Origin of the sequence: Crossiella sp. S99.2 (genome assembly GCF_023094165.1) — a bacterium.
GTDB lineage: Bacteria > Actinomycetota > Actinomycetes > Mycobacteriales > Pseudonocardiaceae > Crossiella.
This window is the reverse complement of the sequence record NZ_JALMDK010000001.1, coordinates 1-115343: the sequence shown is the minus strand read 5'-3', so window position 1 is coordinate 115343 and position 115343 is coordinate 1. Positions and strand designations below refer to the sequence as shown.

Sequence of the window (115343 nt, the reverse complement as noted above, 5' to 3'; positions counted from 1 at the left end):
GATCTGGCCGGACAAGGCGCTGTGGGCCAAGGGCCAGCACTACGTGATCTGCACCGTGGTCGAGGTCGGCCCGGACGGCGCCCCGGTCAGCCGCACCGGCTCGCTCAAAGGCGCGCTGCAGAAGGACTTCTGGGCCTACCAGCTGTGCACGGCCGGCTCACCGTCGAAGGCGGAGACGCTGGTGGGCGTGCCCTGCAACCAGCCGCACGTGGGTGAGGCGCTGCCCGCGGTGAAGAACCTGGGCAAGAGCACCGACAAGATGCCCTCGGCCGAGCAGCTGCACGCGAGCATGGACAAGCACTGCAAACAGGTCGTCATCGACTACCTGCTGGCCCTGGACGGCCGGCCGGATGTGGCCACCAGCTGGCGGGTGCCCTCCGAACGCGACTGGTCGGAGGGCTACACCGTCGGCACCTGTTTCGCCGAGACGAACAAGCCGGTCTCCAGGACCGTCCGCGGCATCGGCGGCCAGGCCGAACTACCGGCCTGACCTACTCGGCAGACGCTCGTGGGTACGCGCGTCCAACTCCGCCCCCGGCCGTTCTTCCCGCTGTGCCAGCAGGACCATCACCACGGCGGCCACAGCGAGCACGAGCATCGCCAGTCCGGCCACGGCACACCTCCCTGGTTGTCGCTGGTTTTCCCCTTACGTACTCCCCTGAAGACGCCCTGAGTGTGGTCCAGGTTCACTGCGCGCTCCATTGTTTTTCCTTAGCGTGACCGTTGAGCGCCGCGGTTGTGACTTCCTCGTTCGCGGCGCCTTTCCTGAGGGGGAAATCGCATGTCCGCAAGACGCAGTGGCACCGTGCTGGCCGTGGCCGCACTGCTGCTGGCCGCCCCGGCGGCCGCCTTCGCCACCGAGTCCACGCCAAGCCGCTATCTCACCCAGCGGCTGGACTGGAAACCCTGCTTCGACCAGGCCAACCCGCCGCCCGGCCTGCCACCGGGCGGGACCGCGCTGGAATGCGCGCGCTACACCGCGCCGATGAACTGGCGCCGTCCCAGGGACGGCAAGGACATCAGCGTGGCAATCACCCGGCTGCGCGCCACCGGCGCCCGGCAGGGCGTGCTGTTCACCAACCCCGGCGGCCCCGGCCAGGCCGGACGGGCCTTCCCACTGGACTTCCTGGCCACCGGGCAGCGCGCGGTGCTGGCCAGTCACGACGTGTACGGCATCGACGTGCGCGGCACCGGCGGCAGCAGCCAGGTCTCCTGTGATCCCGTCCCGCCGCCGCTGCTGCCGGACTGGCGCGATCGCAGCCCGGCCAACCTGAACACGTTGCTACAGGTCAATGTGGACATCGCCCGCGCCTGCCAGAACAGCGAGCTGGGCAAGTTCGTCAACACCGAGCAGACCGCGCACGACCTGGACCTGCTGCGCCACCTGCTGGGCGAACGCAAGATCAACTACTACGGGCTGTCCGGCGGCGCCTGGCTCGGCCCGTTCTACGCCACCTACTTCCCGCACCGGGTGGGCCGGTTCGTGCTGGACTCGGTCGCCGATCTCACCTCGACCTGGCAGGACCTGATCAACGATCAGGCCCGCGGCATGGAACGCCGGTTCCGCACCGACTTCCTGCCCTGGCTGGCCCGCCACCACGACCGCTACGGCTGGGGCGCCACCGCGGCCGAGGCCGGCGCGAACTACGAGACCGTACGGGCCCGGCTGGCCGCGAAACCCGTTGAGCTGAACGGGAACAAGCACAACGGCGCGAGCCTGGACGTGCTAATCATCGGCGCGCTCGGACAGAAGGAGACCTTCCCCGCCCTCGCCGAGAGCCTGGCCCTGCTCAAGCGCCTCAGCGAGGGCGCCCCGGCGGCGGAGTCCGCGGACGCCCAGCGCCTCGCCGATGACCTGCTCAAGCCGGACCCGGCCGCCCAGACCGGCACCGCGCTGTCCATCATCTGCAACGACACGCCCTACCGCGGTGGCCGGGCCGGGACCATCGCCGACTCCGAGCGGTTGGGCCGCCAGTACCCGCTGATGGGCTGGCACAAGATCGTGCAGCAGTGCATGTCCTGGCAGCGCCCGGAACTGCGCCTGCCCACGATCACCGGCCGCGGCCTGCCGCCGATGCTGCTGGTGAACTCGGTGCGCGACCCGCAGACCACCCTTGAGGGCGCCCAGCAGGCCCAGCGGGTGCTGCCCAAGGGCTCACCGCTGCTGGTGGTCACCGATGAGGGCGACCACTGGATGTACCTGCGCGGCAACGCCTGCGTGGACGCCAGGGTCAGCACCTACCTGACCACCGGGTCGCTGCCCGCCAACGGCAGCACCTGCGCGGGCACCCCGCTGCCCGACCCGGCAGCCACGGCCACACCCCGGCAACCGTTCCCGGCCATCGGCTAGCTCGCGCAGGCCAGTTCGCCGGCGTAGCCGCCGAGCAGGTGCGCGGACTCCGCGGGAGGCAGGGACAGGTGTTCCAGCACCTGCCATGCCTCCCGCGCCCGCTCCACCTCGGGCGCGTGCTGCAGGAAGGTGTGCGTGCCCGCCAGTGGCACCCGCACCAGCGGCGGCGCGTCGGCGAACTCCAGGATGGTCATCGAGCCGCGCAGACCGGGGTGCGCGCCCCGGCTGACCGGGAGCACCCGCAGCGTGACGTTGGGCCGCTCGGCCAGCAGGCACAGCGCCTGCAGCTGACGGGCCAGCACGCCCGGCCCGCCGATCGGCCGGTGCAGCGCGCTCTCCTCCACCACGCAGTGCAGGCTCGGCGGCACCGGCCGGGCCAGCACCATCTGCCTGGTCATGGTGGCCGCGACCTGGCGGCCGAGATCGGGCTCGTGCAGCCGGTGGTCCATGCCGCCGAGCGCGGAGCGGGCGTACTCGGCGGTCTGCAACAGGGCGGGCACCATGGCCAGCTCGAAATCACGCACCACCGCGGCCTCGTCCTCCAGGCCGATCAGCTGCCGCAGGTCGGCGGGCAGCCGCGAACCGGGGGACTGCCACCAGCCCGGCGAGGCGGGCGGGCGCACCAGCGCGAGCAGCTCCGCACGTTCCTCGGCAGGCACCTGGTACAGCGTGAGCAGGGCGGTGACATCGTCTGCCTGCAGTCCGCGCCGCCCGGTCTCCATCCGCTGCACCTTGGTCACCGAGACGCCAAGGGCGATCGCGACCTGGTGCAGGGTAAGGCGATTGCTCTTGCGCAGGGCACGCAGCGCGGCACACACCCGGCGGGTGCGAGTGGCGGGACCAGGACGTTCGGACATGCACCTCACTGTGTCCCTTGCCACAGGGTCACACAAACCTGACTCGGGGCCCGGCAGACGACGCTGGCCACCGGGCCCCGAGTACAAGTGCGTGACTCTGATCAGCCAAGACGCTGTTTGAGCGCCTCCAGCTCGTCACGCAGCGAGCTGGGCAGCTTGTCACCGATCTGAGTGAACCACTCCTCGATCAGCGGCAGTTCGGCCCGCCACTCGGCCACATCGACCTCCAGCGCGGCCTCGATGTCGGCCAGCGGCGCGTCCAGCCCGGACAGGTCCAGATCGGCCGCGGTCGGCACGTGGCCGATCGGGGTCTCCACCGCGGCGGCCTTGCCCTCGATGCGCTCGATGGCCCACTTCAGGATGCGGCCGTTCTCGCCGAATCCGGGCCACAGGAAGCGCTTGTCGTCACCCCGGCGGAACCAGTTGACGTAGAAGATCTTCGGCAGCTTGACCGAGTCGGCGTTCTTGCCGACGGAGATCCAGTGCGCGAAGTAGTCACCGGCGTGGTAGCCGATGAAGGGCAGCATGGCCATCGGGTCGCGGCGGACCTCGCCGACCTTGCCCGCGGCGGCCGCGGTCTTCTCGCTGGAGAGGGTGGCGCCCATGAACACGCCGTGCTGCCAGTCCCGCGCCTCGTTGACCAGCGGGATGGTGCCTGCCCGGCGGCCACCGAAGAAGATCGCCGAGATCGGCACGCCGTTGGGGTCGTCCCACTCCGGGGCGAGCACCGGGCACTGCGACATCGGCGTGCAGTACCGGGAGTTCGCGTGCGAGCTGAGCACCCCGGCCTCGCCGTCGGCAGGCGTCCAGTCCTGCTTCTTCCAGGAGGTGGCGTGCGCGGGCTCGTTCTCCATGCCCTCCCACCAGATGTCGCCGTCATCGGTGAGGGCGACGTTGGTGAACACCGAGTTGCCGCGCTCGATGGTGCGCATGGCGTTCGGGTTGGTCTTCCAGTTGGTGCCCGGCGCGACGCCGAAGAACCCGGCCTCCGGGTTCACCGCGTACAGCCTGCCGTCCTCGCCGAAGCGCATCCAGGCGATGTCATCGCCCAGGGTCTCGACCTTCCAGCCCGGGATGGTCGGCTCCAGCATGGCCAGGTTGGTCTTGCCACAGGCCGAGGGGAAGGCCGCGGCGATGTAGTGCACCTTCTGCTCGGGCGAGGTGAGCTTGAGGATGAGCATGTGCTCGGCCAGCCAGCCCTCCTCGCGCGCGATGGTGGAGGCGATGCGCAGCGAGTAGCACTTCTTGCCCAGCAACGCGTTGCCGCCGTAGCCGGAGCCGAAGCTCTGGATCTCGCGGGTCTCCGGGAAGTGGGTGATGTACTTGGTGTCGTTGCAGGGCCACGGAACGTCGGCCTGGCCGGGCTCCAGCGGCGCGCCGACCGAGTGCAGGCAGGGCACGTAGTCGGCGTCGTCGCCGAAGACCGCCAGTGCCTTGCTGCCCATGCGGGTCATGACACCCATGGACACCACGACGTATTCGGAGTCGGTGATTTCCACGCCCAGCATGGGCTTTTCCGCGGTGAGCGGGCCCATGCAGAACGGAATGACGTACATGGTGCGGCCGCGCATGCAACCGCGGTACAGCTCGGTCATGATGGACTTCATCTCGACCGGATTCATCCAGTTGTTGGTCGGGCCGGCGTCGGCCTCGTCAACAGAACAGATGTAGGTCCGCTCTTCAACCCTGGCCACGTCATTGGGGTCAGAGGCGCACCAGAACGAGTTCGGTTTGTTCTGGAGTCGCACAAAGGTGCCTGCGTCGACCAGTTTCTGGTTCAGGCGCTCAGCTTCCTCGGGCGACCCGTCGACCCAGACGACCTCGTCCGGCGCGGTCAGTTCCGCGACCTCACGCACCCAGGAAAGCAGGCGCGCGTGCGTCGTGGGTGCCTGATCGAGACCGGGGATGGTCAGTGCGGTCATGGCGTCTCCTGCCTGAGCGAAGAAAGCGTCGCTACGCCCGGGGGCGCCGGGCGTGGCGTGAAAAGGGATTGGTTTGAGGCTAGCGGTACCCACCAGGCGCTGCCGACACCCGGAGTGTCGCCTCGCTCACAGGACCGATAAGGGGATCGATTCAGCCACTTGTGGCGCGGAGATGAACGGGTGACATTTCCAGCGCGCGCCCGGCCAGCAAGCGCTCTCCGGTGGCGTGTCCCACAAAGAGATCAACCCCACCCGGATTCCGGATGGGGCTGATCTGGCACGTACGGGCGATGAACTAGGTCCAGCGGGGCTGCTGCGCGCCGCCGATCCCGGTGCCGTTGCCGGTGGAGTCGACCCACTCGCCGGTGACCGGGTCCACGTGGAAGTTGCCCTGGGCGCCGGAGGAACCGGTGGCGGTCTCGATCTCCCAGTCGGCGTCGGAGAGCCGGGCGGGCTCGCTGCCCATGGCCTGGCCGAGGTTCTCGTCATGCACCACGACCCACTCGCCGTTGCCGCGGTGCTCGCTCACGATCACCTGGCCGCTGCCGGTGATCTCGGTGGCCACGTCCGCGTCGCCGTCGCCGTCGATGTCGGCGAAGACCACGGTGTCGCCGTCGGCGTCGGTGACCACCAGGGTGTCGCCCTTGCCGTCGCCGTCAGTGTCGGTCAGCTCGCCCTGCAGGTGCTGCTCGCCGTCGGCGGTGTGCACGATCAGCCCGGACCCGGTGCCCACCGCGGTCTGCGGGCCTGCGCTGGAGCGCTGCCCCTCGGTGACCCACTCGCCGCTGGCCGAGTCGAAGCGCGAGGTGCTGACCACCGCGCCCTTCTCGTCCAGGGTGCGCATGACGTCGGCGGTCCCGTCACCGTTGGTGTCGGTGAAGCTGAGGTAGCCGTCGTCGGTCTCGACCACCGCGGTGTCGTCGATGCCGTCGTGGTTGCTGTCGCTGACGGCCTCGACGGTGTGCTCGGCACCGTCGATGGTCACCTTGATGTCACCGTCGCCGGCGCCGGTCTCCTCGATGTACACCTGATCCCCCTCGTACTACCCGGGGTGCGGGCAAGCTGGGCGTTTCTTGCCACTTGGACTTACGGTAGGCCCGTTCGGTTCCATCGCCAAGTCGGCAACCGATCGAAATGGTGACAACCTGTCAACGCGCCTCGGGCTGATCCCGGCCGGCTGCGTTGTTCCGCTGCTCGCGGATCCGCCCCAGCAGCATCTCCGCCTGGGCCCGCCCGGCCTTCACCTCGGCCAGCCGCTTGCCGACCACCTGGAGTTGCCGGTTGCGCTCGGCGGTGTCCATCCGCAGCGCCTTGTCCACCTCGCGCAACTCGTCCTCGATCGCGCCGATCCGCTTGCCCAGCGCCTCGTCCATGGCCAGCGACAGCTGCTGTTCGGCCTCGATGAGCTGTTCGGAGACCAGCTGCTCCATGGTGGAGCGGGCGTCGGCGACCACCTCGGTGAGCCACTGCTTGAGGTAGGTCTTGTCCGCGCTCTGCTTGCGGGTGCGGGCCAGCCACCAGCCGGCGCCAAGGCCGAGCACGATGGTCACCGGCAGCACCAGCGCGCTGGAGGCGGCGATGCCCAGCCCGGCCAGCGGCAGCGCGGCCGCCTTGCCCAGGCCGAGGCCGCCGGAGACGCCCATGAACACCAGCAGCTTGTCCTCGGCGTTGGGCGGCCGCCGGTCCGGGCTGCGCAACAGCACCGGCGGCGCCCCGGCGCGGGCGAACTGGGCCCGGATGACCTCCAGCTCGTCCGGCGCGAACAGTTCCGCGAGCACCGCCTGGGCCAGCACGTCCAGCCGGGTGGCCAGCGCCTGGCTCAACCGGCCGGAGACCAGTTGCAAGGCCGCGTCCAGCTCCTGCGGCAGCCGTTGCAGGCCGTCCCGGTTGGCCGCGTCGATGGCCCGGCGGAACCAGGACTGCACATCGCGCATCTGCCGGGCGACCTCGTGCGAACTCTCCAGCCGGGCCCGCTGGGTCTCCCCGCGCAGCTTCACCTGCCAGCCCCTGGTGGCCGAGCGGCGCAGCGCGACCAGCTCGTCCTTGCGCGCCCGCAGCGATTCGGCCTCGGCCTCACCGGTGCTCAGGGCACGCTGCTCGGCGGCCAGCGCCACGGCCTGCCCGGCCAGCGCGGTGGCCGCGGCGCGCAGCGTGTTGGCCTCGGCGAGCATGGCCGCGTGCGCGGCGACCAGCTCCTGCAGCCCGGTCTGCAACGGCGCGATCCCGGACTGCTCGCGCAGCAGCGCCCCGGTCTCCGGCGTGGGCGCGCCCTTGGCCAGGCCGAACATCCGCGCCGAGACCGGGTGGAAGACGGCGTCGGCGAAGCGCGGCGCGTGCTCGGCGAGCAGCGCCCGGTTGGCCTCCAGCACCTGCCGCCAGCCCCGGTACTGGTCGGTCTTGGTGAGCGCGAACAGCACGGTCTCCACCCGCTCCCCGGCCTGGGCGAGGAAGGTCAGCTCGCCGCTGGTCAGCGGCGCGGAGGCGTCCACCACGAACAGCAGCGCGGTGGCGTTGGCGGCAGCCTCGGCGGCCAGTTCGCCATGCATCGAGTCCAGCCCGCCGACACCGGGGGTGTCGATCACGGTCAGGCGGCTAAGCAGCGGGATCGGCGCCTGGACCCGGACGAACCGGGGCGGCAGCTGGCCTTCGGGCAGCTCCCCGGAGGCGGTCACCCAGCGGTGCAGCTGCTCCACCGGGAAGGACACCGGCTGCACCTGCCCCGGATAACAGGCCTGCGCGGCCCAGTCCTCGCCGTGGGCGAAGACCAGGTAGTTGGCGGTGGCCACATGCGCGTCCACCGGCGACAGGTTCTCCGCCGACAGCAACGCGTTGACCAGCGAACTCTTCCCCCGGTTGGTCTCACCGACCACCACCACCGAGGGCACCGAGGGCCGTCCGTCGCGCACCGCGGCCACCCACCGCGCCGCGTCCGGATCGGCGTCCTTGAGCAGCTCGACCAGCCGCCCGACGGTGTGCCGGACCAGCTTGGGCAACGGCACCCCCGAGGTCACCGGCGTGCTCACCCGGTCCCCTCGCGCAGCGTGTAGACGGTCACGATCGGCGGCCGCACCGGCTGCCCGTGGTCGAGGAAGCCGACCACCTCGGTCTCGGCCACCAGCCCGGCCAGCGCCGGATCGTCGGTGGGTTCGGTGCCACCCGCCTCGTGCACGGCCGGGTCGAAGCGCTGCCCGTCCGGCCGGACCGGCATGACCCCGACCCCGGCCAGCCCGTCCACGATCCGTTCGGCGACACCGGCGCTGCGAGCCCGGTCGAGCGCGTAGAGGCAGAGCTGGATCAGCTTCTTCCGTTCTCCGCCTGCGGGGTCGAACATGACCTCTTCCGACGCGGCGTCCACCGGTTCGGTTCCACCCTCGGCAGTCGTCATCCCGTAGGTCCCCCTGTGGCGGCGGCCGGGTCCTCGGCGCCCGCCTGAGCAAGTGGTGGTTTTCGTTTTTTTCGGATAGCCTCGGTTGGCGACCTCGGAAGGGAGGGCACATGACCACGATCCTGGACGCACAGACGGTACTACCTCCGGACAAGGGTGATCCGGCGTTGACCAGCCTGGTGACCGCATTGAGCGAGGGCACGGCCAGTCTCACCGGACCGGACGGGGCGCAGTTGCCGCTGCCCGCCGAGGTGTACCGGGTCCTGCACGGTGTCGTCACCGCCATGTCGCAGGGGCTCGCGGTGACGATCGCGCCGCACAACACGCAGATGACCACCCAGGAAGCAGCCGACCTGCTCGACATCTCCCGGCCGACCCTGGTGCGGCTGCTCACCGACGGCGAGATCCCGTTCCACCTGCGCGGCAGGCACCGCCGGGTACTGCTCGCCGACGTGCTCGACTACCAGGAACGGTCCCGCGAACGGCGGCGCACCACCCTGGACGAGATGACCCGTACCGCCAACGAGGACGGCAGCGACCGCACGGCCGAGGAGTTCATCCGGACCCGTTAGGCCATTCAGCCCAGTCGCGCCAGACTGGCCTGGTGAGCTTTCCTGTCCTGCTCGACGCCTGCGTGCTGCTGCCGATCAAGCTCGCGGACACGCTGCTGCGCCTGGCCGAGGCGGGCACCTACCGGCCACTGTGGTCGGCGGAGGTGCTCGCCGAGGTCGAGCGCAACCTGCCGCAGGTTGGCGTGCCTCCAGCCAAAGCCCGCTGGCGGGTACAGCAGATGCGGGAGGCGTTTCCCGACGCGCTGGTGACCGGATACGAGGCGCTCACTCCGGTCATGCCGAACGACCCGAAGGACCGGCATGTGCTCGCCGCGGCGGTGCTGGCCCATGCCGCGCTGATCGTGACGGCCAATCTGCGGGACTTCCCGGCCGCGGCCCTCGACCGCTACGACATCCGCGCCATCCACCCGGATGACTTCCTGCTGGACCAGTTCTGCCTCTACCCGGCGTCGACCCTGCTCTGCCTGCACGAGCAGATCGCCGCGTGCCGCAATCCGGAGCTGTCGATCACGGAGTTCCTGACCCCGTTCAAGAAGACGGTGCCCCGCTTCGCCGACGCCGTCTGGGCGCCGCTGCTCAGCACACTCTGAGCGGCCTCATCTGGATCCGCCGCCGAGCTGTTGCCAGATCAGGAAGTATGCGCGGTGCACCACGTGTGCCACCCGGCTTTGCGCCGGAGTCGCCCCGAAGGAGGCGAAGGCCCGCCACCAGCCTGCCCGTTCCAGGGCGTAGGCCAGTAGTTCCGGGCGGGGGCGGCCGGGCAGGCCGAGTTGTTCGTCCACCTTGGCCGAGCCGCCGACCCGGAGGACCTCCTCGGCCAGGTCCTCGGGCATGGCGACCTGGCCGGAGGTGACCAGGGTCAGGGCTTCCAGCAGGCGGAGCTGGTGGGCTTCGGGTTTGGCCAGCAGGACCTCGATCGCGTCGTGCACCCGCTGGCGTTCGCCGGGGTCGCCGGAGGCGCGGGCCAGTGCGGTGACCGAGGCCAGTGCGGCGGCGGCCTTGATGCCGTCGGCGCGGGCCTTGAACACCAGGTCCAGTTTGGCCAGGACCGCGGCCAGGCCGGAGGCCGCCAGCAGGCCGCGGCGCAGGTTGCCCGCGGTCAGTTCGGGGTCGGCGGCGAGCAGGTCCAGGGCGGTGCCGATGCCGTGCAGGTCCAGCCGGGTGAGCAGGTGTTCCCTGGTCGCGGCGGGCACCGGGGCGTCCCAGCTGAGGAACAGGTCGGCGGAGAGCAGCATGGTGGACCTGGTGGTCTCGTCCAGGGCGGCGAGTTGTTTGAGCGCGTCGGCGTCGGTGCTGGTGAAGCCGCCGGTCTCGGCGGTCTCGGCGAGCAGGCCGATCATCGGCAGCACGTCGGCGACCCTGGGTTTGAGCGTCTCGCTCTGGTGCGCGGCGAGCAGGGTGGCGGCTTTCCAGAGATCGCCGCCGGAGCCGGCCACCGTCTCCGGGACGATGGTGTCGGCCTTGTTCAGCACCGCGATCGCGTTCACCGGGCCCGCCTCGCGGCTGGCGGTGGCCGCGGTGAAGGCGGCCAGCGCGGCCCGGTCGTCCGAGCGCACGGTCTGGGTGACCACGTAGAGCACGGCCTCCGCGCCGACCACCGCGTTGCGGGAGACCTCGTCCAGCGCGTCCGCGCCCTTGCCCGGCTCGCCGAGCAGCTCGGACTCGGTGCGCGCGACCGAGGCCGCGTCCAGCGAGCCGAGGCCGGGGGTGTCGATCACGGTGAGGTCCCGCAGCACCGCGCTGGTGAGGTATGCCTCCAGGTGCGAGACGGTGTCCAGGTCCACGCCAAGGCTGGCCGGGATCATGCCGTCGGCGTCGAAGGGCAGCACCTGTTTGCGGCCGTCGGTGAAGACCACCTCGACCCGGTCCACCGTGCCGTAGTGGAAACGGGTGACCAGCCGGGTGCACTCGCCGATGTCGGTGGGCGCCACCCGCCGCCCGATCAGCGCGTTGACCAGCGTGGACTTACCCGACTTGATCCGGCCGGCGACCGCGACCTGCAACGGGGCGCCCAGCCTGCGCAGCACCTCGGCGAATCCGGCCGCGGTGCGCGAGCCGACCTGCGGGGTCAGCCGCTGGCAGAGCTGGGCGACGGCTGCGGACAGTGGCCCCGGGTTCACCGGTGCATCGTCGCACGCAGCCCGGCCGCACCGGGTGATCACGGGTAATCCACAAGGGGGAGGAAATGTACGCCTCCGGTACGACGCAGCTGCCCGGACCGGTGTTTAGGCTCGTCGGGTGCGGAGACTGAGCCTGTGGCTGCGGTCCCACCCGATGGTGGGCGACACCGCGCTGGTCCTCGTGCTGACCATCCTGGACATGGCGTCCAAGAGCCCGAAGTGGGATGTCACCGACGCGAACTTCTACTCGGTCGGCGCGCTGCTCACGGTGCCGCTGATCGTGCGCCGCAGGCAGCCGATGGTGGCGGGCGGGCTGATCGTCTTCGCCGAGGTGCTGCGGATCTTCACGCATCCGGTGGAAATGGACTACCGGATCGGCGAGTTCGGCATCCCGATCATGCTCTACACCCTGGCCGTCTACAGCAACCGCACCGCGGCCTGCAGCTTCGCCCTGGCCATCATGCTGGTCAACTTCGCCATCCTGCTGCGGTTCCCGGAGCCGGGCCCGCCTGCCTGGTCGGTGTTCAGCTGGTTCGCCGCCCCCTCCTTCGCCTGGCTGCTCGGCGAGATCGTCGCGGCCCGGCGGGCGCTGAACGAGGAGGCGGTGCAGCGATTGCTGCTGCTGGAACTGGAACGGGATCAGCAGGCCAAGATCGCGGTGGCCCAGGAGCGCACCCGGATCGCCCGTGAGCTGCACGACGTGGTGGCGCACGCGGTGAGCGTGATGGTGGTCCAGGCCGACGGCGCCTCCTACATGATCAAGGAGAAACCAGAGCTGGCCGAGCGTTCACTCAAGACCATCTCGGCCACCGGCAGGCAGGCGCTCAACGAGCTGCGCAGGCTGCTCGGCGTGCTGCGCACCACCGACGAGCACGATCCGGAGCTGACCCCGCAGCCCAGCGCGGGCCAGGTCGAGGAGCTGGTGGCGAAGGTGCGCGCGGTGGGCCTGCCGGTGCAGCTGGAGCTGCGCGGCGACCTGGACGAGCTGCCGGCAGGCATCGGGCTGGGCGTGTACCGGATCGTGCAGGAGTCGCTGACCAACACGATCAAGCACGGTGGCGCCGGGGTCCGCGCCATCGTGCGGGTCTACCGCGGTGCGGACGCGGTGCAGGTGCAGGTGCTCGACAGCGGCAGCAGCTCGCCAGGCAGCCCCGGCCCGGAGCTGGTCTCCGGCGGCAACGGGCTGATCGGCATGCAGGAGCGGGCCAGCGTGTTCGGCGGTGAGCTGGAGGCCGGGCCGCGGCCCAACGGCGGCTGGCAGGTCTTCGCCCGGCTGCCGCTGACCAACCGCGCCGCCGGGTCGTGAGCCCCGGTGCCCTCTAAGCTCGCCACCGTGATCCGCGTGATGCTGGTGGACGACCAGGAACTGATGCGCATCGGGTTCCGCATGGTCCTCGACGCCCAGGCCGACATCGAGGTGGTCGGCGAGGCCGCGGACGGCAGCGAGGCGGTCCGCAAGGCGGCTGAGCTGCGCCCGGACGTGGTCCTGATGGACGTGCGGATGCCGGTGCTGGACGGGGTCGAGGCGACCAAGCGGATCAGCACCGACGGCACCGCCAAGGTGCTGGTGATGACCACTTTCGACCTGGACGAGTACGTGCTGGCCGCGCTGCGCGGCGGGGCCAGCGGCTTCCTGCTCAAGGACACTCCGCCCGCCGACCTGGTCTCGGCGTTGCGCGCGGTGGCCAATGGCGACGCGGTGGTCTCGCCGAGTGTCACCCGGCGGCTGCTGGAGCGCTTCCTGGGTTCGCCGGAGTCGGGTCAGCTGCGCGATGCCACCGTGCTGGACACGCTCACCGAGCGGGAGCGCGAGGTGCTGGTGCTGGTGTCCAAGGGCCTGTCCAACGCGGAGATCGCCAAGACGCTGTTCCTGTCCGAGGCGACGGTGAAGACCCACGTCGGCCGCATCCTGTCCAAACTGGACCTGCGCGACCGGGTGCAGGCCGTGGTCCTGGCCTACGAGACCGGACTGGCCCGCCCCGGCGACGCCTGAGTTAGCGGTACTGCGCCGGGTCCCGGTCCAGTGGGGACTCGGTGAAGACGTTGTCGGCGAAGTAGCTGCCGCAGTCCGGGCGGGACCCGTCGACGTCGGTGAAGCCATAGGCCTTGGCCAGCTGCCAGGAGGACAGCGACTGCCCGCCCCAGCGCGCCCGGTCCGGGTCGGCGGCCAGTGCGGCGACCGCGCGGCCGAGGTAGTGCGGGGTCTCGGAGATGCCGAAGTGGCGGTCCTTGGCGAGGGCCTCGCGCCAGCTGGCCTCGGTGACGCCGAAGTGGTCGAGCACCTCCTCGGAGCGCAGGAAGCCGGGGGTGAGCGCGACCGAGCTGCCGCCGTGCGGCGCCAGCTCCTGGTGCATGACCTTGCCCAGCCGCAGGATGGCCGCCTTGACCAGGTCGTAGTAGACCGCTTCGCGGTAGCGCTGGTTGAACATCTCATCGCCGTCGGTGATCTCCACCAGCAGTCCGCCGGGCTGGGCGATGAGCAGTGGCAGCGCCTTGTGCAGGGCGATCAGGTGGGTGTCCAGGCCGTTGCGCAGCATGGCCAGGCCCTTGCCCAGGTCGTGTTCCCAGACCGGTTTGTGCTCGGAGAAGCCGTCGCCGCCCCAGACGTCGTTCACCAGCACGTCCAGCCGGCCATGTCCCGCGCGGATGCGCGCCACCAGACTGTCCACATCGGACTCTTCGGTGTGGTCGCAGCGCACCGGGATGCCGGTGCCGCCCGCCGCGGTGACCAGTTCGGCGGTGTCCTCGATGGTCTCGGCCCGCCCCATCGGCGAGGGCCCGGTGCTCCGGCTGCTGCGCCCGGTGACATAGACCGTGGCGCCCAGCGCGCCCAGCTCCACCGAGATCCCGCGGCCGGCCCCTCTGGTGCCGCCGGTGACGAGAACTACCTTGTCCGCCAACACATTGCTCATTCCGACTCCTCTCCCAGCGCGGGCCGGGACCAGCCCGCGAGCACGGCGTCCAGGTCGGCCAGGACCCGGTCCACCAGACGTCCTCGTGGCCGGACCGACCAGTGCACGGCGGTGCCCGCGGCCAGTGCGCCGAGGATGCGCGCGGCCTGTTCCGGCGGCGGCGCCCCGGGCAGCGCGGCCGCGGTGAGCAGCACCCGCAGCTCCTCGTTGACCGCGGCGTACCCGCGGGTCAGCTCTTCGCGCAGCTCCGGATCGGCCAGGTCGACGCCGAGCTGGGCCAGGTTGTTGGCCGCCTGCTCGGCGTTGTCCAGCAGCTCGTAGCCCACCGCGGCGGCCGCCAGCACCGCGGCCCGTGGACTGTCCGCCGCCGCGGCCGCCGCGCGCATGGCCTCGGTCTGCGTGCCGCGGTGGGCCCGGCTCAGCGCGAGCAGCAGCCCGTGTTTGCTGCCGAAGCGCTGCATCACCGTGCCGGTGGCCACGCCGGCCTGTTTGGCCACGTCAGCGATGGTGAAGGCGGGGCCGGAGCGGCCCAGCACCACGCCGACGGCGTCCAGCAACCGCTGGTCGGTGATCGTTCTCGGTCTGGCCACGGCATTAGTGAACCACGGTTCACTAAGTTTGTGAACCGTGGTTCATAAACTGGGAGTCAGTCGGCCACGTCGGTCTTGGCCACCACTTTGTCGATCTTCACCCGGACCAGCAGCTCACCCTCGCCGCCGTTGCGCTTGGCGAACTCCTCGGCCCGGTCCGCGCCCATGTACCGCGCGCCCAGCCTGCCCGCCCAGTACCGGACGGTCTCCGGATCGTCGGTGGTGGTCGCGGTGCCGGTGACGGTCACGAAGTCGAACGGCGGGCGCTCGTTGTCGAAGCAGATCGACACCCGGCCGTCGCGCGCGATCGACTTGCCCTTGATCGAGGGCGCGTAGGTGGTGAACACCAGGTCGTCCCCGTCCAGGTCGACCCAGATCGGCGAGACGTGCGGGGAGCCGTCCTTGCGGGTGACGGCGAGCTTGCCGGTGTGCGGCGGGGTGGCGGCGATGAACTCCCGCCACCAGCCTTCTGGCGCGTCGTTGTAGCCCATGGTCGAACCGTAGGGGTCCATCCACGGTATGACGCCAAGTCCCGACCAACGGAGGACGCGAAATACCACTCTTTCCGGTCATTGTTGGCCAGGGAGGCGATCTCACCCCCAGGAGCCCCGGCAATGATCGAGACGGTCACCGCGACCGAACCATGCGGGACCAGGACCACCGCGCATCCCACCTGCCGATTCGGGCGGGTCCTGCGCAGGCTGGCCGGGGCCCAGCCCGAGCACGCGCCCGAGGCGACCCGGTCCGACAACGGCGCCGCCGAGAGCCTGACACATCCGGAACTCCTTGTGCGCCAACGAGGTCCGGTGGTGCTGGTACGCAGCCCGCAGTGCGAGGAGCTGGCTCGGGTGCTCACCGGGGCCGGGTTCGCGGTGCGCCGGGAGCTGGGCAACGAGTGGGTAGGATCGCTCACCGTCAGCGGCGCCAGCGCGGAGCAGGTGGGCGAGCTGGCGGCCAGCCACGGACTGGTGCTGCACGAGCTGCGCACAGACTCCCCGGGCTAGCGGAAAGAAATTTTCGGAAACAACGCAACCCGGGTATACCCAGTGGCGTCCTCCAGGACGAGGACTTCACAGGGAAGCAACCGATGGCTGCGGGTTCGGGGCCCGCGAAGTCGGCAGTGGGGTCCCGGCGACCTTCGGGGGGTCGCCGGGGCTCCACTCTTTTTTAGACGGCGCCAGCCCCTAGACGTTGGGCCGGACCACCAGCACCGAGCAGCGGGCGTGCCGGACCACCTGGTCGGCCACCGAGCCCAGCACCAGTCCGGCGAATCCGCCCCGGCCGCGATGGCCGACCACCAGCAGATCGGCGCCGTTGGACGCGGCGATCAGCCCCTGCGGCGAGGGCGAGTGCACCACGTGCACCTCGATCTGACAGTCCGCGCGCTTGCCGATGTGCGCCTCGACCAGCTCCGCGGTCTGCTTGCGCAGCCACTCCGAGTACTCGGTCACGCTGGCCACCGAACCGGCCGGGCAGTCCGGCGGCCGGGGCGCGGTGCGCAGCGTCCAGGCCCGCACCACGTGCAGCGGCAACTCCCGCAGACACGCCTCGTCCACCGCCACTCGCAGGGCCCGCAGCGAGGACGCCGAACCGTCCACGCCGACCACCACTCCACCGCTGATGTCCACCGATTCGCGCAAGCGCTCAGCCACGGAACACCCCAAGGGCAGGGACCGAATGTTGTCTACGTCACAGTACGGGGATGTCGCCTAGGTTGCGCGGCGTATGCATTGCGTTAACGCGCCGTGAAACAGCGCACTTCGACATGACAGCAGGCCAGAACACCGATCAGATGGGGGTGAGACCTCACAGAGGTCGGAGGTGATCATGACCGAACCGATGCTCGACTCACCGACGGTGAGCGCATCGACAGCGTTGTCGAGACTGCCGAACCAGCGCGGGGACCAGATCAAGCGGCGCCCGCCAGCACGACTCTCCGGGCTCAGGGTTGAGCCCACCGCGGCACTGGAATGGTCCCAGGCGATCGAACGCATGGGTTACGCCGCCGCCGCGACCACCCCCGCGCAGGCCCGCCGGTCCTGGGTGGAGCGGGCGCCGGAGCGCCAGGTGCTGCACCTGTTCCGGGCGGCCTCGCACGGCGGCAACACGGTGCAGGCGCCGTGGTGGCTGCGCGCTCTGCACCGCGGCGACCTGGTGCACCGGCAGGCCGGATTCGCCGTTGAGGACGGTGTGCACGAGCTGCTGGCCAACCGTCCCGGGTGGTTCTACGTCCCCTGGGTGGGTGATGGTGAAGACGGTTACTGGGAGTACGTGCCGTCGGACCCTGGCACCTCGACCGGGTTGCCGACCACGGTGACCCTGACCGATGCGCACCTGGGCTGGCTCGATGTGCACCCGGCGCACGAGAACGACCCCCGGCCCGCGGTGGCCGTGGCCGGACTCGCCGGACTCGCCGCCCGGCTGGCAGAGATCGAGGGCTGGTAGCCCGCTGGACCCGACTGCGGCCCCGGCACTGCCATTTGGCAGAGTCGGGGCCGTAATCGCAGGACCGCGGCGTGAGGGAACGATGACTTCGACTGGGCAGGACCCCGTCCGGCCTGCGCACTGGCGCACCGTGGTGAGCTTCGTGCAGCGCACCGCCCGGCTCAGCCCAGGACAGCAGCGCGCCTACGAGCAGTACTGGCCGACGCTGGGACGCGAGGTCGACGAACTGGGCGCGGACCCGGTCGACTTCGACGCCTGGTTCGGCCGCCAAGCCCCGGTGCTGCTGGAGATCGGTTCCGGCATGGGCGAGACCACCGCGCAGCTCACCGCGGCCGCGCCCGAGCTGAACTACGTCGCCGCCGAGGTCTACAAGCCCGGCCTTGCCCAGCTGCTGCTGCGGGTGGAGAAGCTCGGCCTGACCAACCTGCGGCTGCTGCGCGGGGACGCGGTCACCCTGCTGCGGCAGAACATCCCGGCCGATTCGCTGCACGGGGTGCGGATCTTCTTCCCGGACCCGTGGCCGAAGAAGAAGCACCACAAGCGGCGGCTGGTGCAGCCGGAGTTCGTCGCGCTGGCCGCCTCCCGGATCAAGCCGGGCGGCACCCTGCACCTGGCCACCGACTGGGCGCAGTACTCGGTGGAGATGATGGCCGCCTGCCGGGCGACCCCGTTGCTGCGCAACCGGTTCGCGGACGAGCCGGGTGGCTGGGCGCCGCGACCGGACTGGCGGCCGGTGACCAAGTTCGAGCAGCGGGCGCACGAAGAAGGCCGGATCATCCGCGATGTGATCTTCGAGCGCAGCTGACGGTCCGTGGTCAAGATCGCCACTCTCGGTGAATTGACCACTGGATCGGGTGAGCAAAGCTGCGGTACTTCATGCCCCGTACGGCAGTGACGCGTGACCGGGTTCACGAACTACGTTACCGACCCGTGACCGTAGTCGACACCCAGGTGATCAGCTTCGTGCCGGCGGCTGCTAGCCCCCCGGCCGCCCAGGTCGATCTCATGGCCGCGGAGGAGTTCCTCCGCATGTTCCATGACTCGCACTCCGGCGCCGGACCGCTGAGCCAGCGCCTGGCCGAGGTCCGCGCGGAGGTCGGCAAGAGCGGCACCTACCGGCACACCGCGGCGGAGCTGGCCTACGGCGCCAGGGTGGCGCTGCGGGACTCCGGCTGGTGCACCAGCGGCATGCCGTGGCGACGGCTGAAGGTGCGCGATCTGCGCGGGGTGCGCAGGCCGGCCGCGGTGGCCGCGGAATGCTTCGACCACCTGCGCCAGGCCACCAACGAAGGCGCGATCCGCCCGCTGGTCACCGTGTTCGCCCCGGACACCCCGGACCGGCCCGGCCCGTGCATCTGGAACGAGCAGCTGGTCCGCTACGCCGGGCACCGCGGCGAGGACGGCTCGGTCACCGGCGATCCGCGCTACGCCGAGTTCACCGACTCGATGCGCGCGCTCGGCTACCGGACCCCGGCCCGGCCGGGCCGGTTCGACCTGCTGCCGCTGGTGGTGGAGACCGCGGACGAGGGCGCGAAGCTGTTCACGGTGCCGAGGGAAGCGGTGCTGGAGGTGCCGCTGACCCATCCCGAGCTGGCCTGGTTCGGCGAGCTGGGCCTGCGCTGGCACGCGGTGCCGGTGATCAGCAACATGCGGCTGTCCATCGGCGGCATCAGCTACCCGGCCGCGCCGTTCAACTCCTTCTTCGTCGGCGCGGAGATCGGCACCAGGGCACTGGCCGACGAGGGCGCGTACGCCATGGCCGGCGAGGTCGCCGACCGGCTGGGGCTGGACACCGGCTCCGAGCGCACGCTGTGGCGGGACCGGGCCACCCTGGAACTCAACCGCGCGGTGCTGCACTCCTTCGACGCCGCCGAGGTCACCATCACCGACCACCACAGCGAGGCCCAGCACCGGCTGGCCTGGCTGCGCTCCCGGCAGCGGCCCAGTGGCGGGCGGCCCGCCTTCCGGGTGGACACCGGGGCGGTGCAGCGGGCCCGGGTCGGCGGTCCGGCCAAGTTCTCCCAGCCGCCCACTCCGCCAGGTGGCCGGCTCGCAGCGCTGCGGAAACGGCTCGACTCGGTCTGAGCCCTCGGCCATCCGGCCGATCCGGAGCTGCCCGGGACGGACTCTTCGGCCGAGCGGTCCGGGCTGCGCGGTCGATGGGGCGGGGCGCGATTTTCCCGAGCATTGACCGTGTGATCGCGACCTACCTCGGCTCCGTCCGCACCGGCCTGCTGCTGTTCCTGGGCATCGGTTTCGCGCTGCTGCTGCCGATGGCCGCGGTGCACTACCGCCGCTACGGCAGGTTGGAGCCGCGCCGGGCGCTGGTGCTCTACGCCTTCCTGGCCTACGCCGCGATCGCGATCTCGTTGGTGTTCCTGCCTTTCCCGGACCCGGTCAAGGTGTGCACCGGAGTGCAGCAGACCACCCAGTTCACCCCGTTCCAGTTCCTCAGCGACATCCAGGCCGAGCTGGCCAAGCACAATCGGTCCGGGCTGCTGGCCGGGCTGACCTCCAAGTCCATGCTCAGCTTCGCCTTCAACATCGCGCTGTTCGCGCCGCTGGGCGTGTTCCTGCGCCGGGCCTTCGGCAAGGGCCTCGGCACCACCGCGGCGGCCGGGTTCGGCGTGTCGATGGCCTTCGAGCTGACCCAGCTCACCGGCAACTGGGGCCTGTACCCGTGTGCCTACCGGCTCTTCGATGTGGACGACCTGATCGCCAACACCGGCGGCACACTGCTCGGTTTCGCCCTCGCCCCGCTGGTGATCGTGCTGCCGAAGCTGGCGCCCGCCGTGCCGGTCTTCCCGGACACCGTCGGGGTGCCGCGCAAGCTGGCCGCGCTCGCGGTGGACCTGCTGCTCAGCGGCATGTTCTTCCTGACCACCGGCGGCGGCGCGCTGGTCGCGCTGGCCCCGGTGCTGCTGACCAGGGTGGTCGTGCCGTGGCTGACCCGCGGCTGGACGCCGGGTGGTTACCTGCTGGGCTACCGGGTGCGCCGCGGCGACGGCTCGCCCGCCGGGCTGCTGCGGGTGGCCGGGCGGGAGGCGCTGGAACTGCCGGGGCTGTGGTGTTTCGTGCTGATCGCGCCGGTGCTCACCGGTGACTGGTCGGACAACCTGCGGGTGCTCACCGCGCTGGCGCTGTGCGCGGTGCTCGGCCTGGTGCTGGCCTACGGCGCGCTGGTGTCGCCGATGTTCCGCCGCGACCAGCTCGGCTGGCCGGAGCGGATCTCCGGCACCAAGGCGGTGCGGGTGCGGCGGCGGCCGGTGGAGCCGATCGGGCACGAGCGGATCGAAGACCCTGACGACGTTCGTCGCCTGACCCCTACTGGGTGAATCGGCCAGAATGCTGAGTGGCACTGGCCGATAAGCCGATCTGGATCATCGCGCCAGGCCACAGAATTCCGCTGTGCCTCAGCTGTACGTGCAGAACATCCAGACCGGCCTGTTCTACTTCCTGATCATCGGCCTCGCGCTGCTGATACCGGTGGTGGCCTTCCACTACGTCCGGTTCGGCCGGGTCGACCCGCGCCGGTCGTTCGTGCTGTACGCGACGCTGTTGTACGGGCTGGTGCTGCTGGCGCTGGTGTTCATGCCGTTCCCGCCGATCGACAGCGTGTGCACCGGCAGGCAGAGCACCCAGTTCGTGCCATTCCAGTTCGTCAGCGACATCCAGACCGAACTGGTCAAGCACAACCGCTCCGGTCTCCTGGCCGCGCTGACCTCCAAGTCCATGCTGGGCTTCGTGTTCAATGTGGCGCTGTTCGTGCCGCTGGGCGTGCTGCTGCGCCGGGTGCACGGGCTGCGCAGGCGGTGGGTGGTGGCGATCGGGTTCGGCGCCTCGCTGCTGATCGAGATCATCCAGGTCACCGGCAATCTCGGCATCTACCCGTGCCCGTACCGGCTCTTCGACATCGACGACCTGATGGCCAACACCCTCGGCGCCGCGCTCGGCGGGCTGATCGCCCCGGCCGCGCTGATCGTGCCGAAGCTGCTGCCCGCGGCGGAAACCCGGGCGCTGGCCGATTCGGCGAGCCTGCCGCGGCAGGTGGCGGGCTACGGGCTGGACATGATCGCGGCCGGTCTGCTGGCGATCGTGCTGTACGCCTTCACCGGCTACGAACCGGCCTTCCTGAGCTTCGTCTGCTACCTGCTGGTCCGGATCGTGTTGCCGGTGCTGGACCAGGGCTACACCCCGGCAGGCCGGTTGCTGCGGTTCAAGGTGCGCCGGGCGGACGGCGGTCCCGCGCCGCTGGGCAGGGTGCTGCTGCGGGAGATCTTCGGCCCGGCCGGGATGCTGTTCGTGCTCTCCGTGCTGGCGGCCGTGGTCGGCGCGGTGGTGATCAGGTTGCATGAGCGGTACGACCTGGCCGCCCAGCTCGGCCTGCCGGAGCGGGAGACGCTGATCCTGATCGGCCTCGGCGGGCTGGCCGCGTTCACCCTGTTGCTGCTGGCCCCGGTGTTCCGCCGCGATCAGCGGGCCTGGCACGACCTGTTCGCCGGGCTGCGCTGTGTGCTGGACCACCCCAGGCCCACGCCACCGGCCGAGCCGGATTTGGCAGGATCCGTGCATGCCCGTGCCGATGCGCCTGAAGGCCCCCGTAGTCCTGCCCTGTGACACCGCTTGCTCGGTGCTGCGGGACGCCGTCGTCGACATCGACGCGGCCGGCCGGATCGTCCACTGTGGACCGATCGCGGCCGCGCCCCCGCTGCCCGAGGGCGCCCAGGTCCGGGAGCTGACCGGCATCCTGCTCCCGGGCCTGATCAACACGCACGCGCACACCCCGATGATGCCGCTGCGCGGACTGGGCGGTGACCTGCCGCTGATGCGCTGGCTGACCGAGGCGATCTGGCCTGCCGAGGGCCGGATGATCCCGCGGGACTCCTACGACGGCATGCTGCTCGGCTCGATCGAGATGCTGCGGGCAGGCGTGACCACCAGCGTGGAGATGTTCTTCCACGGCGAGCACATCGTCGAGGCGGTGCTGGACACCGGCGCCAGGGTGCTGCTCACCCCGGGCATCATCAACGCCCCCGGCCTGGAGCGCCTCGGCAGCTGGCAGGAGCTGACCGGCCACACCACCCGCTGGATCGACGCCGACGGCCTGCGCTTCGGCCCTGCTGACCGGATCGAACTGGGTTACGGCCCGCATTCGGCGTACACACTGACCCCGGAGATCATCGCCGAGGTCGCCCAGCTCTCCCGCGATCGCGGCGCGCTGATGCACATCCACGTGGCCGAAGCCCTGCAGGAGGACATCGCGGTGCGCGCCGAGCACGGCTCGGTGCCCCAGCTGCTGGAGAAGATCGGCGCCCTCGGCGGCCGGGTGCTGGCCGCGCACGCGGTGCACCTGTCCGACACCGACCTGGACATCTTCAAGCGGCACGACGTCGCGGTCGCGCACTGCCCCAACTCCAACGCCAAACTCGCCTCCGGCACCGCCCGCCTGCTGGACATGCGCGCGGGCAACCTGCGGGTCGGCCTGGGCACCGACGGCCCGGCCAGCAACGACGACCTGGACATCTGGGACGAGGTCCGCCAGGCCGCCCTGTTCGCCCGCCTGGACTCGGGCGACGCGGCCGCGCTGACCGCCCCGCAGGCCCTGCTGATGGCCACCCGCGAGGGCGCCGCGGCCATCGGCCGCGCCGACATCGGCGCGCTGGAGGCCGGGCGGTGGGCCGATGTGGTGCACGTGGACGTGGACAGCCCGGCCTTCCCGCTGGGCACCTCCGCGCCGGACGTGCAGCTGCTGTCGAACCTGGTGTGGTCCTCGGCGGCGAGTCAGGTGACGGAGGTGTGGGTGGCCGGTGAGCAGGTGGTCAGCGGGCACGAGCCGACCCGGGTGGACCGGGGGAAGGCACAGGCGCAGGTGCGCCGGATCGCGGAGCGGATCAGCTAGCGGGCCGCCGGGCGGATGACGATCTCGGTGAGGTGGGCGTCCGGGCTCGCGGTCGCGGCCATGAGCACGGCGCTGGCCACCGATTCCGGCCGCAGGTAGGCCTCCGGCTGGAAGTCGCCGCCCTCGGCGGAGCGGATGCCACGCTGCATGTCGGTGGCGGTGCGGCCGGGGTGCACCGAGGTCACCCGGACGCCGTGCGGCTCCTCCTCGGCGCGCAGCGCGTCACCCAGGGCGCGCAGGGCGAATTTGCTGGCGGCGTAGGCGCCCCAGCCGGGGTTGGCGCGCAGGCCGGCGCCGGAGTTGATCAGCACCACGGTGCCGCGGGCCCGGCGCAGGGCGGGCAGCAGCACCCGGGTCAGCTCGGCCACCGCGACCACGTTGATCTCGTAGGTCTCCCGCCAGACCTTGGCCGGGGTGTCGGCCACGGCGCCCAGTTCGGCCACGCCCGCGCTGTGCACCAGCAGGTCCAGCCGGTCGATCTCGGCGGTGGCCGCGGTGAGCGCGTCGGAGTCGGCCAGGTCCAGCGGCCAGGGCAGGGCGTTGCCCAGTTCGGTGGCCAGTTCGGACAGCGCGGCCTGGTCCCGGCCACCCAGCAGCAGGTCGTGGGTGGGGGCCAGGGCCTGGGCGATGGCCTTGCCGATGCCGCGGGAGGCGCCGGTCACCAGGGCGCGGGGGCGGGAGGTCATGGAGTTGACCGTAGCCGGTCGAAGGGTTAGGAACCCGGGATGGACACCGTCGCGTTGCGGGACCGGGTCATGCGCAAGGTCACCTGGCGGTTGGTCCCGTTCCTGGGGTTGCTGTACTTCATCAACTACCTGGACCGGGTCAACATCGGGTTTGCCGGACCCAACGGGCTGACCGCCGAGCTGGGCATGGACCAGAAGGCGTTCGGCTTCGCCTCCGGCATATTCTTCGTGGGATATCTGCTGCTGGAGGTGCCCAGCAACCTGGCCCTGCACCGGTTCGGGGCCCGGCGGTGGATCGCCCGGATCATGATCAGCTGGGGCATCATCGCGACCGCGATGGCCTTCGTGCCCAACGCGACCACGCTGTCCGTGCTGCGGTTCCTGCTCGGGGTGGCCGAGGCCGGGTTCTTCCCCGGCATCATCCTGTACCTGACCTACTGGTTCCCGGCCTACCAGCGGGCGAAGGTGGTCGCGCAGTTCATGGCCGCGGTGGCGGTCTCCAGCGCGATCGGGGCCACCGTGTCCAGCCTGCTGATCAGCTACGGGGACGGCGTGTTCGGGCTGTCCGGCTGGCGGTTCATGTTCCTGGCCGAGGGCATCCCGGCGATCCTGCTGGCCGGGGTGACCTGGTTCTTCCTCACCGACCGGCCGGCCGACGCCAAGTGGCTCTCCGACGAGGAGCGGGCCTGGCTGACCGCGGAACTCGCGGCGGAGGAGAAGGCCACCGAGGCCAAGCACGGCTGGACCCTGCGCAAGGCGCTCACCTCGCCGCGGATCCTGGCCCTGGCGCTGGTCTACTTCGGCATCGTCTACGGGCTCTACGCGCTCGGCTTCTTCCTGCCCACCATCATCAAGGGCTTCGAGGCGCAGTTCGGCACCGCCTACACCGTGGTGGAGCGCGGCCTGATCAACGCGGTGCCCTACGCCATCGGCGCGGCGGTGATGATCTGGTGGGGCAGGCACGGCGACCGGACCAGGGAACGCACCTGGCACGTGGCACTGCCCGCGCTGCTGGGCGGCTTGGCCATCCCGATCGCGCTCTACCTGGGCAATCCACTGGCCGCGATGATCGCGGTGACCGTGTGCGCCTGCGGGGTGCTGGCCGCGATGCCCACCTTCTGGGCGCTGCCCACCACGTTCCTCTCCGGCGCCGCGGCGGCCGGCGCGATCGGGTTGATCAACTCGCTGGGCAACCTGTCCGGGTTCGTCGCGCCCTACGTCACCGGCGCGCTGGCCGATGCCACCGGCAGTCAGCGCACCGGGTTGTGGCTGGTCGGCGCGGCGATGCTGATGTCAGCGGTGCTCGTGCTCGCCTTGCGGAGAGGCAACGAGCACCGCTGAGCAGCGGGGTGGATCAGCTGCCGATGCGGCCGCCGTTGGTCTTGTAGACCGCGACCACGGACGGCCGCGGCTGGCTGGTGCCGCCGTCCGGCCAGTGCGAGGCCGGCTTCTCCACGGTGGCGCCGTCCACCTCACCCGGGTGCTGCACCGAGACCAGCACGAACCGCTCTTCGATGATCGGGCCGCAGGTCTCCGCGCCGATCGGCACGGTCAGGAACTGGCGGACGTGCCCGCGTTCCCTGCCCTCCAGCGGGGTGGCGAACAGGCCGTCGTTGGAGCCCAGCGCGTTGCCGTCGGTGGAGATCCACAGGTTGCCGTAGCCGTCGAAGGCCACGTTGTCCGGGCAGGAGATCGGGCTGACCTTGGTCTTGTCGTACCCGCCGAAGTAGGTGTCGGCGGCCTTCGGGTCGCCGCACACCAGCAGCAGGTTCCACTTGAACCGGGTCGCGGTGTTGTCGGAGAACCGCTCCTCGATCTCGATCACCTGGCCGTTCTTGTTGCCCAGGCGCGGCGCGACCTCGGTGGCGCCTTCCTTGCCCGCCTTGCCGCGGTCGGTGTTGTTGGTCAGCGCGGCGTAGATCCGGCGGTTGCGCAGGTTCGGCTCGACGTCCTCGGGCCGGTCCATCTTGGTCGCGCCAACCTTGTCCGCGGCCAGCCGGGTGAAGACGTAGACCTCCTCGGCGGTGAAGCCGGGCACGAAGGACTTGTTGTTGTGCGCCAGCGGGATCCACTCGCCGGTGCCGTCGAACTCGCCGTCGCTGGGCAGCTTGCCGGAGCCGTCGATCTCCGCGGCCGGGCTGTCGCCGGTGAAGCGGGCGACGTAGAGCGTGCCCGAGTCGAGCAGCCGCTTGTTGTGCTCGCGGGCGCGCTTGCTGTGCCCGTGCTTGATCTTGCCGTCGGTGACGAACTTGTACATGTAGTCGAAGCGCTCGTCATCGCCCATGTACGCGACCACCCGGCCGTCGCGGGCCACGATCACGTTGGCGCCCTCGTGCTTGAACCGGCCGAGCGCGGTGTGCTTGATCGGCGGCTGGTCCGGCTCGAACGGGTCGATCTCCACGATGTAGCCGAACCGGTTGGCCTCATTGGGTTCCTGCGCCAGGTCGAAGCGCTTGTCGAAGCGCTCCCACTTGCGGGTGCTGGTGCCCTTCGGGAAGCCGTAGCGGGCCAGCCGCGCGGCCACGACCGGGTCGGTGACCTTGTCCGCGTTGGCGAAGTACTGGTTGACGTTCTCCTCGCCGGACAGGATCGTGCCCCACGGGGTGAGCCCGCCCGAGCAGTTGTTCTGGGTGCCCAGCACCACGGTGCCGGTCGGGTCGACCGAGGTCTTGAGGTACTGCGAACCGGCGGCCGGGCCACGCACCTCGAACGGCGTGGTCAGCGTGATCCGGCGGTTGTACTGCTTGTCCACCTTGGCTTCCAGCCGCCCGGTGCGGCGGTTGCGCTCGACCAGCACCACGGACTGGCCGTGCGCGGCCCAGGCGATCTCCACCTGCTCACGGGTCGGGTTGTCCTTGTTCCAGCCGCGGAACATGAACTCCTCGGCGGTGTACTCGTGGTTGCTCACCATGAGCCACTTGTCATCGCAGCCGGGGATCGGCACCAGGGCGCAGTAGTCGTTGTTGAAGCCGAACTGCGCGGCCTGGGCGGCCGCGGTCTGCTTCTCGAAGTCCCACTTGGGCGCGCCGGGCAGCACCGGGTCGCCCCAGCGGATCAGCACCTCGCTGGTGTAGCCCTTGGGGACGACGATCTTGTCCTCGCGGTTGGGTGCGACCGGCTCGAAGTTCACCCCCGCGGTGCGGCGGCCCCCGCCGAAGCCGAGGTCGAGATCCACGTCGACGTCCACCGGGCCGGCGCCCAGGTCCAGCTTGACGTCGGCGGCCGCGGTGCCGGCAAGCGTGGTGGCGCCCGCTCCCGCAATGGCCAGCACGGCGCCCGCGCGCAACATGCCCCGCCGGGACATCGCCTTGCGGGCCATGTCGCCGAAGTACTCATTCTCCGAGTTGTTCGGTTCTTCGTGCGCACACGCGTTGCCACATCGGTACTCGCAGGTCACCGACGAGCGCCCAACCGCATGGTTGGGCAGCAGCGGCAGCAGACGGCGACCCTGCTCTCCTTGAGACACACGTACCTCCACGACGTCAGTCTGGGAACGGCGTGACCGTAGGGCCGTCAAGCGAGCCAGGGAAGACCTGAAAGTGAACAGAAGACAAACAACCACGCTCTGTTGTCAGCTTGCAACCTGACTAGCGGGCAAAACGGTGAAATACGCCGGACAGACCATCACCGTGAGTGATTAACCAGCCATGATTCGCACACAGTGAACGCCCACTGGAGTTCCGGCCGCTGCCCCAAGTTCAGTCGACTGCCAGCAGGCGGCGCAACGCGGGCAGAGCGGCGGCGATGGCGGCCTGATCGGCCGCGGCGAGCCCGGCCAGGCGGCGGCCAAGGAACTCCTCGCGCGCCTGCACCAGTTCGGCGATCAGCCGCGCGCCGTCCTCGGTCACCTCAGCCAGCACCGCCCTGCGGTCCGCCGGATCCGGCGCGCGGCGGGCCAGGCCCAGTCGCTCCAGCCGGGTGATCACATCGGTCATCGACGGCAGCCGGACGCCCTCCCGCTCGGCCAGCACACTCATCCGCGCCGCCCCGTCGGCAGCCAGTGTGGCCAGCACGGATGCCTGGGTGAGGGTGAGCTGATGCTGCGGAGTCTCCCGGCGCACCACGTAGTAGAGCCGGAACACCAGCGGGCAGAGTTCCCGCGCCAATGAATCGATCTTGATATACCGAGTAGGCACTTAGTCACCCTAACAAATTTCCTTAGGTAACCTAAGTAATGTGCGTCACATCCGCATTGGAATTCTTGTGCAGGCCCTCGCGAAATAGCCGAAACAGGCGCAAAGTCTCCCCGCTCGGCCGTCAACGAGGAGGAACTCTCGTGCTAAATGCGCAAAACGGACGTATCCGGGTTCTCGCGGCATCCGCACTGGTCATCGGGCTTGTCCTCGGCGGTGGCGCCGCGGCAAGCGCGACCGGGACAGACGGTGCGGCGACCTTATCGACCGCGAGCGTCCAGGATCTGCCCAGCAAGCAGGAGATTGCCGCGCAGTTCACCGCCTGGGACGCCGCAATCGCCACCGGAAATAGCCAGACCGTGGCCAACCGCTACGGACACGGCGCTGTTCTGCTGCCCACCCTGTCCAACCGGGTGCGCACCGACCGCGCCGGGATCGTGGACTACTTCAACCACTTCCTGGAGAACAAGCCGCGCGGGCGCATCCTGCAGAGCATCATCACCATCCAGGGCCCGCACTCGGCGGTGGACACCGGCACCTACCGGTTCACCTTCGCCAACGGCAGCACCACCGATGCCCGCTACACCTTCGTCTACGAGAAGCGGAACGGGCACTGGGTGATCATCAACCACCACTCCTCGAAGATGCCGGAAGGCTGAGTGCACGGCGCAGCACGCTCGCAGTGTGCTCCGCGGTGACCTCAGTGCCCTGACCGGCCTGGGTTCGACAGGAGAACCCGTCGGCCAGCACCATCGTGCTGGCCGGCGCGGCCCTGATCCTGGGGTAGAGCTGGCGTTCCGCGCAGGCCTGCGCGATGTCCCAGTGGCCAGGCTCGAACCCGAAGTTCCCGGCCAGTCCGCAACAGCCCGCGTCCACCTGGTCGACCTCGATCCCCAGGCGGGACAACACTTCCTGCTCGGCGGCGTCACCGAAGGTGGCCTGCTGGTGGCAGTGCGGCTGCCGGATCGCCTTGGCGTCCAACCGCGCGAACGGCCAGTCGCCCTCGTGCGCGGCGACCAGCTCGGCCAGCGTTCGCACCCGCGTGCTCAGTCCGGCCGCCTCGGGCACCAGTTCGGCGGCGTCCTCGCGCAGCAGCACGGTGCAGGACGGTTCCAGCCCGATGACCAGCCGGTCTCCCGCGAGCGCGCGGACCGAGCGGCGCAGCACCCGGCGGGCCGTGTCCAGCTGCCCGGTGGAATGCCAGGTCAGCCCGCAGCAGACCGGCCCGCGCGGCAGTTCCACCCGGTAGCCCAGCGCCTCCAGCACCTCGACCGCGGCGATGCCGATCTCCGGCTGGATGAAGTTGGTGAAGGTGTCCGGCCACAGCAACACCGGGGTGCCGGTGCCCCGAGGTCCGCCGCGCCGCCGCCACCAGGAGCGGAAACTGGTGCGAGCGAAGGAGACCGGGTCGCGGCGGGGTTCGAGCCCGGCCAGTCTGCGCGCGGCCGGGCGGGCGGTGAGCGCGTTGGCCAGACCGGGCGCCGGGCGGGCCAGCCGGGCCAGCAGCGGCAGCCAGCCCAGCGTGTAGTGCGCCCGCGGCCGTAGTTTCCGCCGGTAGTGGTGGTGCAGGAACTCGGCCTTGTAGGTGGCCATGTCCACCTGCACCGGGCACTCGTGCTTACACGCCTTGCAGGACAGGCACAGGTCCAGCGCCGCGTGCACCGCGGTGGCGTCCGGGTCGAGCAGTTCACCGCGCAGCATTTCCCCGAGCACCCTGGCCCGGCCCCTGGTGGAATGCAGTTCATCCCCGGTGACCTGGTACGACGGGCACATCGCGCCGCTGGCCTGGCGGCAGCTGCCCACCCCGACGCAGCGGCGTACCGCGGCCGCGAAGGAGCCGTTGTCGGCGTGCAGGGCGTGCACGACGGGCGGGTCGATCCGGTCGTGGCCGGGCCGCAGGTCCGCGTCCAGCGGGCGCGGGGCGACCAGCACACCCGGGTTGAGCAGGCCGTCCGGGTCGAAGATCCGCTTGAACCCGGCGAAGGCGGCCAGCAGCGCGGGTGAGTAGGTGCGGGCCAGCAGGGCGGAGCGGGCCCGGCCGTCACCATGTTCGCCGGAGCTGGTGCCGCCGTGCGCGACCACCAGGTCGGCGGCGGCCTCGATGAGCTCGCGGTAGCGGGACACCCCGTGCGGCGTCAGCAGATCCCAGTCGCAGCGCAGGTGCAGGCAGCCCTCGCCGAAGTGGCCGTAGGCGATGCCGCGGTAGCCGTGCGCGCCGAGCAGGGCGTGCAGTTCACGCAGGTAGCCGCCGAGGCGTTCCGGCGGCACCGCGGAGTCCTCCCAGCCCGGCCATGCCTCGCCGCCGTCGGCCATCCGGGTCGCGATCCCCGCGCCGTCCTTGCGAATCCGCCACAGCGCCGCGGTCCGCGGCGCGTCGGTGACCACCAATGCACTGGCCTCGACCAACCCGGCCAGCTCCGCCGCCCGCGCTTCCGCCTCGGCCTGATCCGCCCCGGCGACCTCGCAGTACAGCCAGGCCCGGCCGGGCGGGAGTTCTTTCGCCGCAACACTTCCCGGCCCGCTGCCGAGCGCGGCGATGAGCTGCTCGTCCATCCCCTCCACGGTCAGCGCACCGGCCGCGGCCAGCAGCGGGGCCTGGTCCGCGGCGGTGTAGACATCGGCGAAACCCAGCACCAGCAACACCTTCGCCGCGGGCAGCGGGGTGAGCGCCACGGTCGCACCGGTCAGCACCGCACAGGTGCCCTCCGACCCGACCAGCGCCCGCGCCAGGTGGAAACCCTTCTCCGGCAACAACTCCGCCAGGTTGTACCCGGAGACCTGCCTGCGGAACCGGCCCAGCTCCAGCCGGAGTTCACGCAAGTGCTTGTCCCGCAACGAGATCAGCCGCCGGTCCAGCTCCGCGTCATCGCTGCCACCCGGCCCTGCGGTCAGCGAACGGCCATCGGCGAGCAGCAGGTCCAGCCGGTGCACCACCTCGGCGGTGGTGCCCCAGGCCACCGAGTGCGGGCCGCAGGCGTTGTTGCCGATCATGCCGCCGAGCGTGCAGCGGGACTGGGTGGACGGATCCGGCCCGAAGGTCAGCCCGTGCCCGGCGGCCTGGCTGCGCAGCTCGTCCAGCACCACCCCCGGCTGCACGGTCGCGGTGCGCGCGTCCGGGTCGATGGCCAGCACCCGGTTGAGGTGCCGGGAGAAGTCGACCACCAGCCCGGTGCCGATCGCGTTGCCCGCCACCGAGGTCCCGCCGCCCCGGCTGGTGACCGGCACGCCGTGCTCGCGCGCGATGGCCAGCGCGGCGCCCAGTTCGTCCAGGTCGCGGGGTTCGAGCACCGCGGTCGGCAGCACTCGGTAGATGGAGGCGTCCGAGCCGTAGGCGGCGCGGGTCTGCGGGTCCAGCCTGGTCGCGGCGGGCAACTCGGCCCGCAACCGCCGCCCGAACTCATCGACCTCTCGAATACCCACGACCGCATTGTGCAGAGCCGCGTTATGTTTCGCCCGTGCGCGCAGTGACCTACGAGTCCTTCGGCGGTCCGGTGACCGTCGAGCAGTTGCCCGATCCGGTGCCCGGCCCGGCCGATGCGGTGATCGCGGTGGAGTCCACCGGGTTGTGCCGCAGCGACTGGCACGGCTGGATGGGCCACGACGACGACATCAGCACGTTCCCGCACGTGCCAGGGCACGAACTGGCCGGGGTGGTGCGCGAGGTCGGCGCGGACGTGCGCCGCTGGCGGCCCGGCGACCGGGTGACCGTGCCCTTCATCAGCGCCTGCGGCTCCTGCCCGTCCTGCCAGGCCGGTGACCAGCAGGTCTGCTCCGCGCAGACCCAGCCCGGCTTCACCCACTGGGGCTCCTACGCCGAGGCCGTGCGGATCCACCAGGCCGACGTGAACCTGGTCGCCCTGCCCGAGACCATGGCCTACGACACCGCCGCCGCCCTCGGCTGCCGGTTCGCCACCTCCTTCCGCGCGGTCCGCGACATCGGCGGCGCCCGCGCCGGCGAGTGGGTGGCCGTGCACGGCTGCGGCGGCGTCGGCCTGTCCGCGGTGATGATCGCCGCCGCCGCGGGCGCCCAGGTGATCGCCATCGACCTCAACGACGAAGCCCTGTCCCTGGCCACCGAACTCGGCGCCGCGGCAGTGCTCAACGGCACCGGCGTGGACACCGCCGAGGCCGTGCGCACCCTGACCGGCGGCGGCGCACACCTGTCCCTGGACGCCCTCGGCCACCCGGCCACCGCGGCCAACTCGATCAACGGCCTGCGCCGCCGCGGCCGACACGTCCAGGTCGGCCTGCTGCCCGGCGCCGCGACCGCACTGCCGATGGGCCGGGTGATCGCACACGAACTGGCCCTGCTGGGCAGCCACGGCATGGCCGCGCACGCCTACCCGGAGATGATGGCCCTGGTCAGCAGCGGAAAGCTGCGGCCAGACCGGCTGATCACCCGCACTATCGGACTGGCCGGGGCCGCCGCCGCGCTACCGGAGATGCATCGCAGCACGGCGGCGGGCATGACGATGATCAGTCCCGCCGACCTCTAAACTGCCCCATCGTGTGACCGCCAGCGCCTGCACATTCGAACGCGCGTTCGATAGGATGACACCGTGGCAGATCAGCGGGAACAGGCAGCTCTCCTGCTTGTCCTACGAGACAGTGGCCGCTCGTGGGCCGAGGTCGCGATGGCGGTGGAAGATGCAGGGTCCGCGATCGCGGTCCTCGATGAACTGCTGACCCCTGAGCAGCCCACACTTGATCATGTCGAACGTGATCTGGCCGCTGAGGTCGGCCTGCTCGCGCGGGAGATCGAGTCCTGGGCGGGCGAGGGCATCAGACTTGTCACACTGCTCGACAAGGACTACCCGGTGCAGCTGATGCTGGTCCACCAGCGCCCGCCGTTCCTGACCTACCGGGGAAGCCTCGATCCGCAAGATGAGCGGTCAGTCGCGGTGGTCGGCAGCCGGGCCGCGAGTCCGCGGGGGCTGAGCAGGACGCGGGAGCTTGCGACGGAGCTGGCGCAGGCCGGCTGGACCGTCGTCAGCGGACTTGCCGCCGGTGTGGACACCGCCGCACATCGGGCTGTGCTGGACGCCGGCGCGCGGACCGTTGCGGTCATCGGCACTGGCCTTCGGCATGGCTATCCGGCGGAAAACGCCGAGCTGCAACAGGAGATCGGCCGAACCGGGGCGGTGCTGTCCCAGTTCTGGCCGGACACCGGCCCGGCGAAGCATCAGTTCCCGATGCGGAACGCGGTGATGAGCGGCTGCGCGAGCGCGACCGTGGTGGTCGAGGCCGGCGAGCACAGCGGGGCGCGAATCCAGGCGCGGGTGGCGCTGGAGCACGGCAGGCATGTGTTCCTGACGCCGGAGGTGGTGCACGGCACGAATTGGGGCCAGGCAATGGCACAGCGTCCGAACACCACCGTGTTGGAGAACCCGGGCCATGTGCTCAAGGTTCTGGATGAGCTGATTGCCGAAGCACCCGACCTGATCCAGCTCTAACCGCAGTGCGTCCGATCTCCTGGAAGCTCCAGAGCTACCGCAACGTCCTGATTCCGGTGCCATCGGCCGGCCCCGGAGTGTGCACCACCTGCTGGCGCGAGGTCGAACGCTGGCCACAGTGCTTTCAGTGCAACAAACACTGTGATCAAGCCCGCTCACTCGCTGACGTGGTCACCCCGATCGCCCTGGCGGTCAAGGGTGGACAGTTCGCCCGGGAACTGTCGCTGTACAAGAACGGCGACAACCGGGCGCAGGCAACGCTGTTCAACGGATTCGCCACCATCCTGGAGTACTTCCTGCGTCAGCACGAGACGTGCCTGGCCAGCGCCGCACAGGCAGAACGGTTCGAGGTGGTCGCCGCGGTGCCAAGCACCCGGGGAAGGCTCTCCCATCCACTGCACCGGATGCTGAGCAGCAACATCGGCCGGACTCGGGCGCGCTTCGTCCCCGCACTGGCACCGGTGCCGGGCTTCGCTGACCGCGTCTTCACCCCGGATCGGTTCCAGGTGTGTGCGGATGTGGCCGACCGCAACGTGCTCCTGGTCGACGACACGTGGACCACTGGCAGCCACGCCCAGTCCGCCTGTGCGGCCCTCAAGGACGCGGGCGCGGCTCGGGTAGGCGTGCTTGTGCTCGGGCGACACTTCGAGCCAAGCACCGGAACCGCCCGCGACTACCTGGCGCGAGCAAGATCGCAGCTGTTCGACTGGGATCGCTGCTGCCTCGGTCAGTCGGGCCGCGGCCGGTGCGCCTGACACCGCCCGCGGCCCGCGGGATCAGTCCTCGCCGCGGATGAACTGCTCGACCTTGTCCCGCGCCACCGAGTCGTCGTACTGCTCCGGCGGGGACTTCATGAAGTAGGAGGAGGCGGACAGCACCGGGCCGCCGATGCCGCGGTCCAGGGCGATCTTGGCGGCGCGGACCGCGTCGATGATCACGCCCGCGGAGTTGGGCGAGTCCCAGACCTCCAGCTTGTACTCCAGGTTCAGCGGCACGTCGCCGAAGGCGCGGCCTTCCAGGCGGACGTAGGCCCACTTGCGGTCGTCCAGCCAGGCCACGTAGTCGGACGGGCCGATGTGCACGTTGCGGGCGCCGAGGTCGTGGTCGACCTGGGAGGTGACGGCCTGGGTCTTGGAGACCTTCTTGGACTCCAGGCGGTCGCGCTCCAGCATGTTCATGAAGTCCATGTTGCCGCCCACGTTGAGCTGCATGGTGCGGTCCAGCACGACCCCGCGGTCCTCGAACAGCCTGGCCAGCACGCGGTGCGTGATGGTGGCACCGACCTGGGACTTGATGTCGTCACCCACGATCGGCACGCCGGCGGCGCGGAACTTCTCCGCCCACACCGGGTCGCTGGCGATGAACACCGGCAGCGCGTTGACGAAGCCGACGCCCGCGTCGATGGCGGCCTGGGCGTAGAAGCGGTCGGCCGCCTCCGAACCCACCGGCAGGTAGGAGACCAGCACGTCCACCTCGGCCTCGCGTAAGGCCCGCGCGACGTCCACCGGCTGCTCGTCGGACTCCTGGATGGTCTCCCGGTAGTACCGGCCGAGGCCGTCCAGGGTGTGCCCGCGCTGCACGCTGACGCCCAGCGGCGGCACGTCGCAGATCTTGATGGTGTTGTTCTCGCTGGCCAGGATCGCCTCGGACAGGTCCATGCCGACCTTCTTGGCGTCCACGTCGAACGCGGCCACGAACTCGATGTCGCGGACGTGGTAGTCGCCGAACTGCACGTGCATCAGGCCGGGCACCCGGCTGTCGGGGTCGGCGTCGCGGTAGTACTGCACGCCCTGCACCAGGGACGCGGCGCAGTTCCCGACGCCGACGATGGCCACCCGCACACTGCGGCGGTCTCCGGACATGGCCGGGTCCTCCTTCAAAGTCGTCCTCATCGCTGGCGGTGTTCCGCCTCGATCAACTCGTCCAGCCACCGCACCTCGCGCTCGGCGCCGTCCAGGCCGAGTCGCTGCAACTGCCGGGTGTAGTGGTCGACGTGCTCGCAGGATCGGTCCAGGGTGGACCTGATCCGCTCCTGCCGTTCCGCCACGCAGCGCCGCCTGCCCGCCAGGATCCGCAGCCGCGCCTCCGGCGGCGTGCGGGAGAAGAAGGCCAGCCGGACGCCGAAGCAGTCGTCCTCCCAGTGCTGCGGGTTGACCTCGGCGAGCAGGCCGGCGAAGTGCTCCCGGCCGGCCGCGCTCAGTCCGTACACCCGCCGGGCCCGGCCGGCGGAGGCACTGGGCTCGCCACCGTCCTCGGCGATCAGTCCGGCTCGCTGCAACCGCCGCAGGGTGGGGTAGAGCGAGCCGAAGGAGAACGCCGGGCGATGCCCGCAGAGCAGGCAGCCCAGTTGTTTCCGCAGTTCGTAGCCGTGCATCGGGGCCCGGTGCAGGATGCCGAGGATCGCCAGCTCCAGCATCTGGCACCCCTTCCGGACGTGATTGTGACGCGGTTGACAGGCAGTCGGACTATATCGGGCCGATACATCGAAACCACCAGCTTCCGGGCGTGAGATGAACAACGACCCGGCAGCACTGCCCTGAACGGCTCACCGGGGCCTTGTGCCAGCCACGTAGTCTGATGGGGTGCGAACCCAGCGGCAGGTGGTGGACTACGCGTTGCAGCGCCGTGCGCTGCTCGCCGAGGTCTACTCCGGCCGGTCTGGGGTCATGGAGGTGTGTGACGCCAGTCCATACCTGCTCCGAGCGGCGAAGTTCCACGGTGAACCGAGCACGGTGACCTGCCCTGTGTGCCGCAAGGAACCCCTGACGCTGGTGTCCTGGGTCTACGGCGACGAGCTGAAGCACGCTGCGGGTTCGGCCCGCACAGCTGAAGAACTCGCCAGGATGGCAACCCTCTTCGAGGAGTTCAGCGTCTACGTAGTCGAGGTGTGCCGCACCTGCAGCTGGAACCACCTGGTGCAGTCATACGTCCTGGGGACGGATGGACTGCGCAGCGGCAGCTCCCAAAGGAAGACCGCCGCGGAGTGATCCGGCTCATGTCGCTGGTACGTACTGACGAACGACCGCCAAACGACGTCGCACCGTGCGACGGCGGTGGAAGGGCCTTTTCGTGAACGAGCGCGACGACCGACGGCGTGACGGCCGGCCGGGTGGACCTGAGCAGACCGGTGAGCACACCGGTCAGTGGGTGCCCAACTGGGACGAAGACGACACTCCGCCGCCGGGCCCCCGCCAGGGGCCGCCCCCGGGTGGGCCGCAGGGCGGGCCACCCGGCGGCCAGCGCCCCCCGATGCCCCCGCAGGGCGGCCGTCCCCCGATGCCCGGTGGACCTGGTGGCCCGAACACCCCGCCCCGCGGCGGTCCGATGCCCTACGGCGGTCCGAACACGCCCCCTGGCGGCGCCCCGATGGGTCACGGCGGTCCGAACACCCCGCCCGGCGGCGCGCCGATGCCCGGTGGTCCTGGCGGTCGTCCGCCCGGCCCGCCCGGCCAGCACCCGCCGTTCAACGGCGGCCCCGGCGGTCCTGGTGGCCCCGGTGGCATGCCGCCGCGCCAGCAGCACCCGGGCGAGGCGCCCACCGACCTGTTCCCGCCGGTGGCGGACGACCCGTACCCGCGTGAGCCCGAGCTGCTCACCCACCGCGAGCCCCTCCCCGGCGACCCGGACTACGACGACAGCCACGTCATCGACGCCGACGCACCGGATCCGGAGGAGGAACGCAAACTGCGCAAGAAGAAGATCTGGCGCCGCGTTCGCCGCACCAGTTACGTGCTCGCCGGCCTGGCCATCATCGCGCCGGTGGTTGCCTTCATCGTCGCCTACCAGTTCGTCACCGTGCTCAAGCCGGAAGAGGTCTTCAAGAACCACAACCAGGTGGTCACGATCAACTACTCCGACGGCAGCGAACTCGCCAAGGTGGTGCCCAAGGGCGGCGAGCGGGTCCAGCTGAAGTTCGAGGAGATCCCGCAGGTCATCAAGGAAGCGGTGCTCTCGACCGAGGACAAGAACTTCTTCGAGAACCCTGGCTTCGACCCGATCGGCATCCTGCGCGCGGTGTTCAACAACCTCACCGGCGGCACCGGCGGTGGCTCCGGCATCACCCAGCAGTACATCAAGATCTCCACCGGCGACGACGCGCCCACGCTGACCCGTAAGTTCACCGAGCTGGTGAAGTCGGCGAAAATGGACGCCCAGTACTCGAAGAACGACATCCTGACCAACTACCTCAACGTGATCTCCTTCGGCCGTGGCGCCGAGGGCATCGAGGCGGCGGCCAAGGCGTACTTCAACAAGAGCGCCAAGGAGATCAACCGTCCGGAAGAGGCGGCGATCCTGGCCGCGGTCATCCAGCGCCCGTACGAGTGGGACCCGGCGATCAACCGGGAGAAGTCGGTCAAGCGCTGGAACGACGTGCTGGACAAGATGGTCGAGAACGGCAAGCTCCAGAAGGCCGCCCGCGACCAGATGCAGTTCCCCGAGGACGGCGAGCAGCCCGGCCAGCTGCGCAACCGGGCAGAAGCGATCAAGGCGCGTGGTGGCGCGTCCGGCCCGAAGGCCCTGATCCAGCAGCAGATCGAAACCGAGCTGGAACGCAAGAAGATCAGCATGACCGCAGCCCAGAAGTACGGCTACACGATCACCACGACCATCGACAAGAAGGCGCAGGAGGCCGCCGAGGCCGCCGTGCAGAAGGTGGTCTTCGCCAGCGGCCAGCCGGAAAATCTGCGCTCGGCCCTGGTGGCCACCGACCCGAAGACCGGCGGCGTGCTGGCCTACTACGGCAGCAAGGACGGCAAGGGCACCGACTACGCCAAGTCCGCTCAGCCGCCCGGCTCCTCGTTCAAGGCATTCGTGGTGGCCGCGGCGCTGGAGAAGGACATCGGTCTGGGCACACCGTTCGACGCCAGCTCGCCGCGCACCTTCGGCAAGGGCAACAGTGGGTACACCGTGTCCAACGCGGGCAAGTACCCATGCACCCAGTGCTCGATCCGGCAGATGACCGAGTACTCGGTCAACACCGCCTTCGTCGACCTCGCCCTGCAGGTGGGCACCAAGACGGTGGCCAAGGCGGCCCAGGAGGCCGGGATCCCGACCGAAATCAACAACAAGCCCAGCCTGGGCCTGGGCAACGGCGGCTCCCCGTCCGCGGGTATCGCGCTGGGCGGCTACGAGGTCCGGACCATGGACATGTCCGCGGCCTACGCCACCTTCGCCAACGACGGCATGAAGAACGAGCAGCACTTCGTGGCCAAGGTGGTCGACGCCGCGGGCAAAACCCTGCACGAGTTCAGCGAGCCCGCCAAGCCCGCCTTCGACCAGAGCGACAGCAAGCACAACACCGACATCGCGCGCAACGTGACCGAAGCGCTCAAGCCGGTCGCCGGGTACTCGAAGCTGCCGCTGGACAACGGTCGGCCCTCGGCCGCCAAGACCGGCACCCACCAGTACGAGAAGGAGAAGGGCAGCAGCCACAACTCCCGTGCCTGGATGGTGGGTTACACCCCGTCGATCTCCACCGCGGTCTGGGTCGGCACCGACTACAACGAGATCCTCAAGGGCCGCTGGAACTCCCAGACCGGCAAACTCGTGGGCCCGAAGGATATGTACGGCAAGGACGAGCCGGGCGCGGTCTGGAAGGAGTTCATGGACACCTATCTCAACGGCACCAAGTCCGAGAACTTCGCCAAGGCCAACCCGATCGGCCAGTTCGAGGCGCCGGTGACCAGCACCAGCAACACCTCGGCGACCTCCACCTCGGGAAGCTCGGTCCCGCCGACCAGCAGCGAGGAACCGACCAGCAGCAGGCCGACCAACACCAGGCCGACCCCGACCTGCGGCGGCTGGCCCTTCCCGAGCTGCAAGCCGACCCCGACCGGCACTGGCAAACCGACCAAGACCTCCGAAGAGGATCCACCACCTGGTGGTGAGCCGCGCGGCGGCGGCCGCGGAGGTGGCGGCAACGGCAACTGATCAAGGCGGGGAGGTGGCAGTTCACCTCCCCGCCTTCTTCGTTCCGCGCTTCCCCGTAGCATCCGCAAGGTGTCCCATGCACCGGAGCGGCCCGAGCCGCAGGCCACCGATGGCGACTGGAGCCAGGCGCCGCCCGCGTCCAAGCGGATCGCGGACACCGAGTCGCTGACACCGCGGGAGCGGGAGGTCGCGACCTGGTCCGAGCCGATCGCGCGGCAGGCCAGCAGGCCGGCCGGCGGGTTGCTGGGGCGGCATGCGGTGGTGGGGCGGCACTGGTTCTGGACGCCGTTGCGGGTGGTGTTGCTGCTGGCCACCCTGACGCTGGCGCTGGGGTACACGGCCAAGGCGCCGTGTGTGCAGGAGTACGTGGACGACCAGGGTGTGGTGCAGCTGGACTGGCGGGATTCCCGGCAGTACGTGGCGATGTGCTACTCCGACACCGTTCCGCTCTACACCGCGGAGCGGCTGGACAAGGGCCTGTTCCCGTACAAGACCTCCTGGGTGGAGGACAACGGGCAGGTGCGCTACATGGAGTACCCGGTGCTGTCCGGGTTGTTCCAGTGGTTCAACGCCCAGCTCGCGCACGGCTGGGTGGCCATCGCCAACAGTGGCTGGCTGCCCAACGCGATGGCGGTGATCGTCTACTTCAACTTCAGTTCGCTGTGGCTGGCGCTGGCCTGGCTGGTGACCATCTGGGCGACCTTCAAGCTCACCGGGCGGCGGCCGTGGGACGCGGCCATCGCGGCGGTCTCGCTGCTGGTCGTGGTGCACGCCTTCACCAACTTCGACACCCTGGCCACCGCGTTCGCCGCGGTGGCGTTGCTGGCCTGGGCGCGGAACCGGCCGGGGCTGGCCGGGGTGTTGCTGGGGCTGGGCGCGGCGGCGAAGCTGTATCCGTTGTTCTTCCTCGGGCCGTTGCTGGTGCTGTGCCTGAGATCCGGGCGGATGGGGCACTGGTGGCGGACCACCTGGACCGCGGCGCTGGCCTGGGCCGCGGTGAACGCGCCGATCTACTTCCTCTACCCGGACGGCTGGCGGGAGTTCTTCCGGCTCAACTCCGAACGCGGGGTCGACCCGGACAGCATCTACAACGTCATCCAGTACTTCACCGGCTGGAGCGGCTTTGACGGCCCACTGCCGGCCGGGGCCTCGCCGACCGTGCTGAACACGGTCACCGCGGTGCTGTTCCTGTTGTGCTGCGCGGGAATCGGCTGGGTGGCACTGTCCGCGCCGCGCCGGCCGCGGGTGGCCCAGCTGGCCTTCCTGGTGGTGGCGGCCTTCCTGCTGACCAACAAGGTGTGGAGTCCGCAGTACTCGCTGTGGCTGGTGCCGCTGGCCGTGCTGGCGTTGCCGCGCTGGCGGCTGCTGCTGGCCTGGATGGTGGTGGACGCGCTGGTCTGGGCGCCGCGGATGTACTTCTACCTCGGCCCGGACAACAAGGGCCTGCCGCAGGACTGGTTCCTGGGCGCGGTGGTCATCCGGGACGTCTTCGTGGTGCTGCTGTGCGTGCTGATCCTGCGCGAGATCTACCGGCCGGAGCGGGACCGGGTGCGTGCCTTCGGGGTGGACGATCCGGCGGGCGGTCCGCTGGACGGCGCGCCGGATGTCTTCGTGCTCGGGCCTGCCCGCGCCGCGAAGAAGCAGCGCGAGCAGGCCGAGGCCGCGGCTACAGCGCTGACAGGCTGACCGCGGCGGCCATCGCCTTGAACCCGGCGTCGCCCGGGTGCAGGTGGTCGCCCTGGTCGTACTCGGGCTTGATCCGCTGCGGGTCCTGCGGATCGCGGATGGTCGCGTCGAAGTCGATCAGGCCGTCGAAGTCGGTGTTGGCGCGGATGTAGCGGTTGACCGCCTGCCGGGTGGCCTCCAGCTGCTCGCTGTAGGAGTGCCAGCCCTTGAACGGGGTGATGGTGGCGCCCAGCACACGCAGCCCGCGGTCCTTGCTGCGCTGCGCGATCTGCTTGAGCGCGGCGATGATCCGGTTCGGATCGGTCTGGTGCGGGGTCTGCTGGATGTCGTTGATGCCCTCGTAGACGATCACCGTGCGGGCGCCGGTGGCGGCTAGCACGTCCCGGTCCAGCCTGGCCAGCGCGTTCACCCCGGCGCTGCCGCCGTCCAGCAGCAGCCGGTTGCCGCTGATGCCCGCGTTGAGCACGCCCAGCCGCAGGTGCGCCGGACCGGCCTTCATCCGGTCGGCGAGCTGGTCCGGCCAGCGCAGGTTGGCGCCCCAGGTGGAGTTCGCGCCGTCGGTGATCGAGTCGCCGAGAGTGACCACGCTGCCGCGCACGCCCGGCGCGCGCACGTCCACGCCGGAGACGTAGTGCCACTGCCGGGTCTGCTCGGTGAAGGCCGCCCCGGACTCGGCCCCGGCATGGTTGCCGTTGCGGGTGAAGTAGGAGTTCTGCATGGTCAGCGAGTGGTAGGTGACCGGGCCGGAGGGGTTCGGGGTGAACGTGGTGACCAGCAGGTTGGCATCGGCCGGCACGTTCAGCGCGACCGGATCGCTGAGCACGTCGGCGTAGGGCGGCGCGGTGATCTCCCGCTCGCCGCCGAAGGTCAGCGTGCGCATCGTGCCCGGCACCGCGGCCGGTGTGTCCGCCCCGGCCGCCAGCGCGACCGTGACCTGCCCGAACAGCACCGGCGCGCGGCCGAAGGCGTTGGACAGCCGGACCCGGACCTGGGCGCCGCCGATGCTGGTGTGCACGATGTTGCGGATCGAGTAGTTCGGGTAGCCGGACTCGGTGTTGGGCAACGCGGCCGAGGGCGAGGCCGCCCAGGTGCCCACCCAGTTACCCGGTGGCGCGGCCGAGGGTTCCCCGACGGCCTGACCGCCCGAGGCCAGCAACGCCACCACACTGAACGCAACCAGCCAGCGCTTACCGTTGGACGCCATTCGCGAGCCTCCTGCAGCCACGTCGACGGGGACGCGTTCGACCTAATCAGCGCGCTGGGAGCGGGACCATCCGCCGATCCTCTGATTCCGGTTCACAGTGCTGAGAGCGGCACCGCGGCCGCCATCGCCTTGAATCCGGCGGCGTTGGGGTGCAGGTGGTCGCCCGAGTCGTAGGCCGGGGCCATCCGCAGCGGGTCCGGCCCATCGCGCAGGGCCGCGTCGAAATCGACCAGGCCGTCGAAGTACGGGTTGTTGCGCAGGAACCGGTTGACCTCCTGGCGCGGCGCGTCCAGCTCCTCGGTGAAGCCCCAGATGCCCTTGATCGGCGCGATGGTGCCGCCGAGCACCCGCAGGCCACGGGCCTTGGCCCGCTGCGCGAGCTGCTTCAGCCCCTCGATGATCTTGCGTGCGTCCCGCTGCCGGGGTTCCTGCAGGATGTCGTTGATCCCCTGGAAGACGATCACCGTGCGCACCCCGGCCGCGGCGAGCACATCGCGGTCCAGCCTGGACAACGCGTTCACCCCGAGCGGGCCGCCGTCCAGCAGCACCCGGTTGCCGCTGATCCCGGCGTTGAGCACGCCGAACCGGGAGTTCAGCCGGTCGGCGAGCTGGTCCGGCCAGCGCAGGTTGGTGTTCATGCCGGCGTTCCAGCCATCGGTGATCGAATCGCCCAGTGCCACCACGCTGCCGCGGGCGGCGGTGCCGCGCACGTCCACCGCGCTGACGTAGTGCCAGCTGCCGGTCTGCTCGGTGAAGGCGGCCCCGGACTCGGCCGCGGCGTGGTCGCCGTCGCGGCTGAAGTAGGAGTGCTGCATCGCCATCGAGTGGTGGGTGACCGGGCCGGAGGGCTCCGGGGTGAAGGTGGTGACCAGCAGGTCGCCGTCGGCGGGCACGGTCAGCGCGACCGGATCGCTGACCAGGTCGGCCCCGGCGGGCGCGGTCACCGAGGTGGCGCCGCCGAAGGTCAGCACGCGCATGCTGCCGGGCACCGCGGCCGGCGTGTCCGGGCTGGCGGCCAGCGCGAGGGTGACCCGGCCGAAGAGCACCGGCCTGGTGCCGAAGGCGTTGGACAGCCGCACCCGCGCCTGGCTGCCGCCGATGCTGGTGTGCACGATGTTGCGCATCGAGTGCTGGGCATAGCCCTGGTCCGAGCCGGGCACCGCCGAGGAGGGCGCGGCGGCCCAGGTGCCGACCCAGCCGGGACCGGGCGCGGCCGTGGCCGGGCTGCCGGAAACCAGCAGGATCAGCACAGCCGTGGTCGTGAGGAAGTGCTTTCCGCGCAACGCCATGGGGCAGACCCAATCAGCGCGATGAGAGCGTGACCATCCGCCGTTCACCTGATTCCGGCGCGAAGGTGACCGGGGTGGACGGCAGGATCAGGAACAACGCGAGCAGCAGCGCGACCTTGCCCCACACCCCGATCATCACCGCCTGCGCGGGCAGGCTGTCGTAGATCGACATGGGCAGGTTGAACTCAATCGCGTGGTACCAGAGGAACACCCCGATACCCAGGGCCAGATCGGCCACGGCGTAGGCCAGCACCCAGCCCCAGCGCACCGCGAGCAGCACGAAGAAGGGCAGCAGCCACAGCGTGTACTGCGGGGAGTGCACCTTGTGCAGCAACAGGAATCCGCACAGCATGGCGCCGGACACGCCAACCCACGGGTACTCGCCGGTGCCGCTCCAGCGCAGCCAGCCGACCAGGCAGGCCAGCACGAAGGCCAGGCCGATCAGGGTCGGGGACAGCCAGCTGACCAGCGCCTGGAAGTCCGCGTTGGACGGGTCGGACTCCGGGCGGAAGGCCCAGAACCAGATCGAGTTGGTGGTGATGTCGACCTTGCGCTCCTGCTGGAAGAGGAAGGAAGCCCGCCAGCCCTCGTAACCCAGCACCGCGAACGGCAGGTTCACCAGCACCACGGTGACCACGGTGGACAGCAGCACCCGGACCGCGCCGGCGATGTCCCAGCGCTTCCCGTTCGGCAGCCAGCGGCCCTGCGCCCCACCGGTGAGCACGTACAGGGCCAGCGGCAGGGCGAAGAATCCCGGGTACAGCTTCAGCGCGGCGCCCAGGCCGAGCAGCACACCCGCCACCATTGCCCGCTCCACCAGCGGCCGGCTCGCGCCCTCCCGGCCCCAGCCGCGGTGCACCGCGTACACCGCGCCGACCGCGCAGGCCACCGCGGGCAGGTCCCAGTTGTGGAAGGCGTGCAGCACCAGGCCGGGGGCCAGCGCCCAGATCAGCGCGCGCCAGCGGGCCAGCCCGCCCAGCAGCCAGGCCACCAGCAGGCCGAAGGGGGCCAGCAGCAGGCTGGAGTAGCGCAGGAAGTCCGCGTCGTTGTTCGCGAAGATCGCCCCGGCCCAGATCAGCAGGCCGCTGAGCACCGGGTACTCCACCGAACCGCCGATGAGCTGGCCGTCCTCGCCGAGGCCGCCGCCGAGGTAGGGGAAGACGTGCCGGTCGACCTCCCGGCCCAGCCACAGGTGCTGGATGTCGGAGTAGCAGAGGTCGCCGTGCCGGTTGGCGTAGTCCGGCGCGCTGCGGCCCCACTGGTCGAACTCGGGTCCGGCGCAGCGCGCCTTGTTCGCGTAGCCGCCGAGCAGCAGCAGTCCGCACAGCAGGACCAGCGCGGCGAGCGCGGTCCTGCCGAAGCGGATCACGCGGGTAGCTGGGAACGCAGATAGGCGATGTCGCCCGCCTGCCCGTCACCTGGGGTCTCGACCACGACCGGGGCCTGGGCGGCGTTGACCACCGCGGCCAGCACCCCCGGCTCGATCGTGCCGGTGTCGATGTTGGCGTGCCGGTCCCGGGAGGAGCCGAACTCGTCCCTGGAGTTGTTCAGGTGCACCAGGTCGATCCGGCCGGTGATCGCCTTGACCCGCTCCACGATGCCGACCAGGTCCTCGCCCGCGGCGTGCGCGTGGCAGGTGTCCAGGCAGAACCCGGCGCCGAACTCGCCGACGGCGTCCCAGAGCCGGGACAGCATGTCGAAGCGGCGGGCCATCGCGTTGTCCCCGCCGGCGGTGTTCTCGATCAGCACCGGCACCGCGAACCCACCCGCCTCGGCCTGCCGCTCGAACAGCTTGCGCCAGTTCGCGATGCCGTCGGCCGGGTCATCGCCCTTGGTGACGTGCCCGCCGTGCACCACCAGGCCCAGCGCACCGCTGGCCTTGGCCGCCTCGGCCTGCTGCACCACCGATTTACGCGAGGGGATGCGGATCCGGTTGTTCAGCGAGGCCACGTTGATCACGTATGGCGAGTGCACGAAGACCGAGATCCCGGCCGCCCGCAGGGCCTCGGCCTGCGGGTGCGGCTTGGGTGACTCCCAGCTCTGCGGGTTGGACAGGAAGAACTGGACGACCTCGGCGCCGCGGTCCTGCGCCGAGCCGAGCGGGTTGTCGTCGGCGACGTGTGCCCCGATGCGCATGCCGGAGAGCGTAGTCGGCGGGTCTGACGGCCACTCCCCGAGTCGAGGTTGTGTGCCATTCCGTCATGGTTTGGGGTGGCAACCGTCACCTTGGCGACCTACCGTCGTTGCACCTAAGGAACGTTACCGACCGGTACGCACCGGAGGGATGGGCATGCTGGCTCGACTCGCACGGCTTTCCGTGGCATCCGTGCTGCTCGCCATGGTGAGCATGGTCGGACTAGCCGGCTCAGCGCTGGCTGCTGAACCGATCCTGATCGGCGACTGCGGGGCGACTGTCCAGGGCAAACCCGGCCAGCCCATCCAGCTCAGCGCGGGTGCGGTGGCCGCGCCGGTGGTCGAGGTGGTCCGGCGGGTGCCGCTGCTCGGGCCGCCGCTGGCCGGCGCGGTGGACAAGGCCGTGCGCGCGCTGCCGCCGATCCCGATCGGCGCGGTGCCCGACGGCAAGGGCGGGTTCATCACCGGCGGGCAGATCGCCGGCAGCGTCCTTGACGCGCTGCGCCGGATCCCGCTGCTCGGGCCGATCCTCGGCGAGGTGGTCAAGGGCGTGCAGCAGGTGCTCAGCGCGGGCTGCGGGGTGACGGTCAAGACGGTGAACGCGGTGGCCGCGCCGATCCAGGAGGGCGCGAAGAACCTGCCCGGCGGATCACCCGCGCCCAAGCCGCCACCCGGCACCACCAACCCCGGTCAGCCCGGCCCCGGCACCCCGCCTCCTGGCACGCCGCCGCCCGGCACGTCCAACCCCGGCACCCCGCCGCCCGGCACCCCAGGCGCCGGCACGCCGATCCCGGACTTCCAGCTGCCGCGCCTTGAGGGCGGCGGCCTCTACGACTACGGCCGGGTGCCGCTCTACGACTACTCCGGACTGCCCGCGGCCGTGCCCGGCGGACTGGGCGCGCTGGCCCCCGGCGACCGCTACGGCCAGGCCTCGCCCGGCTCCGCGGGCGCCTACGGGCTGCCCGAGGGCGGTGACGGGGTGGCCTCGGCGGGTCAGGCCCGCGCGCTGCCCACCGACGGCGCGGGGCGGGTGGCGGCTCCGGTGCTGCTCGCGGTGCTCGCGCTGTCCATGGTGACGGCTGGGCTGGTCCGTACCTGGGTACTTCGGCGTACCGCCTGATCACCGATTGGGAGCAACCGGCACTGGGCTGTTAGCCTGCTCGGGTTGCTGACGCGACGACCCTCCTGCCACGGAAAGTCCGTGGCCGATTTAGTCCACAGGAGGTGAGGTCTACGTGCGTCACTATGAACTGATGGTCATCCTGGACCCCAACGTGGATGAGCGCACCGTCGCTCCCACGCTGGACACTTTCCTCAACGTCATCCGCACTTCGGGCGGGAACGTGGAGAAGGTCGATGTCTGGGGCAAGCGCCGGTTGTCGTTCGAGATCAACAAGTCCCCTGAGGGGATTTACACGGTCATCGACATCAACAGCTCGCCGGACGCGGTCAAGGAGCTCGACCGCCAGCTGAACCTGCAGGACACCGTCCTGCGCACCAAGGTTCTGCGCCGCGACCCCGCCAAGTTCGCCAAGGCCGCCGCGAAGGCTGCTGCCAAGGCGTCCAAGGGCCCCAAGTCCTGACGCGGGAGTACGCGAATCATGGCTGGTGAGACGGTAATCACGGTGGTCGGAAACCTGACCGCCGATCCGGAACTGCGCTTCACCCAGTCCGGTGCGGCCGTGGCGAGCTTCACCATCGCCTCCACGCCGCGCACACTCGACCGCGCCAGCGGTGAGTGGAAGGACGGCGAAGCGCTGTTCCTGCGGTGCAGCATCTGGCGCCAGGCGGCGGAGAACGCCGCCGAGTCCCTGACCCGCGGTATGCGCGTGGTCGCCCAGGGACGCCTGCGCCAGCGCTCCTTCGACACGAAGGAAGGCGAGAAGCGCACCGTCATCGAGCTGGAGGTCGACGAGATCGGCCCCTCGCTGCGTTACGCCACGGCCAAGGTCAACCGCGCCAGTCGCGGTGGCGGCCAGGGTGGCGGCGGCGGTGGGTACGGCGCGTCCGGCGGCGGCAGCAGTGCGCCTGCCGACGACCCGTGGGGCTCCGCGCCCCCGGCGGCCAGCTCCGGTGGCGGTGGCGGCTTCAACGACGAGCCGCCGTTCTGATCCGGCTGCCTCGCCAGCGCTCCTGCACCGCACCCCAAGAGACTCCGAACACGACCACGTCCAGCTCCAGGAGGACGACACATGGCTAAGCCGCCTGTGCGCAAGCCGAAGAAGAAGGTCTGCGCGTTCTGCAAGGACAAGACCGCGCACCTGATCGACTACAAGGACACCGCGCTGCTCCGGAAGTTCATTTCCGACCGCGGCAAGATCCGTGCCCGCCGGGTGACCGGCAACTGCTCCCAGCACCAGCGGGACGTCGCCATCGCGGTGAAGAACTCGCGCGAGATGGCGCTGCTGCCCTACACCTCGACCGCTCGCTGACCCAGAGACCATTAGAGAGGAGTTGGCGATGAAGCTCATTCTCACCGCTGACGTGACCGGCCTCGGTGGTCCTGGTGACATCGTCGAGGTGAAGGACGGCTACGGCCGCAACTTCCTGCTGCCCCGCGGCCTGGCCATCGTGGCCACCAAGGGTGCGGAGAAGCAGGTGCAGACCATCCGCCGGGCCCAGGAGGGTCGCAAGATCCGCGACCTGGACCACGCCAGGGAGGTCAAGGCCAAGCTCGACGGCCTTGGCGCCGTGCAGCTGGCCGGCCGCGCCGCGGCCGGTGGCGGCAAGCTCTTCGGCTCGGTGACCACCGCGGACATCGTTGCCGCGATCAAGTCCGCCGGTGGCCCGGTGCTCGACAAGCGTTCCGTCGAGACCTCCGGCCACATCAAGACCACGGGCAAGCACACCGTCGCGGTGCGCCTGCACCCGGAGGTCACCGCCAGCGTCAACCTCGTGGTTGCCGCGGGCTGAGCACGCTCTGCTCGACTACGAGCACAGGCGCCGCCCGAACGGGGCTACTCCATACGGGCGGCGCCTGTGCTCGTTTGTCTCAGCGTCACAGCACAAATCTGGAGTTGTGACGCCCGGCCCGCGACACGCCGTCGGCGCGGTCACAGGCGACACGCCGAACCAGTTTCGGGTTAGTTTTTCCACATCGCGCACACAGGCTCTGACCAGCGCGCTTAGATTTTTCCTCGCAGGTTCTCCCCAAGTTGTCCACAGGGCACAGGGGACCTGTGTCCAGTCGTGGGCAACCATCCCCAGGCTGCCCACAAGTTGATCCACAGGCTGGTTTGCCTGCTCCAGACGGGGGACCTAGCGTCGCCACTGCGCGCCCTCGGTGACGAGAGGTCAGTCCTGATCTGTCAGGGGTCGCGAGCAGAATCCTGGTGGGTTCCGAGCTTGGTGGAGGTGCACGACCGTGGCCGTGGTGGACGACCGTGATTTCAGGGGCGGCGACTCCTCCGGTGGCTTCGAGCGGCAACCCCCGCAGGACCTCGCGGCCGAACAGTCCGTGCTCGGCGGCATGCTGCTGTCCAAGGACGCCATCGCCGACGTGGTCGAGGTGGTGCGGCCCGGCGACTTCTACCGCCCGGCGCACCAGTCGGTCTACGAGTGCATCCTCGACCTCTACACCCGCGGCGAACCGGCCGACGCGATCACCGTCTCGGCCGAGCTGGAGCGTCGCGGCGAACTGCTGCGGGTCGGCGGCGCGCCGTACATGCACACCCTCATCGCCACCGTGCCCACCGCGGCCAACGCCGGCTACTACGCCGAGATCGTGGCGGAGAAGGCGGTGCTGCGGCGGCTGATCGAGGCCGGGACCAAGATCGTCCAGCTCGGCCACCACGGCGCCGAGGGCTCGGATGTGACCGAGGTGGTCGACCGGGCGCAGGCGGCCATCTACGAGGTCACCGAGCGGCGCACCACCGAGGACTACACGGCGCTGGAGGAACTGCTCCAGCCGACCATGGACGAGATCGACGCGATCGCCAGCCGCGGCGGCAGCGCGCTCGGCGTGCCCACCGGCTTCATGGACCTGGACCAGCTGACCAACGGCCTGCACCCGGGTCAGATGATCATCGTCGCGGCCCGTCCCGGCGTCGGCAAGTCCACCCTTGGCCTGGACTTCGCCCGCTCCTGCTCGATCAAGCACGGCATGTCCAGCGTCATTTTCTCGCTGGAAATGAGCAAGACCGAGATCGTCATGCGCATGCTCTCGGCCGAGGCCCGGATCCGATTGGCCGACATGCGCGGTGGCCGGATGACCGATGACGACTGGACCCGGCTGGCCCGGCGGATGAGCGAGATCAGCGAGGCTCCGCTGTTCATCGACGACTCGCCGAACATGACCATGATGGAGATCCGGGCCAAGGCGCGGCGGCTCAAGCAGCGGCACGACCTCAAGCTGATCGTGCTGGACTACATGCAGCTGATGACCTCGGGCAAGAAGGTCGAGTCCCGCCAGCAGGAAGTCTCGGAGTTCTCCCGGAACCTCAAGCTGCTGGCCAAGGAGCTGCAGGTGCCGCTGGTGGCGATGAGCCAGCTCAACCGTGGTCCGGAACAGCGCACGGACAAGCGCCCGATGCTCTCCGACCTTCGCGAGTCCGGCTCGCTGGAGCAGGACGCGGACATGGTCATGCTGATCCACCGCCCGGACGCCTGGGAACGCGACGACCCGCGGGCCGGCGAGGCCGACCTGATCATCGCCAAGCACCGGGCGGGCCCGACCGCCACCATCGTGGTCGCGCACCAGCTGCACTACAGCCGCTTCACCGACCTGGCCCAGGGCTGACCCACCGGCTTCTTTTTCGCACCGGCCGCTTCAGCTCCGGCTCGGCCCGCGGGCTCAGGCGAGTGCGGCGGCCAGCAGGGCGAAGGCGGCGATGATGACGGCGACGCGGACGTAGTGGAAGCGGTCCCAGCGGTTCATCTGCTCCTTCCAGTCCGCGGGCCGGTTCTCCACGGTCCACGTCTTGCCCCGGTTGTTGATCGGGACGAGCAGCAGCACCGACATGATCACGCTCACGATCAGCAGCGCGGCGGCGATGACGACGAGGCCGGTGCCAGGGTGCTGCCATCCGGCGATGGCCCAGGCCGCGCTCAGGATGAGCGAACCGATGTACCAGAACGGCATGACGGCGCCGAGCATCCGGCCGCCGTGGGCGCGGCCGCGCTGGGCGCTGTCCTCGGGGAGTGCGTTGAGGATCGGGTTGATGACGAGGGCGACGGAGAACTCCACCCCCACCATCACGCCGACGACCACGACGGTGACGACCGCGAGTGCGCTGAGCACGATGACCCTCCAAGAATCTAGTGTTGCTAGATGATGGAGCAACGCTAGCTCTAGTGCCGCTCGATTGTCTAGCAGTGCTAGAATCGGCTCATGTCGGCACAAGAACGCAAGGAGCGCGAACGGGCGGATCGTGAGCGCCTGATCGTGGCGACGGCCCGCGAACTCGCCGAGCAGCAGGGCTGGGACGCAGTCACCACCCGCAGGCTCGCCGAGCGCATCGAGTACAGCCAGCCCGTGCTCTACAGCCATTTCCGCGGCAAGCGGGAGATCATCGGCGCCGTCGCCCTCGATGGCGCCGCCGAGATGGCCGTGGCGCTACGGGCCGCGACCTCCGCCGCAGCCGGTCCGCGCGCCCGGGTCACCGCCCTCGCCCGCGCTTACCTCGACTTCGCCGAGCGCAACCCGATGGTCTACGACGCCATGTTCCAGCTCGACGGCGGCCTGGCGTTCGCGCAGGAGGACACCCCGGAACCGTTGCAGGACGCCTTCGCCGCCCTGCTGGAAAGCCTCGGTGAGGTCGCCGGGGACGGCGTGCACCCGGGACTGTTCACCGAGGTGTTCTGGGCTGCCCTGCACGGGCTGGCCACCCTGACCCGGGCGGGCCGGCTGCCACCGGGGGACGCTGAGCGGCGGGTGGAGTTGCTGGTGGACCGGCTCGCCATGCTCTGACCCACCATCCCGGCGGGCGGCCGACCCAGGTGCTCGGCTCTTGCCGGTCGCTTTGGTTCAGCCGGCCTCGGTCTCGTCCTCGTCGAGACCGCCCGCGAGCGGGTCGCGCTGGCCGCCGTCGATCGGGGCGGAGTCGCCGGGCGGGCCGTTGAGCAGGAGGTCTGCGGCGCGGGCGAGGACCTCGGCGCGGGTGCGGCCGGGGTGGTCGGCGGCGAGGAAGTGGCTGCCGATGGCCGCGCAGAAGGCGAGCAGGGCACGGGCCTCGACCTCGTCGGGGTCGGCACAGAACGTGCTGATCCCGTCGCGCGCCAGTTGCATGCGCCGGTTGTCCACCCGGCGCAGACGTTCGGCGACGGCCTCGTCCCGGCGGGCCCAGTCGCGCACGGCCAGGTCGATGGGCAGCAGCCGGCCGCTGGAGAAGGTGAGCTGCCCGGCCAGCCGGACCCGGTCCCGCAGGTCGCCGCACTCCCGCTCGACCTGGTCGAGCACATCATCGACGCACTCGCGCTCCCAGGCGTCCAGCATCGCCGCCAGCAGCGCGCCGCGGTCGGCGAAGTAGCCGTAGAACCCGCCCTTGGTCACGCCGAGCGCCTTGGCCAGTGCCTCGACCCGCACGGCCTCCACGCCACCCTCGGCCAGTGCCCGCAGTCCTTGCTCAACCCACTTCTCGCGCGGTGTGCGCAACGAGCCCATGCTGTGCCCCACCTCACCCCCGCACTGGTTGTACGGGACCGTATAACCGGCCTAACCTCAAGTTATACGCAACCGTATAACACTGGCGGGACACTGTCATGACACCAGGGGAGTGCACATGATCAAGTGGGCTGGTTGGCTCATCACGCTGTTCGGCGCCGCGCACACCCTCGGCGCCCTGACGGTGAAAGGCGCCGCGCTGCACGCCGGCGCCTGGTTCAGCGGGGAACTGTGGCGGGACGACCTCGCCGGTATGAGCCCGGCGAACAGCGCCTACTGGCTGAGTGTGGCCAGCTTCGGCGTGCCGCTCATCGTGGTCGGCCTGACCGTGCTGTGGCTGGACCGCCGGGGCATCACCCCGCCGCCGTTCATCGCGTGGGTGCTGGGGATCTGGACCCTGTTCATCGCCGTGGTCCTGGTGCTCACGCCCTGGCCGATCCTGCTGGTCGCGAACATCCTGTTGCTGGCCGGAACCCGCCGCGCCGCCGCATTCCCTAGGCCGGGCGCAGGATGATCTCGTCCACGTTGACGTGTGGTGGCTGCTCGACCGCGTAGAGCACCGCGCGGGCCACGTCCTCGGGGGTCAGCTTGGGTTCGGCGGCGCGTTCCGGCGGGATGCCGCCGGTGTCGACCAGGCCGGGCTGGAGCAGGCTGACCCGCACGCCGCTGCCCGCGCATTCGGCCCGGATGTTCTGGGCCAGGCCGGTGACCGCCCACTTGGTGGCCGAGTACAGGTTGCCGGGCCGGATGCCGCGGCCGGCGGCGGAGCCGGTGAGCACCAGGTGGCCGTTGGCGCGCAGCAGTTCCGGCAGGGCGGCCTTGGCGGTGAGCGCGGCGCCGTAGACGTTGGTCAGCACCATGTCCCGCCACTGCTCCGGCGGGGCGCCTGCCTCGGTGCGGAAGCTGGTGGACACGCTGTATCCGGCGTTGGCGAAGACCACGTCCAGCCGCCCGAACCGGTGCACGGTCCGGGCCACCAGCTCGCGCACCTGCGGCCACTGCGCGACATCGCAGGGCACGGCGAGTCCGTCCAGTTCGGCGGCGAGTGCCTCCAGCGGCCCGGCCGAGCGGGCGGCGAGCACCACCCGGAAGCCGCGCTGCGCCGCGAGCCGGGCGGTGGCCGCGCCAATGCCGCCGGACGCGCCGGTGACGATCATGACCTGCTGCATGCGCCGATCCTGTCAGCAGTGGGGGAAAGCCCACCACCGCACGGGTTCTGCCGCTCCTGACCAGCCCGCGGATCGCTGGCACGGTGGCACGCATGCGGAAATGGCTGGTGTTACCGGTGGTCGCGGCGCTGCTCACCGGGCTCGCGCTGCCCGCGGCCGCGGGGTCGGCGGTGCAGCGCGGGGTGGACCGGATCGTGGCCGGCGGGCTGCCCGGGGTGCTGACCGCGGTCAGCGCGGGTGACCGAGATCGGCTGTACCGGGGTGGGGTCGGCGATCGGCGTTCCGGCGCGCCAGTCCCGTGGCCGGGGGAGCTGCGGTCCGGGTCGATCGGCAAGTCCTTCGTCGCGCTGACGGTGCTGCGACTGGTCGCGGCCGGGCGGATCGGGCTGGACGAGCGGGTGGAGCACTACCTGCCGGGCGTGCTGCGCGGGGACGACGGCGGCGGACGGCGGGACATCCGGATCCGCCAGCTGCTGCAGCACACCAGCGGGCTGCCGGACTACGGACCGGCGCTGCCCAGTGGCGCGGACTTCGTGGCCCGGCGGTTCCACCGGCACGACCCTCGGGTGCTTGTCGGGCATGCGCTGGACCGGCCGCAGCTCTTCCGGCCCGGTGCGGGCTGGGCCTACGTCAACACCGGCTATCTGTTGCTGGGTCAGGTGATCGAGCGGGTCACCGGGCAGCCGTGGGCGGAGGTGACCGCCGAGCAGGTGATCCGGCCGCTCGGGCTGCGCCGGACCTACTTCCCGCGTCCGCACGAGGTCGTGCTGCGCGGGCCGCACCCGCGCGGTTACCTCGCGGTGGAGGAGAAACTCGTCGATGTCACCGAGCTGGACAGCTCCTATATGGGCGCGTCCGGATCGGTGGTGTCCACCCCGGCCGAGCTGAACCGCTTCTTCCGCGCGGTGCTCGGCGGCGAACTGCTGCCGCCCGCGGTGCAGGCGGAGCTGACCAGGATGGTGCCGGGCGGGCCGACCGCGCCGGAGTACGGGCTCGGGCTGGAGCGGTTTCCGCTCTCCTGTGGGCATTACCTGGGCCACGGCGGGGAAATGCACGGTTTCTCCGGGCTGTCCGGGGTGCTGGTGCGGCCGGACGGCGGACTCGGCGGCGCGGTGACCACGCTGGCCACCGGGCGACCGGCCGGGATGGCCGATTTCGCCCGGGTGCTGGCGGTGGCCGAGACCGCGCTGTGCGGGCCGGTCAGCTGATCCGCCGGGCCTCCGCCGCGGTCACCGGCTCGCCGGCCGGAATCCCGTGCAGCACCTGGGCGAGCACCTCCGCGCCGCGCACCACCCTGGGGCCCGGCCGGTTGAAGTAGGCCGGGCCGTCCAGCACCCACACCTCGCCCGCGCCCACGTGTGTCCACTGTGGATTGTCGGTGAGCAGGGGCAGTTCGGCCATGGTCCGGGTGGGCGGAAATCCGCACGGCAGCAGGAGAATCACGTCCGGGCGGGCGGCGATCAGGGTGTCCCAGGTCATCGCGCCGGTGTGCTCGCCTGCCGTGGCCAGCAGCGGCAAGCCACCGGCGACGCTGATCTGCTCGGGCACCCAGTGCCCGGCAGGCCACAACGGATCCAGCCATTCGATCGCGGCCACCCGGGGCCTGCGCCGACCGGCCACCGCGGCGCGCACCGCGTCCAGCCGCTCGGTCAGCTCGGCCACCCTGGTCTCGGCCACGGCGGTGGCGCCGAGTTCCGCGCCGACCAGGCGGATGCAGCCGAGCACCTCGGCCAGGGTGCGTGGTTCCAGGCTGAGCACCCTGGTGTGGGTGTCCAGCACGCGCAGTTCGGCGGCCACCCGGCGGTAGGACAGCGCGCAGACCTCGCACAGGTCCTGGGTGAGCACCAGATCGGGGGCCAGCTCGGCGAAACGGGCGGTGTCCAGGCCGTAGAGCGAGGAGCCCCGGTGCTGCCCGCCGACCGCGGCGGAGATCTCCCGGCTGGTCATCCGGTCCTGGTCGATCGCGCTGGTGGTGACCACCGGCACCGTGGCGATCTCGGCTGGCCAGTCGCATTCGTGGGTGCGGCCGACCAGCTCCGGGGCCTTGCCGAGCACGGCGAGGATGTCGGTGGCCGCGGGCAGCAGGGACACGATCCGCATAAGACAAAGGTAGGCCCGGGACGCTGGCTGCGTCCCGGGCCTACCCGAGTTGTGTTACCGGTCTACGGCCTCCCTGCACCCACTAATTGGAAGAGGCCCTGGACCTGTGATCAGGCGGTGGCGGAGGGCAGCTTCGGCATGGCCGGAACTCCCGGAACGCCCACCTTGGGCAGTGCGGGCAGGGTCGGCAGCAGGCCGCCGCCCAGACCCGGCAGGTCAGCCTGGCGACCGGCGCCGGGGACCGCGGGCACACCCGGGAGGGTGGGCACCGAGACCTTCGGCAGGGTCGGCAGAGCCGGGATCAGGCCACCGTCGAGCAGGCTCGGCAGGCCGAACTTGCCACCGGAGACGCCCAGCGGCCCGTTGACCGGAGCCGCGGTGCGGCCCTGGGCGCCGGAGAACCCGAAGGGCACGTCCGTCACTCCGGGCAGGTTCTTGCCCAGCTCCATGTCGGTCACCGGGATCTGCAGCTCGGCGGGGGCGCCGCCAACCTGCATGTCGGTGGCCTCAGAAGCGTTGGTCATGGCGTCGCCGACGACCTCGACCGGGATGTCGTAGACCTGCGCGATGGCACCGAACGGGGCGAAGAGGTTGAAGCCGGAGAGGCTGCCGCCCTCGGAGCCCGAGGTGGTGCCCTGGCCGCCGACGGTGCTGTCCACCTTGCTGTCGGCCAGCGCGTCGGACACGGCCAGCGCCGCGATCGCGTCGCCGAACGGCTGGGCAGCCGCGCCGACGGGCACGTTCACGATGCTGCCTGCCACCGAGCCACCGTCACCGGCGGTGGCGAGGTCGCCACCGGTCTCGTTCTCCACCTTGTTGGCGGCCACGGCGTCGGCCGTGCCGGTCAGCGAGGCGGCGAGGCCGTTGGCCCCGAGGTACGGGCCGAACGGAGCGGTGAGGATGTCGCCGCCGAGGAAGCTGCTGACACCGTCGGTCACGGTGCTGCCGCCGGCCTCGGAGGCAATGCTGTTGTCGGCCACACCGGAGGTGGTGCCGATCCAGTTCACCGAGTCACCGGAGGCTTCCAGCACTGCGGCGACCGGCACGTTCGCGACGGTCCCGGTCCCGGTGCCCTTGACGCCACTGGTCTCGGTGTCGCCACCGGCCTCGGAGGTCACCGCGTTGGACGCGGCGCCGTCGGCCAGCACCATCCAGCCCGCGCCGATGCCACCGACCTCGGTGGGCACGGCCACCGGAGCGGTCGCGACCAGGCCAGCCAGGCCGCCCATGTCACCGGCGGTGGTGTTGTCGCCACCGGCCACCGCGTCGGTGGTGTTCTCCGCGGCGCCGCTGGAGTTGACCAGCCAGCCGCCGCCGATGCCCTCGGCCTGGACCGGCCCGGCCACCGCGGGGGTGATCAGGTTGCCGGTCAGCACGCCGTGCGAGCCCTCGGAGGTCGAGTCGCCACCGGCCACGGAGGACACGGTGTTCTCCGACTCGGCCTCGGACACGACGATCCAGCCACCGGAGAGGCCCTGGCCCTGGACGGGCAGTGCCACCGGGGTCTGCACGACGTTGCCGGAGAGGCCACCGTCGGTGCCGTTGCCGGTCACGTCCCCACCGGAGACGACGTCGGCGGTGTACTCGCTCCACGACTCACCGCGGACGATCCAGCCGAGCGTGCTGCCGGTCACGGCCACCGGGCCGGAGACCGGGGTGGACACGGCGTTGCCGCTGCCCAGCGCGTCGTCGTCGGTCGCGGTGTTGTCGCCGCCGGCCTCGGAGTCCGTGGTGCTGGTGGACTGCGCGGTGCCGTTGACGATCCAGCCGCCGGTCACGCCCTCGACGCTGGCCGGGATGGCCACCGGCACCTGGACGCCGTCACCGGCGACCAGCGAGTCGTTGCCGCGGGTGCCGATCAGGCCACCGGCGTCGGTGGTGGTGTCGGTGCTGGCGGCCGAGTCGGCGTTGGCGATCCAGCCACCGGAGACGGCGGAGACCTCGGCCGGCAGGGTCAGCGGCGCGGAGCCGATGATGCCGGCGACCATGCCGTTGTCGCCGTTGGTGAAGGCGTCCCCACCGGCAACGGACTCGGTCACCTGGGTGTGCTGCGCGTCCGTGTTGGACACCCAGCCACCGGAGTTGCCCAGCACCTGGACGGGCTCGGCGATCGCGGCGTCGACGATGTTGCCACCGCCGGTGCTCTCGTCACCGTTGGTCATCAGCAGGCCGCCGGTCTGCGCGGTGCTGGTGGACTCGGAGACCGAGTCGGCCAGGCCGCCCCAGGCGAGGGCGTTGCCCGCCACGGTGACCGGGCCGGCCACGTTCGGCGTGATCAGGTTGCCACCGATGCCGCTGTCGTAGCCGGAGGTGACGCTGTCCCCACCCGCGATGGCGTCCGCGGTGGTGGCGCCGGTCGCGTTCGAGTTGCCGACCGGGAAGACGACGAGGGCGTTGTTGTTGCCCTCCACCGGCAGGGCCAGCTGGCCGTGGCCGATGTTGCCGCCGAGGGTGGAGCCCTCACCGTCGGAGTCGACGTTGCCACCGGCGTCGGCGGCGATCGAGGACTCGTTGTTGGTGTCGGCGACACCCGCGGCACCGGAGACGGCGTTGCCGGTCAGCTGGACCGGGGTGGCCAGCGGCAGGGCAACGGCGTTACCGGAGAGCGAGGAGTCCTTGCCCGAAGTCTCGATGTCGCCACCGGACTGGGCTTCCAGCATGGACACGCTCTGCGCCTCGGCGTGGCCCGCCGCGGCGACCGCGTTGCCCGACACCAGGATCGGGGAAACCAGGTCGGCGTCGACCACGTTGCCCGCGATGCTGCCGCTGTCGCCGTTGGTGACGACGACCTCGGGCTTGCTGTAGCTGTACTCGCTGACGTTCTCGACGTCCGCGTCGCCGGTGGCGGCGATGGCGTTGCCCTCGATGATCACCGGCACGACGGCGTCAGCGTGGATCTGGTTCTTGCGCAGCAGGTCGGCTTCGCCCAGCTTGGGGGCGTCGTCGGCCTTGGTCGAGGTCTTGCCCTTGCCGCCGAGCTGGGGCAGCTTCACCGACTTGCCGGCCTCGGTGGCAGCGCCACCGAAGGGCAGGTTCGGGATGATCTTGCGGGTGTCGACGGTCAGCGCTTCGTTGTGCAGCGGCGGGAGGTCGACCTCACCCAGCGCGGTGCCAACGGCGTTGTTGTCGAAGTGAACCGGGATGCTGACCGAGGCGCCCAGGGGAGTGGATTCGCCGTCGGGGTTCTCGCCGGCGCTGGCGACGCCAGTGCCGAGGGCGAGCAGCCCACCGGTGACGAGTACGGTCTTCAGACCGCGCTTCGCCCAGATGTGCATTGTGGATCTCCTTTTGTTGTTCCCCCTGGCGGGAGGGGGAATGGGGTCGGATGGCCGGACGTGAATTCACGTCGGGGCAATCGGCCACCCGGGTCATTGGGGGTATTTCAGGCACGCCGAATAAAATCGACGTGCACCGGAATGGCGCGATTTCTGCGACCTGCGAGAACGGCGAGCGGAGCGCCGAGAGAAAAGCCCCGGCAGCACGCCGAACTCAGGACAGAGGTCGCTTACCGCGCCGGGGTGGTCAGTCGGGGGTGGTGCCGGGTGCCTTGGCCTGCCCGGCGAGCACGCAGTCGGCCGCGGCGGAGTCCGCCAGCTGGCCACGCGTGGTGTCCATCAGAGAGTGCATCGGCAGGTAGCCGCCGAGCGCGACCAGTGCCGCGTCAGTTCCGTCGTGTCCGCACGAGCAGGAACCGGGGTTGCTGGTCGGCACCGGCATCGGCAACGGAACCAGCGGGAGGAGTGGAAGGCCAGGCTGGACGGGCTGCGGCTGTTGCCGGGGCGCGTCCTCGACCTGGCCTGGCTGCTGCACCGGCGCCGTGGACGGCGCAGGCGGAACGGGGTGGCGATCGGGCTGACTCGCCGCCGGGGCCGTCGCCGCCTGCTCCACACGGGATTCGGCGTCGGCGGCGGGGGCGCCCTCGAAGTAGGCGGCGTCCCTGGCGTACATCCGGGAGGACGGCCCGGAACCGGTGGTGACCGCCTCGGCCACCTCGCTGAGCACCGGGGCCTGCTCGAACAGCTTGGCCACGTTGTGCACGGCGTCTTCGATGGGGCCATCGACCTTGACCTGCCGCGCGGGCTGGCTGATCACCGAGGTTGCCTCGCTGATCGCCCTGCGAACGCCCTCGTCAGCGGCGTGCCTGACCTCGCCGACCAGGCCAGCGGCCTGGTCAGTGGAGGCGGCCAGAGCGTGCGTGACGCTCTGCACCGGGTCGGTCACCGGCTCGACCGGGACCAGGTCCGCGGCGTTGGCCGAACCAGCCGCGATCAGCCAGCCGATCAGCGTGCCACCGGAGACCACGAGCGCCCGGGACAGCAGCCGACGCACTCGGCCACCCCCCGCGACATTCTGGTCCGTACCCGGCACGTGCACGCCTCCGTCTGGAGATTCTTGAGCTGGACAACGCAGAACATGTCAGATCAAGAACCCCGTCCGCAAACTCTGCGGCCGAATACCCTCTATCGAGTTAATTGGCTAAAGCTGATTCAGTTTCGCTTCAACACGCGGGTCGCGCCGGCCGCCGCGGTGGAGGCGAGAATCCAGCCGACCGCGGTGAGCACCACGGATATCCACTGCGAGGCGCCGGTGATCCGCCACATGTTGTCCTGGCCGAGGGTGACGATCGGCAGCAGCATGTCCGCGGCGAGCAGCCAGGGGTTCCACACCGGGTTCTGGTCGGAGTCCAGGCGCTCGATCGGATATTGGTGCGGACCGGGAGCAGCGCTGTACATCTCGTTGAACCAGATGCCGCCAGCCGCCCAGAACACCAGCAGCCACAGCAGCGCCAGCCACGGCCGGTAGCCGTAGCCCACGGTGACCTCCTGCAGCAGCCCCCACAACCGCCCGGCCACGCCCAGCTCGGTATAGCGGTGCCGCTGCTTCTCCAGCAGCACCCGTTCCGCGCGTTCCTCGTGCCCGCCGTCCCGGTAGACGTTGGCCAGCTGCTCGTAGGGTCCGGGCGCGTAGTCCGGGGCCACCGTGCGCAGCCAGGTCAGCCGGGTGCGCACATCGACGTCCGGGTCGGCAGCGATGCCCTGGTAGGAGAAGTCCTCCAGGTCGAGCCCGCCGGTGGCCTGCCACAGCAGCTCGCCGTCGGTGACCGTGACCACCTTGGCCCGGCTCAGGATCACCCGGCCCAGCGGCTTGCGGCCGAAGCGCACCACGAGCTGCTGTGCGGTCAGGCCGTAGGCGTTGAGCGCGATGCCGTCATCACTGCCGCCCAGTTCGGAGCCGGTGAAGGTGACCATCTTGCCCACCTCGACCAGCCGGATCCGCACCCCGCCCTCGGCCACCATGCCCCAGCTGCAGAGCAGGTCCTTGCCGACGGTGGCCACCCGGGCGTCCAGCGAGGGTTTGATGGAGCCGTCGTTGCGGCGGCGCGGGTCGACCAGCTTGGCGCCGGAGCAGTCCAGGGTGGAGCCGATGGCGGCGTTCTGCAGCCGCACCGAGCCGCGGGCGGCCAGATCGCGCAGGAACAAGGTGCCGCCGACGCGCAGCCGGTCGGCGAAGAGCACGTCGATGCCGGGCCCGTGCAGCTTCACCCCGGACAGGCTGGCGCTGCCGTGCACGTGCGCGTCGACCAGCCGGACCTGCCCGTAGGCACGCATGCCGCCCTGCCGCTCGAACCGGCCGTCGGGCAGCCGGACCGCCTTGCCCCTGGCCTCCAGGTCGCCGCGCACCTCGATGCCATCGGCGAACAGGGCCACCGGGAACCGCTGCACCGGCTGCTTCTCGTGTTCCTCCTCCAGTTCGGCCAGCGCGGACTCCGGACCGAGGGTGGCGCCGACCATGCGCAGGTAGCCGCCGATGCTGGCGTTGGGCAGCCGCACCGAGCCCAGCGAGGTGAAGCCGTCGTCGAGCTGCACGTTGCCGTCCACCGTGATCCGGTCGGCGACCAGTGAGGCCGCGTCGTGCGCCTGGCCGTGCGGCAGGATCGGCATTGGCGAGTCGGCGGAGTCCCCGGCCTGTAACCGGGCGCCGGTGAACACCGCGTCCCCGCCGATCCGGGCGCCGGAGAGCACCACCCGGCCGCTGGCGGTGAACCGGCCGCCGTCGCCGTCGCAGAACAGGTTGCCGGAGACGACCAGCCCGGAGCCTTCCAGCGCGTCCGCGCCCGGGTTGCTCAGGTGCGCGCCGCCCAGGTGCACGTTGCCGCTGACGGTGGCCCCGCGCAGCCGCACCTCGCCGGTGGCCCGCAGCGAGGTGGCCTGCAGCGAACCGCTGATCCGCAGCCGGGCGCCGAGCAGCGCGTGGTCCTGCGGGCTGCGCAGCACCGCGCCGGCCAGCCGCAGGGTGCCGCGCACGGTGGCGTCGGTGAGGTCGACGCAGCCGGTGGCGGTGAACCCGGCCTCCAGCACCAGATCGCTGTCGATCTGCAGGTTGCGGCCCTTGAGACCGGGCATCCGGCAGCCCGGCAGGCGCAGGCCGATCAGCTGGGCCATCCGCAGGTCGGGCGCGGTGTCGAAGCTGCACCGGGTCAGCTCGATCAGGGTGCGGATGTCCAGCGCCTCCAGATCGAGGCGGCCGGTGATGCTCGCGCCGGTGAGCCGCAGCGCGGGCACCCCGGCGGGTCGCAGCCGGTAGAGCCCGGTGAGCAGCCCGGCCAGCAGGCTGGCCCGCACCCGGGTGTCCGGACCGCCCGCCAGTGGGAGGATCAGCTGCCGGCCGACCGCGAAGGCGCGGCAGACCGCGCGCTCGACCTCGGTGAAATCCGAGGGCTTGGGATACGGGTCCATTGCTGTCGATCTCACCCGCACGGGGACGGATGGGCAAGAGACCGGAGGACGGTCCGCGCGGTTCGCCCCATGACGACTCGGTCACGGCTACCGTGATCGGCGTGAGCAGCAGCAGCGGGGTGCCGCCGACTCCGGACCGGCGTGCGGTTGTCGAGCAGGTCCCCTACGGACTCCGGGTGGGAGCCGCGCTGTCCTGGCGCTTCCTCACTCTCTGCGGCGCGCTGGCCGTGCTGGTGTTCCTGGTCGGCTACTTCGCCAGCCTGGTGATCCCGGTGGGCATCGCGCTGCTGCTGGCCGCGCTGATGGCGCCGGCGGTCAAGCACCTGGTGGCCTGGAAGGTGCCGGGATGGGCGGCCACCACGATCGTCCTGGTCGGCGGACTGCTGCTGGTGGTCGGCGTGCTGGTCTCGGTGGTCGCGGCCTTCGTCAACGGTGTGCCCGAGCTGCAGGCCAAGGTCGTGGTCGGGATCGACCAGATCCGGGACTGGCTGGTGCACGGCCCGTTGCAGCTGACCCCACAGGACCTGGACCAGTACGTGGGCCGGTTCGTGGAGATGCTCAAGAGCAACATCTCCACCATCGCCACCAACGCGGTGAACACCACGGTGACCACCGCGGTCGGCGTCGGCGAGCTGCTCACCGGCTTCCTGCTGCTGTTGTTCACCCTGATCTTCTTCCTGCACGACGGCAGCAACATCTGGAGCTTCCTCACCAGGGGCGTGCCGATCCGGGCCCGCAAGCGGGTGGACGTGGCTGGCCGCCGCGGGTTCGCCTCGCTGGTCAGCTACGTGCGGGCGACCGTGGTGGTGGCCATCGTGGACGCGGTGGGCATCGGCATCGGCCTGGCCATCGTGGGCGTGCCACTGGCGGTGCCGCTGGCCGCGCTGGTCTTCCTGGCCGCGTTCGTGCCGATCATCGGTTCGCTGATCGCCGGTTCGGTGGCGGTGCTGGTGGCCCTGGTGGCCAACGGCCCGATCGAGGCGCTGGTGGTGCTGATCATCGTGATCGCGGTGATGCAGCTGGAAAGCCACGTGCTGCAGCCCCTGCTGCTGGGCAAGGCGGTCTCCCTGCACCCGCTGGCGGTGATCCTGGTGATCATGGGTGGCCTGTCGCTGGCCGGGATCCCCGGCGCGCTGCTGGGCGTGCCGGTGCTGGCGGTGCTGAACTCGGCGATCCGCTCGCTGGTCAACGAGGACGATCCGGATCCGGAGTCGGTGGACCCGACCAACCGGGCCGACGCGATCCCCGGCGGCAAGGGCGACGAGCCCGCCTAGCCGCCCGTCCGGGCAGTCTCGGCCGACCGGCGGGGCGTGACCTCGCTGGTCAGTGGCTGACCGCGCATACCGTCCGGCCATGGCGACCGTCACGATCGACCCCGGCGCGCACGGACCCGACCCGGACTGGTCGGCGATCCTCCAGCAGGCCATCGACTCACCCGAGCTGGCCGCCGGCGGCACGCTGCGGCTGCGCCCTGGCGACTACCTGCTGCGGCGCCCGATCATGCTCGACCGCCCGCACATCCGGCTGGCCGGGGAGCACGCGGCCGACACCGTGCTGCGGACCGCGCAGGCGTTCCCGGCGCTGATCATCGGCATGCCGCGGGCGCCGTTCGGACGGCCGGTCGGCGACGCGCACTGGCCGGACCTGCACGGGCTGTTCGAGGATCCGACGGCCACCACTCCCGGGCAGTACTGGGGTTTCCGCACCGGGACAACGGACCCGGCGCTGCTCACGCTGCCCTGCTCCCCGTTCACCTTCGGCCAGCCCGATCGCCGGTTCTGGGGCGGCACCTCGGTGCTCAGCCTGGACTTCCTGGTGTGCAACAACGCGCTGCCGTGGACGCGGCAGCAACTGTTCGGGCTGCTGGATGAGTTCAACCGGCCGGCACCGTTTTACGCGCGCGTCGACACCCAGCCCGACGGGGTCTCGGTGCTGTTCGTCTTCGTCACCGGCGACGGACTGCGCAGGGAGATCCGGATCCCGTTCGACCCGCAGGACCCGGTGCTGCGGTGTTCGCTGGAGCTGGACATGCGCGCCGGCCAGGGCATGGTGCGGGCCTGGGTGAACCGGCGGCGGGTCAGCCCGGATCTGCGGCTGATCAACCACAACTGGCCGGCCGCGGACCGCCCCGGGCAGCCGGGGCTGACCTTCGGCGTCAACTGGTGCGCCTCGTTCCACCTCGGCATGGTGCGGTCACTGGACAACGCCTCGACGAAGATCGGGGACAACACTCAGGACTCCGGCCTCGGCATCCCTGGCGACCTCACCTTCGGCGCGCTGCGGATGTGCACCACCGCCCAGTACCTCGACCTGCCGGACCAGCAGACCGCCGCCGGCCCGGTCACCGACCTGACCTGGCGGAACGGGCCCGCCTCGGGATTCGGCTGCTTCCTGCCGATGACCAGCCCGCCGGTGAAGAACCCGGCCGGGCTGCCCGATCTGCAGCTGCCGTGGGCGGCCGTGCACTTCACCGAGCACGGCGCGGCGAGCAACCTCAGCGGGTACGGCATGGTGGCGCCGGTGCTGGACGCGTTGAACAGCATCGTGGGGAACTCGGTCGAGCGGCTGACCCTGCACAGCGGCAGCCCCGGTCACCTGCCCGACCACTACGGCCAGGTGATCGGCCTCGGCCTGGCCATCGGCTGCTCGTTCACCGACCTCGTGGTGGTCGCGGGCGCGCAGGGGCTGAGCTGCTTCCAGGTGGACGCGAACTACCCGGTGGATCTGACCGGATGCCGGTTCGAGTTCCAGACCGACACCGCGATCTACAGCTACTTCCAGATCGGGCGGGCGCACTACCTGGCGCTGAAGTACTGGGGCCGCACGGCGCTGAAGGCGAGCCGGTCCACGCTGGCCTACCGCGACGTGTTCTGCACCGACGCGCAGGAGCACCCCGAGTCGGTGGTGCGGCTGTTCCAGAGCCACGGCACCTTCGACAACTGGACCATCGACATGGAGCGGCCCGAGCGGCCGCCCCGGGACAGTTACTTCTGGGCCAGCCTCGGGCACCACACCGGCGGCCCGACCCAGCTGGTCATCCGGGACTGCCAGGCCGGCACCATCGACAAGGGCACGGTCGGGGTCCGGCTGGTGGCGCTGGAGCCCAACGCCGGGCTGCCGAACTCCGGCGCCACCGACGGCTGGTGCACGATCGAGCGCTCCTTCACCCAGCACCAGGCGCGGGGACTGTTCGCGCTGGTCGGCACGGACGGGCCGGTCTGGCAGGGGCGCTACGAGGGCCTGCTGCCTGCCACCGTGCCGTTGGCGCTCAACACCAGCACGCCGGGCGGGTCGGCCCGGATCGGGCTGCGCGAGGTGCCGCCGCCGGTGTCGTTACCGCCGGTGTCGCTGAGCGGCGAGGACCTGATCGCGGGCCTGCCCGGCCTGCGCTGCCATTTCCGCGCCGACGGGCTGCACGACCTCGGCGGCCCTGGGATAGGGCCGATGCCGTTGCGGGACGGCGCACCCGTGCCCCAGCTCACCGACCACAGCGGGGCGGGCAACCACGGCAGGCCGCTCAACCGGCCCGCGCACTTCGTGGCCGACGCGGTGCACGGGCACTCCGCCGTGCGGTTCAACGACGGTCACTACTCCTTCCCCGGCATCCGCAGCGATTCCGGGGCCGCGACGGTCTTCCTGGTCGGCAAGTACCTGCCCGGGTTCGAGAGCAACCCCGGCGACCACAACCAGGGCCTGCACACCAGGGGACCGCGCTGGCACGTGAGCCTGGGCATGTACGCGAACACCGCCACCTCGGACACCGACTGGGTGGTCTACGCCGCGCGGTACAACAGCGGTGCGGTGCGGCTGCTGGAGACCTGGGCGAACCTGCGGCGGGTCGACCTGGCCCGGCGGGATGACGTCGGACCGGTGCGCTGGGCCGAACCGCGGCTGGGCAGCGCGCTCTACGGCACGGCCTACAGCGAACTGGCGGCGGCGGTGTTCTGCGATGTCGCGCTCGGCGACGAGCAGGTCGAGCGCACCCTCCGGCACCTGATCCACCTATACGGGATCGCGGTCTAGGCGACCGTGACCAGGTTGCGGCCGGAGCTTTTCGCGGCCAGCAGCGCGGAGTCGGCGGCCACCATCAGGTCCGGCAGCACGTAGCCGTAGCGCGGCGAGGTGGCCACGCCGATGCTCACGGTCAGCCCGGACAGCTCGTGGTCGCGGCCGTCGGTGGCGGTGGTGGGCACCCGCAGCTGGGCCACGCCGGCCCGCACCCGTTGCGCGGTCTGTTCCGCCTCGCCGGGGGTGGTGTCGGGGAGCAGCACCACGAACTCCTCGCCGCCGAAGCGGCCGACGAGTTCGCCGTGCCGGACGCTGCCCAGCAGCAACCTGCCCACCGCGGCCAGCGCCGCGTCCCCGGCCAGGTGGCCGACCCGGTCGTTGACCCGTTTGAAGTGGTCCAGGTCGAGCAGCAGCAGGGCGGCGGCGGCCTTGCGGTTGCGGGCCCGGTCCAGGGCGTCGCGGGCCAGCCGGTCCCAGTGCATCGAGTTGGCCAGGCCGGTTTTGGCATCCCGCTGGGCTGAGCGTTGCCACTGCGGCAACTGGGCCGCGCTCTCCAGCAGCAGCAACGGCGGCGCGGCCAGCAGCACCCGCAGCGGATCGTCGGTCATGGCCATGGCCATCAGGCCGCCGAGGCAGACCGCGACCACGGCCACGGTGACATCCAGCAGTTGCCCGACCACCTGTTCCGGCCGGGCCGACGGATTGCGCAGCCGCAGGCCGATGGCCACGATCAGCGCCCGCACCACCAGCAGGGTGGCGCCCGCGGCGACCATCGCGAACAGGTCGGCGCGCGGTTCGGTCCAGCCGACCACGGTGCGCGCGGCCATGGTGGCCAGCACGGTGGCCGAGGTGGTGAAGAACCAGTGGTGCGGCCGGTGCCGGGGACTGAGCGCGCCGTGCAGCGCGGGCCCCAGCATCAGCACCACCAGCAGGTTGCCGGGCAGCGCGAACACCCCGGCGAGCAGGTAGGACACGTGCACGGCCCAGGGGCTGCGCTGGGGTTCCACCCGCAACGCGCCGACCACGCTGGTGCCGATGACCACCAGGGCGGCGGTCAGCACCAGCACGATGAACCTGGGTAGATCCTCCGTGCGCGGGGCATGCCCCAGCACGGTGAGCAGAACCGCGGCAGACACTGCGAAACCGTCGATCACCAGCCAGTACACCAGCGCCGGTCCACGCAGTGTCCACAGTGGCCAGTCACGCAAGACGGCCTCCCCCATGGTGCGGACACCAGAAACCCGTGGCGATGCGTAGCCGGCCCCCTGCCGACCGTCACCCCCGCTCAAGGGTGGCACAGATACCGGCGTGGGACTGCGTCCAAGCGGGGGGATTGGTATGCGCTTGGTGAGGCAGGATGTCATCCGTGGGAGAGACGGTCATGCCGCTGTGGCGCGCACTCGTGTGGTTGCGCGTGGTCACGCTGCTGTTCGCGCTGGGCGGGGTGTTGGTACACCGCGCGCAGTACGAGCGGGAGTGGCTCGGCTGGGTGGTCTTCGGCGTGATGGCGGCCTGGACCGCGGTCACCGTCTACTGCTACTCCCGGGAGAGCGGCCGCCGGACCTCGGTGGTGGTGGCCGATGTGGTGATCACCGCCGGGCTGATGCTGGCCTGCTGGTTCGTGCACGACCGGACCTACATGCTCTCCTCGGCGCCGACCGTGGTCACGGTGTGGGCGCCGGGGTGCGTGGTGGCCATGGCGGTGCTGCACGGGCGTGGTCCGGGCATGCTGGCCGGGGCCATCGTGTCCGGGATGAGCTGGCTGATCCGGGCCCGCTTCGACACCGACATCGCCAGGGACACCGTGCTGCTGGTCGGGGTCGGCTTCGTGATCGGACTGGCCTCTTCGGTGGCCCGGCGTTCGGCCGAGCGGCTGCACCGGGCGCTGCAGGCGGAGGCGGCGACCAGGGAGCGGGAGCGGCTGGCCCGGTCCATCCACGACGGGGTGCTCCAGGTGCTGGCCAGGGTGCGCCGCCGCGGCCGGGAGCTGGGCGGGGAGACCGCGGAACTGGCCGAACTGGCCGGTGAGCAGGAAATAGCGTTGCGCGCGCTGGTCTCCAGCCAGCCACCGGAGTCCACTGTGGACGGTGAGGTGGATCTGCGCCCGCAGCTCCAGCTGCTGGCCACGCCGCGGTTCCAGGTCTCCGCGCCGGCCACCCAGGTGCTGCTGCCCGCGCACACCGCGGCCGAGCTGTGCGCGCTGACCAGGGAAGCACTGTCCAATGTGGACGAACATGCCGGCGTCAGGGCACGGGCCTGGGTGCTGGTGGAGGACCTGGGCGAGGAGGTCGTGGTGAGCATCCGGGACGACGGGCCGGGCATTCCGGACGGCCGGATCACCGCGGCCGAGGCGGAGGGACGAATGGGCATCGCGCAATCGATCCGGGGGCGGGTGCAGGACCTGCATGGCACGCTCGCCCTGCACACCGGGGCCGGGGAGGGCACCGAGTGGGAGGTCCGGGTGCCGCGTCAGACAACACAGCGGCACACGATGAAGGGGGGACGGCGATGAGTGAGCCGAAGGTGACGGTGATGGTCGTCGACGACCATCCGATCTGGCGCGACGGGGTGGCGCGCGACCTGGCCGAACGCGGGTTCGAGGTGCTGGCCACCGCCGGCGACGGGGACGCCGCGGTGCGCATCGCGCGGGCGGTGCGCCCGGATGTGGTGCTGATGGACCTGAACATGGGTGAGACCTCCGGCGTGCAGGCGGCCGGGCTGATCACCGCCGAACTGCGCGAGACCAAGGTGCTGGTGCTCTCGGCCAGCGGCGAGCACGACGACGTGCTGGAGGCGGTCAAGGCGGGGGCCTCCGGCTACCTGGTGAAGTCGGCCTCGGCGGAGGAGCTGATCGACGCGGTGCGCCGGACCGCCGCGGGGGACGCGGTGTTCACCCCCGGCCTGGCCGGGCTGGTGCTCGGCGAGTACCGGCGGATGGCCACCACGCCCGACGGCGGACCGGCCGCGCCACAGCTCACCGACCGGGAGACCGAGGTGCTGCGGCTGGTGGCAAAGGGTTTGACCGCCCGGCAGATCGCCACCCGGCTGGTCATCTCGCACCGCACGGTGGAGAACCACGTGCAGTCCACGCTGCGCAAACTCCAGCTGCACAACCGGGTGGAGCTGGCCCGCTACGCGATCGAGCACGGCCTGGACGTCGAGGAGTGAGGGTGGCCGGAGAGCTGGAGCACCGCAACCTGCTGGTCTCCGACGCCGAGCGGATGCACGTGGTGCAACTCCTGGAGCGGGCCACCGGCCAGGGCCGGATCAGCCTGGCCGAGTTCACCACCCGCTCCGACCGGGCGCTGACCGCGCGCACCCGCGGCGAGCTGAACGCGGTGCTCATGGACGTGCCGGGGATGGTGCTCAACGAGTCGGTGGCCCGCGGCGAGCTCGTGCTGGGCCACAACGCGATGTCCTCGCTGGAGCGCCGCGGCCGGTGGATCGTGCCCGGCAGGCTGGTGCTGCGCGGCACCGCGGGCAGCACCCTGCTCGACTTCACCGAGGCGGTGATCGCCGAGCCGGTGGTGACCATCGAGCTGCACAACGCGCTGGGCAGCACCACGCTCATCCTGCCCGAGGGGGCCACGGTGAACGTGGACTCGCTGGCCATGACCGCCGGGGGCGTCACCGACAAGGTCGGCGGCGGCGATCGCCCCGGTGACCCGCACTTCATCCTCACCGGCACGGTCCGCTTCGGCTCGGTGGAGATCAAGCGCCCGGCCCGGAAGTCCCGGTTCTTCCGCCGCTGACCCCGGGCCTACGCAGAACTGGGCTCAGTGCAGGGCGGCGTGTGCGGCGGTCCGGGCGTGCGCCGGGTCCTTGGCGGCCAGCGCGGCTCGGGCAGCCAGCTGGCAGGCGTCCAGGCGGACCCCGGCGAGCCTGGCCCCGACCTGGGTCAGCGCGGCGTTGTTCATGGACAGGCTGGTCAAGCCGAGCCCGGCCAGCACGCAGGCCAGGTCCGGATCCGCGGCCGCCTCGCCGCACACCCCGGCCGGTTTGCCGGTGGCGGTGGCGGCCTCGCCGACCAGGGCGATCAGCCGGAGCAGGGCGGGCTGCCAGGGATCGTTGAGGGTGGCCAGCGCGCCGAGCATGCGGTCGGCGGCGAAGACGTACTGGGCCAGGTCGTTGGTGCCCAGGCTGACGAAGTCGACCGCGTCCAGCACCTCCCGCGCGGCCAGTGCCGCGGCCGGGATCTCGATCATCACCCCGGCCCTGGTCACCCCGGCGGCCTTGGCCCGCTCGGCGAACCAGGCGGCCTCCTCGGCGGTGGCCACCATCGGCGCCATCACCGAGACCTCGGCCCCGGTGTCCGCGGCGGCCGCGACGATGGCTTCGAGCTGCCGGTCCAGCACCCCGGCGGATTCCCTGGCGATGCGCAGGCCGCGCACGCCCAGTGCCGGGTTGGGCTCCTCGACGGTGTTGAGGAAGGGCAGCGGCTTGTCCGCGCCCGCGTCCAGGGTGCGCACGATGACCGGCTTGCCCCGGAACGGAGCGAGCACCGCGGCGTAGGCCTCGCGCTGGGCGGCCACCGCGGGTTCCTCGGTGGCGGAGAGGAAGCAGAACTCGGTGCGGAACAGGCCGACGCCCTCCGCGCCGGTGGCCACCGCGGTCCTGGCGTCCTCGGCCGAGCCGACGTTGGCCAGCACCTTCACCCGGTGCCCGTCGGCGAGCTTGCCGACCCCGTTCCACTCGACCTTGGGCGCGCGGGCCACCGCCTGGGCGGCCACCGTCCCGCCCGGCGCGGTGACCAGGCCGGTGCCGCCGTCCACGACCAGCCCGGCCGGGTCGAGCGCGAGCACGCCGCGGCAGGCCACCACCGCGGGAATGCCCAGCGAGCGGGCCAGGATCGCGGTGTGGCTGGTGGGGCCGCCCTCCTCGGTGACCAGGGCCAGCACCAGCTCCGGGTCCAGGCCGGCGGTGTCGGCCGGGGCCAGGTCGCGGGCCACCAGCACGCTCGGGCCGGTCAGCGCGGGCACGCCGGGCATGGGCACGTCCAGCAGGGTGGCCACGATCCGGTCCCGCACGTCGTGCACGTCCCTGGCCCGTTCGGCCAGGTAGCCACCGGCGGCGGCGAGCATGGTGGCGAAGCCGTTGGCCGCCTCGAACACCGCGCGCGGCGCGGGCAGGCCGCGGTCCCGCACCAGCTTCTCCGCCTCGGCCAGCAGCGCCGGGTCGGCGGCCATCGCGGCGGTGGTCTCCAGCACCACCCTGGACTCACCTTCGACCGCGGCGGCCCGCCGGTTCAGCTCGGCCACCACCGCGTCCGCGGCCGGTTTGATCCGCGCGGCCTCGGCCGCGGTGTCCGCGGGCGCCGGGCTCGCCGACGGCTCCGGCAGCGGCTCGGCCACCCTGACCACCGGCCCAGCGGCCTGACCTGGGCTGACTCCGACACCGACCAGCTGGGTTCCCGACATGGTCTAGACCATACCGAAGAAGTAGGGGTTCCCGACTCCGTGACGCGGATCACCCAAGGTGACCAGCCGGGCACCGGTGATCAACACCATCGCCTGACCCCTTTCCTCGTTCGAGTCGACGACCATCGCTTTCCGCGTTGGCCGCGATCCGCCGGCCGAACCCGGATTTCGCGACCAGATCGTGTCCGGACCCCAACGATAGCCCGTTTCTCCTACTGGCTGTAGTCGGTAAAACCCGAGAACGACGCGAATTCGGGGGACCGGACCGCACTCAGTGCTTCCCCGCGAGCAAAGTTCACCTTGGCTGGTGACCCTCCATCACTCTTCCCGCGCAATACCGTGCGCGCGAGCCGATCTTCGACTCAGCTAATTCCTGTGACCGTATTCCCGGGAGCGTGACGTGAGAAGACCGATAGGGCTGGTTGCAGCAGCCACCCTTGCGGCGACCAGCGCGGCTGTCCTCGTTCACCCGGCACCCGCGGCAGCGGGTCCGGGCGATGGCACCCTGCGCGTGAGCGTCGTTCGTGATCTCAACGGCAATGGCACTTATGAGCCTGCGCTGGAACTGGGAGTAGCCGGAATTCCGGTGACCGTGACCGATCCGAGTGGCGGCTCGGCATCGGGGAACACCGGCGCTGACGGTGCGGTGACCGTGGCACTGGGAAGCGTCACCGGCGGCAAGTACCGCGTTGAGGCGACTATTCCCGCGGACAAGTCCTACCTGAAGCCAGCGCCCGCCGGAACGGGTCTTTCCTCGCTGACCGAATTCGTCGACGTCGCCGCGGGCAAGAACGTCGCCCTGACCATGGGCGTGTGGAACCCGGCCGACTACTGCCAGGCCAACCCGACGCTGGCCACCGCCTGCGAGCGGGACGCGCTGCTGGTCGGGCAGAACCCGGGCGCCCGCTCCCTGGTGAGCTTCCCGTTCACCGCGCGGGCGCAGTCCCCGGCCCCCACCCAGCTGGCCAACCAGGGCCAGACCGGCACGGTCTACGGCATGGCCTACCGCAAGTCGGACAAGCGGTTGTTCTCCGGCGCCTTCGCCAAGCGGCTCGGGCTCTACGGCCCCGGCGGCGCGGGCGCGATCTACGTGACCACGGTGGGCGGCGCGACCAGCCAGTTCGCCACGGTGCCCAACGCGGGCTCGACCGCGCACGCGATGAACACCGACTTCGACGGCAAGTTCTTCGGCGTGCCCGGCAAGGAGAGCCTGGGCGATCTGGAGATCTCCGAGGACGGCAAGGACCTCTACGTCGTCAACATGGCGGACAAGAAGCTCTACGTCTACGACGCCACCGCGGCCACCGCGAGCGCGCCGAAGGGCTCCTACGCCATCCCGGCGACGGCCTGCGCCAGCGCGGCGGACTGGCGGCCCGGCGCACTGGGCGCCAGGGACGGCGTGGTCTACGTCGGCGGGGTCTGCTCCGGCGGGTCCAGCCAGCGGCTGGCCGAGGTCAAGGCCGCGGTGTTCCCGTTCACCGGCGGCGCCTTCGGGGCCGCGGTGGTGAACAAGACGCTGGACTTCCAGCGCGGTGAGGCCTTCATCGACTCCGGCACCACCTGGCACCCGTGGCTGGACACCTGGGACCTGGACCGGATCACCCACCGGCAGGCCCAGTTCGACCGCGACTCGGAGAACGTGGCCTACCCGCAGCCGCTGATGACCGACATCGGCGTGGAAACCGACGGCGACCTGGTGCTCGGCTTCCGGGACCGCTTCGGCGACCAGCTCGGCCAGCAGACCCCGTCCCCGGACGGCAGCGCCCGCGGCACCACCTACAACGCGGTGATCGGCGGTGACTACAACCGGGTCTGCAAGCAGGCCAGTGGCAGCTTCTCCTGGGAGGGCACCGCGGCCAACTGCCCGAACAACAACACCGGTTCGGACAACGGCAACGAGCCGGCCTCGGTGGTCGAGTACTACCCCGGCGAGTTCTTCCGCAGGCACGCCGAGACCGCGATGGGCGCGGTGGCGATCGTGCCCGGCGCGAGCCGGATGCCCGCGACCGTGATGGACCCGCTGGACTTCCGCTCCGGCGGCATCGGCTGGTTCGACCGGGCCAACGGCACCATGCAGAACGACGAGCACTCCAACGCCTACGAGGTCCTGGACGAGACCAGCGAGGGCTGGGGCAAGGCCAACGGCCTCGGCGACCTGGAGGCGCTCTGCGACCAGGCCCCGGTGCAGATCGGCAACCGGGTCTGGTTCGACGCCGACTCCGACGGCGTGCAGGACGGCGGTGAGCCCGCGCTGCCCGGGGTCAAGGTGACCCTGCAGGCCTGCGGCAGCAGCACGGTGCTCGGCACCAAGACCACCGATGCCAAGGGCCAGTACTACTTCGGCGCGGCCGAGGGGGTGCAGCCGGAGAGCTGCTACACGGTGAAGTTCGACTACTCCGCCGCGGACACCTCGGGCCTGCCGGGGGCACCACCACCGGCCACCTTGAACTGGACCGGCAAGGAGGCCGGGCCCAGCCGGACCGTGGACTCCAACGTCGACCCGGCCACCAGCGCAGCCACCGTCACCGTCGGCCCAGCCGGCGCGGACGACCACAGCGTCGACGCAGGCGTCACGGCCGCCCCGCCGAACAAGCTGGGTGACCTGGTCTGGGTGGACACCAACCGCAACGGCGTGCAGGACACCGGTGAACCGCCGGTGCCCGGGGTCAAGGTGACTGCGAAGAAGCCGGACGGCAGCGCGGCGGGCACCACGACCACCGACGCCACCGGCAAGTACCTGATCACCCCGTTGCCGGACGGCGCCTACACGGTCTGCTTCGACCTTTCCGGCCTCGCGCCCGAGTACCAGGGCTACCTGCTCACCAGGCCGAACGCCGGCGGGGCGGACGCCAAGGACTCCGACCCGGATCCGGCCACCGGCTGCACCGCGAGCACCACGCTCGGCCCGGACAAGCGGGAGGACCTGACCCTGGACGCGGGCATCCGGCCGGGCAACCGGCTCGGCGACTACGTCTGGATCGACGCGAACAAGGATGGCGTCCAGGACGCGCCGGAGAGCCCGGTCGCGGGCGTGCCGGTGATCCTCAAGGACGGTTCCGGCGCGGTGCTCGGCAACACCACGACCAACGCGAGCGGGCAGTACCTGTTCGACAAGCTGAAGGACGGCGCCTATCAGGTCTGCTTCGACCTGACCAAGCTGCCGGCCGGCGTCGGTGACTACGTGCCGACCAAGGCCAACACCGGAACGGATGACGCGAAGGACTCCGACGCCGATCCGGCCACCGGCTGCACCGCGACGACCACGCTGAACATCGACAAGCCGGAAGACCTGACGCTGGACGCGGGTCTGGTGCCGCCGGTGAACCAGCTGGGCGACTACGTGTGGATCGACACCAACAAGAACGGCCTCCAGGACGCGCCGGAAACGGGTGTCGAGGGGGTCAAGGTCACGCTGCTCAAGGGCGATGGCGCCGAGGTCGGCAGCACCAGCACGGACGCGAACGGCAAGTACCTGTTCACCGAGCTGCCCGACGGCTCCTACCAGGTGTGCTTCAGCCTGAAGAGCCTGCCGCAGGCGGTGGCGGACTACCTGCCGACCACGCCGAACGCCGGTGCGGACACCGCCGACTCCGACGCCGACCCGGCCACCGGCTGCACCGAGGTGGTCGAACTGGGTGCGGGCAAGCGGCAGAACCTCACCCTGGACGCCGGTCTGGTCAACCCGCCGAACAAGCTGGGTGACTACGTCTGGGTGGACAGCAACAAGAACGGTCTCCAGGACACCGGTGAAACGCCGGTGCCCGGGGTGACCGTGGTGGTCAAAGACGGCGCAGGCGCGACGGTGGGCAGCACCATCACCGACGAGCAGGGCAAGTACCTCTTCGACAAGCTGCCCGACGGCAAGTTCTCGGTCTGCTTCGACCTCAAGAGCCTGCCCGGCGACTTCGCCGACTACCAGGTCACCAAGCGCTACGCCGGTGACGACGGCCAGGACTCCGACGCCGATCCGGCCTCCGGGTGCACCGAAGCGGTGGACCTCGGACCGGGCAAGCGGGAGAACCTGACCCTGGACGCCGGGCTGATCCGCCCGGTGAACCGGCTCGGCGACTACGTCTGGGTCGACGCCAACAAGAACGGCGTCCAGGACACGGGCGAGACCCCCGTGCCCGGGGTGACCGCGGTGCTGCGGCCGGTCAGCGGGGCTGAGCAGACCACCACGACCGACGCGCAGGGCAAGTACCTGTTCGACGATCTGCCCGATGGCGGCTACCTGGTGTGCTTCGACGTCAAGAAGCTCCCGGCCAACGTCGGCGACTACACGCTGACCACGGCGAACTCCGGTGACGACGGCAAGGACTCCGACGCGGACCCGGGCACCGGGTGCACGCCGGTGGTCGGGCTGGGCACCGGCAAGCGGGAGAACCTGACGCTGGACGCGGGCCTGGTGGCCCCGGTGAACCGCCTCGGCGACTACGTCTGGGTGGACACCAACCGCAACGGCGTCCAGGACCAGGGCGAACCCCCGGTGCCGGGCATCACGGTGAAGGTCAGCAACCGCAACGGCGAAACCGTCACCACGAAAACGAACGAGCAGGGCAAGTACCTCGTCGAGGGACTGCCCAACGGCCTCTACCAGGTGTGCTTCGACCTGAAGACCCTGCCGGCGGCCAACGCGGGTTACCTGCCCACCAAGCAGGACGCTGGCGCGGAGGACGCCAAGGACTCCGACGCCAACGCCGACGGCTGCACCAACCCGGTGGAGCTGAGCGTGGGCAAGCGCGAGGTGCTCACCGTCGACGCGGGTCTCCGGGAGCCGAACCGGCTCGGCGACTACGTCTGGGTCGACGCCAACCGCAACGGGATCCAGGAGGCCGGGGAGAAGCCGGTGGCCGGGGTGACCGCGGTGCTCAAGGACGCCGGCGGCAAGCAGCTGGCAACCACGAAGACCGACGACAAGGGCAAGTACCTCTTCGGCAAGCTGCCGGATGGCACCTACCAGGTGTGCTTCGACGGCAAGTCGCTTCCCGCGCCCTACGGTGACTTCCAGGTCACCGTGCAGAACGCGGGTGCGGCCGACGCCGACTCCGATGCCGACCCGGCGACGTGGTGCACCAAGACCACGACGCTCGGCGTGGACAAGCCGGAGGACCTGACCCTGGACGCGGGTATCGCGGCGCCGGTGAACCGGCTCGGCGACTACGTGTGGGTGGACAAGAACGGCAACGGCCTGCAGGACCCGGATGAGCCAGGGGTGCCCGGCGTGCCGGTGCAGGTGGTCGACAAGGACGGCAAGACCGTCAAGGAGACCAGCACCGGCAAGGACGGCAAGTACCTGGTGGAGGGCCTGCTGGACGGCAACTACACGGTCTGCTTCGGGCTGAAGAGCCTGCCGTCCGCACTGGCCGGCTACCTGCCGACCAAGGCGGCGGCCGGGGATCCGGCGAAGGACTCCGACGCCGATCCGGCCACCGGCTGTGCCAAGCCGGTCGCCCTCGGACCGGGCCAGCGGGAGAACCTCACCATCGACGCGGGCCTGCTCGCGCCGAAGCCCGCACCCGGTCCCGGCCCTGGCCCTGGCCCCGATCCGTGGCCCGCTCCGGTGGCTGACCAGGGCAAGCTGGCCGACACCGGCGCCGACGTCGGGTGGCTGGTCGCACTGGGCCTGCTGGCCCTGGGCGGCGGCGCCGGGCTGATGCTGCTGGCCAACCGGCGACGCCGGCGTTCCGACAGCGCCTGACCTGGGCTAGCTGAAACAAGCCGAAGGGCCGCCATCTCCCCAGATGGCGGCCCTTCTGTTGTCAGTCGTCCCCCGGCAGGCCCCCTCGACCCGCCCCTGACACTGACTTGTTCTCTCCCGTCCACCCCCTCGTGCTGTCCGCGACGGCGGAGCAGACACCCTGTGCACGGAAAAGACCTGGATGCGCCTCCGCCAACCACACCGCGGGAGTGGCGGGGGAGGCGCACTTCCGGCTCCCACGACACACACTCTGCCCGGTACGGACCCGCCGAGACATCCGTGCGAATACCTACATCTCGCACGGGTTAACCCTTCGTGATCTGTTGGCTACTGAAGCGATACAGAACTTTCGGCGGCTTGTGTAATCGAATAACCTTGGCCTGTAATCGAATACACAACGGAACGTAGTAAGTCAGATACACGACGGGGGACTTCCCCACCCACGTCTGGAGGATCGGGTCGTTGGCGACCATGAAGGACGTCGCACTACGTGCTGGCGTCTCCACCGCCACGGTGTCCCGGGTACTGAACGGCCATGCCGCGCCCACTGACGCCACTCGCGAACGCGTGCTCACCGCGGTCGCCGAACTGGGGTACCGGCCCAACGTGCTGGCCCGGTCCCTGCGCATGCACAGCACCCAGACCCTGGGGCTGGTGATCAGCGATCTGCTGAACCCCTTCTTCGGCGAGATTGCCAGGGCGGTCGAGGACGAGGCCCGCAAGCACGGCTACTGCGTGGTCTTCGGCAACGCCGACGAGAGCGATGAGCAGCAGCGCCGCTACGTGCGCACGCTGCTGGACCGCCGGGTCGACGGCCTGCTGGTCTGCCCGGCCAGCGACGATCCGGAGTGGCTGGCCGAGGTCACCGACAGCGGCGTGCCGCTGGTGCTGCTGGACCGCGCGGTGCCGGCCAGCGACGCCCCGGTGATCCGGGCCGACGGCGTGGCCGCGCTGCGTGAACTGGCCAAGCACCTGCTGAGCCTGGGGCACCGGCGGATCGGCGTGATCGCCGGGCCGGAGAACACCAGCACCGGCCGGGAGCGGCTGGCCGCGTTCACCTCGGCACTGGCCGAACTGGGTCTGGCCGCGCAGGCCACCCAGATCGCGCACGGCGACTTCCGCCGGGCCAGCGGCGCCCGCGCGGCCGGTGAGCTGCTGGACCTGCCGGACGCACCCAGCGTGCTGGTGGCGATGGACAACCTGATGGGCCTCGGCGCGCTCGAAGAGCTGCGCAGGCGGCGGCTGCGGCTGCCCCACGACGTCGGCCTGGCCGTCTACGACGACCTGGCCTGGTTTCCGCTGTTCGAGCCGCCGATCACGGTGGTCGCCCAGCCCACCGAGGAGATGGGCAGCGCGGCAGTGCGCGAACTGCTCGGGCTCATCTCGGGCGAGCGCGCGAAGAACGTGAGTCTGTCGGCCAAGTTGATCGCCCGCGGTTCGTGTGGCGAACACGGAGGAATTGCATGAGCGTCCTGCTCCGCGTCGAAGGTGTCACCAAGCGGTTCACCGGCGCGCTCGCGCTGGCCGATGTGGATCTCGAGGTGCGCGCGGGCGAGGTGCACGTCCTGCTCGGGGAGAACGGGGCGGGCAAGAGCACGCTGGTCAAGGTGCTCGCCGGGGTGCACAAGCCGGATGCCGGGAAGGTGTTCCTGGCCGGTGAGCAGGTGAAGATCACCTCGCCGCTGCACGCCCGCTCACTCGGCCTGGCCGTGATCTACCAGGAGCTGACCCTGGTCGGGCAGCTCTCGGTGGCGGAGAACCTGTTCCTGGGCCGCCAGCCCCGCCGCTTCGGCGTCATCGACCACCGGCGGATGCGCCGGGACGCGGTGCCGCTGCTGGAGCGGGTCGGGCTCAAGGTCGATCCGGCCACCCCGCTGAGCAAGCTGGGCATCGCCCAGCAGCAGATGGTGGAGATCGCCCGCGCGCTGGATCAGGACGCCCGGATCCTGGTGCTGGACGAGCCCACCGCGGTGCTCACCGAGAGCGAGACCGACCGGCTGCTGGAGATCATGGACCAGCTCCGGCGGCAGGGTGTGGGCCTGGTGTTCATCACCCACCACCTGGAGGAGATCCGCCGGATCGCGGACCGGATCACCGTGCTGCGGGACGGGCGCAGCGTGGGCGTGCTGCCCGCCGGGTCCACCGAGGACGAGATGGTCCAGCTGATGGTCGGGCGGACCATCGAGGAGCAGTACCCACGCCGGGCCGAAGAGGGCGGCGCGGTCGCGCTCAAGGTGCACAAGCTGTGCCGCAAGGGCGCGTTCGCCGATGTCTCCTTCGAGGTCAAGGCCGGTGAGGTGCTCGGCATCGCGGGTCTGGTCGGCTCCGGCCGGACCGAGGTGGCCCGCGCGGTCTTCGGCGTGGACGGCTACGACTCGGGCCGGGTCGAGGTGGCCGGGCGGCAGTTGCCCGCGGGCAACGTGCAGGCGACCATGCGGGCCGGACTGGGCCTGGTGCCGGAGGACCGCAAGGGCCAGGGCCTGGTGCTGACCTCCAGCGTCGGGGAGAACCTGGGTCTGGTGACCCTGCGCGGAACCAGCCACCTCGGCCTGATCGACCGGCGCGGGCAGGCGCGCAAGGCCGAGGAGATCTCCGGCAAGCTGCGGGTGCGTTGTTCAGGGCTGGGCCAGACCGTGAAGGAACTCTCCGGCGGCAACCAGCAGAAGATCGCCATCGGCAAGTGGCTGCTGGCCGACCCGCAGGTGCTCGTGCTCGACGAGCCGACCCGCGGCGTGGACGTGGGCGCCAAGGTCGAGATCTACGAGCTGATCAACCAGATGACCGCCAACGGGCGCGCGGTGGTGCTGATCTCCAGCGACCTGCCCGAGGTGATCGGGATGAGCGACCGGGTGCTGGTGATGGCCGGTGGCCGGGTGGCGGGCGAACTCAGCGCGGCCGAGGCCACCCAGGACTCGGTGATGGCGCTGGCCGTCTCCGACCCGGCGGCCCGGCGGCGGGTGCCCAGCTTCAGCGCGGCCTGGAACGAGGCCGAGCAGGCTGAGCAGCTCGAAGCGCAGAACCGGCAGGACCAGGACGAAACCGGCGGGATCACCGTCGACAGCACACGGGAGCAGCGGGCATGACCACCACCACCGGAACCACCCAGCGGCGGAAGGGTCCCGACCTCGGGCGGCTGCTGTCGGACAACGGCGCGCTCGGTGGCCTGCTGCTGCTCGTGGTCACCCTGAGCCTGCTCACCCCGACCTTCCTGACCGCGCAGAACCTGCTCAACGTGGGCGTGCAGGCCGCGGTGGTCGCGGTGCTCGCCTTCGGCCAGACCTTCGTGATCGTCTCCGCCGGCGTCGACCTCTCGGTCGGCAGCGTGGCGGCCTTGTCCGGCATCGTGGCCGCCTACACAGCGGCCGAGACCGGTCTGCCCGGCTGGCTGGCGCTGATCGCCGGCCTGGGCGTGGGCGCGCTGGCCGGTCTGATCAACGGCGTGCTGGTCAGCTACGGCAGACTGCCCGCCTTCATCGCCACCCTGGCCATGCTCAGCGTGGCCCGCGGCCTGACCCTGGTGGTCTCCCAGGGCGCGCCCAAGGTCACTCCGGACGAGGTGACCTTCCTCGGCTCCACCATCGGCGACTTCCTGCCCGTGCCGCTGCTGGTGATGCTCGGTGTGCTGGCGCTCACAAGTTTCATCCTCAACCGGACCTACCCGGGCCGCACGATGTACGCGATCGGCGGCAACGAGGAGGCGGCGATGCTCTCCGGCATCGACGTCCGCAAGAACAAGTTGATCATCTACGCGCTGTCCGGGCTGTTCGCGGGCATCGCGGGCATTCTGCTGGCCGGTCGGCTCGGCTCGGCCGGGCCACAGGCCGCTGTGGGGTACGAGCTGGACGCGATCGCCGCCGTGGTCATCGGTGGCGCCTCCCTTTCGGGCGGAGTCGGGCGGGCCAGCGGCGCTTTCGTCGGAGCACTGGTCCTCGCCGTATTGCGCAACGGGCTCAACCTGGTCCAGGTTTCTCCTTTCTGGCAACAGGTCGTGATCGGCGTGGTGATCGCCGTGGCCGTCCTGGTTGACACTCTTCGCCGCCGCAGTCGCTGACCGATGAGGACCAGCAGAAAGGGACACTCCGCAATGAGGCACTCCAGGCGGGCCATCCTCGCCGCCGCGACCGCCGCCGCACTCGTGTTCGTCGCCGCCTGCGATCCGAGCACTGACGCGAACACCCCAGCCCCAGGTGGGGAGATCGTGATCGGTTTCGCGTCCTCCACCCTGACCAACCCCTTCTTCCTCCAGCTCAAGGAGGGCGTCCAGCAGGGCGAGAAGGAGCAGGGCGTCAAGGTCATCTACATGGACGCCAACAACGACGCGACCACCCAGCTCACCCAGGTGCAGAGCCTGGTCAGCCAGCGGGTCAAGGCGATCCTGCTCAACCCGGTGGACACCGAGCAGTCCAAGCCCGCGGCCATCGCGGCGGAGAACGCGCGCATCCCGCTGGTCGCGGTGGACCGCGCGGTCACCGGTGGCCGGGTGATCTCGGAGGTCTCCTCGGACAACGTGCAGGGCGGGGTCGAGGCGGCCGCCGCGCTGGCCAAGGCCACCGGTCCCGGCGAGGTGCTGCACCTGCAGGGCCTGCTGGGCACCTCGGCCAGCCGGGACCGCGGGGAGGGCTTCCAGCAGGGTCTGGCACTGCGCTCCAGTGTCCGCATCGCGCTGTCCAAGACCGCCGAGTTCGACCGGGCCAAGGGCATGTCGGTGACCACCGACATGGTCACTGCCAAGTCCGGGGTGAAGGGCCTCTTCGCCGAGAACGACGACATGGCCCTTGGCGCGGTGCAGGCACTGGGCGAGCGCGCGGGCAAGGACTTCCAGATCGTCGGCTTCGACGGCACGCCCGAGGCGCTGGCCGCGGTGGACAGCGGCAAGATGGCCGCCACTGTGGCGCAGCAGCCGAGGGAACTGGGTCGTCAGGCGGTTGAGCAGGCGGTTCGCTACCTCAAGGGTCAGACCGTCCGGAACCTCATCGAGATCCCGGTCCGGGTCGTCACCAAGGCGAACGTCCGAGAGTTCCTGAACAACTGAGCACCACCCTTTAGCTCCACCGGCCCCCACCCGGTAGGCAAGGAAAGGTAACCCCGAATGAAGATGCTCAACCGCGCCGTGTTCGCCACCCTGGCGGCATCGACCCTGGCGTTCACCGCGGCATGCGGCGGCGGCGCAGGCACCGGCAACTCCGGTTCCGGTGAGACCGTGATCGGCGTGACCCTGTCGACGCTGTCCAACACCTTCTTCACCACCCTGCGGGACGCGGCCCAGAAGGCCGCGGACGGCGCCAAGGTGAAGCTGGTCGTCCAGGACGCGCAGAACGACGCTGCCACCCAGCTCTCCCAGGTGCAGAACTTCGTCAGCCAGGGCGTCAAGGCGATCATCATCAACCCGGTCGACTCCGACCAGGCGACCCCGGCCGCCAAGCTCGCGGAGAACGCCAAGATCCCGGTCATCGCGGTGGACCGGACGATCAACAACGCCACCGTGGCCGCTTCGATCGCCTCGGACAACGTCCAGGGCGGCCAGCTCGCCGCGGACACCCTGGCCAAGCTGGTCGGCACCGGCGACGTGCTGCACCTGCAGGGCGTGCTGGGCACCTCGGCCAGCCGCGACCGCGGCCAGGGCTTCACCACCAACATCAAGAACGCCGCCGGGATCAAGGTCGCCGCGACCCAGACCGCGGAGTTCGAGAAGGCCAAGGGCATGTCGGTGACCACCGACCTGCTGCAGGCGCAGGCAGGCGCCAAGGGCGTCTTCGCCGAGAACGACGACATGGCCCTGGGCGCGGTGCAGGCACTGGGTGACCGCGCGGGCAAGGACGTCAAGGTCGTCGGCTTCGACGGCACCGCGGACGCGATCACGGCCATCGAGGCAGGCAAGCTCTCCGCGAGCGTGGCGCAGCAGCCCGCCGAGCTGGGCAAGCTCGCCATCGAGCAGGCGGTGAAGGCGGCCAAGGGCGAGAAGACCGAGGCCAAGATCTCCGTCCCGGTCAAGGTCATCACCAAGGACAACCTGGCCGAGTTCAAGAAGTGATCACATCGCTGACCGCGCTCACCGACATCGTGGTGGTCGGGTCCGCCAACGCGGACCTGGTGACCACGGTGGCCAGGCGCCCCGCCGCCGGTGAAACCGTGCTGGGCTCTGACCTGCGGGTCTCGCCCGGCGGCAAGGGCGCGAACCAGGCGGTCGCGGCCGCCCGGCTCGGCGCCGGGGTGGCCTTCCTGGGCGCGGTCGGCGATGACGAGCACGGCCAGCTGTTGCTGGAGTCGATGCGGTCGGCGGGGGTGCGCACCGAACACGTGCGCACGCCCGACCGGCCCACCGGCATCGCACACATCACGGTCACCCCGGACGGGGAGAACTCGATCGTGGTCTCACCCGGCGCCAACGGCACGCTCACCACCGCGGACATCGACCGCGCCGCCTCGGTGATCGCCATCTCCACCGTGGTGCTGGTGTCCCTGGAAGTGCCCATGCCCGCCGCGTTGCGCGCCATCGAACTGGCCCGCGCCGCCGGGGTGCGCACGGTGCTCAACCTGTCCCCGCCCGGCCCGCTCACCGCGGACGCGCTGGCCGCGCTGGACCCCCTGATCGTCAACGAGCACGAGGCAGGCTGGCTGCTCGGCGCGGAGACCACCAGCGCGGACGGTCCGGCGCTGGCCGAGGCGCTGCTCGCGCTCGGGCCGCGCTCGGTGGTGGTGACCCTCGGCGGCCGCGGCGCGGTGGTGGCCACCCCGGACTGCGTGTCCACGGTGGCCGCGCCCCGGGTCAGTCCGGTGGACACCACCGGGGCGGGCGATGCCTTCGCCGGCGCGCTGGCCGCCCGGCTCTCCGCCGGCGATGAGCTGCTGGCCGCGGCCACCTTCGCGGTGCACGCGGCGGCGATCTCGGTGACCCGCCCCGGCGCGCAGCCCTCCTACCCGACCCGCAGCGAGGTGCGCGCGTGAAACGCGGCGGCATCCTGCACGCCGAGCTGAGTGCCGCGCTGGCCCGGCTCGGTCACACCGACGAACTGGTGATCGCCGACTGCGGCCTGCCCATCCCGGACGGCCCCAAGCTGATCGACCTGGCCTTCTCCTTCGGCGTGCCGACCTTCCTGGACGTGCTGGACGGGTTGCTGCGCGAGCTGGTCGTGGAAAGCGCGCTGGTGGCCAGCGAGATGAGCGCGGCCAACCCGAGCTGCGCGGTGGCCATGGCCGAGCGGCTGCCCGAGCTGGAACGGGTGGACCACGAGGAGTTCAAGCGCCGGGTCTCCGGCGCGAAGCTGGTCGTGCGGACCGGCGAGGCCAGCCCGTACGCCAACATCCTGCTCCGCTGCGGCGTGCCGTTCTAGCTCGCGACCTCGCCCTCTTCCTTCACCGCGGCCACCAGCCGGGCGTACCGGGTGCCGACCACCAGCAGCACCAGTCCGGCGCCGAGCACCGCGGCCACCCTGGCCAGTCCGTCCAGCGCGGCCAGGTCGAACAGGAACAGCTTGGCCAGCGCGATGCCGAGCAGCACCATCCCGGTGACCCGCAGGTGCGCCGAGCGGATGCCGCGCAGCAGCAGCACCAGCGCGGCCACGGTCCAGCTGAGCGTGACCAGCACGTGCCCGGTGAGGAAGCCGTCCCGGTCGGGCAGCGCGAGCAGCGCCGTGCCGAGCACCGCGGTAGCCGTGCCGTAGAGCGCAATCACCGCCGCGATCAGCCACAACGCCCGCTGGTCGGCGCTTTCCGCCGGACCGCGCAGCAGCCCGGTCCGGTAGGCGGCCACCGGCACCGCCACCGCCACCGCGGCCAGCAGCAACCCGGCCACCGGCGTGCTCACCTCGACCAGCGCGACGGGTTCGCGGATGAGCAGCTTGACCGGGATAGTGCCGATCAGCGCGGCGAACAACCCGGTCCACGCGTAGCCGAGGGCGCCGAAGAGCGGCAGCCTGCTGCGCTGCCACCAGGCCAGTCCGGCCAGCACCAGCGCGCAGCCGAGCAAGGTGAGCGAGCGGGAGTTGCCCTCGGCGTAGGTCATGATCGCTTGGAATATGCCGATCAGCCCGAGTGCGGCCGAGGTGATGGCGAACCGCCTGGTCAGCCACTTGCCGGCAGCGGCGAAGGCGAAGGCCACCAGGGCGAAGCCGAGCGCGACCCTGGTCGCGCCGACCTGGTTGAGGATGCCGGCGGACAGCAGCGGCGGCACCGCGGCCGAGGCCAGCACCACCAGTGGCACCGGGTCGGCGGGGCGCTGCCGGGCGGCGGCCGCGGCCAGCAGCATGGCCAGCACCGCGGCGCCGAAGCCGACCGCGATGGTGGCGTACTGCTCCGCCTCGGTGAGGATGGCCCGCAGGCTGGCGGCCACCGAGCCGAGCAGCGCGGGCAGCGTGGCCGCGGCGATCAGTCCGGACCACTGCCGGATCAGCTGCACCGGGGCGGCTGCGAGCGCGAGCACCATCAGGAACCCGACCAGCAGCGGAGTGAAGGCCATGGTCAGCATCGGCGCGCTGAGCGCGGCGCCCAGCACCACGCCGACGGCCAGCGGCTGGGCGTCCCAGCGCACCGCCAGCCACAGCCCGGCCGCGGTGACCACGAGTCCGGCGACCAGTCCGCCCTGCGCGGGCAGGAAGTCGTGCAGTGAGGTGGCCGCGACGATGTCCAGGTAGAGCGCGGCGAAGCCGGTGGCCGCCAGCGCGTACCCGGTGGTCCGCCCGCCGGGCCGGGTGTAGGCCCGCAGCGCGAGCCCGACCAGCGCCAGCCCGAGCAGCGCACCGCCGACCACCCTGGGCACCGGGCCGAAATAACCCCGCTGCGCGGCCAGGACCAGGAACAACACCAGGCCGAGCAGGGTGACGCCGCCACCGACCCAGGTGACGATCCGGCTGTTGCGGCGTTGCCGCGCGGCCGGGTCCATCGGCGGGGGTGGTGGCGGGGGCTGCCAGGGCGGGATCGCGCCCGGCGGCAGGCCCATCGGCACCGGCGGCGGCCCCATCGGGACCGGCATCGGGGCCTGGATCGTCGGGGGCAGCCCGGCCGGAGCCGGGAACTGCCTGGTCGGAGCCGGTGGCGGCGGGGCGGCCGGCACGGGCGGCGCCTGTCCCGTGCTTGCCTGCACCGCGGAGCGCAGCTCCGTTTCCAGCGCCTGCAGCCGCAGGCCCATCTCACGGAGTTCCTGCGCCACACGCAACACCGGTTGAGCGGTCATGTGCGACAGGGTGCGGCCTGTGCACACGTTGGTAAATCCGCAGGACTACTCAGTCCGCGTTACAAACTGGCCGCGACCAAGCTGTGGATAACTAGAACATGCAGCTCAGAGCGGCAATTTTCACCCACGAGGAGCAACCTGCCAGCAGGTTTCTCCACAACTGATCCCCAGTTGTCCACAGCTTGTCCGGGGACCGGTGCACAACTTCAGCCCCTGGCCGCGCGCACCGCGGTCAGGAACGCGTTCACCTCGGCGGAGGGACCGCACTGCTGCTCGCGCATCTGCTCGCCCTGCTCGGCCCACATCTTCTCCACCGCGGCCTTGATGCCCTCATCCCCGCCGTGGAAGGCGAAGATCAGCTCGTCCATCCGCTCGACCACGCGCACCGCACGCTCGTCGGTCGGCTCGGCGCCCTCGGCCACCAGGGCGTCGATCTCGGCGAACAGCCGTGGCCATTCGTTCTCGACCTCCTTGATGGTCTCCTCGCCGATCTCCTCCCGGCGGCGGGCCAGCTGGTCGAGCTGCTCCTCGGTGTAGTAGTTCTCGATCATCGTCATCGACTCCAGCACTTGTAGGAACTCCGCGGCGTCCGGGGAGACCGATCCGTCCAGCCGTTCCAGCAGCGAGCGCACCTGCTCACGCAGCCGCTGGGCGGCGCGAACCTGGTTGTCGAGCTGGCCGAGCTGGGTGTGCAGCACCTCGCGCAGCACCTCCGGATCGGCGGCGGCCCCCTGCAGTGCGGCGCCCACGTCCTCCAGCGAGAGGCCGAAGGAACGCAGCGCGCGCACCCGGTACAGCCGCTGGAGATCAGCGGCGGTGTACCGGCGGTGGCCAGCCGAGGTCCGTTCGCTCGGCTGCACCAGCCCGATCTGGTCGTAGTGGTGCAGCGTGCGGACGGTCAGTCCGGTGGCCCGCGCCAGTTCCCCGACGCTCCACCGCTTGGTTTCCCCGTTCACGTCGATGACGGTAGGAGCTGACGTCGCGTCAGGTTCAAGCCCGAATCGCCGGAATCGGTGTGATCGGCGCCGCATTGGGCCTGAAGTCGATCAGCGCGGGCTGCTCGCTGGTCCCGATCCTGGCCTCCAGCCGGTGCAGCCGTCCGTCCCCGCCCACCCAGTAGCGCAGCCGCCCGGTGGCTTCCTTGCCCGGCTGCTGCGGCCCTTCGAACACGTCCACCGCGGTGTCGCCGACCTTGTCCGCACGCAGCCAGCGGGCACTGCTCTGCTGCAGCAGCTGGGCGTTGTCCGGCCGGTCCGCGGCCAGGTTGACCAGCAGGTTCAGCGTGGTGTCCAGGTCATTGCCGGCCCGCTGGACCGGCCGGACCTGCCAGCCGTTGCCGGGCACCGGATCGGCCGCGACCTGGCCGGTGCCCGCGCGGAAGGCCAGCACCTCCGGATTCCACTGGAGCAGTCCGGCCGAGGCGGCGTCGGAGCGGCCCTCAGTGCGCATCGCGGCGTAACCGATGTGCTCGACGAAGTCGACCCGCCCGTCCAGCACCAGCACGCCGGCCGCACTGGGCACCGCCGCGCGCACCGAGGAGGTCCGCGACTCGTAGTTGATGAAGCGCACCAGGGCCAGCCGTTCGGCCTCGGCGCTGCTGAGCGAGCGCGGCATGGCCTCGCCGGGACGGGCACAGCTCATCAGCACACCCAGCAGCGGGACCAGGAGCAGCGCGAAGACGATGATGGCGGCGATGAGCCGGACCCGGCGGGGTTTCACAGTCGAACTCCAGAGCAGTCGGCGAGGAAGGCGGTCTCGGGCACCGAGATCCGATCGAGGTCGACCGGCGGCAGTTCGGCACCGGCTGGCACACCCGGTGCGGTGGCGGCCGAGGGCAGGTCGGGCAGGTGCGGTGGCTGGACCACCGCGCGGAAGGAGATGCCCCTCGGCGCGGGCAGCCGGGGCGCGGGCACTCCTGGCCGGGCGGTCTCCGGCTGCGGACAGGCCAGCACGGTGTCCAGTCTGGCGGGCAGGGTGGCGCCGATCCGGTTGTCCCGCAGGCAGTTCCCCGCGCCGGGCGCGCGGGTGGAGGCCGCGTAGACCAGGTCGATCCCGTTGGCGGACAACACGTTGCCCTCGATCCGGTTGCCGTTGGGCGGCAGGTCCTCACTGGAGGCCAGCACCAGCCCGGCGGCCGGGTTGCCGACGATCCGGTTGCGGGACACCAGGTTCCGGCTGCCGCCGGCGATGCCGATGCCCAGCCCGAAGCCACCGTCGGCCTGCGCGGGCGAGGCTGGTTCGGCGTTGTTGCCGATCAGGTTGCCCATGATCACCGCGTTCTCCTGCGGCACCAGGGCTTCCTGGTAGTCGGAGTTGCTGGTCAGCCCGACCCGGTTGGCCACGAACCGGTTGCGCAGCACGTACATCCTGGTGGAGGCGTTGGCGCCCTCGTAGCCCACCGCGTTGCGCTCGGCCACGTTGTCCCGCACCACGATGTGGCAGGGCTTGCACTGGCCGACGTAGATGCCGGAGTCCGCGCTGCCCGAGGCGTAGTTGTTCTCGATGATCCCGTGCTGGGCGTCGAAGGCGTAGATGCCGTAGAGCGCGTTGTTGCCCGCGGTGACGTAGGAGACCCGGAAACCCTTGAGCGGTGGGAAGACCGAGGTGTCCAGCCGCCGGTACCCGGTGCTGCCCCTGGCCACCCCGCCCGCGGTGTCGGACATGCCGGTGACCAGCACCCCGTTGAGGGTGTGGTTGCGCACGGTCAGGTTCTCCACCGCGACACCCGGCGCGGTGACCACGATCCCGTTGGCCCGCCGCACCTCGCCGTCGATGATCACCGCATTGCGCTCGGCCCCGCGCAGCACCAGGTTGGCCCGCTTGATCTGGACCGTCTCCCGGTAGGTGCCGGGGGAGACCAGGACCAGATCGCCTTCGCGCGCGGCATCCACCGCGGCCTGGATCGTGGGCGCGTCACGGGGCACCCGGACAGTGGTCGGGCCGTCGGTGGCGGGGCGGACCGGGCTTTGACCGGCAGTGCCGGAAGCACATCCGGAGCCGAGCACGATAACCGCGAGCAGACCGGCGGCACGCAGGAAAACGGCTCGCACAGCGCCGGAATCCTAGGGCCAGCACACCCCCGGAACCCCCCTCCCACCGCAAGCCTCACTCGAAGGGGGACCCCGGTCGGGCGACTTTCCCGCCCAGTAGCCCGGAGTAGCCAATGTGCCCCGGCACAATGCGCCCCGTGACGCCACCGCTGTCCCGCCGCGGCCTGCTCCTGGGCCTGGGCGCCACCGGCCTGCTGGCCGGCTGCCACCTCCCGGACGCACCGGCCACCCCGGCGAGTGGCCCGCGGACACACGGCCCGCACCAGGCAGGCGTGGCCAGCCCGGCAGTTGCCCAGCGACACTGCGATTTCTCGGTATGGGACGCCCCCGGCGCGGACTGGCGAGCACTGCTGCGCACCCTCGGCGACCGCATCACGGCACTGACAAACCCCACCCCCGCGCCCGCTGCACCGGCCACCGCCCCTGGCACACCAGCCTCCGCGGCCCTGGCCACCGCCCCCGGCGCGCTCGCGGGCCTGCCACCAGCGGACCTCACCATCACCGTCGGCCTCGGCCCTCAGGTGATCGCCACCATCACCCCAGGCCAGCCTGGCGCGACCGACCTACCCCCGTTCGCCCGCGAGCAGATCCGCCCCGACCACCGCGGCGGCGACCTCATGCTCCAGGTCTGCGCCGGCGACCCGCTGGTCGTCTCGCTCGCGGTCACCGAACTCCTGCGCGAACTGGACCTGCGCCCACGCTGGCGGCAGACCGCCTTCCGCGGCGAATCCCGCCCGGACGGCGCGGCCCGCAACATCTTCGGCTTCACCGACGGCATCGTGGTCCCCCGCGGGGATGCGGAACTCCGCCGCGAGGTCTGGCTCGACTCCGGCGCGACCATCGCGGTCATCCGCCGCCTGCGCCTGGACGTCCCCGGCTTCCTGGCCCAGCCGGTGCCACGGCAGGAAGCGGTGTTCGGGCGGCGCCGGGACAGTTCGGAACCGCTCTCCGGCGGCGGGCCGGCGGCCGAGATCGACCTGACCGCGAAGTCCGCCGACGGCGAGTACCTGGTCCCCGCCGACTCGCACGTCCGCCGGGCACACCCGCTGACCTCGGGTTCCGGCCTGATGCTGCGCCGTTCCTACAGCTACGACGACGGCCCGGCCGATCGCGGCCTGCTCTTCGTCTGCTTCCAGCGCGAGCTGCGCACCTTCGTGGCCACCCAGCACCGGCTGGACGAGGGCGACGCGCTGATGCGCTACGCCACCGCGACCGCTTCCGGCACCTTCCTGGTGCTGCCCGGCTTCAGCCCGGACCGGCCACTGGGCGCCGCGCTGTTCCGGTGAGCTGGTTTCACGTGAATCTTGATCAGACGCGGCGGCGCCCGGACAGAGGTGTCCGGGCGCCGTGACCACGAGTCAGCGCACTGGTTGCGGCGCCTGGGACTTCGGGTTCTCCTCGATGTCGTCGCTCTCCTGGATGCCCACCCGCTGCTGCAACCGGCGCAGTGGACCAGGGGCCCACCAGGCCGCGTTGCCCATCAGCTTGAGCACCGCAGGGACCAGCAGCATCCGCACCACGGTGGCGTCCAGGGCCAGGGCCAGGATCATGCCGACGCCGACGAAGCGCATCATCGTGACCTCGGCGAAGGCGAAGGCGCCGGTCACCACGATGAGCAGCACCGCGGCCGAGCTGATCACCCGGCCGGTGCGGGCCAGGCCGGTGGCCACCGCCTCCTCGTTGCTGGCGCCCTTGCTCTTGGCCTCGACCATCCGGGACATCAGGAAGACCTCGTAGTCGGTGGACAGGCCGAAGACCACGGCCGCCATCAGCACCACGATGCCCGCTTCCAATGGACCCGGGGTCACGTTCAACAGGTCCGCGCCGTGGCCGTCCTGGAAGACCCAGGTCAGCACGCCGAAGGTGGCGGAGAGGCTGAGCGCGCTCATCACCACGGCCTTGATCGGCAGCAGCACCGAGCCGAAGGCCAGGAACATCAGCACCAGGGTGGCGCCGACGATGACCAGCACCATCCAGGGCAGGCCGGCGGTGATCGCGTTGAGGCTGTCCAGCACCCGGGCGCTGATGCCGCCGACCAGCACCTTGGTGTCGGTGGGCGGGGTCAGGTTCCGGATCTCCTTGACCGCGTTCTTGGCCTGGTCACTGAGCACGTCGCCGGGCAGTTTCGCGGTCAGCGTGACCACGTCCTTGCCCGCGCCCGAGGGCGCCACGTTGGTGACGCCGGAGACCTTGCCGACCTCGCCGACGAACTTCTGCACCGCGGCCTGGTCCGGGGCCTTGCCGTCCTTGCCCTGCAACACGATCTGCGCGGCGTCCTTGCTCACCGAGGGGAAGTCCCGGTTCAGCGTCTCCGCGGTGACCCTGGCCGGGTTGCCCGCGGGCAGCACCTTCTCGGTGACCTCGCCGAAGCTGGCCGACAGGAACGGCGTGCCGAGCAGCAGCAGGCCGGCGATGATCGGCACCGCGAACAGCAGCGGGCGCTTCATCACGGCCAGGCCCAGCTTGCGCCAGCCGCGGCCTTCCTCCTCCACCGACTTGGTCGCGGCCCGCTTGCGCCAGGGCAGGGCGAGCGCATCGACCTTGCGGCCGAGTACGGCCAGCAGCGCGGGCAGCAGGGTCAGCGAGACCAGTGCGGCGATGGCGACCGCGGCCATGCCGCCGTAGCTGACCGACTTGAGGAAGCCCTGCGGGAACAGCAGCAGTCCGGCCAGCGCGATGACCAGCAGCGTTGCCGAGAAGGCGACCGTGCGGCCGGCGGTGGCCACGGTGCGGCGCACCGCGTCCTTGGGCTCGCGGCCGGTGGCCAGTTCCTCGCGGAAGCGGCCGACCATGAACAGCCCGTAGTCGATCGCCATGCCCAGGCCGAGCAGGCTGGCCACGTTCACCGCGAAGGTGTTCACCTCGACGAAGCTGGTCAGCAGGTTGAGCAGGCCCAGCGAACCGAGGATGGACAGGCCGCCGACCAGCACCGGCAGCGCGGCGGCGACCAGGCCGCCGAAGATCAGCACGAGCAGCAGCAGGGTGATCGGCACCGCCACCAGCTCGGCGGTGATCAGGTCGTTCTGCGAGCTGGTGTTGATCGCGGCGCCGGTGGGCGCGAACCCGCCGATCTGGCTGGTCACGCCGTCGACGGCGAGCTTGTCCTTGATCTTCTCGTAGGCCCGCAGCATCTTGTTCGAGTCATCGCCCGCGGTCAGGGTGATCACCGCGAGGCCGCGCTTGTGCCCGCTGTCGGCGAAGGCCGCGCGCATGGCCGGGTCCGGGATCATCCAGTAGGAGACCACCCGGCTGACCTCGGAACTCGGCAGTTCCTTGAGCTTGTCGTTGATCTTCTGGCCGAGCGCCGGATCGTCGATCGAGCCGCCGTTGGGAGCCTCGTAGATCACCACGACGTCGCCGGTCTGCCGCCCCAGCGCCGCGTCCGCGGTCTTGACCGCGGTGATCGCCTGGCTGGTCGGATCCTCGTAACCACCCTGGGTGAGCTTGTCGAAGACGCCGCTGCCCCACGCGCCGCCGAGAATGGTCAGCAGTGCGGCGGCGACGAGCACCACCCAGCGGCGCCGATGCACCACCGATCCCCAGGAAAGGAACATTTCCGGCCCTCCGGCAAAACTGGTCGGGTGGCGTAGCCAGCGGCTACCGTGCCTGTTGAACGCGAGGTCAGTAAACGGTGTTCACCTACCGTCGGTGACCATAGGCGAGAGTGAACGGTGTTTACAACCCGAAGGGGTGAACTATGACGGAGGCCACCCGCCGAGAACGGCTGCGCGCTCACACCGAGCGTGATATCCGTGCGGCGGCCCGTCGCCTGCTGGTGGGGCACGGCCGAGACGCGGTGACCTTGCGCGCCATCGCACGCGAGCTGGGCATCACCGCGCCGGCCCTCTACCGCTACTACGACTCGCGCGAGGACCTGCTCCGCCAGCTGGTCGAGGACATCTGCGCGGACCTGGCCGAGGACCTGCGCCCGCAGCTCGCCGCGGTGCCCGAGGGCAACGTGGTCGGCAAGGTCTTCACCGTCTTCCGCTCCTTCCGGCACTGGGCCCTGGCCCACCCGCAGGAGTTCGCGCTGGTCTTCGCCTCCCCCGAGGTGGAGGTCAACAACAGCTCCCGCGGCGGCCGCAAGACCCTGGGCGAGGACCAGTTCGGCAAGGTCTTCCTCGGCGTGGCCGGCAAGATGCTGGCCGAGAACGAGTCACTGGCCGCGGGCACCAACGAGGTGCCGGCCGCACTCGTGGCGGACCTGCGCGGCTACCGCGAGGACCTGCTGAAATCCCTGGCCGAGACCGGCGTCGAACTGACCGCGGACCAGCTCGGCCTGTCCACGGTCTACCTGATCCTGCAGTGCTGGGTCCGGCTCTACGGGCACGTGGCGCTGGAGGTCTTCGGCCGCTTCCCGTTCGCCCTCAACAACGCCGAGACCCTGTTCGAGTCGATGATCGCCGAACTGGGCCGGGAGGTCGGCCTGCCAGAGCCGTCTTAGCCAGCTCAAGCGTTGATTGGGGACCGCGCGCCAATCCAACCCATACCCACCAGATGCTCCCAGGCAAGCCGGATATGCCGAGCAGTGAACAACCTCTCGGGCGTCTTCTTCCAGCCGTCGATCACCACGTGCGCGGTAGCCGGGTCCGCGGCCGTCCCTTCCTCATGCACGAACAACGTGGTGGCCAAAAGCTCAAGCTCGTAGGTGTTCTCCCAGCCCTCAACAAGATCGAGGACGTCACACATAGGCTCGCGTTGCTCCTCGCCTACCAGCTCATCCGCGGTGCGTACCGCCTCCGCCAGCAGCCTGATCGGACGCAATTCGAGAACCTTGTCCGTGCCATCGCCGTAGCCGAGCAGGAAATGCCCCTCCCAGCTCCTCAGCTGCCGCTCCAGCTCATGCGAGTACGGACCGTAATGACCTCTGTCGAATCTCTTCTCAATCAGGCCGCCGCGGACCTGAGCAAAGTAGGAGAGCTTCTGAATCTCAATTCTGGCAAGCGTATCGGAACGCTCTTCAACCCGAAAAGGTGCGGAGCGCCTGAGAAATTCGGCGAGCAAAGCCAGCAGGCTAGCAGCATCCCCGTCCAATTCAGGAGCGCTGGTACGGTTCAGCATTTCTTCAGGCGGCGGAGCACCCTCGGGAGAGAAAATACTAACCTGAACTTCAGTAAGGTCTCCCAGGTAACGCAACAAGATGACGCGAACCGACTCCCAGGGAAGCCCACCGTTACCGCACCCTAGCGGCGGTACCGCGATCGAACGAATCCCCAGTCGCTGGACGATTGCAGCAAGCTCCGCCGTGCCTGACTCCACATCATCCAGTCGGCTCGGCTGACGCCAGTGGCGCTTGGTCGGGACATTCAAAATCCAGCGTGGCGTGTTCCCCTCACCCAGGTCGACCACGTGCACGGTGCCAGGGCGAAGATCACCCGACCGGCAGGCTTCCTCGTACGGCCGCACGATCTCCGGGAATGCGCGCTTGAACTGAAGGGCAAGCCCTTTACCCAGTACTCCGACGCAGTTCACCGGGTTCACCATGGCCTCGACGTCCTGCTTCAGCATGTTTCCGGACGCGAATCTTATCATGGCTGCCACCCCCGTTCGTCGAAGTACCAATCAGTTAACACAGCTACCTCGAGACGCGCCAGTGCTGTGCCAGCTAGGCACCGAATCGCGCGCTCAGCGACCTCGGTTCCACGCACACCGATACCTGTCAGACACCCGATTGGCACACTTTCGTGTACCAGCAGTTCAGCCATCCGCCGCTGCCGACGGTCGGGGTCGTCGTCTGTGTCGTTCCACATCGCGCTACGCATGAGGTCCCAATCGACAAGGTGCCCCAGGCCTGCGGTTCCCGACTTGAACTCGACGAGGCTCGCAGCAGCATTGCGATCCGAACACACCACCGGCCTGACGGCCTCGACCGCCGATACACGACTGACCAGGTAGATCAGCTCATTTTGCACTCGGCGACCTTGTGCGAAGTTCTTTCTCGCCACCTTGAACAGCATCGGGGATCGCGGCGCGAAATAGAACGGAACGTAGTCACCAACCACGCCACCTGGCTGCACCGAGACACTTCGAAACCGTCTGCGCTGCTTGATCTCCGGATTCCCAGTCTCCGAACAGCGCGTACCCGCTGCACGCATCGAGCAATCGGCGACGAGAGCGCCGTGTTCAAGGACTGCCGCAAGATTGTCGATGTGGGTGAAGTGGAAGATTCGCGGGTCTTCACCACCCACGAATCTGTCCCACGTCCACGTCATGCGGGCAGGCTACTTCGCCCCACCGACAGCGATCACACGACCAGGTTGACCAGCCGGCCGGGCACCACGATCACCTTGCGCGGGGCGCCACCGTCCAGCAGGGCGACGACCTTCTCATCGGCCAGCACCGCGGCCTTGATCTCGTCCTGACCGGCCGAGGCGGCCACCACGACCTTGGACCGCAGCTTGCCGTTGACCTGCACCGGGTACTCGATGCTGTCCTCGACCAGGTACCGCTCCTCGGCCTGTGGGAACGGGCCGTGCGCCAGCGAGGTGTCCGCGCCCAGCCTGGCCCACAGCTCCTCGGCCAGGTGCGGGCACAGCGGGGCCAGCATCAGCACCAGCGGTTCGGCCAGTGCGCGCGGGGTGCCGGCCGCGGCCGCGTACGCCTTGGTGACGTGGTTGTTCAGCTCGATCAGCTTGGCCGCGGCGGTGTTGTAGCGCATGGCCGCGTAGTCCTCGCGGACCCCGGCGATGGTCTTGTGCAGCAGCCGCAGCGCGGTCTCGTCCGGGGTGTCCTCGGTGACCCGCAGCTCGCCGGTGCTCTCCTCCACCAGGTTGCGCCACAGCCGCTGCAGGAAGCGCTGGGCGCCGACCACGTCCTTGGTCGCCCAGGGGCGGGAGACCTCCAGCGGGCCCATGGACATCTCGTACAGCCGGAAGGTGTCGGCCCCGTAGCCGTCGCACATCTCGTCCGGGGTGACCACGTTCTTCAGGCTCTTGCCCATTTTCCCGTACTCGCGGTTGACCTCCTGGCCCTGCCAGAAGAACTTCCCGTCGACCTCCTCCACCTCGTGCGCATTGACGTAGCTGCCGCGCGCGTCGGTGAAGGCGTAGGCCTGGATGTAGCCCTGATTGAACAGCTTGCGGTAGGGCTCGTCCGAGCTGACCTCGCCCAGGTCGAACAGCACCTTCTGCCAGAACCGGGAGTACAGCAGGTGCAGCACCGCGTGCTCCACGCCGCCGATGTACAGGTCCACGCCGCCCGGGTCGGTGGAGCCATGCTCGGCCGGGCGCGGGCCCAGCCAGTACGCCTCGTTGGCCGGGTCCACGAACCGCTCGCTGTTGTCCGGGTCCACGTAGCGCAGCTGGTACCAGCAGGAACCAGCCCAGTTCGGCATGGTGTTGGTGTCCCGGCGGTACTTCTTCACACCGTCGCCCAGGTCCAGCTCGACCGTGGTCCACTCGGTCGCGCGGGACAGCGGCGGCGAGGGCTCGGAGTTGGCATCGGTGGGCTCGAAGGTCCGCGGCGAGTAGTCGTCGACCTCGGGCAGCTCCACCGGCAGCATCGACTCCGGCAGCGCGTGCACCCGGCCGTCCTCGTCGTAGACCACCGGGAACGGCTCGCCCCAGTAGCGCTGCCGGGAGAACAGCCAGTCGCGCAGCTTGTACTGCACGGTGCCCTCGCCGGCGCCGCGCTCCTGCAGCCACTCGATGATCGTCTTCTTCGCCTCGCCGACGGCCAGGCCGTCCAGGAACTCGGAGTTGATCGCCGGGCCGTCGCCCAGGAACGGGCCGTCCTCGTGCCCCTCGCCCGGCTGCACGGTGCGGATGATCGGCAGGCCGAAGGCGGTGGCGAACTCCCAGTCCCGGGAGTCCTGGCCGGGCACCGCCATGATCGCGCCGGTGCCGTAGCCCATCAGCACGTAGTCGGCGATGAACACCGGGATCTGCTTGCCGTTGACCGGGTTCACCGCGTACGCGCCGGTGAACACGCCGGTCTTGTCCTTGTTCTCCTGCCGGTCCAGCTCGGACTTGCGGGCCGCCGCGGCCCGGTACGCCTCGATCGCCGCGCCGGGAGTGGCCGCGCCGGAGGTCCAGCGCGCGTCGACGTCGTCGGCCCACTGCGCGGAGGCGATCTCGTCGACCAGCGGGTGCTCAGGCGCCAGCACCATGTAGGTGGCGCCGAACAGGGTGTCCGGCCGGGTGGTGAAGACCTCGATCGCGCTGTCCCCGGCCGCGAACCGGACCCTGGCGCCGTGCGAGCGCCCGATCCAGTTGCGCTGCATGGACTTGATCTTCTCCGGCCAGTCCAGCCGGTCCAGGTCGTCCACCAGGCGGTCGGCGTAAGCGGTGATCCGCATCATCCACTGGCGCAGGTTGCGGCGGAACACCGGGAAGTTGCCGCGTTCGCTGCGGCCGTCCGCGGTGACCTCCTCGTTGGCCAGCACGGTGCCCAGGCCAGGGCACCAGTTGACCGGCGCCTCGGACAGGTAGGCCAGCCGCTGCGAGTCGATGATCTTCGCCTGGTCGGCCACGGTCAGCTCGCACCAGCCGCGGCCGTCCGGGGTGGACCGCTTGCCCTGGGCGTACTCGGTCTCCAGCTCGGCGATCGGCCTGGCCTTGCCCAGCGCGGTGTCGTAGAAGGAGTTGTAGATCTTCAGGAAGATCCACTGGGTCCACCGGTAGTAGCCGGGGTCGATGGTGGAGATCCGCCGCCGCTCGTCGTGACCCAGCCCCAGCCTGCGAATCTGCCGCAGGTAGGTGTTGATGTTCTCCTCGGTGGTCTTGCGCGGGTGCTGCCCGGTCTGCACCGCGTACTGCTCGGCGGGCAGCCCGAAGGCGTCGAAGCCCATCGTGTGCAGCACGTTGCGCCCGGTCATCCGGTAGTAGCGGGCGAACACGTCGGTGCCGATGAAGCCCAGCGGGTGCCCGACGTGCAGCCCGGCCCCGGACGGGTAGGGGAACATGTCCTGCACGAACAGCTTGTCCGCCGGCACTTCGCCGTCACCCGCGAGCGACCCGGCCGGGTTCGGCGCGTGGAAGGTGCCGCTGGACTCCCAGCGCTCCTGCCAGCGGCGCTCGATCTCGCCTGCCATGGCGGCGGTGTAACGGTGCGCCGGAACGGCGTCCTGGTCCGTGCTCATGTCATGTCCTCTGCGTTTGCCTGCCCCTGACAACCAAAAACCCCTCAGCCCGGGAGGGCATGAGGGGTTGCCGCGCGGACCGGAGAGTCGGTCAGCGCGGCTGGCTAAGAAGCAGGTGGGCCGTGCTCACGCCTATCAGGTTAGCGCACCGCGAGTGTGATCAGCTGGCTGACCTGCGTCGCGGAGAAGTTGTCATCGCTGACCAGCACCAGGCTGCGCTCGCCGGTGGGCAGCCGAGGTCCCCAGGTCATCCCCTCCACGTTGTCCACAGTGGACAGACCGAGGGCGCCGAGGTCGGCGATGAGCTTCTTGCGCACCGGCCGGAACTCCGCCCCGGCCAACGAGTCGATCTTCTTGACGTCGGTGGCCCCGGCAGTGTTGATCTCATAGATCCGCACCTTGTTGCCGACCCCGGTGACGAAGGAGCGCTCCAGCACCAGGTACCGGTGCGGGTCGTGCTCGTCCACCGGCAGGATCGCCACCACGCCGTTGTTGGCGAAGGCCCCGGCGGGCACCGGCTCGGCGAAGACCTTCTCCATCGGGTAGGCGTACTGGGACAGCAGCCGCCCGGCCCGGTTCTGCACCGAGATCCGGCCCAGCGCGCCGGCGGCCGGGGTGGGGGAGAGCCCGTCCTGGATCAGCGGCCCCTCCACGGTGGAGACGACCAGGTGACCGCCCGCGGCGAAGGCCAGCCCTTCCAGCACCTCGTTGCGCCGGGGTCCCTGCTCGCCGACCGACATGTGCAGGTTGGCCGGCAGCGGCAGCTCACCGGCGAAGGTGCCGTCCCGGTGCGCCCGGCGGATGGCCGGGTCGATGAGCACCGGCGGCAGCCGGTCACCCTCGCTGGTCCACCACAGGTCGCCGGAGAGCGGATCGATCCGGATCTCCTCTGGGTCGGGGGTGTCCAGGGACAGCTTCGGGTAGGTGCTGCCGTCCGGGCGGAGCAGCGGCTTGGTGCCGGTCAGCTCGAACCCGTCCTTGCCCTGGCGCGCGGTGTAGTAGCGGACCGGCTGCCGGTCGGAGCGGTCATCGCAGATCAGCACCCATTCCCCGGTGCGCCGGTCGTAGTCGATGCCGGAGAGGCCGCCGACCGTGGTGCCCTGGAAAGTGATCTTCCCGAGCACCTGCTCGGAGACAAGACGAACGCGCTGACCTGCGGGTTCCGCCATGGCGGGGCCGGCAAGACCGAGCACGAGAACACCGGTGAGCACACCGGCGGCGCCGATACGTACAGACATGGGTGCAGCACACCTCACAACGGTGACGAGAAGGTAGCGAGCAAGTCCCGGATTCACGGCGCTTACCCTCAAGGGGTGCAGCAGCTCGCAGTCATCGCCATCGTGCCGCGAATCAGCGTGACCTTCCTGCTCGTCATCGCCGGGGTGGCGCTGGCCGTGGTCGGCCTGCGCGGCATGCGCGGCTCCCTGGCCCGCAACGCCTACGTCGGCGTGCGCACCGCCCGCTCGATGCGCAGCGACGAGGCATTCGCGCTGGCCAACCGGGTGGCCGGGCTGCCGACCCTGGTCTCCGGGGTGCTGCTGGCGCTGACCGGCGTGGTCACCGCGCCGCTGACCGAGGCCGGGCTGTACCTGACGCTGCTGATCCTGGGCGGTCTGGGCGCGGTGCTGATCACCGCGGCCGGCGGCATGCTCGGGCACCGCGCGGCCGACGCCCTGCCCGACCCGGAGCCCGCGGCCAAGGGTTGCGGCGGCTGCTGCGGCGGGATCTGCTCGAAGCTGGGCGCGGCTAGTTCCTCTTGATGTCCACCGGGTGCGTGGCCAGCAGCGACAACGGCATGCCCTGACGGCGCAGCACCCGGCCCCACAGGTCCACCCGCGGCGGGGTGAGCACGTCATCGGGCAGCGCGGGCACCACCAGCCAGTCCCCGCGCTCGATCTCGTCCTCCAGCTGCCCCTCGCTCCAGCCGGAGTACCCGGCGAAGACGCGCAGCCCGCGCATCCGCGGCGCCAGCTCGTCCGGGTCGGAGTCCAGGTCGACCAGGGCCACCGGGCCGCGGACGCCGATCACCCCGTCCATGGCGTCGATGTCCTCGCCCGCCTTGAGATTGGCCAGGCACAGCGCGGTCTTCTGCTCCACCGGACCGCCGACGAAGACCGCGGGCGGGCGGCTGGCGTGCGCGGCCCAGCCAGGTAACACGTCCTGGACGGCGACCTCGCTCGGCCGGTTCAGCACGACGCCGAGCGTGCCCTCGTCGCGGTGGTCGATGATGTAGACCACTGTGCGACGGAAGTTGGGGTCAAGCAGCCCAGGGGTGGCCACGAGCAGGGACCCCGGCTCGACTTCGGCGTCGGAAGACACGACGCACATGATCCCACCCGCGTCCGCGCCGTTCGCCGCACCGCACCGTGCGCCGTCAAGACCAGGTAGTGCGGGGTGCCCGTCCGGGGTGCCGCGGTGCGCACCCGGCCCCGTACCCTGCGTGTGTGCAGACGGCCGAAGACAGCGTGGCCGGTGGCGGCCAGACCCCGCACAAGGCACGGGCCGGCCTGCGCCATCTCCTGACCAATCCCGGGTTCTTCCGCCTGCTCGGCGTCAAGATCACCGCTCAGTGGGGCGATGGCGTCTTCCAGGCCGGACTGGGCAGCGCGGTGCTGTTCAACCCCGAGCGCGCGGCCGACCCACTGGCCGCGGCCGCCGGGTTCGCGGTGATCTTCCTGCCCTACTCGGTGGTCGGCCCGTTCGCCGGCGCGCTGCTGGACCGCTGGGACCGCAGGCAGGTGTTGTTGCTGTCCAACGTGATCCGCGGGGTGCTGGTGCTGGTCACCGCGGTGGCCGTGCTGAGCGGACTGACCGGCCCCGCGCTCTACGTGGCCGCGCTGCTCACCCTGGGCGTGAGCCGGTTCATGCTGGCCGGACTGTCCGCCTCGCTGCCGCACCTGGTGCCCAAGGAGGACCTGGTCGAGGCGAACGCGGTGGCCGCCACCCTGGGCGCGGGCATGGCCGTGGTCGGCGCGGGCAGCGCGATCGGCCTGCGCGCCCTGCTCGGCGCCGGGGACGCGGGTTCCGGCACAGTCACCGCGATCGCGGTGCTCGGCTCGATCGGCGCGGCGCTGATCATGCTCGGCTTCCGGCGCGGCCAGCTCGGCCCGGACGAGGTCAACGAACCGTCCAGGGCGCTGGTCGCGATCGCGCACGGCCTGATCGACGGGGCCAGGGCGGCCGCCCGCACCACCAGCGTGGCCGCCGGGTTCGTCGCGCTGGTCGCGCACCGGCTGGCCTACGGCGCACTGGTGCTGCTCGGCGTGCTGCTGCTGCGCAACTCCTTCCACGACGTGGGCTGGCTGCCCTCGGGCATGGGCGGGGTCGGCGTGATCGCGCTGGCCGGCGGCGCGAGCATCCTGGCCGCCGCCTTCGTCACCCCGCCGCTGGTGGCCAAGGTCGGCCGCCGGGCCACCATCACCGGCTCGCTGGTGCTGGCCGCGCTGACCCAGCTGGTGCTCACCCTGACCCTGTCGCTGCCCGCGCTGCTGCTGTCCTCGTTCCTGATCATCGGCGCCGGCCAGGTGGTCAAGCTGTGCGTGGACGCGGCCGCGCAGCGCGATATCGGCGATGAGACCCGCGGCCGGGTCTTCGCCCTCTACGACACCTTGTTCAACGTGAGCATGGTGGTCTCGGCGGGCACCGTTGCCTTGCTGGTGCCCGCCGACGGCCACTCCACCGGCGTGATGCTCGGCGTCGTCGTGGTCTACCTGATCGGGACGGTCTGCTACCTGCTGGTCGAGCGCCGTGGTCAGGCGCAGGCCAGCCGGACCGGGGCCACCGGCCGCGAGTCGGGCTGACGCGGACCGGGCAGCGAAGGCACCGCCAGCAGCGGGTCCAGCACCCGGTTGCCCTCGGCCGCGGCACGGGCTGCCGTGGCCAGGCTCTCCGGCGTGTAGGTCTCGTGGAAGAGAATCCCCTGGAACCCCTGCCGCAACAGGCCGATCGCCTGATGCACCCTGGCCACCCCGAGCAGCGCCACCACCGGCGTCCTGGTGGTCAGCCTGGCCAGTTTGGTCAGCCGCCACTCGGACAGGTCCGGCAGGTCGGCCAGCACCACGTCGGCCCGGTCCCCCTCATCGACCAAGATCAGGTCCGCCCCCGCGGACACCATGCTCCGCAGCCCGAACCCGACTATCAGGTCGTCCGCACTCACCAACACCCTGTACACGGCGCACCCCCATGCCCCTGCGTTACGAGATCCCTCCAGCACACATGGTGACCGACGGGCCTGTCGTCCCGCTAACCGCTGAACGCGTTATCTGTCACCGTCCTTCTTGGACTTCAACAGGATCCTCGTGTCCAGCGCCACCACCGTGCCCGCGGCCGGTTCCTGACTCACGACCTTCCAGTTCCGGTCGTTGAGCAGCAGCCTGCCACGCCCGGTGGCGTCTTCCTCAGCGAGATTGCGCAGGCCAGCGGCTTGCATGGTGTCCTGCGCCTGCTGGTGCACCATGCCGACCACGTTCGGCACCGCCACCGTCTTACCGCGAGTCGCCGAGGTTGGCGACGGGTTTACCGGTGGCTGGGTCGCCGTCACCGTGACTGTTTCCCGGGGTGGTGGCGTACTGCACCCCGTTACCACCACACCTACCGTGACCAGCCCGAACAGGGTTTTTCCCAAGATTTTCACCGTGCCCCCTTTCGCTACCCAACGTAGCGAAGGGGCAACTGAACCGGCAGAAACTAGCCCCGATCAGGTGGTTGCAAGCCCTGTTCCTTTGCCCATGCGAGCAGCTCGGTCTCTGCCTCTTCGGGCGCCAGCGGACCGCGGTCCAGCCGCAGCTCCTTGAGGAAGGTCCACGCCTTGCCCACCAGCGGACCCGGCGGCAGCCCGAGCAGCTCCATGATCGCGTTGCCGTCCAGGTCCGGCCGCACCCGGCGCAGGTCCTCCTCGGCCGCGATCCGGTCGATCCGGACTTCCAGGTCGTCGTAGGTGCGCTGCAGCGCGGCTGCCTTGCGCTTGTTGCGGGTGGTGCAGTCCGCGCGCACCAGCTTGTGCAGCCTGCTCAGCATCGGACCCGCGTCGGTGACGTAGCGGCGCACCGCGGAGTCGGTCCACTCGCCCTTGCCGTAGCCGTGGAAGCGCAGGTGCAGGTAGACGAGCTGGGCCACCGCCTCGGTGATCTCCTTGGAATATTTCAGCGCGCGCAGCCGCTTGCGCGCCATCTTCGCGCCGACCACCTCGTGGTGGTGGAAGCTGACCCCGCCGCCGGGCTCGAACCGCCGGGTGTCCGGCTTGCCGATGTCGTGCAGCAGCGCGGCCAGCCGCAGCACCAGGTCCGGCGAGTTGTCCGGATCCTCCAGCGCGATCGCCTGCTCCAGCACCACCAGCGAGTGCTGGTAGACGTCCTTGTGCTGGTGGTGCTCGTCGATGGCCAGCCGCATCGCGGGCACCTCCGGCAGCACGAACTCGGCCAGCCCGGTGTCCACCAGCAGCTCCAGCCCGCGCCGCGGCTGCGCCCCGCAGAGCAGCTTGGACAGCTCGGCCTGCACCCGCTCGGCGGTGATCCGCTGGATCTCACCGGCCATCTCGCGCATCGCGGTCAGCACCCGCGGCGCCACCGCGAAGCCGAGCTGGGCGACGAACCGGCAGGCCCGCAGCATCCGCAGCGGGTCGTCGGCGAAGGACTCCTCCGGCGTGGCCGGGGTGTCCAGCATCCGGGCCACCAGCGCGGCGGCCCCGTCATGCGGGTCGACGAAGGTCTTCGCGGGCAGCTGGACCGCCATCGCGTTCACGGTGAAGTCCCGGCGCACCAGGTCGGCCTCGATGGTCTCGCCGAAGACCACCTCGGGGTTGCGCCCGACCCGGTCGTAGCTGTCCGCGCGGAAGGTGGTGATCTCCACCGTGGCCCCGTGCTTGACCGCGCCCAGGGTGCCGAAGGCGATGCCGGTGTCCCAGATCGCCTCCGCCCACCCGGTCAGCAGCGCGCGCACCTGCTCCGGCCGCGCGTCGGTGGTGAAGTCCAGGTCGGTCAGCGGCCGTCCCAGCAGCGCGTCCCGGACGCTGCCGCCGACCAGGTACAGCCGGTGACCCGCGGCGGCGAACCGCTGGGCGAGTTCGTCGGCGACCGGGGCGATCCGCATGAGTTCCACGACCGCATTCTGCTGCGCGCCGCGAGCGGGGTCGACCTGGTTCGGCTGGGCCGGTACAGAGGTGCTGGACACGAGGAGCCAGCCTACGTCGCACTACCATCGGCGCCATGCCCCCGTCGTCCTCCGGCAGCACCGGTGGCGCCGCACCGGGCAGACGGACCAGGCGCCAGCGGGGAAAACGGCTGCGTACGGTGGATGAGGTGTCGGCCGGCGGGCTGGTTGTGGATGCCGCGCGCGAGCACGCTGCGCTCATTGGCAGACTTGATCGAAAAGGACGGCTGTTGTGGTCGCTGCCCAAGGGCCACATCGAGCAGGGTGAGACCGCCGAAGAAGCGGCCGTCCGCGAGGTCGCCGAGGAGACCGGCATCCGTGGCCGGGTGCTGGCCGTGCTCGGGGCGATCGACTACTGGTTCGTCGCCGAGGACCGGCGAGTGCACAAGACCGTGCACCACTTCCTGCTGGAGGCGGTGGGCGGAGAGCTTTCCGACGAGGACGTGGAGGTCACCGAAGTGGCGTGGGTGCCGCTGGGTGAACTGGATGGGCTGCTGGCCTACGTGGATGAACGCCGCCTGGTGCGCAAGGCGGTCGAACGCGTGCGCGCGCCCAGTGAGACTTCGGAGCCGGCGTGAAGAGGCTGTTCACGGTCGCGGCGGTCGCCGCGTGCACCGTGCTGACCCTGCCCCTCACCGGGCGGGCGGAAACCTATGACGTGCGGGCCCAGCCCGCCTCGACCAGCCCGTCGCCGGCCCCGCCCGCGACCCTGGAACTGGACACCCTGCAACCGAGAGTGGTCACCGCCGACGGCGACAACAAGATCGTCGCGTCCGGCAAGCTGACCAACACCGGGGACCGCAAGCTCAGCGACCTGATCGTCCGGTTGCAGGCCGGCGCCGCGCTGACCAGCGAAGACAAGATCAACGACGCGCTGGCGGGGGAGGTGGCGACCGACCGGGCCGAACCCAAATTCAGCAACGTGGGCGATCTGGATCCGGGGCAGAGCGTGCAGGTCAGGGTCGAGGTGGCGGTGAGCACCCTGCAAATCACCACGCCCGGCGTCTACCCGGTGCTGTTCAACATCAACGGCACCCCGGACTTCGGCAAGCGGGCCCGGATCGCCTCCCGCGGCTTCCTGCTGCCGGTCACCGGCGTGCCCGGCGGGGCCTCGTTGCCTGCCGCGCCCAACGCGCCCGCGACCACGGTGCTCTGGCCGATCGTGGACCAGCCGGTGCGCCTGCCCACCAGCGACGGCAGCACCGTGCTGACCAACGACGACCTGGCCCGCTCGCTGACCACCGGCGGCAGGCTCTCCGAGCTGGTCTCCGCGGTGGAGCAGACCGCGCCCTCGGGTTCGGCGCTGGCCGGCTCGCTGTGCCTGGTGATCGACCCCGACCTGGTGCAGACGGTGGCCGCGATGGCCGACACCGCGGGCGGCGTCTACCGCATCCGCAGTGGCCGGACCACCGTGGAGGGCACCGGCTCGACCGCGGCGCAGAAGTGGCTGGAGCGGCTCAAGGGCATCGCCCGCGGCCGCTGCGTGCTCGCGCTGCCCTTCGCCGACGCCGACCTGGTCGCGCTGTCCAAGGCCGGGCTCACCGACCTGCAGGAACAGGCGGTGAGCCGGAGCAAGTCGGTCGGCGAGCTGCTCCAGGTGCAGACCGTCAGCGACATGGTGTGGCCGCTGGGCGGGGTGCTGGACGAGCGCACCCTGGCCGACCTGGGCCGGCGCAACCTGCTGCTGGAACAGCGCGGGCTGCAGGACGGCCGCACGGTGACCGCCCCGGTCAAACTGGCCGCCCCGGCGGGCTCGCTGACCGCGGGCTCCACCGCGGTGCCGATCGACCCGCTGGTGCACAACGCCCTCGGCGGCGCGCGCGCCCCCACCTCCGGCGCGGCCACCTACGGCGCGCTGGACCTGCAGAACGGCATGGGCGCGCTGCTGTACCGGGCCACCGCGCTGGGCAAGACCGGCGGCTCGCTGGTGGTCGCCCCGCCGCGGCGGTGGAAGGCCCCGGTCGGCGAGCTGACCGCGTTCCTGCAGTCCATGCAGCAGCTGCTCGGCGGCAGGCTGGTCACCCCGCGCGGGCTGACCGAGCAGGCCGCCGCAGCGGCCGGCGGGCGCACCGCGGGCCTGACCTACCCGGTGGAGGCCACCGGCGCGGAGATCTCCCCGACCGCCACCGGCGAGCTGCGCGCGATGCGCGACCGGTCCAGGGACCTGCTCGCGGCGATGAGCAGCGACGGCGTCAAGGGCACCGCCCCGGCCGCGCTGATCGACCCGCTGGACCTGGGCATGGTGCGGGCCGCCTCCGGCGCCTGGCGCGGCAACAGCTCCGCGGGCGGCGCGGCCGGCTCGCTGGTCGGCGACCAGCTGGAGAACCTGGTCTCCCAGGTGCGGATAGTCACCCCGCCCGGCCCGTACTACCTGGCCTCCTCGGACAGTCCGCTGCCGCTGACCATCAGCAACAAGCTGCCGGTGGTGATCAAGGTCAGGGTGACCTTCAGCAGCACCCAGGGCCTGCGCACCAGCGATGTCAACGACCTGACCATCGGCGCGAACAGCAACCTGCCGATCCGGGTGCCCACCGAGATCACCCGTGGTGGCCAGTTCAGCGTGGACGCCCTGCTGCAGACGATCAACGGCAGCCCGCTGGGCCGCGGCGGCGAGGCCAACCGGATCACCCTCATCTCCACCGCGTACGGCACGATCACCCTCGGCATCACGGTCACCGCGGGCGCGGCCCTGGTGCTGCTGGTGGCCCGCAGGCTGTACCGGCGCCTGCGCTCGGGCAAACAGGAGCGCGCCGCGTGAGCGAGACGAGGCAGATGGACAAGCCGGCCCCGGCCAAGGCCCAACCCTCGCTGGCCAAGGCCAGCGGCTCGATGGCGATCGCCACCCTGGCCAGCCGGATCACCGGATTCCTGTCCCGGATCGTGCTCGTGGTGGTGGTCGGCTCCGGCGTGATCACCGACTCGTACCAGGTCGGCATGACCATCCCGCTGCAGGTCTACGAGCTGCTCCTGGGCGGCGTGCTGAGCAGCATCATCGTGCCGCTGCTGGTGCGGGCGGAGAAAGAGGACGAGGACGGCGGCGAGGCGTACACCCAGCGCCTGCTGACCATGGCGCCGGTGATCCTGCTGGTGGCCACCGTGGTGATGGTGCTGGCCGCCCCGCTGCTGACCACCATCTACGTCGACGGCAGCAGCACCAGCAAGGCCCGGCCGGACCTGGTCACCGCCTTCGCCTTCCTGCTGCTGCCGGAGATCCTCTTCTTCGGCCTCGGCGCGCTGTTCACCGCGATCCTCAACGCCCGCGGCGTGTTCGGCCTGCCCGCCTGGGCGCCGGTGTTCAACAACCTGGTCGTGCTGGTCACCCTCGGGGTGTACCTGCTGGTCCCTGGCGACCCGACGATCAACCCGCTGGCCATGAGCGACCCGAAACTGCTGGTGCTGGGAATCGGCACCACGCTGGGCATCGTGGTGCAGTCGCTGGTGGTGCTGCCCGCGATGCGCCGGGCCGGGATCAGGTTCAAGTGGCGCTGGGGCTGGGATCGCAGGCTCACCGAGTTCGGCGGCCTGGCGCTGTGGATGCTGGTCTACGTGGTGCTCGGCCTGGTCGGCGTCATCGTGGTCACCCGGATCGCCACCGCCGCGCTGCCCGGCAGCATGACCTCGTACAACCTGGCCTGGCAGCTCTTCCAGCTGCCCTACGGCATCCTCGGCTTCTCCCTGCTCACCGCGATCATGCCGCGGATGAGCAAGGCGGCCGCGGACAACAACGTGCGCGGGGTGGTCGCCGACCTGTCCCTGGGCAGCCGCCTGCTGACCACCATGCTGCTGCCGCTGAGCGCCGGCATGACCGTGCTCGGCAGCCAGCTCGGCGTCGCGCTGTTCTTCTACGGCGCCAACACCCTCTCCAGCGCCCAGCAGATCGGCACCACGCTGGCGGTCTCCGCGTTCGGGCTGGTGCCCTACGCGATCACCATGATGCAGCTGCGGGTGTTCTACGCGATGAAGGACGCCCGCACCCCGGCCATGCTGCAGCTGGTCACGGTGGCGGTGAAGATCGGCCTGTCCATCCTGTGCGTGCAGGTGCTCGACCCGCACACCATGGTGCTCGGCCTCGCCTTCGTGAACTCGATGTCGTTCCTGGTGGGCGCGGTGGCCGGCAACATCTGGCTGCGGGTCCGGCTCGGCAGGCTGGAGTCCGGGCGGCTGGGCCGCACCTTCGGCCTGTCCCTGGTGGGCTCGCTGCTGGGCGCGCTGAGCGTGGTCCTGGTGCACACCGCGACGCTGGAGTTCGCCCCGATCGGCACCTCACCCCGGCTGATCGCCTGGATCGTCCTGATTGTCGGGAGCATCCTCGGACTGGCCGTCGCGTTCGGCTCGATGATGCTACTCAAGGTGACGGAACTGAATCCGGCAATGTCACGGATCACCCGACTTTTGCGCCGCCGTTGACGCCCGGCTTCCCGTACCCTCGACCGGGAGCACCAGCACGCGGTCAGGGGTCGCGACCGTAGACGACGTGCGGAACGGGAGAAAGCTCGGTGAGTGGGACGCCGGATTACACGGCGCCGCACGGGAATCCAGCCGGCGGCGCGGTAGGTGCTGCCGCCTTCGTTCCGGGTGCGACGCTCGGTGACGGCCGCTACCGCCTGTTGTCACTGGCGGGTCAGGATCCGCGCGGCCCTGCCCAGTTCTGGCGGGCCAGGGACAACGCGCTGGGACGTGACGTTGCTCTCACCGTGCTGCTCGGCGACGCCTCGGACGAGCGCACCGCCGCCCGTGCCCGGCGCACCCTGGAACGCGCCACCCACTCCGCGGGCTTCACCCACCCCGGCGTCTCCCGGACGCTGGACGTGCTCTGGCCCGGCCAAGGGGTCAACCCGCGGGACGGCGTGTTCGGCATCGTGGTGGCCGAGTGGACCCAGGGCACCGATCTGCTGGACCTGATCACCGAGGGCCCGCTGCCCTCGGGCACCGCCTCCCGGCTGCTGGAGCCGCTGGCCGCCGCGGTGGAGACCGCGCACCACGCCGGCCTGGTGCTGGGCGTTGACCACCCGCAGCGGCTGCGGGTCACCCCGGACGGCAAGCTGCGGCTGGCCTTCCCCGGCCCCAGGGCCGAGGTGACCGCCCGCGAGGACGTCCGCGGACTCGGCGCCACCCTGTACCTGATGCTGACCTGCCGCTGGGCCCTGGACGGCGGCCCCATCGGCCTGCCCTCGGCACCCACCGGCCCGGACGGCACCGTGGTCTCCCCGCAGACCCTGCACCCGGCCGTGCCGCACGAGCTGTCCACGGTCGCCGTGCGCAGCCTGGAGGACACCAGCGTCGGCGGCCTGCGCACCGGCGCGGCCATCCTGCGGGTGCTCGAGCACACCGCGGCCGCCGAGGCCGAGGCCGCCGCGCTGCGCGCCCAGGAGGCCGCGCTCACCGAGTCCTACCCGGCGCTGGCCACCGACGAGGACGACAAGCGGGACGAGAAGAGCAGGCGGCGCAAGCTCGCCGTCGGCATGACGCTGCTGACCATGGCCACCGCGGGCATCCTCGCCTGGGCCGGACTGTCGGTGATCGGCATGTTCTCCACCCCGGAGACCCGGTCCGGCCCCACCGTGGCGCTCACGCCCACCACGCCCCCGCCACCGGGTCAGACCAGCAGCACCCAGCCGAGCACGCCCACCAGCGAGCAGCCCCAGGCCGGTGGCACCGTCGACGTGGCCAGCGTGAACGTCTACAACGTGCAGGGCGAGCCGGACAACCCGCACCGGATCAAGCGGGTGGTCGACGGCGATCCGCGCTCGACCTGGAAGACCATGACCTACCGCCAGCAGTTCCCCAGGGGCAAGCCGGGCGTGGGCATCATGATCACCCTGGCCGAGGCAGCCAAGCTGGCCAAGGTCGTCATCGACTCGCCGAGCGGCGGCACCAAGATCGAGGTGCGCAGCGCGCCCTCGGGCAGCGCCGATCTGGACGAGACCACGGTGCTGGGCACCGGGACCCTGCAGAAGGGCGACACCGAGATCAGCCTGGAAGCCGGTGACGCCACGAAGTTCGTGTTGCTGTGGATCACCGGTCTGGGTGGCAGCGGCGACCGCAACGTCTCCGAGCTGTCCGAACTGACCTTCGTCCGTGCCGGGTGAACGCCCGTCATAGGCACGGATGAGCTGACGCTATTCTCTGCCGCGTGACAGCCGCGGCTAGCTCGGACGGGGACCTCATAGCGGCCCATGCTGCCGGCGACCCACACGCGTTCACCGAACTTGTGCGGCGTCACCGGGATCGCATGTGGGCGGTGGCCCTGCGGACATTGCGTGATCCGGAGGAAGCGGCCGACGCGCTGCAGGAGGCGTTCATCTCCGCCTTCCGCGCCGCGGCCTCCTTCCGCGCCGAGTCACAGGTCTCCACCTGGTTGCACCGGATCGTGGTGAACGCATGCCTCGACCGGGTGAGGCGCCGTCAGGCCCGGCCGACCGTGCCGATGCCCGAGGAGCCGCACCGCGAACCGGTGGCGCCCAGGGACGTGATGGACGAGCGGGTCACCTCGCTGGCCGTCCAGGACGCCCTCGCCGAGCTGCCGGAGGAGCAGCGCGCGCCGATCATCCTGGTGGATGTGCAGGGATACTCGGTAGCCGAGTCCGCGCAGATCCTGGGAATCGCCGAAGGTACCGTGAAGAGCAGATGTGCTCGCGGTAGGGCGAAGCTGGCGAAACTTCTCGGGCACCTGCGGAACCCCGATGCAAGTGCGAACGTCTCACCTGACGCTGGAGCAATGGCACCGCGGCGTCCACGGGAGGGACGATGACCACCAACGAGCGCCGGCCCGGTGTGCCGGACGGCCCGCCGTGGTCTGTTGATCTCATCGCCGATCTGCACGCCGGGGTCCTGGACCCCGCTGTGGCCGCGCACCTGCGGCCCAGGATCGAGGCTGACCCACAGGCGCGGGAGATCCTGGCCGCGCTGGATGAGACGCAGGCCGAACTCGCCGCCCTGCCCCCGCTGCGCATGCCCGAGCACGTGGCGAGCCGGATCGAGGCGGCGATCGAGAACGAGGTGCGGCTGGCCATGGCCGCCCGCCCCGGCGCGGCCCAGCTGGCCCCGCCCGCACCCCCACAGTTCCACCAGGAGCCACCGCAGCCGCAGCCCATGGCCCAGGTGGTCGACCTTGCGTCCGCCCGCCGCAGGCGCAACAAGACCATCGGCTGGGGCATCGGCGCGGTGGTCGGCCTGGCCGCGGCCACCGGCCTGATCTTCGCCACGCTGCCGGGTCAGCAGCCCACCGTCGGCACCGCGCAGCCCACCAGCGGCGTGACCAGCCCATCCACCCCGGAGGACGGGGTGCTGGCGCTGAAGGGTTCGGACCTGGACGGCAAGGCGGTGCCCCCGGGCGTCGGCGGCGCCAAGGACTTCGGCCCGCTGAGCGATCCGGCCAAGCGGAAGACCTGCCTGGCCGCGCACAAGGTGCCGGCCGGCCAGGACGCGATCGCCGGTCGCCGGGTCACCCTGGACGGCAAGCCGGGCGTGCTGATGGTGGTGCTCACCACCGTTCCCGGGCGGACCAGGATCCTGGTCGTCGGCCCGGACTGCTCGGCGGAGAGCCCCTCGCTGCTGAAGGACATCACGGTCGGCAAGTAGTTCAGGTGTGACGTCGGAGTCACCTGGGAACAGCCGCACCTAGGATCGCGTTGTGCCGGTACGAAGCCGGCATACGTCGACTCAGGGCACGGAGGTCCCCAGGTGTCATCGCAGGTACGAAACCTGATCGTGGTGGGCTCCGGCCCAGCGGGATACACCGCGGCCACCTACGCGGCGCGGGCGCAGCTCAACCCCCTGATCTTCGAGGGCACCCAGTTCGGCGGCGCGCTGATGACCACCACCGAGGTGGAGAACTACCCGGGGTTCAAGGACGGGATCATGGGTCCCGACCTGATGGAGCAGATGCGCGCCCAGGCCGAGCGCTTCGGCGCCGAGCTGCGGGCCGAGGACGTCGAGTCCGTCGACCTGTCCGGGCCGGTCAAGACGGTCACCGCGAACGGGGTCACCTACCAGGCCAAGGCCGTGGTGCTGGCCATGGGCGCGGCCGCCCGCTACCTGGACGTGCCCGGTGAGCAGCGCCTGCTCGGCCGCGGCGTGTCCGCCTGCGCCACCTGCGACGGATTCTTCTTCCGGGACCAGGACATCGCGGTGATCGGCGGTGGCGACTCCGCGATGGAGGAGGCCACCTTCCTGACCCGGTTCGCCCGGTCGGTGACGATCATCCACCGGCGGCAGGAGTTCCGCGCCTCCAAGATCATGCTGGCGCGGGCCCAGGCCAACGAGAAGATCCGCTGGCTGCTGGACACCAAGGTCACCGAGGTGCTCGGGGAGACCTCCGTCACCGGCGTGCGGGTGCAGAGCACCGTCACCGGCGAGGAGACCGTGCTGCCGCTGACCGGCTTCTTCGTCGCGGTCGGCCACGACCCGCGCTCGGCGCTGGTCAAGGGCCAGATCACCACCGACGACGAGGGCTACGTGCAGGTCGCCGCGCCCGGCACCGCCACCAACCTCGACGGCGTGTTCGCCGCTGGCGACCTGGTCGACCACACCTACCGCCAGGCGATCACCGCCGCGGGTTCCGGCTGTGCCGCGGCCATGGACGCCGAGCGCTGGCTGGCCCGGCAGGAAGCAGCCGAGCCGGAGACCGTCGCCGCGGCCGCGAGCCACTGAGCACCCCGCAGACCCGAATCACCTGCCCCCCAACCAAGGAGTGACGATGGGCAACAACACCAAGGTCGTGTCCGACGCGACTTTCGTCGAGGACGTCCTGCAGAGCGAGAAGCCAGTGCTGGTGGACTTCTGGGCGACCTGGTGTGGACCGTGCAAGATGGTCGCCCCGGTGCTCGACGAGATCGCCGGCGAGCACGCCGACAAGATCACCATCGTCAAGCTCGACATCGACGCCAACCCGTCGACCGCGCGGGACTACCAGATCATGTCGGTGCCGACCATGATGCTCTTCCAGGGCGGCAAGCCGGTGAAGACGATCGTGGGCGCCAAGCCGAAGGCGGCCATCCTGAACGACCTCGCCGACGTCATCCCGGCGACGTGATCTAAGTCCTATGCCGGACCCCGCGCTCGTGCCCTGACCTGTGCGATGAGTCAGTTCAGGTGAACCTGGCGTAAAGTCCCCTGCTGGATCGTGCAACCCCGGTTCGCGGTTCTTCGTCATCCTGATGAGTGGTTCTGCCACCAGGACGACGGATCCGAGATCCGGGGTTGTGCTTTTTGGTGGCCGAACGACTGCTGGGAGTAGCCCCGCACGTGGCTGCTCGGACCGCAAGGCACAATAGGACGTCTCTAACTGTGCGCCGAAATGATTTTCCGGCGCCCGAGTCATGCGAGGGGTGCATGCTGCTGCTCCGCCGGGGTGATGACGGTCCAGCCGTCGCCGAGATCCGGGCGACTCTCGTGAAGCTGGGGCTGCTACCGGCCACCAACGGCCACGCCAGGCCCACGAACTTCGATGGCGAGGTCGAGCACGCAGTCCGCTCTTTCCAGCAGCAACGCGGGCTGATCACGGACGGCATCGTCGGCCCCAACACCTACCGCGCGCTCACCGATGCCCGCTGGCAGCTCGGTGACCGCAACCTCGCCTACCTGATCTCCCAGCCGATGAGCGGCGACGACGTGCTCACGCTGCAGCAGCGACTGCTGGAGCTGGGCTTCAACGCCGGCCGCGCGGACGGTCTCTTCGGCCACCAGACCGAGCACGCGCTGCGCAACTTCCAGCGCGACTACGGCCTGGCCGTGGACGGCATGTGCGGACCCGGCACGCTGCGCGCGCTGCGCCAGCTCGCGCCCAAGGTCCGCGGTGGCCGTCCGGTCTTCCTGCGTGAGCAGGAACACCTGCACCGGTCCGGCCCGCGCCTGTCCGGCAAGCGGATCGTGATCGACCCCGGTCACGGTGGCGGCGACCGGGGCATCGTGGTGGACGGGGTGGCCGAGGCCGACCTGATGTGGGACCTGGCCAGGCGGCTGGAGGGCCGGATGGTGGCCACCGGCATGGAGGCCCTGCTCTCCAGAGGTCCGCAGGTGTGCCCGCCGGAGTCCGACCGCGCCCAGTTCGCCAACAACGCCAACGCGGACCTGTTCCTGTCCCTGCACTCCGACGCGAACGCCTCCCCGCACGCCCGCGGCGTGGCCACCTTCCACTTCGGCAGCAGTGGCCACGGCACCAGCTCCACCGTCGGTGAGGCCCTGGCCGGGTTCATCCAGCGCGAGCTGACCGCCCGCACCGGCATGCTGGACTGCGGCACCCACCCCAAGACCTGGGACTCGCTGCGGCTGACCCGCTGCACCGCGGTCCGGGTGGAGACCGGTTACCTGACCAACCCGGAGGACCGCCGCCGCCTGCTCGATCCGGCCTTCCGGGACGTGGTGGCCGAGGGCATCCTGGTCGCGGTGAAGCGGCTGTACCTGCTGGGCAAGAACGACCAGCCCACCGGCACGTTCACCTTCGACGACCTGCTCAAGTACGAGCTGTCCAAGGCCGAAACGGCCTGACCCAGCAACGAAGAAGGCCCCCGCCGGAGTTTCCCGGTGAACTGCTCCCCGGAAGTTGGACTCGGTAACTGAGAGTCTAGGCAGCGAGGGTCTGTGCCCGGTATCGCACCGGG

98 protein-coding genes (1 of these 98 running past the window's edge) are annotated in these 115343 nt (G+C 70.6%); 56 read left to right on the top strand and 42 right to left on the bottom strand.

Annotation, left to right across the window (positions count from 1 at the left end; translation table 11 throughout):
• Together MZC64_RS00490 and MZC64_RS00485 are read left to right on the top strand one after the other, a co-directional pair.
• Positions 1-490, top strand: partial view of a septum formation family protein gene (locus tag MZC64_RS00490; RefSeq protein ID WP_247755102.1) — the 3' portion only. 386 nt of this gene lie to the left of the window's left edge; only the last 490 of its 876 coding nucleotides appear in the window; its start codon lies off the left edge, out of view; it ends in the stop codon at positions 488-490.
• Positions 491-781: 291 nt separating this feature from the next.
• Entirely contained in the window at positions 782-2350 is a 1569-nt protein-coding gene (locus tag MZC64_RS00485; protein WP_247755101.1) for an alpha/beta hydrolase, read from the top strand.
• On the opposite strand, the gene MZC64_RS00480 is transcribed toward MZC64_RS00485, so the two are convergent.
• From MZC64_RS00480 to grpE, 5 genes are all read right to left on the bottom strand, one after another.
• Complete coding sequence (locus tag MZC64_RS00480; RefSeq protein ID WP_247755100.1) at positions 2347-3207, bottom strand: helix-turn-helix transcriptional regulator; 861 nt, start codon at positions 3205-3207, stop codon at positions 2347-2349. The two genes, MZC64_RS00485 and MZC64_RS00480, sit on opposite strands and share 4 nt — an antisense overlap.
• 101 nt (positions 3208-3308) lie before the next feature.
• Complete coding sequence (locus MZC64_RS00475; protein ID WP_247755099.1) at positions 3309-5129, bottom strand: phosphoenolpyruvate carboxykinase (GTP); 1821 nt, start codon at positions 5127-5129, stop codon at positions 3309-3311.
• A gap of 295 nt (positions 5130-5424) precedes the next feature.
• The gene (locus MZC64_RS00470) at positions 5425-6156 is read right to left on the bottom strand and encodes a hypothetical protein (RefSeq protein WP_247755098.1); all 732 of its coding nucleotides are present in this window, start codon (positions 6154-6156) and stop codon (positions 5425-5427) included.
• A gap of 121 nt (positions 6157-6277) precedes the next feature.
• On the bottom strand, positions 6278-8152 hold the full coding sequence (locus MZC64_RS00465) for a dynamin family protein (protein ID WP_247755097.1): 1875 nt from the start codon (positions 8150-8152) through the stop codon (positions 6278-6280).
• Positions 8149-8514 (bottom strand): nucleotide exchange factor GrpE, encoded by a 366-nt coding sequence (gene grpE / locus MZC64_RS00460; RefSeq protein ID WP_374205583.1) that lies wholly within the window; start codon positions 8512-8514, stop codon positions 8149-8151. Before grpE ends, MZC64_RS00465 begins: the two co-directional genes overlap by 4 nt.
• A 110-nt stretch (positions 8515-8624) precedes the next feature.
• On the opposite strand from grpE, the gene MZC64_RS00455 reads away from it, so the two are divergent.
• The gene (locus MZC64_RS00455; protein WP_247755096.1) at positions 8625-9086 is read left to right on the top strand and encodes a helix-turn-helix domain-containing protein; all 462 of its coding nucleotides are present in this window, start codon (positions 8625-8627) and stop codon (positions 9084-9086) included.
• A gap of 32 nt (positions 9087-9118) precedes the next feature.
• Positions 9119-9676, top strand: coding sequence for a PIN domain-containing protein (locus MZC64_RS00450; protein ID WP_247755095.1), 558 nt, complete (start codon positions 9119-9121; stop codon positions 9674-9676).
• Between the two features lie 6 nt (positions 9677-9682).
• On the opposite strand, the gene MZC64_RS00445 is transcribed toward MZC64_RS00450, so the two are convergent.
• Positions 9683-11206, bottom strand: coding sequence for a dynamin family protein (locus tag MZC64_RS00445; protein ID WP_247755094.1), 1524 nt, complete (start codon positions 11204-11206; stop codon positions 9683-9685).
• 118 nt (positions 11207-11324) lie between these two features.
• On the opposite strand from MZC64_RS00445, the gene MZC64_RS00440 reads away from it, so the two are divergent.
• Both MZC64_RS00440 and MZC64_RS00435 read left to right on the top strand, forming a co-directional pair.
• A complete protein-coding gene (locus tag MZC64_RS00440; RefSeq protein WP_247755093.1) occupies positions 11325-12512 on the top strand; it encodes a histidine kinase in 1188 nt (395 codons plus the stop codon).
• A 27-nt stretch (positions 12513-12539) separates the two neighbouring features.
• Positions 12540-13199 carry a response regulator transcription factor gene (locus MZC64_RS00435; RefSeq protein ID WP_247755092.1) on the top strand — a complete coding sequence of 220 codons (660 nt, stop codon included), beginning with the start codon at positions 12540-12542 and terminating at the stop codon, positions 13197-13199.
• A 1-nt stretch (position 13200) separates the two neighbouring features.
• Here MZC64_RS00435 and MZC64_RS00430 read toward each other — a convergent pair whose 3' ends face one another.
• Genes MZC64_RS00430 through MZC64_RS00420 form a run of 3 tightly spaced genes read right to left on the bottom strand, consistent with a single transcriptional unit; the run spans position 13201 to position 15199 of the window.
• On the bottom strand, positions 13201-14118 hold the full coding sequence (locus MZC64_RS00430; protein WP_247755091.1) for an SDR family oxidoreductase: 918 nt from the start codon (positions 14116-14118) through the stop codon (positions 13201-13203).
• Positions 14115-14708 carry a TetR/AcrR family transcriptional regulator gene (locus MZC64_RS00425; RefSeq protein ID WP_247755090.1) on the bottom strand — a complete coding sequence of 198 codons (594 nt, stop codon included), beginning with the start codon at positions 14706-14708 and terminating at the stop codon, positions 14115-14117. Before MZC64_RS00425 ends, MZC64_RS00430 begins: the two co-directional genes overlap by 4 nt.
• Positions 14709-14764: 56 nt before the next feature.
• Positions 14765-15199 carry a PPOX class F420-dependent oxidoreductase gene (locus tag MZC64_RS00420; protein WP_247755089.1) on the bottom strand — a complete coding sequence of 145 codons (435 nt, stop codon included), beginning with the start codon at positions 15197-15199 and terminating at the stop codon, positions 14765-14767.
• A 123-nt stretch (positions 15200-15322) separates the two neighbouring features.
• Between MZC64_RS00420 and MZC64_RS00415 the strand changes: the two genes are divergently transcribed.
• The gene (locus tag MZC64_RS00415) at positions 15323-15712 is read left to right on the top strand and encodes a hypothetical protein (protein ID WP_247755088.1); all 390 of its coding nucleotides are present in this window, start codon (positions 15323-15325) and stop codon (positions 15710-15712) included.
• A gap of 180 nt (positions 15713-15892) precedes the next feature.
• Here the strand turns inward: MZC64_RS00415 and MZC64_RS00410 are convergent, their stop codons facing one another.
• Positions 15893-16360, bottom strand: coding sequence for a universal stress protein (locus tag MZC64_RS00410; RefSeq protein ID WP_247755087.1), 468 nt, complete (start codon positions 16358-16360; stop codon positions 15893-15895).
• Positions 16361-16535: 175 nt separating this feature from the next.
• Between MZC64_RS00410 and MZC64_RS00405 the strand changes: the two genes are divergently transcribed.
• The 6 genes from MZC64_RS00405 (at position 16536) to MZC64_RS00380 (ending at position 23052) form a co-directional block, all read left to right on the top strand.
• Positions 16536-17153, top strand: a complete 618-nt coding sequence (locus MZC64_RS00405) for a hypothetical protein (protein ID WP_308300938.1) — start codon at positions 16536-16538, stop codon at positions 17151-17153.
• Between the two features lie 82 nt (positions 17154-17235).
• Entirely contained in the window at positions 17236-17958 is a 723-nt protein-coding gene (trmB, locus tag MZC64_RS00400; RefSeq protein ID WP_247755086.1) for a tRNA (guanosine(46)-N7)-methyltransferase TrmB, read from the top strand.
• Positions 17959-18083: 125 nt separating this feature from the next.
• Entirely contained in the window at positions 18084-19238 is a 1155-nt protein-coding gene (locus MZC64_RS00395) for a nitric oxide synthase oxygenase (protein WP_247755085.1), read from the top strand.
• Positions 19239-19348: 110 nt separating this feature from the next.
• Positions 19349-20488, top strand: a complete 1140-nt coding sequence (locus tag MZC64_RS00390) for a VanZ family protein (protein WP_247755084.1) — start codon at positions 19349-19351, stop codon at positions 20486-20488.
• A gap of 73 nt (positions 20489-20561) precedes the next feature.
• Positions 20562-21770, top strand: a complete 1209-nt coding sequence (locus MZC64_RS00385) for a VanZ family protein (RefSeq protein ID WP_247755083.1) — start codon at positions 20562-20564, stop codon at positions 21768-21770.
• On the top strand, positions 21730-23052 hold the full coding sequence (locus MZC64_RS00380; RefSeq protein ID WP_247756172.1) for an amidohydrolase: 1323 nt from the start codon (positions 21730-21732) through the stop codon (positions 23050-23052). Before MZC64_RS00385 ends, MZC64_RS00380 begins: the two co-directional genes overlap by 41 nt.
• Here MZC64_RS00380 and MZC64_RS00375 read toward each other — a convergent pair.
• The gene (locus MZC64_RS00375) at positions 23049-23738 is read right to left on the bottom strand and encodes an SDR family oxidoreductase (RefSeq protein WP_247755082.1); all 690 of its coding nucleotides are present in this window, start codon (positions 23736-23738) and stop codon (positions 23049-23051) included. The two genes, MZC64_RS00380 and MZC64_RS00375, sit on opposite strands and share 4 nt — an antisense overlap.
• Positions 23739-23777: 39 nt before the next feature.
• Between MZC64_RS00375 and MZC64_RS00370 the strand changes: the two genes are divergently transcribed.
• A complete protein-coding gene (locus tag MZC64_RS00370) occupies positions 23778-25079 on the top strand; it encodes an MFS transporter (protein WP_247755081.1) in 1302 nt (433 codons plus the stop codon).
• A gap of 13 nt (positions 25080-25092) precedes the next feature.
• Here the strand turns inward: MZC64_RS00370 and MZC64_RS00365 are convergent, their stop codons facing one another.
• Both MZC64_RS00365 and MZC64_RS00360 read right to left on the bottom strand, forming a co-directional pair.
• Positions 25093-27216, bottom strand: a complete 2124-nt coding sequence (locus MZC64_RS00365) for a PhoX family phosphatase (protein ID WP_247755080.1) — start codon at positions 27214-27216, stop codon at positions 25093-25095.
• Between the two features lie 220 nt (positions 27217-27436).
• The gene (locus MZC64_RS00360; protein WP_247755079.1) at positions 27437-27874 is read right to left on the bottom strand and encodes a MarR family transcriptional regulator; all 438 of its coding nucleotides are present in this window, start codon (positions 27872-27874) and stop codon (positions 27437-27439) included.
• 140 nt (positions 27875-28014) lie between these two features.
• Between MZC64_RS00360 and MZC64_RS00355 the strand changes: the two genes are divergently transcribed.
• Positions 28015-28530 carry an SgcJ/EcaC family oxidoreductase gene (locus MZC64_RS00355; RefSeq protein ID WP_247755078.1) on the top strand — a complete coding sequence of 172 codons (516 nt, stop codon included), beginning with the start codon at positions 28015-28017 and terminating at the stop codon, positions 28528-28530.
• Here MZC64_RS00355 and MZC64_RS00350 read toward each other — a convergent pair.
• Positions 28496-31291, bottom strand: coding sequence for an FAD-binding and (Fe-S)-binding domain-containing protein (locus MZC64_RS00350; protein WP_247755077.1), 2796 nt, complete (start codon positions 31289-31291; stop codon positions 28496-28498). The two genes, MZC64_RS00355 and MZC64_RS00350, sit on opposite strands and share 35 nt — an antisense overlap.
• A gap of 35 nt (positions 31292-31326) precedes the next feature.
• Between MZC64_RS00350 and MZC64_RS00345 the strand changes: the two genes are divergently transcribed.
• From MZC64_RS00345 to MZC64_RS00335, 3 genes are all read left to right on the top strand, one after another.
• Positions 31327-32367: a zinc-dependent alcohol dehydrogenase family protein gene (locus MZC64_RS00345; protein WP_247755076.1), complete on the top strand. Its 1041-nt coding sequence runs from the start codon at positions 31327-31329 to the stop codon at positions 32365-32367.
• 63 nt (positions 32368-32430) lie between these two features.
• Positions 32431-33324 carry a DNA-processing protein DprA gene (locus MZC64_RS00340; protein WP_247755075.1) on the top strand — a complete coding sequence of 298 codons (894 nt, stop codon included), beginning with the start codon at positions 32431-32433 and terminating at the stop codon, positions 33322-33324.
• A 167-nt stretch (positions 33325-33491) separates the two neighbouring features.
• Positions 33492-34079: a phosphoribosyltransferase gene (locus MZC64_RS00335; protein WP_247755074.1), complete on the top strand. Its 588-nt coding sequence runs from the start codon at positions 33492-33494 to the stop codon at positions 34077-34079.
• A 21-nt stretch (positions 34080-34100) separates the two neighbouring features.
• On the opposite strand, the gene MZC64_RS00330 is transcribed toward MZC64_RS00335, so the two are convergent.
• Both MZC64_RS00330 and MZC64_RS00325 read right to left on the bottom strand, forming a co-directional pair.
• Positions 34101-35186 carry an inositol-3-phosphate synthase gene (locus MZC64_RS00330; protein ID WP_247755073.1) on the bottom strand — a complete coding sequence of 362 codons (1086 nt, stop codon included), beginning with the start codon at positions 35184-35186 and terminating at the stop codon, positions 34101-34103.
• 26 nt (positions 35187-35212) lie between these two features.
• Positions 35213-35740 (bottom strand): PadR family transcriptional regulator, encoded by a 528-nt coding sequence (locus tag MZC64_RS00325; RefSeq protein WP_247755072.1) that lies wholly within the window; start codon positions 35738-35740, stop codon positions 35213-35215.
• Positions 35741-35906: 166 nt separating this feature from the next.
• Between MZC64_RS00325 and MZC64_RS00320 the strand changes: the two genes are divergently transcribed.
• From MZC64_RS00320 to MZC64_RS00310, 3 genes are all read left to right on the top strand, one after another.
• Positions 35907-36311 (top strand): DUF5318 domain-containing protein, encoded by a 405-nt coding sequence (locus MZC64_RS00320; protein WP_247755071.1) that lies wholly within the window; start codon positions 35907-35909, stop codon positions 36309-36311.
• Positions 36312-36600: 289 nt separating this feature from the next.
• Positions 36601-39255, top strand: a complete 2655-nt coding sequence (locus tag MZC64_RS00315) for a transglycosylase domain-containing protein (protein WP_247755070.1) — start codon at positions 36601-36603, stop codon at positions 39253-39255.
• Between the two features lie 147 nt (positions 39256-39402).
• Positions 39403-40941 (top strand): glycosyltransferase 87 family protein, encoded by a 1539-nt coding sequence (locus MZC64_RS00310; protein WP_247756170.1) that lies wholly within the window; start codon positions 39403-39405, stop codon positions 40939-40941.
• Here MZC64_RS00310 and MZC64_RS00305 read toward each other — a convergent pair.
• The 4 genes from MZC64_RS00305 to MZC64_RS00290 all read right to left on the bottom strand — a co-directional run bounded on the left by MZC64_RS00305 (position 40922) and on the right by MZC64_RS00290 (position 45570).
• On the bottom strand, positions 40922-42145 hold the full coding sequence (locus tag MZC64_RS00305; protein ID WP_247755069.1) for an SGNH/GDSL hydrolase family protein: 1224 nt from the start codon (positions 42143-42145) through the stop codon (positions 40922-40924). The two genes, MZC64_RS00310 and MZC64_RS00305, sit on opposite strands and share 20 nt — an antisense overlap.
• A gap of 92 nt (positions 42146-42237) precedes the next feature.
• Complete coding sequence (locus tag MZC64_RS00300) at positions 42238-43434, bottom strand: SGNH/GDSL hydrolase family protein (protein WP_247755068.1); 1197 nt, start codon at positions 43432-43434, stop codon at positions 42238-42240.
• Between the two features lie 13 nt (positions 43435-43447).
• The gene (locus MZC64_RS00295; RefSeq protein WP_247755067.1) at positions 43448-44803 is read right to left on the bottom strand and encodes a hypothetical protein; all 1356 of its coding nucleotides are present in this window, start codon (positions 44801-44803) and stop codon (positions 43448-43450) included.
• Entirely contained in the window at positions 44800-45570 is a 771-nt protein-coding gene (locus tag MZC64_RS00290) for a deoxyribonuclease IV (RefSeq protein ID WP_247755066.1), read from the bottom strand. The genes MZC64_RS00295 and MZC64_RS00290 overlap by 4 nt, the downstream gene beginning before the upstream one ends.
• A 154-nt stretch (positions 45571-45724) precedes the next feature.
• On the opposite strand from MZC64_RS00290, the gene MZC64_RS00285 reads away from it, so the two are divergent.
• From MZC64_RS00285 to dnaB, 6 genes are all read left to right on the top strand, one after another.
• Positions 45725-46687 (top strand): hypothetical protein, encoded by a 963-nt coding sequence (locus tag MZC64_RS00285; protein WP_247755065.1) that lies wholly within the window; start codon positions 45725-45727, stop codon positions 46685-46687.
• Between the two features lie 115 nt (positions 46688-46802).
• Entirely contained in the window at positions 46803-47150 is a 348-nt protein-coding gene (gene rpsF, locus MZC64_RS00280) for a 30S ribosomal protein S6 (RefSeq protein ID WP_185000969.1), read from the top strand.
• Between the two features lie 18 nt (positions 47151-47168).
• Positions 47169-47678 carry a single-stranded DNA-binding protein gene (locus MZC64_RS00275; RefSeq protein WP_247755064.1) on the top strand — a complete coding sequence of 170 codons (510 nt, stop codon included), beginning with the start codon at positions 47169-47171 and terminating at the stop codon, positions 47676-47678.
• 81 nt (positions 47679-47759) lie between these two features.
• Entirely contained in the window at positions 47760-47999 is a 240-nt protein-coding gene (rpsR, locus tag MZC64_RS00270; RefSeq protein WP_086781836.1) for a 30S ribosomal protein S18, read from the top strand.
• 28 nt (positions 48000-48027) lie between these two features.
• On the top strand, positions 48028-48480 hold the full coding sequence (gene rplI, locus MZC64_RS00265) for a 50S ribosomal protein L9 (RefSeq protein ID WP_247755063.1): 453 nt from the start codon (positions 48028-48030) through the stop codon (positions 48478-48480).
• Between the two features lie 451 nt (positions 48481-48931).
• Complete coding sequence (dnaB, locus tag MZC64_RS00260; protein ID WP_247755062.1) at positions 48932-50305, top strand: replicative DNA helicase; 1374 nt, start codon at positions 48932-48934, stop codon at positions 50303-50305.
• 54 nt (positions 50306-50359) lie between these two features.
• On the opposite strand, the gene MZC64_RS00255 is transcribed toward dnaB, so the two are convergent.
• Positions 50360-50806, bottom strand: coding sequence for a DUF1772 domain-containing protein (locus MZC64_RS00255; protein ID WP_247755061.1), 447 nt, complete (start codon positions 50804-50806; stop codon positions 50360-50362).
• Between the two features lie 90 nt (positions 50807-50896).
• Between MZC64_RS00255 and MZC64_RS00250 the strand changes: the two genes are divergently transcribed.
• Positions 50897-51475 (top strand): TetR/AcrR family transcriptional regulator, encoded by a 579-nt coding sequence (locus MZC64_RS00250; RefSeq protein WP_247755060.1) that lies wholly within the window; start codon positions 50897-50899, stop codon positions 51473-51475.
• Between the two features lie 57 nt (positions 51476-51532).
• Here the strand turns inward: MZC64_RS00250 and MZC64_RS00245 are convergent, their stop codons facing one another.
• Positions 51533-52168 carry a TetR/AcrR family transcriptional regulator gene (locus tag MZC64_RS00245; RefSeq protein ID WP_247755059.1) on the bottom strand — a complete coding sequence of 212 codons (636 nt, stop codon included), beginning with the start codon at positions 52166-52168 and terminating at the stop codon, positions 51533-51535.
• Positions 52169-52286: 118 nt separating this feature from the next.
• On the opposite strand from MZC64_RS00245, the gene MZC64_RS00240 reads away from it, so the two are divergent.
• The gene (locus MZC64_RS00240; RefSeq protein WP_247755058.1) at positions 52287-52682 is read left to right on the top strand and encodes a DUF6463 family protein; all 396 of its coding nucleotides are present in this window, start codon (positions 52287-52289) and stop codon (positions 52680-52682) included.
• Here MZC64_RS00240 and MZC64_RS00235 read toward each other — a convergent pair.
• A complete protein-coding gene (locus MZC64_RS00235; protein WP_247755057.1) occupies positions 52663-53337 on the bottom strand; it encodes an SDR family oxidoreductase in 675 nt (224 codons plus the stop codon). The two genes, MZC64_RS00240 and MZC64_RS00235, sit on opposite strands and share 20 nt — an antisense overlap.
• Positions 53338-53429: 92 nt before the next feature.
• Here MZC64_RS00235 and MZC64_RS00230 point away from each other — a divergent pair, with 92 nt between their 5' ends.
• A complete protein-coding gene (locus MZC64_RS00230) occupies positions 53430-54545 on the top strand; it encodes a serine hydrolase (protein ID WP_247755056.1) in 1116 nt (371 codons plus the stop codon).
• Here MZC64_RS00230 and MZC64_RS00225 read toward each other — a convergent pair.
• From MZC64_RS00225 to MZC64_RS00210, 4 genes are all read right to left on the bottom strand, one after another.
• The gene (locus tag MZC64_RS00225) at positions 54538-55437 is read right to left on the bottom strand and encodes a cobalamin-binding protein (protein WP_247755055.1); all 900 of its coding nucleotides are present in this window, start codon (positions 55435-55437) and stop codon (positions 54538-54540) included. The two genes, MZC64_RS00230 and MZC64_RS00225, sit on opposite strands and share 8 nt — an antisense overlap.
• A 110-nt stretch (positions 55438-55547) precedes the next feature.
• Positions 55548-58712 (bottom strand): hypothetical protein, encoded by a 3165-nt coding sequence (locus MZC64_RS00220; RefSeq protein WP_247755054.1) that lies wholly within the window; start codon positions 58710-58712, stop codon positions 55548-55550.
• 247 nt (positions 58713-58959) lie between these two features.
• Positions 58960-59766: a hypothetical protein gene (locus tag MZC64_RS00215; protein ID WP_247755053.1), complete on the bottom strand. Its 807-nt coding sequence runs from the start codon at positions 59764-59766 to the stop codon at positions 58960-58962.
• Positions 59767-59924: 158 nt separating this feature from the next.
• Positions 59925-62174, bottom strand: coding sequence for a hypothetical protein (locus MZC64_RS00210; protein WP_247755052.1), 2250 nt, complete (start codon positions 62172-62174; stop codon positions 59925-59927).
• 101 nt (positions 62175-62275) lie between these two features.
• On the opposite strand from MZC64_RS00210, the gene MZC64_RS00205 reads away from it, so the two are divergent.
• Together MZC64_RS00205 and MZC64_RS00200 are read left to right on the top strand one after the other, a co-directional pair.
• A complete protein-coding gene (locus MZC64_RS00205) occupies positions 62276-63448 on the top strand; it encodes an AI-2E family transporter (protein WP_247755051.1) in 1173 nt (390 codons plus the stop codon).
• Between the two features lie 79 nt (positions 63449-63527).
• Positions 63528-66197, top strand: coding sequence for a hypothetical protein (locus MZC64_RS00200; protein WP_247755050.1), 2670 nt, complete (start codon positions 63528-63530; stop codon positions 66195-66197).
• Here MZC64_RS00200 and MZC64_RS00195 read toward each other — a convergent pair.
• Positions 66194-67390: a GGDEF domain-containing protein gene (locus MZC64_RS00195; RefSeq protein ID WP_247755049.1), complete on the bottom strand. Its 1197-nt coding sequence runs from the start codon at positions 67388-67390 to the stop codon at positions 66194-66196. The two genes, MZC64_RS00200 and MZC64_RS00195, sit on opposite strands and share 4 nt — an antisense overlap.
• Before the next feature lie 149 nt (positions 67391-67539).
• Between MZC64_RS00195 and macS the strand changes: the two genes are divergently transcribed.
• The 3 genes from macS to MZC64_RS00180 are packed head-to-tail and all read left to right on the top strand — an operon-like array spanning position 67540 to position 69934.
• Complete coding sequence (gene macS, locus MZC64_RS00190; protein ID WP_247755048.1) at positions 67540-68694, top strand: MacS family sensor histidine kinase; 1155 nt, start codon at positions 67540-67542, stop codon at positions 68692-68694.
• Positions 68691-69350: a response regulator transcription factor gene (locus MZC64_RS00185; RefSeq protein WP_247755047.1), complete on the top strand. Its 660-nt coding sequence runs from the start codon at positions 68691-68693 to the stop codon at positions 69348-69350. The genes macS and MZC64_RS00185 overlap by 4 nt, the downstream gene beginning before the upstream one ends.
• Before the next feature lie 2 nt (positions 69351-69352).
• Positions 69353-69934 carry a DUF1707 domain-containing protein gene (locus MZC64_RS00180; protein ID WP_247755046.1) on the top strand — a complete coding sequence of 194 codons (582 nt, stop codon included), beginning with the start codon at positions 69353-69355 and terminating at the stop codon, positions 69932-69934.
• Between the two features lie 24 nt (positions 69935-69958).
• Here MZC64_RS00180 and ptsP read toward each other — a convergent pair whose 3' ends face one another.
• Positions 69959-71599 (bottom strand): phosphoenolpyruvate--protein phosphotransferase, encoded by a 1641-nt coding sequence (gene ptsP / locus MZC64_RS00175; protein ID WP_247755045.1) that lies wholly within the window; start codon positions 71597-71599, stop codon positions 69959-69961.
• Positions 71600-72110: 511 nt separating this feature from the next.
• Here ptsP and MZC64_RS00170 point away from each other — a divergent pair.
• From MZC64_RS00170 to rbsD, 8 genes are all read left to right on the top strand, one after another.
• Positions 72111-77297 carry an SdrD B-like domain-containing protein gene (locus MZC64_RS00170; protein WP_247755044.1) on the top strand — a complete coding sequence of 1729 codons (5187 nt, stop codon included), beginning with the start codon at positions 72111-72113 and terminating at the stop codon, positions 77295-77297.
• A 471-nt stretch (positions 77298-77768) separates the two neighbouring features.
• Positions 77769-78764 carry a LacI family DNA-binding transcriptional regulator gene (locus tag MZC64_RS00165; RefSeq protein WP_247756168.1) on the top strand — a complete coding sequence of 332 codons (996 nt, stop codon included), beginning with the start codon at positions 77769-77771 and terminating at the stop codon, positions 78762-78764.
• Complete coding sequence (locus tag MZC64_RS00160; protein WP_247755043.1) at positions 78761-80380, top strand: sugar ABC transporter ATP-binding protein; 1620 nt, start codon at positions 78761-78763, stop codon at positions 80378-80380. The genes MZC64_RS00165 and MZC64_RS00160 overlap by 4 nt, the downstream gene beginning before the upstream one ends.
• Positions 80377-81348 (top strand): ABC transporter permease, encoded by a 972-nt coding sequence (locus MZC64_RS00155; protein WP_247755042.1) that lies wholly within the window; start codon positions 80377-80379, stop codon positions 81346-81348. The genes MZC64_RS00160 and MZC64_RS00155 overlap by 4 nt, the downstream gene beginning before the upstream one ends.
• A 33-nt stretch (positions 81349-81381) precedes the next feature.
• The gene (locus MZC64_RS00150; protein WP_247755041.1) at positions 81382-82329 is read left to right on the top strand and encodes a substrate-binding domain-containing protein; all 948 of its coding nucleotides are present in this window, start codon (positions 81382-81384) and stop codon (positions 82327-82329) included.
• Positions 82330-82386: 57 nt separating this feature from the next.
• The gene (locus MZC64_RS00145; RefSeq protein ID WP_247755040.1) at positions 82387-83328 is read left to right on the top strand and encodes a substrate-binding domain-containing protein; all 942 of its coding nucleotides are present in this window, start codon (positions 82387-82389) and stop codon (positions 83326-83328) included.
• A complete protein-coding gene (rbsK, locus tag MZC64_RS00140) occupies positions 83325-84242 on the top strand; it encodes a ribokinase (RefSeq protein ID WP_247755039.1) in 918 nt (305 codons plus the stop codon). The genes MZC64_RS00145 and rbsK overlap by 4 nt, the downstream gene beginning before the upstream one ends.
• Positions 84239-84628: a D-ribose pyranase gene (gene rbsD / locus MZC64_RS00135; protein ID WP_247755038.1), complete on the top strand. Its 390-nt coding sequence runs from the start codon at positions 84239-84241 to the stop codon at positions 84626-84628. Before rbsK ends, rbsD begins: the two co-directional genes overlap by 4 nt.
• Here the strand turns inward: rbsD and MZC64_RS00130 are convergent.
• The 4 genes from MZC64_RS00130 to MZC64_RS00115 all read right to left on the bottom strand — a co-directional run bounded on the left by MZC64_RS00130 (position 84625) and on the right by MZC64_RS00115 (position 89516).
• On the bottom strand, positions 84625-86466 hold the full coding sequence (locus MZC64_RS00130; RefSeq protein WP_282104609.1) for a DUF2339 domain-containing protein: 1842 nt from the start codon (positions 86464-86466) through the stop codon (positions 84625-84627). The two genes, rbsD and MZC64_RS00130, sit on opposite strands and share 4 nt — an antisense overlap.
• 206 nt (positions 86467-86672) lie before the next feature.
• Positions 86673-87422, bottom strand: coding sequence for a MerR family transcriptional regulator (locus tag MZC64_RS00125; RefSeq protein WP_247755037.1), 750 nt, complete (start codon positions 87420-87422; stop codon positions 86673-86675).
• Between the two features lie 34 nt (positions 87423-87456).
• Positions 87457-88185, bottom strand: a complete 729-nt coding sequence (locus tag MZC64_RS00120; protein ID WP_247755036.1) for a hypothetical protein — start codon at positions 88183-88185, stop codon at positions 87457-87459.
• Positions 88182-89516 carry a right-handed parallel beta-helix repeat-containing protein gene (locus MZC64_RS00115; RefSeq protein ID WP_247755035.1) on the bottom strand — a complete coding sequence of 445 codons (1335 nt, stop codon included), beginning with the start codon at positions 89514-89516 and terminating at the stop codon, positions 88182-88184. The genes MZC64_RS00120 and MZC64_RS00115 overlap by 4 nt, the downstream gene beginning before the upstream one ends.
• A gap of 128 nt (positions 89517-89644) precedes the next feature.
• Between MZC64_RS00115 and MZC64_RS00110 the strand changes: the two genes are divergently transcribed.
• Positions 89645-90802 carry a Dyp-type peroxidase gene (locus MZC64_RS00110; protein ID WP_374205578.1) on the top strand — a complete coding sequence of 386 codons (1158 nt, stop codon included), beginning with the start codon at positions 89645-89647 and terminating at the stop codon, positions 90800-90802.
• 72 nt (positions 90803-90874) lie between these two features.
• Here MZC64_RS00110 and MZC64_RS00105 read toward each other — a convergent pair whose 3' ends face one another.
• Positions 90875-93046, bottom strand: coding sequence for an MMPL family transporter (locus MZC64_RS00105; RefSeq protein WP_247755033.1), 2172 nt, complete (start codon positions 93044-93046; stop codon positions 90875-90877).
• 167 nt (positions 93047-93213) lie between these two features.
• Between MZC64_RS00105 and MZC64_RS00100 the strand changes: the two genes are divergently transcribed.
• Entirely contained in the window at positions 93214-93960 is a 747-nt protein-coding gene (locus tag MZC64_RS00100) for a TetR/AcrR family transcriptional regulator (protein WP_247755032.1), read from the top strand.
• Between the two features lie 5 nt (positions 93961-93965).
• Here the strand turns inward: MZC64_RS00100 and MZC64_RS00095 are convergent, their stop codons facing one another.
• From MZC64_RS00095 to MZC64_RS00080, 4 genes are all read right to left on the bottom strand, one after another.
• Complete coding sequence (locus tag MZC64_RS00095; RefSeq protein ID WP_247755031.1) at positions 93966-95024, bottom strand: macro domain-containing protein; 1059 nt, start codon at positions 95022-95024, stop codon at positions 93966-93968.
• 20 nt (positions 95025-95044) lie between these two features.
• Positions 95045-95728, bottom strand: coding sequence for a DUF4433 domain-containing protein (locus MZC64_RS00090; RefSeq protein WP_247755030.1), 684 nt, complete (start codon positions 95726-95728; stop codon positions 95045-95047).
• 32 nt (positions 95729-95760) lie between these two features.
• Positions 95761-98595 (bottom strand): leucine--tRNA ligase, encoded by a 2835-nt coding sequence (leuS, locus tag MZC64_RS00085; RefSeq protein ID WP_247755029.1) that lies wholly within the window; start codon positions 98593-98595, stop codon positions 95761-95763.
• 140 nt (positions 98596-98735) lie between these two features.
• Positions 98736-99833, bottom strand: a complete 1098-nt coding sequence (locus MZC64_RS00080) for an esterase-like activity of phytase family protein (RefSeq protein WP_247755028.1) — start codon at positions 99831-99833, stop codon at positions 98736-98738.
• A gap of 75 nt (positions 99834-99908) precedes the next feature.
• On the opposite strand from MZC64_RS00080, the gene MZC64_RS00075 reads away from it, so the two are divergent.
• A complete protein-coding gene (locus MZC64_RS00075; protein ID WP_247755027.1) occupies positions 99909-100355 on the top strand; it encodes an SdpI family protein in 447 nt (148 codons plus the stop codon).
• Here the strand turns inward: MZC64_RS00075 and MZC64_RS00070 are convergent.
• On the bottom strand, positions 100342-100923 hold the full coding sequence (locus MZC64_RS00070; protein ID WP_185001001.1) for a YqgE/AlgH family protein: 582 nt from the start codon (positions 100921-100923) through the stop codon (positions 100342-100344). The two genes, MZC64_RS00075 and MZC64_RS00070, sit on opposite strands and share 14 nt — an antisense overlap.
• Positions 100924-101039: 116 nt before the next feature.
• Here MZC64_RS00070 and MZC64_RS00065 point away from each other — a divergent pair, with 116 nt between their 5' ends.
• On the top strand, positions 101040-102395 hold the full coding sequence (locus tag MZC64_RS00065) for an MFS transporter (protein ID WP_247755026.1): 1356 nt from the start codon (positions 101040-101042) through the stop codon (positions 102393-102395).
• Here the strand turns inward: MZC64_RS00065 and MZC64_RS00060 are convergent.
• The 3 genes from MZC64_RS00060 to MZC64_RS00050 all read right to left on the bottom strand — a co-directional run bounded on the left by MZC64_RS00060 (position 102347) and on the right by MZC64_RS00050 (position 104763).
• Positions 102347-102751 (bottom strand): hypothetical protein, encoded by a 405-nt coding sequence (locus tag MZC64_RS00060; RefSeq protein WP_247755025.1) that lies wholly within the window; start codon positions 102749-102751, stop codon positions 102347-102349. The two genes, MZC64_RS00065 and MZC64_RS00060, sit on opposite strands and share 49 nt — an antisense overlap.
• Positions 102752-102853: 102 nt before the next feature.
• Complete coding sequence (locus MZC64_RS00055; protein WP_247797651.1) at positions 102854-103228, bottom strand: PASTA domain-containing protein; 375 nt, start codon at positions 103226-103228, stop codon at positions 102854-102856.
• Between the two features lie 53 nt (positions 103229-103281).
• Positions 103282-104763: a CCA tRNA nucleotidyltransferase gene (locus tag MZC64_RS00050; RefSeq protein WP_308300937.1), complete on the bottom strand. Its 1482-nt coding sequence runs from the start codon at positions 104761-104763 to the stop codon at positions 103282-103284.
• A 35-nt stretch (positions 104764-104798) separates the two neighbouring features.
• Between MZC64_RS00050 and MZC64_RS00045 the strand changes: the two genes are divergently transcribed.
• The 9 genes from MZC64_RS00045 to MZC64_RS00005 all read left to right on the top strand — a co-directional run bounded on the left by MZC64_RS00045 (position 104799) and on the right by MZC64_RS00005 (position 115230).
• The gene (locus MZC64_RS00045) at positions 104799-105320 is read left to right on the top strand and encodes an NUDIX hydrolase (RefSeq protein ID WP_247755023.1); all 522 of its coding nucleotides are present in this window, start codon (positions 104799-104801) and stop codon (positions 105318-105320) included.
• On the top strand, positions 105317-107500 hold the full coding sequence (locus MZC64_RS00040) for a DUF6049 family protein (protein WP_247755022.1): 2184 nt from the start codon (positions 105317-105319) through the stop codon (positions 107498-107500). Before MZC64_RS00045 ends, MZC64_RS00040 begins: the two co-directional genes overlap by 4 nt.
• Positions 107497-109149: a murein biosynthesis integral membrane protein MurJ gene (murJ, locus tag MZC64_RS00035; RefSeq protein WP_247755021.1), complete on the top strand. Its 1653-nt coding sequence runs from the start codon at positions 107497-107499 to the stop codon at positions 109147-109149. Before MZC64_RS00040 ends, murJ begins: the two co-directional genes overlap by 4 nt.
• A gap of 89 nt (positions 109150-109238) precedes the next feature.
• Complete coding sequence (locus MZC64_RS00030) at positions 109239-110831, top strand: protein kinase family protein (protein WP_247755020.1); 1593 nt, start codon at positions 109239-109241, stop codon at positions 110829-110831.
• Between the two features lie 44 nt (positions 110832-110875).
• Positions 110876-111493: an RNA polymerase sigma factor SigM gene (gene sigM / locus MZC64_RS00025; protein ID WP_185001006.1), complete on the top strand. Its 618-nt coding sequence runs from the start codon at positions 110876-110878 to the stop codon at positions 111491-111493.
• On the top strand, positions 111490-112323 hold the full coding sequence (locus MZC64_RS00020) for a hypothetical protein (protein ID WP_247755019.1): 834 nt from the start codon (positions 111490-111492) through the stop codon (positions 112321-112323). Before sigM ends, MZC64_RS00020 begins: the two co-directional genes overlap by 4 nt.
• A gap of 102 nt (positions 112324-112425) precedes the next feature.
• Positions 112426-113394: a thioredoxin-disulfide reductase gene (gene trxB, locus MZC64_RS00015; protein WP_247755018.1), complete on the top strand. Its 969-nt coding sequence runs from the start codon at positions 112426-112428 to the stop codon at positions 113392-113394.
• Between the two features lie 46 nt (positions 113395-113440).
• Positions 113441-113776, top strand: a complete 336-nt coding sequence (gene trxA, locus MZC64_RS00010) for a thioredoxin (protein WP_247755017.1) — start codon at positions 113441-113443, stop codon at positions 113774-113776.
• 299 nt (positions 113777-114075) lie between these two features.
• Complete coding sequence (locus MZC64_RS00005; protein WP_247755016.1) at positions 114076-115230, top strand: N-acetylmuramoyl-L-alanine amidase; 1155 nt, start codon at positions 114076-114078, stop codon at positions 115228-115230.
• The last annotated feature ends 113 nt before the right edge of the window (positions 115231-115343 follow it).

Excerpts from the sequence above, each read along its gene's own strand:
- MZC64_RS00485 (WP_247755101.1), top strand. The coding sequence starts at position 782 with ATGTCCGCAAGACGCAGTGGCACCGTGCTGGCCGTGGCCGCACTGCTG.
- MZC64_RS00480 (WP_247755100.1), bottom strand. The coding sequence starts at position 3,207 with ATGTCCGAACGTCCTGGTCCCGCCACTCGCACCCGCCGGGTGTGTGCC.
- MZC64_RS00475 (WP_247755099.1), bottom strand. The coding sequence starts at position 5,129 with ATGACCGCACTGACCATCCCCGGTCTCGATCAGGCACCCACGACGCAC.
- grpE (WP_374205583.1), bottom strand. The coding sequence starts at position 8,514 with ATGACGACTGCCGAGGGTGGAACCGAACCGGTGGACGCCGCGTCGGAA.
- MZC64_RS00455 (WP_247755096.1), top strand. The coding sequence starts at position 8,625 with ATGACCACGATCCTGGACGCACAGACGGTACTACCTCCGGACAAGGGT.
- MZC64_RS00430 (WP_247755091.1), bottom strand. The coding sequence starts at position 14,118 with ATGAGCAATGTGTTGGCGGACAAGGTAGTTCTCGTCACCGGCGGCACC.
- MZC64_RS00420 (WP_247755089.1), bottom strand. The coding sequence starts at position 15,199 with ATGGGCTACAACGACGCGCCAGAAGGCTGGTGGCGGGAGTTCATCGCC.
- MZC64_RS00415 (WP_247755088.1), top strand. The coding sequence starts at position 15,323 with ATGATCGAGACGGTCACCGCGACCGAACCATGCGGGACCAGGACCACC.
- MZC64_RS00405 (WP_308300938.1), top strand. The coding sequence starts at position 16,536 with ATGACCGAACCGATGCTCGACTCACCGACGGTGAGCGCATCGACAGCG.
- trmB (WP_247755086.1), top strand. The coding sequence starts at position 17,236 with ATGACTTCGACTGGGCAGGACCCCGTCCGGCCTGCGCACTGGCGCACC.
- MZC64_RS00375 (WP_247755082.1), bottom strand. The coding sequence starts at position 23,738 with ATGACCTCCCGCCCCCGCGCCCTGGTGACCGGCGCCTCCCGCGGCATC.
- MZC64_RS00370 (WP_247755081.1), top strand. The coding sequence starts at position 23,778 with ATGGACACCGTCGCGTTGCGGGACCGGGTCATGCGCAAGGTCACCTGG.
- MZC64_RS00330 (WP_247755073.1), bottom strand. The coding sequence starts at position 35,186 with ATGTCCGGAGACCGCCGCAGTGTGCGGGTGGCCATCGTCGGCGTCGGG.
- MZC64_RS00325 (WP_247755072.1), bottom strand. The coding sequence starts at position 35,740 with ATGCTGGAGCTGGCGATCCTCGGCATCCTGCACCGGGCCCCGATGCAC.
- MZC64_RS00315 (WP_247755070.1), top strand. The coding sequence starts at position 36,601 with ATGCCCGGTGGACCTGGTGGCCCGAACACCCCGCCCCGCGGCGGTCCG.
- MZC64_RS00305 (WP_247755069.1), bottom strand. The coding sequence starts at position 42,145 with ATGGCGTCCAACGGTAAGCGCTGGCTGGTTGCGTTCAGTGTGGTGGCG.
- MZC64_RS00300 (WP_247755068.1), bottom strand. The coding sequence starts at position 43,434 with ATGGCGTTGCGCGGAAAGCACTTCCTCACGACCACGGCTGTGCTGATC.
- MZC64_RS00290 (WP_247755066.1), bottom strand. The coding sequence starts at position 45,570 with ATGCGCATCGGGGCACACGTCGCCGACGACAACCCGCTCGGCTCGGCG.
- MZC64_RS00285 (WP_247755065.1), top strand. The coding sequence starts at position 45,725 with ATGCTGGCTCGACTCGCACGGCTTTCCGTGGCATCCGTGCTGCTCGCC.
- MZC64_RS00275 (WP_247755064.1), top strand. The coding sequence starts at position 47,169 with ATGGCTGGTGAGACGGTAATCACGGTGGTCGGAAACCTGACCGCCGAT.
- rpsR (WP_086781836.1), top strand. The coding sequence starts at position 47,760 with ATGGCTAAGCCGCCTGTGCGCAAGCCGAAGAAGAAGGTCTGCGCGTTC.
- rplI (WP_247755063.1), top strand. The coding sequence starts at position 48,028 with ATGAAGCTCATTCTCACCGCTGACGTGACCGGCCTCGGTGGTCCTGGT.
- MZC64_RS00250 (WP_247755060.1), top strand. The coding sequence starts at position 50,897 with ATGTCGGCACAAGAACGCAAGGAGCGCGAACGGGCGGATCGTGAGCGC.
- MZC64_RS00245 (WP_247755059.1), bottom strand. The coding sequence starts at position 52,168 with ATGGGCTCGTTGCGCACACCGCGCGAGAAGTGGGTTGAGCAAGGACTG.
- MZC64_RS00240 (WP_247755058.1), top strand. The coding sequence starts at position 52,287 with ATGATCAAGTGGGCTGGTTGGCTCATCACGCTGTTCGGCGCCGCGCAC.
- MZC64_RS00235 (WP_247755057.1), bottom strand. The coding sequence starts at position 53,337 with ATGCAGCAGGTCATGATCGTCACCGGCGCGTCCGGCGGCATTGGCGCG.
- MZC64_RS00230 (WP_247755056.1), top strand. The coding sequence starts at position 53,430 with ATGCGGAAATGGCTGGTGTTACCGGTGGTCGCGGCGCTGCTCACCGGG.
- MZC64_RS00225 (WP_247755055.1), bottom strand. The coding sequence starts at position 55,437 with ATGCGGATCGTGTCCCTGCTGCCCGCGGCCACCGACATCCTCGCCGTG.
- MZC64_RS00220 (WP_247755054.1), bottom strand. The coding sequence starts at position 58,712 with ATGCACATCTGGGCGAAGCGCGGTCTGAAGACCGTACTCGTCACCGGT.
- MZC64_RS00210 (WP_247755052.1), bottom strand. The coding sequence starts at position 62,174 with ATGGACCCGTATCCCAAGCCCTCGGATTTCACCGAGGTCGAGCGCGCG.
- MZC64_RS00200 (WP_247755050.1), top strand. The coding sequence starts at position 63,528 with ATGGCGACCGTCACGATCGACCCCGGCGCGCACGGACCCGACCCGGAC.
- macS (WP_247755048.1), top strand. The coding sequence starts at position 67,540 with ATGTCATCCGTGGGAGAGACGGTCATGCCGCTGTGGCGCGCACTCGTG.
- MZC64_RS00185 (WP_247755047.1), top strand. The coding sequence starts at position 68,691 with ATGAGTGAGCCGAAGGTGACGGTGATGGTCGTCGACGACCATCCGATC.
- ptsP (WP_247755045.1), bottom strand. The coding sequence starts at position 71,599 with ATGTCGGGAACCCAGCTGGTCGGTGTCGGAGTCAGCCCAGGTCAGGCC.
- MZC64_RS00165 (WP_247756168.1), top strand. The coding sequence starts at position 77,769 with ATGAAGGACGTCGCACTACGTGCTGGCGTCTCCACCGCCACGGTGTCC.
- MZC64_RS00160 (WP_247755043.1), top strand. The coding sequence starts at position 78,761 with ATGAGCGTCCTGCTCCGCGTCGAAGGTGTCACCAAGCGGTTCACCGGC.
- MZC64_RS00155 (WP_247755042.1), top strand. The coding sequence starts at position 80,377 with ATGACCACCACCACCGGAACCACCCAGCGGCGGAAGGGTCCCGACCTC.
- MZC64_RS00150 (WP_247755041.1), top strand. The coding sequence starts at position 81,382 with ATGAGGCACTCCAGGCGGGCCATCCTCGCCGCCGCGACCGCCGCCGCA.
- MZC64_RS00145 (WP_247755040.1), top strand. The coding sequence starts at position 82,387 with ATGAAGATGCTCAACCGCGCCGTGTTCGCCACCCTGGCGGCATCGACC.
- MZC64_RS00130 (WP_282104609.1), bottom strand. The coding sequence starts at position 86,466 with ATGACCGCTCAACCGGTGTTGCGTGTGGCGCAGGAACTCCGTGAGATG.
- MZC64_RS00110 (WP_374205578.1), top strand. The coding sequence starts at position 89,645 with ATGCGCCCCGTGACGCCACCGCTGTCCCGCCGCGGCCTGCTCCTGGGC.
- MZC64_RS00100 (WP_247755032.1), top strand. The coding sequence starts at position 93,214 with ATGACGGAGGCCACCCGCCGAGAACGGCTGCGCGCTCACACCGAGCGT.
- MZC64_RS00095 (WP_247755031.1), bottom strand. The coding sequence starts at position 95,024 with ATGCTGAAGCAGGACGTCGAGGCCATGGTGAACCCGGTGAACTGCGTC.
- MZC64_RS00090 (WP_247755030.1), bottom strand. The coding sequence starts at position 95,728 with ATGACGTGGACGTGGGACAGATTCGTGGGTGGTGAAGACCCGCGAATC.
- leuS (WP_247755029.1), bottom strand. The coding sequence starts at position 98,595 with ATGAGCACGGACCAGGACGCCGTTCCGGCGCACCGTTACACCGCCGCC.
- MZC64_RS00080 (WP_247755028.1), bottom strand. The coding sequence starts at position 99,833 with ATGTCTGTACGTATCGGCGCCGCCGGTGTGCTCACCGGTGTTCTCGTG.
- MZC64_RS00070 (WP_185001001.1), bottom strand. The coding sequence starts at position 100,923 with ATGTGCGTCGTGTCTTCCGACGCCGAAGTCGAGCCGGGGTCCCTGCTC.
- MZC64_RS00045 (WP_247755023.1), top strand. The coding sequence starts at position 104,799 with ATGCCCCCGTCGTCCTCCGGCAGCACCGGTGGCGCCGCACCGGGCAGA.
- MZC64_RS00020 (WP_247755019.1), top strand. The coding sequence starts at position 111,490 with ATGACCACCAACGAGCGCCGGCCCGGTGTGCCGGACGGCCCGCCGTGG.
- trxA (WP_247755017.1), top strand. The coding sequence starts at position 113,441 with ATGGGCAACAACACCAAGGTCGTGTCCGACGCGACTTTCGTCGAGGAC.
- MZC64_RS00005 (WP_247755016.1), top strand. The coding sequence starts at position 114,076 with ATGCTGCTGCTCCGCCGGGGTGATGACGGTCCAGCCGTCGCCGAGATC.